Consider the following 110,867-nt stretch of genomic DNA (forward strand, 5'->3'; position numbering starts at 1 on the left):
CGGCGAGTCCTTCGTGGTGGAGGGCCTTGCGCTGGTCGGACGGCGTCCCGAGCCGCGCTCGGGTGAACAGGTCCACCACCTCGTGCCGCTCACCTCGGCCGACATGTCGGTCTCCAAGACCCATGCCCAGTTCGGGCCGGCCCCCGACGGCGTGCTCGTCGTGATGGACCGTGGCTCGACCAACGGGTCGGTGCTCATGCGCCAGGGCGTGTCCCGGCCGTTGACGGCCGGCAAGCCCGCCACCCTCGTCGACGGTGACGTCGTCTCGTTCGGCGACCGCCAGATGTCGGTGCGCCGCGAGGCCTGAGTGCCCTAGCGGGTGATCGCGACCGGGAGGCGCGTCTCGGAGCCGCGGGCGCCGCGCCACACGATCCAGCCGTCGTCGAGCCTGGTCGGTCCGCTCGGACCAGTGACGGTGATGCGCACCGTGGCCGTCTCGCCCGGGGCGAGGCGCAGCGCGACCGGCGTCGTCCGGACGCTGTGCCCGGCGAACCCCTGGACCTGCGCGGAGAAGTACTCGGCGCGCGAGCCGAGGTTGGTGACGCGCCGAACGGCCGTGCCGCCGCGGCGGATGACGAGGGAGGAGACGTTGAGGTCACGCCACGACGTGCCGTCGAGGGCCCGCCGGTAGTCGCCGGAGCGGACGTCGAGGGCGAGCCCGGCCCGGCGCAGTGACCCCACCTGTCCGGCCCCCTGCTTCAGGGTCGGGGCGCCGGCGAGCGGTCGCGCGGTCGTGGTCAGCACGGAGCGGACGACCGGAGCCGACCAGTCGTGCTCGGAGCGCAGCAGGGCGGCGAGGCCGCTGGCGCGCGCGGTCGCGGCGGACGTGCCGGAGAACAGCGCCCACGAGCCGGGTACGGCGCCGAGCACCCCTTCGCCGACGGCGACGATGTCTGGCTTGAGCAGCGTGGACCGCGAGTCACCGGAGGCTGACCAACCGGCGGCCCGGGCGGCGGAGCGCTCGGGGGCGACGCCGGCGAGGCGCACGACGGTGCGGTCGTGCCGGCGGACCCAGCGGGTGAGGCGCTGGCCGTCGCCCTGCGTGAGCTGGACCGTCGGGACACTGTGGAAGTCGTCGATCACGCCGCCGGGGCGGTCGTTGACCAGCACCATCGCGACGCCGTCGGCCAGTGCGACGGCCTCGGACTTGTCGACGCGGCCGATGCCGCCGCGCACGCACAGGACGGCACGGTCGGCGACCTGGCGGGCGTCGAGCGAACCGGGCCGGCACTGCCGTGCGTCGCGGCGACGCGCACCTGCGGCTACCGCGTCGGCGCCGAGCACCAGACGCACCGGGCCGACGGCGCGGCGAGAGCGGCTGGCTCCGGTGAGGCGGGGGCCGCGCACGACCGAGACCTGGCCGCGCAGCGTGCTGCCGCGGGTGGCGCCGACCGTGGTGACCCACGGGGAGGTGTGGCCGGCGAACGCCGAGCGCCCGGCGTTGCCGGCGGCACCGATGACGACGACGTCGGCCTCGGCAGCACCCAGCAGCGCCCGCTCGACGGTGTCGATCGAGGAGGGGCCGGCCACGGCGATGTTGAGGACGTCGACGCCGTCGGCGGTGGCGCGGTCGATCGCGGAGACGACGTCGGCGGTCGCGCACCCGTCGTCAGCAGGGTCGGGCGCTGCCCAGCACGCCTTGTAGGGCGCGATCCGGGCGCGGGGAGCCACGCCGCCGAAGTTGCCCATGGTGCGGCCGTTCAGCCGGACCGAGACGTCGGAGTTGCCGGCCGCGACGGAGGCGACCTGGGTGCCGTGGCCGATGACATCGAGCGCCGACAGGCTCTCCGACGAGCGGATGCGGTCGGCGCCGAAGCCGGCCACCCACCACCCGGCACCGACGACCTTGCGGTTGCACGACGAGGAGGACCATCCCTCGCCGGTCGTGCACTCCCCGGCATAGCTGGGCAGGTCGGCGCCCAGGCCCGGGACGTCGGTGAACAGCGGTGAGTCGGGCGCGAGGCCGGAGTCGACGAAGCCGATCACCACGCCCGAGCCGGCTCGACCGCTGACGCGCTCAGCCTGCGCGGACACGGCACCGGTCGAGGTGATCCGGCCGGCCATGGGCAGCACGGAGTTGGCCTCCACGGTCGCGACCTCGTCGTGGGCCTCGAGGGCCGTGACCTGTTCGGGCGTCAGCCGGGCGGCGAAGCCGTTGAGGGCCGTCGTCCAGCGGTAGGTCGTCTCGGGGGAGTCGATGCTCGCGAGCACGGCGTCCTGGCGGGCCGTCAGGACGGCGGCGTCGGCCGTCGAGGCGGAGGTGCCCGGCCCGGTCAACGTCACGAGCTGCAGGCTCGGGACCTCGCCCTCGCTCGCGAGGGAGGGCACGGACGTCATGGTGGCGGCGACGGTCACGGCCGCGACGAGGCCCGGCAACAGCACACGGGCTGCGCGGGCAACGGCACTCGGTGCGGTCGGTGTCACGTGGGTCCTTGCGTCGTTCGTGCAGGTCAGAGCACGCCATTGTGGCGCGGAACCCTCCATGGTGTCAGCCGGATGGTGGGGAATCAAAGCCTCGTGCACAGGGGATCTACGCTGGCTGCATGTCGTCTCGCGCCCCTTCACTCGTGGTGGGCTTCGACCTGGACATGACCCTGATCGACACCGTGCCCGGGTTCGCAGCCACGCTGGTCGCGCTGGGTCACGAGCTCGACGTCGAGTTCCCCGTCGTCGAGCTCACCCAGAACCTCGGCCCGCCGCTCGACCTCATCCTCACCCCGCACCTCGCGGCGGAGGCGATCGAGCCCGCCATCACCCGCTTCCGCGAGCTCTACGTCGACCACTCGATCCTCCCGGTGCCCGCCCTGGCCGGCGCCCACGAAGCCCTGGCAGCGGTCCGCCGCCACGGCGGCCGGGTCGTGGTCGTGACGGGCAAGTTCGCTCCCAATGCGCAGCGCCACGTCGACCACCTCGGGTTCGACATCGACCACCTCGAGGGGACGGTCTGGGGCGTCGGCAAGGCCGACGTGCTCCGCCAGGAGGGCGCGTCCGTCTACGTCGGTGACCACGTCCACGACGTCGAGGGCGCCCTGGCCGCGGGCGTCATCAGCGTCTCGGTGCTCACCGGCGGCAGCACCCGCGAGGCGCTGCTCGCGGCCGGCACCCACGTCGTCCTCGACAGCCTCGACGAGTTCCCCGCCTGGCTCGACGAGCACGTCCTCGACCTGCGGCTGGCCGCGCTCGAGGAGCGCCTGCGCGAGCTCGGCTCCGTGCTGGTCGCCTTCAGCGGGGGAGCGGACAGTGCCTTGCTGCTCGCCGCCGCCGCCCGGACCCTGGGGCCCGACAACGTCGTGGCCGGCACCGGCTACTCCGACTCGCTGCCTGCCGTCGAGCGCGACCCGGCCCGCGACTTCGCGACCTCACTGGGCGTCGAGCTGCTCACCCCCCGCACCCACGAGATGGACCGCGAGGGCTACCGCGCCAACGACGGCGAGCGATGCTACTTCTGCAAGGCCGAGCTGATCGAGACCCTCGGGCCCCTCGCCGCTGGGCGCGGCATCGCCCACGTCGCCACCGGCACCAACGCCGATGACGCGGTCGCCGGCTTCCGCCCGGGCATCCGCGCCGCGGCCGAGCGCGGGGCCGTGACGCCGCTCCTCGACGCGGGCCTGACCAAGGACGACGTCCGCCGCGCCTCACGCCGCTGGGGCCTCCCGACCTGGGACAAGCCCGCCGCCGCCTGCCTGTCCTCGCGCGTCGCCTATGGCATCGAGGTCACGCCCCACCGCCTCGCCCGGGTCGAGCGCGCCGAGGCGGGCGTCCGGTCCGCGCTGGCCGCGGCCGGCCTCGAGGCCCGCGACCTGCGCGTGCGGGACCTGGGTGAGCGGGCCTCGCTCGAGGTCGACGCGACGCTCGTCGCCGGCCCCCTCACCGACGATGCCGTACGCCGCACGGTGCTCGACGCCGTACACGCCGCCGGCTTCGATGCCGCCGAGCTCGACCCCCGTGGCTTCCGCTCGGGCTCGCTCAACGAGGCCCTGCGCCAATCGGTTGGCGAGTGATCGGCACGTCCGCCTAGGCTTTGCCCGCAATCGCGACCACCGTCGCGGTGATCGTTTGAGTAGAAGAGGTCAGACCGTGCCCAGTGGCAAGGTGAAGTGGTTCGACGCCGACAAGGGATTCGGGTTCCTGTCCCAGGACAGCGGCCCGGACGTCTACCTGCACGCCGACGCGCTGCCCGAGGGCATGACCACGATCAAGAACGGCACCCGTGTCGAGTTCGGCATCGCCCAGGGTCGACGCGGCGACCAGGCCCTCCAGGTCCGGGTCGTCGACGAGCCGGCATCGGTGAGCCGCAACAAGCGCACCTCGCAGCGCAAGGACCCCGAGCTGATGGTCACCATCGTCGAGGACATCATCCGGCTGCTGGACGGTGTCGGTGAGACCTACCGCCACGGCCGCGCGCCCGAGGCCAAGACCGCCAAGCCGACCGCGAAGCTGCTGCGCGCGCTGGCCGACGAGCTCGAGCTCTGACCCGACGGCTCAGGCGCCACCGGGCGACGTGCCCATCCGGCTCGGGCGGCTGACGAACACGAAGATCGCCCACGCCGCCAGCACGGCGCACGCGATGCCGAGCCCGAGTCGCGGCATCAGCGGCATCGCGATGCCGACGAAGCCGCCGACCACCCACGCCAGCTGCAGCGTGGTGTCGGAGCGCGCGAAGGCGCTGGCCTGAATGCGCTCGGGGACGTCGCGCTGGATGGTCGAGTCGAGCGAGAGCTTGGCCAGCGACTGCGCGAGCCCGGCCGTGAGGCCGAGGGCGACCAGCGGGACCAGGCCGTAGAACAGCGCCGCCACCAGCACGACCACCGCGTCGGCGACCAGCGCCAGCACCACGGTCAGCGCCGGGTCGATGCGCTTGAGCAGTGACCCGAGGGTGATGCCGAGCGTGTTGCCCAGGCCGGCCGCGCCGATGACGAGCCCCAGCAGCACCTCGGGCTTCCAGTCGCCGATCGGGTTGTCGCGCAGCAGGAAGGCCATGAACATCGTCAAGAAGCCCGAGAGCCACCGCGGGCCGCAGTTGGCCCGCAGGGCGAAGGCGACGGCCACCGGGATGCGGCTCCGCGGGCGCTTGCCCGGCGTCTCGGGTCGGCGGTCCCGCGCCGCCGGCATGAGGACCAGCGTCCCCTCGCCGACGCTTGAGTCCACCCGCGACGGCAGCCGGATCGCCCACACGGTGGCGATCACGAAGACGACGAAGGCGTAGCGCAGCGACCACTCCGAGCCGGCGGTGGCGGCGAGGACGGCGATCGGGGCCGAGACGGCGGCGCCGACGATCCCCGCCAGCGAGACGCGGGCGTTGGCCTTGACCAGCGTCAGGGTCGGCGGGACGAGGCGGGGTACGGCGGCGGCCCGCGTCACGCCGTACGCCTTGGACGCCACCAGGACACCGAGAGCGGCGGGGAACAACCAGCGTGAGTCCGTCGCGACGGCCGTGGCCAGCACCCAGCACAGGAAGGCGCGGATCGCCATCGTGGAGCCGATGGCCCAGCGGCGGCCGTGGCTGAAGCGGTCCAGGAACGGCCCGATCAGGGGCGCGACGATCGCGAAGGGCAGCATCGTCAGGGCGAGGAAGAGTGCGACCTGGCCGCGCGCCTCGCCGGTCGGGACCTGGAAGAAGAGCGTGCCGGCGAGCGAGATCGCGACGGCCGCGTCGCCTGCCGCGTTGAAGGCGTGCAGCCCGATCAGTCGCGAGAGGCCGGACTCGCCGGCGCCCTCGGCCCGGGCCGCGCGCCGCGCCTGCTGGACGGTGTACCTGCCGGCCCTCCCGGAGACGCGGGTGGCGCCGGCGACGCCGCGACCGACGCCCCGACCGGCTGCGCGGACACCCCGGCCCGCTCCGGCGAGCCGACCCGATGCGGTGGCGTCGGACGGCGGCTCGTGCTCGGAGGTCATGGGCCAATCCTGCCGTGTGGGTGGGCCCGGGACGTGCAGCAGGCGTCCGGATGGCAGGGCGAACTGACAGACCGGCCCGACGTTTGCGATGATGCGCGGGTGATTGACCTCGACGAGACCTCGCCCGACGCCATCTTGGCCGCGGCCGTCGAGGACGCGCGAGCCGTCCTTCTCGACCAAGCGGACCCCTCCGACGTCGGAGACCACCTCGACGTCCACCGCGAGGACGACCTCGTGGTGACCCACACGTTCGTCTGCAAGCGAGCCGGCTACCTCGGCTGGCACTGGTCGGTGACGTTGACCCGCGACGCCGACTCCAGCAAGCCCACGCTCAACGAGGCCGTGCTGCTGCCCGGTGCTGAGGCGATCGTCGCGCCGTCCTGGGTGCCCTACAAGGAGCGCCTCCAGCCGGGCGACCTCTCCCCGGGAGACCTGCTGCCCGTCGAGGACGAGGACGTGCGCCTGGTCCCGACCTACTCCTTCGGCGACGACCCGCTCGATGCCGACGCCAAGGCCCAGGTCCGCCAGGTCGCCAAGGACCTCGGTCTCGGCCGCGTCCGCACCCTGTCCGTCGAGGGCCGCGACCTGGCTGCCGAGCGGTGGTACGCCGGCGACGGCGGTCCCGAGTCGCTGCTGGCCAAGAGCGCGCCCGACACCTGCTGGTCGTGCGGCTTCCTGGTCCGGCTCGCCGGTCCGCTCTCCGACACGTTCGGCGTCTGCGCCAACGGCAACGCCAACGACGACGGCAAGGTCGTGACCTTCAACCACGGCTGCGGTGCCCACTCCGAGGTCAAGCTCGCCCGCAAGCAGCAGCCCGTCCCGGTGCCCGACCACGTCTTCGACACGCTCACCGACGACGAGTTCGTCTCGCTCTAGCCGGCGCTCAGCACCCACACGGCGTAGTCGTCGTTGGGTGCGTGCAGCTCGTAGCTGCCGAACCGCCAGTCGACGCTGAGCCCGGCGGCCGACGCGTCGGCGACGAACTCGTCGGCCGGGTAGGTCCGGCTGCCGCTCTTCACCGCGGTCAGGTGGAAGCCCGCGAGGATCCGACCGCCCGGCGCCAGCAGCGAGCGCAGGTGCGCGAGCACGGCGCGCTCGGTGCCCTCACCGAGGTAGATGAACACGTTGCCCACCACGACGATCAGGTCGAAGGGCTCGAGTGCCGGGATCGCGAGGGCCTCGTGGGGCAGCACCGGCACATCGGCGTACGCCGCCTGCGACTGTGCGCGCAGGGCGGCATCGGGCTCCGTCGCGACCACGTCGTGGCCGCGGGCGGTCAGCGCCGCGGCGATCCGGCCCATCCCTGAGCCGACGTCGAGGATCCGGGCGTGGCGAGCGACGAGTGCGTCGGCCAGGCGCGCCTCACCCGCGACGTCGGCACCCTCGCGCACCAGGGCGTCGAAGTGCAGGCCGTAGAAGCGGTTGTCCTCGCCGGCGAGCTCCCACCGGGTCGGGGGCAGGGTCACGGGTCGACCAGCTCGGCGCGGGTCTTGCGTCGACGGCGGCAGTACTCGAGGCCGAAGAGGCCGAGCCCGAAGCCGGCCAGGCACGTCCACAGCCACCAGGTGCGCCCGCTGTCCTGCAGGGCGCCGTAGAACGGCAGCAGGGCGATGAACGCCACCAGCCACACGCCGACCCCGACCTCGACCGTGCGCACACCGTCGACGTCGAGCGGCTCGACGTCGGCCACGATGTAGGTGCGGTTGCCGATCTCGTGCTGCGTCGTCTGGTCGTCCCTCAGCTCCACACCGCCACGTTACCCCGAGGGTCTGCCAGACTCAGCCGCGTGACGGACAAGACCAGCACCAAGACCCCCACGACCACAGGCGGCCTCGACGGCTTCTTCCGGATCAGCGAGCGGGGCTCGACCGTCCCGCGCGAGATCCGCGGCGGGGTCGTGACGTTCCTGACGATGGCCTACATCATCGTGCTGAACCCGATCATCCTGCTCGCCGGCAAGGACATCAACGGCGACTCGATCGGCACCTTCGCCCAGGTCGCCGCCGCCACGGCGCTGGCCGCAGGCGTGCTGACGATCCTGATGGGGGTCGTGGCCAACTACCCGCTCGCCCTCGCGACCGGGCTCGGGCTCAACGCCTTCGTCACCTTCTCCGTCGCCAGCCAGATGACCTGGTCCGACGCGATGGGCCTGGTCGTGATCGAGGGCCTGATCATCCTGCTGCTGGTGCTCACCGGCTTCCGCGAAGCGGTCTTCCACGCCGTGCCCGCCCAGCTCAAGATCGCCATCTCCGTGGGCATCGGCCTGTTCATCGCCCTGATTGGCCTCGTCGACGCCGGGTTCGTACGCCGCACCGGTGTCGGTCCCGTCCCCGTCGAGCTCGGCGTCGCCGGCCAGCTCGCCGGGTGGCCGGTCCTCGTGTTCGTGATCGGGCTGGTCCTGGTCGTCGCGCTCTACGTCCGTCAGGTCAAGGGCGCCATCCTGATCTCCATCGCGATCACCACCGTGATCGCGATCATCGTCGAGAAGGTGGCGAAGGTCGGCCCGACCTTCACCGACGACGGCGGGGTCAACCCCACCGGCTGGAACCTCAACGTTCCCGCGCTGCCGGACAAGGTCCTCGACGTCCCCGACTTCGCCCTCCTCGGCAACTTCAACCTGCTCGGCTCGTGGGAGAACGCCGGTGTCGTCACCGTTGTGCTGCTCGTCTTCACGCTGCTGCTCGCCGACTTCTTCGACACCATGGGCACGATGACCGCGATCGGCGCCGAGGCCGGGCTCCTCGACGAGGACGGCAACCCGCCGAACACCAAGCGGATCCTGATCGTGGACTCGATCGCCGCGGCGGCGGGTGGTGCTGCGAGCGTCTCCAGCAACACGTCGTACATCGAGAGCGCCACCGGCGTCGGCGAGGGCGCGCGCACCGGTCTCGCCTCGGTCGTCACCGGCGTGCTGTTCCTGCTGGCCACGGCGTTCGCCCCGCTGGTCGAGATCGTGCCCAACGAGGCGGCCGTTCCCGCGCTCGTGCTCGTCGGTTTCCTGATGATGCAGCAGGTCCGCGGCATCGACTGGGACGACCTCGAGATCGCGATCCCGGCCTTCTTGACCATCGTCCTGATGCCGTTCACCTACTCCATCTCCGCGGGCATCGGCGCCGGCTTCCTGGCCTTCGTCCTGATCAAGCTCGTGCGCGGCAAGGCCCGCGAGGTGCACCCGCTGATGTGGATCGTGGCCGCGATGTTCGTCCTCTACTTCGCGATCAGCCCGATCTCGTCCTGGGTGGGCTGAGACCCCCGCACGGCCCGGCGGGGCCGCTGCCAACTGGAATAGTTAGCATGACTAATGAGTTATGCTAACGACATGCCAACTGTAGAAGCCGTCTCCCGCACCGACGCCGGTCTCGCCGCCGAGCTCCGCACGTCGGTCATGCGCCTGCGCCGGCGGCTCACTGTGGAGCGCCACCCGGACAACGAGCTGAGCATCGGCTCGATGGTCGTCCTGGGGCTGCTGCACCGCAGCGACGCGCAGACCGTGGGCGAGCTCGCCCGGGCGGAGAAGGTCCAGCCGCCGTCGATGACCCGGACGGTGAGCGGCCTGGAGGACGGCGGCTACGTCACCCGACGTCCGCACGAGACCGACGGCCGCCAGGTCGTCGTCCAGATCACCGCGCTGGGGCGCGCCACGCTGCTGGCCGACCGCAAGCGCCGCGACGCCTGGCTCGCCGTCCAGCTGAAGCACCTGACCGCCGACGAGCGCGACGTCCTGCGCCGCGCGGCCCCCATCCTCGATCGCCTGTCCCAGGCCGACTGACCCCCAGGAGCACGAACACCGTCTTGAGTCCCACCTTCCGTTCACTGCGCAATCCCAACTACCGCCTGTACGCCGCCGGCGGGGTCGTGTCCAACACGGGCACCTGGATGCAGCGAGTGGCCCAGGACTGGCTCGTGCTCCAGCTGACCGCCAACTCCGGCGCCGCCCTGGGCATCACGACGGGACTGCAGTTCCTGCCGTTCCTGCTGCTGGGCCCGTTCTCCGGCCTGGTCGCCGACCGCATGCCGAAGCGGCTGCTGCTGCAGATCACCAACGTCGCGATGGCCGTGCCGGCGCTGGTCCTCGGGCTGCTCGCCGTCACCGGCACGGCCCAGGTCTGGCACGTCTACGTGCTGGCCTTCGTCCTCGGCCTGGGAGCGGCCTTCGACGCGCCGGCGCGCCAGTCGTTCGTCTCCGAGATCGTCGAGCCGGCCGACCTCACCAACGCGGTGGGTCTCAACTCCGCGAGCTTCAACGCCGCCCGCCTGGTCGGCCCCGGCGTCGCCGGGCTGCTGATCGCGGCGTTCGGCGGGGGAGCGGCCGCCACCGGCTGGGTGATCCTGATCAATGCGGTGTCCTACGTCGCGCCGGTCCTCGCGCTGCGCGGCATGGACCCCAGCCAGCTGGACTCGCCCGCGCTCACCCACCGAGGCCCCGGGGCGATCCGGGAGGGCTTCGCCTACGTCCGCGCCCGGTCCGACCTCCTGCTGATCCTGGCCATCGTGTTCAGCGCGGGCACCTTCGGGCTCAACTTCCAGATGACCAGCGCCCTGATGGCGACCGAGGTCTTCGACAAGGGCCCCATGCAGTACGGCCTGCTCGGCACCTTCCTGGCGGTGGGCTCGCTCAGCGGCGCGCTGCTGGCTGCCCGGCGTGAGCTCGTGCGCCAGCGCCTGGTGATCTGGGCCGGGATCGTCTTTGGCGCCCTGGTCACGCTCTCGGGCCTGATGCCCTCCTACCTCACCTTCGCGCTGCTGACCCCGCTGATCGGCCTCTCGGCGCTCACCCTGATCACCAGTGCCAACGCCTACATGCAGGTGCACACCGACGCGGGCGTGCGCGGGCGCGTGATGGCGCTCTACATGATGATCTTCATGGGCGGCACCCCCGTCGGAGCGCCCGTGATCGGCTGGATCGGGGAGGCGTTCGGCGCCCGCTGGACCCTCATCCTCGGCGGCCTGCTGACGATCGCCGGGATCGGCGTGGCAAGTCTGCTGTTCGCCCGGTCGAAGGGCGCCACCATCGCCGAGCTGCACGCGCGGCCGGTGCCGCAGCCGGCGGCCCCCGGACAGCTCGCGTGAATGCGGTCCGACGGCCTCCCGCGACGTTTTGACCGGGCTCTGGCACCCCGGTAGATTGACTCCTCGTGTTTGGCCTGCCTTCAGGCCTGCCCTGAATAGGCCCAGACACCAGCCGGGCACCTTCCGCCTCACGGCGGCTGTTCCCGACACGACCCGCCTCGGCAGAGTGCTGTTGCGAGAGATCAAAGAAAAGAAAGGGAACCACTCGGTGCCCACCATTCAGCAGTTGGTCCGCAAGGGCCGCCAGGACAAGGTGTCCAAGAGCAAGACACCTGCCCTCAAGGGATCCCCGCAGCGCCGTGGCGTCTGCACCCGCGTCTACACGACCACCCCGAAGAAGCCGAACTCCGCCCTCCGCAAGGTCGCCCGCGTGCGTCTGAGCTCCGGCGTCGAGGTCACGGCCTACATCCCGGGCGTCGGTCACAACCTGCAGGAGCACTCGATCGTGCTCGTGCGCGGCGGCCGTGTGAAGGACCTTCCCGGTGTCCGCTACAAGATCATCCGCGGCACGCTCGACACCCAGGGTGTCAAGAACCGCAAGCAGGCCCGCAGCCGCTACGGCGCGAAGAAGGAGAAGTAATGCCTCGCAAGGGTCCCGCCCCGAAGCGGCCTCTCGTCGTCGACCCGGTCTACGGTTCGCAGGTTGTCACCCAGCTCGTCAGCAAGGTCCTCCAGGACGGCAAGAAGGCTGTTGCCCAGCGCATCGTCTACACCGCCCTCGAGGGTTGCCGCGAGAAGACCGGTTCCGACCCGGTCGTCACGCTCAAGCGCGCGCTCGACAACGTCAAGCCCGCCATCGAGGTCAAGTCCCGCCGCGTCGGTGGCGCCACCTACCAGGTGCCGGTCGAGGTCAAGACCAACCGTCAGACCACGCTCGCCCTGCGCTGGCTCGTGGGCTACGCCGCCGACCGTCGTGAGAAGACGATGGCCGAGCGCCTGATGAACGAGATCCTCGACGCCTCCAACGGCCTCGGTGCCGCTGTGAAGAAGCGCGAGGACACGCACAAGATGGCCGAGTCCAACAAGGCCTTCGCCCACTACCGCTGGTGATTGCCACGGCGTACGGCGAGGCCAACGCCTCGCCGTACGCCGTGACCCACCGCACCCATCTACTTTCGAGGGACTGAGACACAGACGTGGCTGTCGAAATCACCACCGACCTGAACAAGGTCCGCAACATCGGCATCATGGCGCACATCGACGCCGGCAAGACCACCACCACCGAGCGCATCCTCTTCTACACCGGTATCAGCTACAAGATCGGTGAGGTCCACGACGGCGCAGCCACGATGGACTGGATGGAGCAGGAGCAGGAGCGTGGCATCACGATCACCTCTGCTGCGACGACGTGCTGGTGGAAGAACCACCAGATCAACATCATCGACACCCCCGGCCACGTGGACTTCACCGCCGAGGTCGAGCGCTCGCTGCGCGTCCTCGACGGCGCCGTAGCGGTCTTCGACGGTGTCGCCGGTGTCGAGCCGCAGACGATGACGGTGTGGCGTCAGGCCAACAAGTACTCCGTCCCTCGCATGTGCTTCGTCAACAAGCTCGACCGCACCGGTGCCGACTTCTTCCGCTGCGTCGACATGATGGTCGAGCGCCTCAACTCCACCCCGCTCGTGCTGCAGCTGCCGATCGGTGCGGAGTCCGAGTTCCTTGGTGTCGTCGACCTCATCGGCATGCGTGCCCTGACCTGGCGTGGCGAGACCACGATGGGTGAGGACTACGAGGTCGAGGAGATCCCGGCCGAGCTCGCCGAGCAGGCTGCCGAGTACCGCGAGAAGCTCCTCGAGACGCTGGCCGAGGCCGACGACGAGATCATGGAGAAGTTCCTGGACGAGGGCGAGTTCTCCGTCGAGGAGCTGGAGGCCGCGATCCGTCGCGCCACCCTCGCCGACAAGCTCAACCCGGTCCTGTGCGGCACCGCGTTCAAGAACAAGGGCGTCCAGCCCCTGCTCGACGCCGTCGTGAAGTTCCTGCCCTCGCCGCTCGACATCGACGGCATCCAGGGTCACTCGGTCAAGGACGAGAGCGAGGTCATCGTTCGCCAGCCGTCCGACGACGAGCCGTTCTCCGGCCTCGCCTACAAGATCGCGACCGACCCGCACCTCGGCAAGCTGATCTACGTTCGCGTCTACTCCGGCAAGCTCGAGGCCGGCTCGACCGTGATCAACTCGGTCAACGGCCGCAAGGAGCGGATCGGCAAGGTCTACCAGATGCACGCCAACAAGCGTGAGGAGATCGCGTCGGTCGGCGCCGGCCAGATCGTGGCCGTCATGGGCCTCAAGGACACCAAGACCGGCCACACCCTGTGTGACCCCCAGAACCAGGTCGTCCTCGAGTCGATGACGTTCCCGGCCCCGGTGATCGAGGTCGCCATCGAGCCGAAGACCAAGTCCGACCAGGAGAAGCTCGGCACCGCGATCCAGCGGCTGTCCGACGAGGACCCCACCTTCACGGTCAAGGCCGACGAAGAGACCGGTCAGACCATCATCGCCGGCATGGGCGAGCTCCACCTGGAGATCCTTGTCGACCGCATGAAGCGCGAGTTCCGCGTCGAGGCCACCGTCGGCAAGCCGCAGGTCGCCTACCGCGAGACCATCCGCAACAAGGTCGAGAAGCACTCCTACACCCACAAGAAGCAGACCGGTGGTTCGGGTCAGTTCGCCAAGGTCGTCATCGACCTCGAGCCGAACATCGACCCCGAGACCGGCACCGGTGCGGGCTACGAGTTCGTCAACGCCGTCAGCGGTGGTCGCATCCCGAAGGAGTACATCCCCTCGGTCGACCACGGTGGCCAGGACGCCATGGAGTTCGGCGTGCTCGCCGGCTACCCGATGGTGGACGTGAAGTTCACGCTCACCGACGGTGCCTACCACGACGTCGACTCCTCGGAGCTCGCGTTCAAGATCGCCGGCAACCAGGCCTTCAAGGAGGCCGCCCGCCGGGCCAAGCCGGTCCTGCTCGAGCCGATGTTCGCCGTCGAGGTGACCACCCCCGAGAGCTTCCTCGGCACGGTCATCGGTGACATCAACTCGCGCCGCGGCCAGATCCAGGCCCAGGAGGAGCGTCACGGCGACATGGTCGTCAACGCCCTTGTGCCGCTCTCAGAGATGTTCGGGTACGTTGGCGACCTGAGGTCGAAGACCTCCGGCCAGGCGTCGTACTCCATGGAGTTCGACTCGTACGCCGAGGTTCCCACGAACATCGCCGAAGAGATCGTCAAGAAGGTCCGCGGCGAGTAGTCGCCCCGGGCCGTCGACAAGGCAGCCCCAGCAGCACCAGTTCCACCACCCACGAATTCAGTACAAACCCAACCAGGAGGAGCCCCAGTGGCTAAGGCGAAGTTCGAGCGGACCAAGCCGCACGTCAACATCGGCACCATCGGTCACATCGACCATGGCAAGACGACGTTGACCGCAGCAATCACCAAGGTGCTGCACGACGCGTACCCGACGCTCAACGAGGCGTCGGCGTTCGACCAGATCGACAAGGCGCCCGAAGAGCGTCAGCGCGGTATCACCATCTCGATCGCGCACGTCGAGTACCAGACCGAGTCGCGCCACTACGCGCACGTCGACTGCCCTGGTCACGCCGACTACATCAAGAACATGATCACCGGTGCGGCCCAGATGGACGGCGCGATCCTCGTGGTTGCCGCCACCGACGGTCCCATGCCGCAGACGCGTGAGCACGTGCTGCTCGCCCGCCAGGTCGGCGTGCCGGCCCTGGTCGTGGCGCTCAACAAGTGCGACATGGTCGACGACGAGGAGCTCATCGAGCTCGTCGAGATGGAGGTGCGCGAGCTCCTCTCCGAGTACGAGTTCGACGGCGACAACATCCCCGTCGTGCGCGTTGCTGCTCACCCCGCCCTCATGGGTGACGAGAAGTGGGGCCAGTCGGTCCTCGAGCTCATGGCCGCGGTGGACGAGTCCATCCCGACCCCGGCTCGTGAGACGGACAAGCCGTTCCTCATGCCCGTCGAGGACGTCTTCACGATCACCGGTCGTGGCACCGTCATCACCGGTCGCATCGAGCGCGGCATCGTCAAGGTGAACGAGGAGGTCGAGATCATCGGCATCCGCGACACCGCCCAGAAGAGCACCGTCACCGGTGTCGAGATGTTCCGCAAGCTCCTCGACGAGGGCCAGGCTGGCGAGAACGTCGGTCTCCTGCTCCGTGGCACCAAGCGCGAGGACATCGAGCGCGGCATGGTCGTCATCAAGCCGGGCACCACCACGCCTCACACCAACTTCGAGGCGAACGTCTACATCCTCAGCAAGGACGAGGGCGGCCGTCACACGCCGTTCTTCAACAACTACCGTCCCCAGTTCTACTTCCGTACGACTGACGTGACCGGTGTTGTGACCCTGCCCGAGGGCACCGAGATGGTCATGCCGGGTGACAACACCGAGATGTCGGTCGAGCTCATCCAGCCCATCGCGATGGACGAGGGTCTGCGCTTCGCCATCCGCGAGGGTGGCCGCACGGTCGGCGCCGGCCGCGTCACCAAGATCACCAAGTGATCGCTGCTCGTCCCTGACGAGCGACTGATTCAGCTGCGAGGCCCCATTCCTTCGGGAGTGGGGCCTCGTGGCATTTCAGCCCAGCGCCCAGGCCAGGTGCTCCTCGAGCCGCGCGAGCTGCGCCGGGTCGTCGAACATGATCGTGCCACCGGGTGGCGGCAGGAAGCCGACGATGTCCATGACGTCCCAGTAGGGCTCGCGCTCGACCCCGGTCACCTGCGTGTACGCCGCCGCGAACCGTTCCCCGGCCGGTGACCCGTGCCGCAGCGCGAGGTTGCTGGAGCAGTGCGCCACGTCCAGCCAGGCCGGGCCGGTCGACGTCTCGACCCAGTCGACGATCCCGGTGATGGTGTCGTCGGCCCACAGCAGGTTGTGCGGCCCGAAGTCGCGGTGAAGGAAGGTCGGCTCGAAGGCGGGTGGCTCCGTGGCGAGCAGGTCGAACGCGGCGCGCCACAGAGCGGGACGAGACGCCCAGGGCGGGACGACCCACTTCGCCGGCCACGCCCAGGACTGGAAGTCGCGAGGCGCCGGAGCTGTGACGACTCCGTGGATCGACGCCAGCAGCGCGGCAACGGCCGCGAGGGAAGCCTCGTCGAAGCGGGCCTCGTCGGACGTGCCCGGCACGAGGGACATCAGGTGCGCCGGGTGCCCGGTCGCCTCGCCGGTCGGGTCGGTCGCGAGGCTGAGCGGCGCCGGGATGTCGGTGGCTGCCAGGGTGCGTTGGGTGACGGACTCGCGCGTCACCAGGTCGTGACCGTGCGAGCGCCACGGCTCCTGGGTGATCAGCCTGAGGACCGAGGCCCGGCCCGTCCGGTCGTGCAGCGCGAGCATCGCCGAGGTCCGGCCGCCCAGGAGCGGCACCACCTCGGTGACGTCGTGGTCGAGGTGGGACCGGGCCCAGGTGATCGCTGCGGCGTACACGCAGCGAAGTCTCACACGAGGGCTGAGACACTGTGCCCGTGAACGTTGCCCGCCCCCCGCGCCCCCACCACAAGCTGACCGAGGACGGTCGCCGGATGCAGGAGGTGCTGACCTACTCACGCCGTGGCAGCCGCTTCACCCCGCAGCAGGCCGAGGGCTGGGCCGCCCACCAGGCCGACTGGGTGATCCCCGACGAGGCGGTGGACAGGCCCGACTTCGATCTCATGGGCTGGTGGGGTCGGGAGGCGCCGCTGATCGTGGAGATCGGCTCCGGCATCGGCGAGGCCACCGCCGCCCTGGCGGCGTCGAGGCCCGAGGCCAACATCCTCGCGTTCGAGGTCTGGGTGCCGGGCATCGCCGACTCGCTCTGGCGCGTGGCGGAGGCCGGCGCGGACAACGTCCGCTTCCTGGGCGTCGATGCGGTCTGGTCGCTCGAGCACCTCATCGCGCCCGACAGCCTCAGCGAGCTCTGGACGTTCTTCCCCGACCCGTGGCACAAGACCCGGCACCACAAGCGCCGTCTCGTCACGCCGACCAACGCCGCGACGCTGGCGAGCCGGCTGCGCCCGGGCGGGGTGTGGCGCCTGGCCACCGACTGGGCCGACTACGCCGAGCAGATGGTCGAGGTGCTCGACGCCGAGCCGCTGCTCGAGGGTGGCCGGGTCGAGCGCTGGGCCGAGCGCCCGATCACCCGCTTCGAGCGCAAGGGCCTCGACAAGCACCGCGACATCGCCGACCTGGCCTACACGCGGATCGGCTGAGTCCTCACTCGCCCACGAGCCGCGCGCGCACCGCGGCCTCGCGGGTCAGCCGGGCGGTGTCGCGCTCGCGGCGTGCGGCGATGACCGCGGCCAGGAAGTCGTGCGGGTCGGTGCCGGGAGGCGGCTGCGGAGCGACGTACGGCGACAGCTCGGCCGCAAGCCTCGAACCCAGGTCGTGCCTCGTGGCGGGATCGAGGGTGGCGGCGCGGCCGAGGAACTGGCGCACCGCGAGCGCGAGCCCCGTCGGGAGGGACGCCAGGTCCGCCGACCGGGCCCACGCCGCCAAGTGGGGCGGCATCAGGGCCGGCGGCGCCAGGTCGAGGCGCACGCGTTCGCGGACGACGTAGGTGCCGGCGGCGTGGTCGCCGAGCCGCTTGCCCTTCGCCGAGAGCAGGGCGGAGGAGAACGCGGGGGCGCCGGTGAAGGCGTAGATCTCGACGAAGCCGACGAGCGCGCGCACGAAGGCGTGCTGGAAGGAGATCGGGCCGGCGTCGTCGCGCACCGTGCGCAGGCCGCACACGAGCTTGCCGAGCGAGCGGCCGCGGGTGAGCGTCTCGACGGTGGTCGGGACGACGAGGAAGACCGTGACCATGGTGGCGATCATCGCGACGTGGGCGAGCGCGGCATCGGTCTGCAGGACGGCGATCCCGAGCACGACGATCGTCGCGATCAGCAGCAGCACCGTGACGACGACGTCGATCAGCCCGCTCCCGATGCGTGAGCCGAGACTGGCCGGCGGCAGGTCGAGCGCGACGGCCTCGCCGGTGACGTGGTCATCGGCGGTGATGCTGGCGAAGGCAGGACCGGAGGCGGACATCGCCGCCAGCATAGGCTGGCCGCGTGGACCTCGACGCGTACGTGCTGGCGCACCGTGCCCACTGGCTGCGGCTCGAGGAGCTCACCTCGCAGCGCCGCCTCGACGGCGCCCAGAACGACGAGCTCGTCGACCTCTACCAGCGTGTGGCCACCCACCTCTCGGTCGTGCGCACCTCTGCCCCCGACGCTGCGCTGATCGCCTATCTCTCCTCGATCCTGGCCAAGGCCCGGCTGCGCACCGTCGGCACCCGCTCCACCACGTGGCGCAGCGTCGCGGGCTTCTTCACCGACCGGTTCCCGGCAGCGCTCTACCGGCTGCGGTGGTGGTGGCTGGCGACGCTGGCGGGCAACGTCGTGGTGACCGCCGTGATGATGTGGTGGCTGCTCCAGCACCCCGCGGTCGAGCAGAGCCTGCTCTCGCCCGCGGAGATCGACCAGCTGGTCCGGCACGACTTCGAGAACTACTACAGCGAGTACGCCGCCTCGCACTTCGCCGCCCAGGTGTGGGTCAACAACGCGTGGGTCGCGGCGCTGTGCATCGCCCTCGGCGTCCTGGGTGCGCCGGTGATCTACCTGCTGTTCCAGAACGTCGCCAACCTGGCGATCATCGGTTCGATCATGACCCGCCACGATCACGCCGGCCACTTCTGGGGACTGATCAGCCCGCACGGCCTGCTCGAGCTGACGGCCGTCTTCGTGGCCGGGGGAGCCGGGCTGCGCCTGTTCTGGTCGTGGATCGCCCCCGGCGACCGCACGCGCGCCCAGTCGATGGCCCGCGAGGGACGCACCGCGGGGACCATCGCCCTCGGGCTCGTCGTGGTGCTGTTCATCAGCGGGATCATCGAGGCGTTCGTGACGCCGTCGGGCCTGCCCACCGAGGCGCGGGTCGGGATCGGCATCGTGGCCGAGCTCGCGTTCTTCGCCTACGTCTTCGTCGTGGGCCGTGGCGCCGTCGCCCGTGGCCACACCGGCGACATCGACGCCAGCCTGCTCGAGGACCGGGTCGCGACGCAGGCGTGAGTCAGAGCAGTCCGCGGGCCTTCAGCGCGAGGTAGTGGTCGGCCAGCGCCGGGGGCAGTGCCTCGGCCCCGGCGTCCACCACGTCGACGCCGAGCGCGCGCAGGATCTCGCCGGCCCGGTGGCGCTGGTGCAGGACCTGGGCGGCCGCGGCAGCGCCGTACACGTCGGTGAGGGAGTCGTGCCGGTCCCGCAGCGCGGTGAGCGCCGGGTCCTGCACGGACCCGACGACGACGCGGTGGTGCTTGAGGAGTGCGGGCAGCACCGGCAGCAGGCTCTCGATCACCGATGCGGGTTCGAGTGGCGTCAGGAGGACGACGAGCGCGCGCTGGCGCCCGAGGTGGTTGACCGCGCCGGCGAGGGCGGCCCAGTCGGCCTCGGCGATGACCGGCTCGAGGTCGGCCATGGTGTCCTGCAGGGTGGCGGCGATGTCGCGGGCACCGGCGGCCCGCCCCCGGGCCCGCCCCTGCCGGTCGCCGGCCAGGAAGTCGATCCGGTCACCGGCGCGCGCCGCGAGTGCGGCCAGCAGGAGCGCCGCGTCCATGGCCGAGTCGAGACGGGGCACGTCGCCGACCCGCGCGGCCGACACCCGCGAGGTGTCCAGCACGATGACGACGCGGCGGTCGCGCTCGGGCTGCCAGGTGCGCACCACGACGTTGCGGTTGCGGGCGGTTGCTCGCCAGTCGATGGAGCGTACGTCGTCGCCGCGGACGTATTCGCGCAGCGAGTCGAACTCGGTGCCGGCGCCCCGGATGCGCACCGCCGAGCGGCCGTCGAGCTCGCGCAGGCGTGCCAGGCGCGTCGGCAGGTGCTTGCGCGACTCGAACGGAGGCAGGGAGCGGACCGTGCCGGGCACGTCGAGGGTGGCCTGTCGTGCCGCCAGCCCGAGCGGCCCGGGGACCCGCACCGTCACGCCGACGGCCCGCAGGTCGCCACGGCGGCGCGGACGCAGCGCGGTGGTGACCACGGTGGAGTCGCCGGCACCCAGCCGGACCCGGTGCCGGTTGCCGGTGGCGCCCGCGGTGGGCTGCCAGGCGTCGCGGACCAGCGCCTGGACGGTCCGGCGGCCGGGGTTGGCGAGCGTGAGCCGGGACGCGGCGTCGTCGCCGAGGCGGACGGTCCCGATCTCGTCGCGGCGCAGGGAGAGCGTCGCGGGCGGGACGGCCAGCCACCGGTCGACGAGCGTCACCAGGGCGACCAGCAGCAGCCAGCCCCAGACCGTGCCCATGGCAGGGCGCAGCACGACGGGCACCAGCCCGAGGGCGAGCAGCAGGGGGACGCGTCCGGTGATGACCATCGGCTCAGCGGGGGACCGGGACCGAGTTGAGGGCCGAGGTCAGCACGGCGGCCACGTCGACCCCCTCGAGCTCGGCCTCGGGGCGCAGCCCGAGGCGGTGGACCAGCGTGGCGTGCGCGAGCGCCTTGACGTCGTCGGGAGTCACGAAGTCGCGCCCGGTCAGCCACGCCCAGGCACGCGAGGTGCGCATGAGTGCGGTCGCGCCCCGCGGGGAGACCCCGAGCGACAAGGACGGTGACTCCCGGGTGGCCCGGGCGATGTCGACGATGTAGCCGGTCACCTCCGGCGACACCTGCACGGTGCGTACGGCGGCCTGCCCCGCCTCGATGTCCGCCGGCCCGGCGACGGCGCGGACCCCGGCTGCCGCCACGTCGCGCGGGTCGAAGCCGGCAGCGTGCCGGGTGAGGATCTCCAGCTCGGCGTCCCGCTCGGGGATGGGCAGCACGATCTTGAGCAGGAAGCGGTCGAGCTGTGCCTCGGGCAGCGGGTAGGTGCCCTCGTACTCGACCGGGTTCTGGGTCGCCGCGACCAGGAACGGTCGCGGCAGGGGTCGCGAGATCCCGTCGACCGAGACCTGGCCCTCCTCCATCGCCTCCAGCAACGCCGACTGCGTCTTGGGTGGCGTCCGGTTGATCTCGTCGGCGAGGAGCAGGTGCGTGAACAGCGGCCCCTCCCGGAAGGAGAGCTCACCGGCCCGGCCGTCGATCACCATCGAGCCGGTGATGTCGCCGGGCATCAGGTCGGGGGTGAACTGCACCCGGCGCGTCTCCACGTCGAGCGAACCGGCGAGGGTGCGCACGAGCAGCGTCTTGGCCACCCCTGGCACACCCTCCATCAGCACGTGGCCGCCGCAGAGCAGGGCGACGAGCAGGCCGGACACCGCGGCGTCCTGGCCCACGACCGCCTTGGCGACCTCGGTGCGGACTGCGGCAAGTCGTTCGCGGGCGGCCTCGTGGGGACTGGTCATGTGCGGCGTACCTCTCTGTCGAGCTCGGCCAACGCGGTGGCCAGGCGGATGAGTTCGTCGTCGGTCGCGGGCGGGTTCGCCCGGTCGCCGATCAGGGCGTCGATCTCGCCCACTGGCCGGTCGAGGCGCAGGGCGACGTCGCGCACCAGCTCCCCGGTCGCGGTGGTGGGCAGTCGCAGGTGGGTGGACAGGTCGTCACGCGCGGTCCGGCGCAGCACGTCGGCAGCGTGCCCGCGCGCCGACGCCGAGCGGTAGAGCCGGCCGCGGGCGTCGGTGGTCTCGAGCGAGCGCACGGTGACGGGGAGCGGCTCGACCGCCAGGGCACCGAGCCTGCGCCCGCGCCACCAGATGACCGAGAGCACCACCAGGCCGAGCAGCCACACGGCGGGGACCAGCCAGGCCGGCAGCAACGAGCGGATCGAGACGCCGTCGTCGCCCACGAGGTCGTCGAGGCTCGGGACGTACCAGACGACACGCGGGTGCTGGCCGAGGAGTCGCAGCGCGACGGCTGCGTTGTCGGCGCGCAGGACCTGGTCGTTCTCCACGATGCCTGCCGCCCCCAGCAGCACCAGGCCGTCCCCAGCCGACGCGAGCGCCCACCCCGAGTCGCCGGGGAAGCAGCCAGCGGTCGTGGCATAGCTGGCCGTCGAGTCCACCGCGATGCTCAGCTCCGACAGGTCGCCGAGACCGGTGTCCGTGCACGCGCCGGGCTGGGGCCCGTCGAGCGGTCCTGAGGTGGTGGTGGCATCGACGCCGAGTGCCTCCACGGCTCCCGGTGCCGCCCCGACCACGACCGTGGTGCTGGCGCCTGCGACGTCGAGCAGTCGGTCGGCCGTGCTGCGGCCGAGGTTGTCCGGCGAGGAGACGACGACGGTGGTGCCCGGGCCGAGCGGCTGCTCCTCGAGGGCAGCGGCCGAGCGCACGATCTCCACCTCGACGCCCTCGTCGGCGAGCACCTGCGCCAGCGCTCGGGCGCCGCGCGACCCGGGGTTCTCGGGGTCGTGGTCGGCAGCCGTGCGCGGGCCGGTGCTGAGGGCCACGGCGACGACCAGCGCAGCGAGGGTCCCCAGGCCGATCACCAGCAGCGACCGGTTGCGCTCGAACCAGTCCCTCATCGGCTGCCCGCCAGCTCGTCGTCGAGCGCCAGGACGAACGTGGCCTGCTCCTGCGTGGCGTCGCGGTCGCCGTACAGCACGAGGTCGAAGAGCCGTGCGCCCTCGACCATCTCCGCAGCTTGGGAGGGGTACGCCGACCGCAGCACCTGCGTCACCTCGTGGGCCGTGGTCCCGGGGGAGGCGTCCAGGCGGCCGCGCTCGACCTGGCGGGCGACCATCGCGCGGAAGCCGTCGACCAGTGCGTCCGAGGGACGGTCCTCGGCGAGCGCCTGCTCGGCCCGGGCCCGCCACTGTGCCGCGCTCACGGAGGCGTCGGGCAGCAGGTCGGCGGCGACAGGCCGACCCCGGGGCGCGGTGCGGGCGCGTGTCGCCAGCCAGATCAGGGCGAGCACGAGCAGCAGCCCGACCGCCATCGCCGCGAAGGCCGAGAGCGGCGGGACCGCGGAGGCGGCGTCCAGGACGTCCGTCAGTCGACGGCCCAGCCAGTCGAGCAGCCGCTGCATCACGTCGTCCTGGTGGTAGTCGGGGTCGACGAGCTCGCGGCGCAGCAGGTCACGCCCCTGCTCCGGTGTCGGGACGAGGGGTGGCTCGGGAGGCGGCCGCCACGTCACGATCGGGTGATCCCCGAGCGCTGCATCAGCACCACGTCGAACGCCTCGGCGCGCATCCGGAGGTCGACGTACTGCAGCGTCGCCACCGAGGTGGTGAAGGGCGCGACGAAGGCCGCGGTGACCACCGACGCGACGGCCTGGCCGAGGACGAACAAGAACACGCCGGCCTCGCCGGGCAGGCCGCCGAGCAGCACTCCCTGGCTGAGCAGGCTGATCGGCGCGGTCAGCATGGTGCCGGCGAGCTGGGCGACGACGAACGTGAGCAGCGCGATGCCGAAGGTCCGCCAGAAGGCGCCGCGGGTGAGCCGGAAGCCGCGGCCGAGGGCATCGAGGACCCCGATCGGCTCGAGCATCAGCGCGGGGACGGGCAAGTAGTAGACGCGCACCCAGAACCAGAACAGGAACGCGAGGAACACGGGCACGCTGAGCACGCCGTAGACCACCGGGACCTGCCAGCCGCTGGCCGTCATGGCCACCACGACCCAGCTCAGGACGTAGAGGGTGATGATCAGGGTCGTCGCGAGGCCGAGCAGGAGGGTCAGGCCGATCAACCGCCACCGCTTGCCGCGGGTGGCGGCCCAGGCCTGCCCGAGCGAGAGCTTGTGACCGGTCGCGGCCGCGGCGACGACGTGGGCGATCATGCCGCCGACCAGGATCAGCCCGATGCCCTGCAGCACGCCGCCGACGGCCAGCGAGCCCAGGACGCCCATGAAGCCGGCGATGTCCTCGCCGCTCATCGAGGCCGGGTCATCGGAGGTCGTGAAGGTCCCGTCGGCCATCGACAGGTCCAGGGCCGCGCCCAGCGCAGCCGTCGCGAGCAGCGGGATGGTCATCGCGACAGCGGCCACGAGGATCGCCGACCCCACGGTGGCCCGCGGGTTGAACCGGATGATCTTGAACGCCGCGTCATACATGTCGCCGAGCGACAGCGGGCGCAGCGGGATCGCGCCCGGCTTGTGCGCCGCCCGGAGCGGGGGAGCGGGCGACCAGGACGCGGGGGTGGAGGAGTAGGGCTGCGTCGCGGGCCCCACGGGAGGCGGTGACCACCCCGGCGGTGGCGGCTGATGCTCCGACATGAGTTCCCCCTGGTGGTCGACGGCGACGCAATCCTGTCAGGTCGTCCCCGGCGTCGGTCGGCCCGTCGCTGGGCTAGGGAGGCCGATTTCCCGCCGGCCGGAGTGCTCACGGGCAGTGCCTGCCGAACCGATTTGGTGCGTGCCCCGATGTCTGCCAAGATAGTCCGGTTGCTCCGGCGAGTCGCTTACACGTGGCTGGCGGAGTGTGGCAGCACTTGACTTCTGAATCGCGTCTCCGAAGATCGATTGAGTTTGTTGCGTGCCCCGCACCTCACCAGATGGACGAGTAGGAGACCCGATCAGCCCGACGAACCCGTCGGGTGTCCCCCACACAACACATCGAGATCCAGGTCTCGTGTCGCAGAAATACCCGCGACACGCCCGACCGCGGGGGTCGGTGGTGGGGGCGGATGCACGGGCGGTACGGACTCACCCGAGGACGTGTCGTGAACCAGACCAGAACGCGGTACGACCCCAGCGGGGCGTACGAGATCGATAAGGACGAAGGACCTATGGCGGGACAGAAGATCCGCATCAGGCTCAAGGCCTATGACCACGAGGTGATCGACACCTCGGCGCGCAAGATCGTGGACACTGTCACCCGCACGGGTGCCAAGGTCGCCGGCCCCGTGCCGCTGCCGACCGAGAAGAACGTGTTCTGCGTCATCCGCTCGCCCCACAAGTACAAGGACTCCCGCGAGCACTTCGAGATGCGCACCCACAAGCGCCTCATCGACATCATCGACCCCACGCCGAAGACCGTCGACTCGCTCATGCGCCTCGACCTGCCTGCCGGTGTCGACATCGAGATCAAGCTCTGAGGTCTGATATGAGTACTTTGGAACGCAATGTGAAGGGCCTGCTGGGCACCAAGCTCGGCATGACCCAGTTCTGGGACGAGAACAACCAGGTCGTCCCCGTCACCGTGATCGCGGCTTCGACCAACGTCGTGACCCAGATCCGCCAGCCCGAGATCGATGGCTACAACGCCATCCAGGTCGGCTTCGGCGAGATCGAGGCACGCAAGGTCAACCAGCCCGACGCCGGACACTTCGCCAAGGCCGGGGTCACCCCCCGTCGCCACCTGGTCGAGATCCGCACCGCTGACGCCGCCTCCTACTCCATCGGCCAGGAGCTCAGCCCCGAGCTGTTCGCTGCCGGCGACGAGATCGACGTGACCGGCACCAGCAAGGGCAAGGGCTTCGCGGGTGTCATGAAGCGTCACGGCTTCCACGGTGTCGGTGCCTCGCACGGTGCCCACCGCAACCACCGCAAGCCCGGTTCCATCGGTGCCTGCGCCACGCCGGGTCGTGTCTTCAAGGGCACGCGCATGGCTGGTCGCATGGGTAGCGACACGGTCACCACGCAGAACATCACGGTGCACGCTGTCGACGCCGAGAAGGGCCTGATCATGGTCAAGGGCGCCGTTCCCGGCCCCAAGGGTGGTCTCGTGGTCCTCCGCTCGGCCGCCAAGTCCAGCCCCGTTTCCGGCAAGGAGGCCTGAGCATGGCTACCAAGACTGTCAAGGTCGACTTCCCGGCCGAGATCTTCGATGTCGAGGTCAACGTTCCGTTGATCCACCAGGTCGTCGTCGCCCAGCAGGCTGCTGCACGCCAGGGCACGCACTCCACCAAGCGTCGCGGCGAGGTCCGCGGTGGTGGACGCAAGCCCTACAAGCAGAAGGGCACCGGCCGCGCCCGTCAGGGCTCGACCCGCGCTCCGCAGTTCGCCGGCGGTGGCATCGTGCACGGCCCCAAGCCGCGCGACTACAGCGAGCGGACCCCCAAGAAGATGAAGGCCGCCGCCCTGCGCGGTGCCCTCTCCGACCGGGCCCGCAACGACCGCATCCACGTCGTCGACGGACTCATCTCCGCGGACAAGCCCTCCACCAAGGTCGCCCTGGCCGCGCTCACCGCTCTGAGTGACCGCGTCCGCTTCCTGGTGGTCCTCGAGCGCAGCGACGCCGTCACCTGGCTCTCGCTCCGCAACGCCCCCCAGGTGCACATCGTGGCGGTTGACCAGCTCAACACCTACGACGTGCTCGCCAGCGACGACGTCGTGTTCACCACGGGCTCCTACGAGGCCTTCGTGAGCGGCGCGGCCGCCAAGGCCAGCTCGCGCAAGTTCGTCGTCGTCGACGCGCCTGCCGAGACGAAGCCGGCCAAGGCTGCCAAGCCCGCCAAGGCTGCCAAGACCGAGGCGACCGAGACCGCGGCTCCCGCGGTCGCGTCCTTCGCCGCTGTCGAGGACGCCGACGTCAAGGGTGGCGCCAAGCCCGGCCCCGAGGGCGAAGCCCCCGAGGGCTACGAGATCAAGGGCAACAAGGACTCGATGAAGTTCCACGCCCCCGGTGGCCGTTGGTATGACGCCACGGTCGCGGAGGTCTGGTTCAAGACCGCTGCTGACGCTGAGGCTGCTGGCTTCGTCGAGGCCGGTACCAAGGCATCGATCGAGCAGAGCCACGAGGAGGACGACAAGTGAGCACCCTGCACAAGGACCACCGCGACATCCTGATCGCGCCGGTCGTCTCCGAGAAGAGCTACAGCCTCCTCGACGCCAACAAGTACACGTTCATCGTGCGCCCCGACGCCAACAAGACCGAGATCAAGATCGCGGTCGAGAAGGTGTTCAACGTCAAGGTGACGTCGGTCAACACGATCAATCGCCAGGGCAAGACGCGTCGTACGCGCACCGGCCTCGGCAAGCGTGCCAACACCAAGCGCGCCATCGTCAGCCTCGCTGAGGGTCACCGCATCGACATCTTCGGAGGTCCGGTCTCCTGACCGGACTGCTGAATAGGAACTGATATGGCTATCCGCAAGTACAAGCCGACCACCCCGGGCCGTCGTGGCTCCTCGGTGGCCGACTTCGTCGAGATCACTCGGACCACGCCCGAGAAGTCGCTGACGCGTCCGCTGCCCAAGAACGGCGGCCGCAACAACCAGGGCCGCATCACCACCCGGCACAAGGGTGGCGGTCACAAGCGCGCCTACCGCATCATCGACTTCCGTCGCTACGACAAGGACGGCGTGCCCGCCAAGGTCGCTCACATCGAGTACGACCCCAACCGCACGGCGCGCATCGCGCTCTTGCACTACGTCGACGGCGAGAAGCGCTACATCGTGGCGCCCAAGGGCCTCGAGCAGGGCACGCCCGTCGAGTCCGGCCCCAACGCCGACATCAAGCCCGGCAACAACCTGCCGCTGCGCAACATCCCGGTCGGTACCACCATCCACTGTGTGGAGCTTCGTCCGGGCGGCGGCGCCAAGATCGCCCGCTCGGCCGGCAACTCCGCCCAGCTGGTGGCCCGCGAGGGTAGCCGCGCCACGCTGCGCATGCCTTCGGGCGAGATGCGCTTCGTCGACGTGCGCTGCCGCGCGACGGTCGGCGAGGTCGGCAACGCCGAGCAGTCCAACATCAACTGGGGCAAGGCCGGCCGCATGCGCTGGAAGGGCGTTCGCCCGACCGTCCGCGGTGTCGTCATGAACCCGGTCGACCACCCGCACGGTGGTGGTGAGGGCAAGACGTCCGGTGGTCGTCACCCGGTGTCGCCCTGGGGCCAGAAGGAAGGCCGCACTCGCAAGAGCAAGGCCTCCGACTCCCAGATCATCCGTCGTCGCAAGTCCGGCAAGGGTAGGAAGTAACAGCTATGCCTCGCAGCCTGAAGAAGGGCCCCTTCATCGACGACCACCTTCAGAAGAAGGTGGACGCCGAGAACGACAAGGGCACCCACAACGTCATCAAGACCTGGTCGCGTCGGTCGATGATCGTGCCCGACATGATCGGTCACACCATCGCCGTACACGACGGTCGCAAGCACGTCCCCGTGTTTGTCACCGACTCGATGGTCGGCCACAAGCTGGGCGAGTTCGCCCCGACGCGCACCTACAAGGGGCACGTCAAGGAAGACCGGAAGGGAAAGCGTCGATGAGCGTCACCGAGCGCCAGCGCACCAGCGCCCGCCGCGTGACTCTGCTGGGTGACCAGCCGGGTTCCTACGCGTGCGCCCGTTACGTGCGCATCACCCCCATGAAGGCTCGCCGTGTCGTCGACATGGTCCGCGGCCTTCCCGTCGACGAGGCCCTGTCGCTGCTGCAGTTCGCGCCGCAGGCCGCCTCGGAGACCGTCTACAAGGTGCTGGAGAGCGCCATCGCCAACGCGGAGACCACCGAGGGCCTGTCCAAGGCCGACCTCGTCGTCTCCGTCGCGATGGTCGACGAGGGCCCGACGATGAAGCGTTGGCGTCCGCGTGCCCAGGGTCGTGCGACTCGCATCAACAAGCGCACCAGCCACATCACGCTCGTCGTGCAGCCGGCCGACGTCGCTGCCGCGAAGAAGAACGGAAGGGGTGCCTGATGGGCCAGAAGATCAACCCGAATGGGTTCCGCCTGGGCATCTCGACCGACCACAAGAGCCGTTGGTACGCCGACAAGCTCTACAAGTCCTACGTCGGTGAGGACGTCGCGATCCGTCGCCTGCTGTCCAAGGGCATGGAGCGCGCCGGCATCTCGAAGGTGGAGATCGAGCGCACCCGTGACCGCGTGCGGGTGGACATCCACACCGCGCGTCCGGGCATCGTCATCGGTCGCCGTGGCGCCGAGGCCGACCGCATCCGCGGCGAGCTCGAGAAGCTGACCGGCAAGCAGGTCCAGCTGAACATCCTCGAGGTCAAGAACCCCGAGATCGACGCCCAGCTCGTCGCCCAGGGAGTTGCCGAGCAGCTCTCCGGTCGCGTGCAGTTCCGTCGTGCGATGAAGAAGGCCATGCAGACCTCGATGCGCTCGGGTGCCAAGGGCATCCGGATCCAGTGCTCGGGTCGTCTCAACGGCGCCGAGATGTCGCGCACCGAGTTCTACCGCGAGGGTCGCGTTCCGCTGCACACGCTGCGTGCCGACATCGACTACGGCTTCTACGAGGCCAAGACCACCTTCGGCCGCATCGGCGTGAAGGTCTGGATCTACAAGGGTGAGGTTGCCGGCACGCGTGCCGAGCGCCAGGCGCAGGCTGCTGCTCGCGCCGGTGCTCCGGGTCGCGGTGGCGCAGGCGGCGCAGGCGGCCGTCCCACCCGTGGTGGCGAGCGCCCGAGCCGTGGCACCCGCACCGACCGACCGGCTCGCTCCGACGCGCCCGCCGAGGCTGCTGCTCCCGCGGCGACCGAGGCTCCGGCCGTGACGTCGGGCGAGGCCGCAGTCGCTTCCACCGGACAGGAGGGCTGAGCACCATGTTGATGCCCCGTCGCGTCAAGCACCGCAAGCAGCACCACCCCAAGCGGACCGGTGCGGCCAAGGGCGGCACGAAGCTCGCCTTCGGTGACTTCGGCATCCAGGCGATCGATGGTCACTACGTGACCAACCGACAGATCGAGTCGGCCCGTATCGCCATGACCCGCCACATCAAGCGAGGCGGAAAGGTCTGGATCAACATCTACCCGGACCGCCCGCTGACCAAGAAGCCTGCCGAGACCCGCATGGGTTCCGGTAAGGGTTCGCCCGAGTGGTGGGTGGCCAACGTCAAGCCCGGCCGCGTCATGTTCGAACTTTCCGGTGTCGACGAGGAGACCGCTCGCGAGGCCATGCGCCGCGCGATGCACAAGCTCCCCATGAAGTGCCGGTTCATTTCCCGCGAGGCAGGTGAATTCTGATGAGCAACAAGCTGAATGCCTTCGAGCTCGACGAGCTCAACGCTGTCGACCTCGAGTCGAAGCTCCGCGAGGCCAAGGAGGAGCTGTTCAACCTCCGCTTCCAGGCGGCCACCGGCCAGCTGGAGAGCCACGGTCGTCTCCGTACGGTCAAGAAGGACATCGCCCGGATCTACACCGTGGTGCGTGAGCGCGAGCTCGGTATCCGCAGCACCCCGGGAAGCACCAACACTGAAGAGGCCAGCGCATGAGCGACACCACTGAGACCAGCCAGGACGACAAGCGCAACCAGCGCAAGATCCGCGAGGGCCTGGTCGTGAGCGACAAGATGGACAAGACCATCGTCGTCACGGTCGAGGACCGCGTGAAGCACGCGCTCTACGGCAAGGTCATGCGCAGGACCTCGCGTCTGAAGGCGCACGACGAGACCAACGAGTGCGGCATCGGCGACCGGGTCCTCATCATGGAGACCCGTCCGCTGTCGGCCACCAAGCGCTGGCGCCTCGTCGAGGTCCTCGAGAAGGCCAAGTGACCTGAGGCCCTTTCGCCTCTGAGCTTCACCTCACCACACATCCGTTCGGCCAGGCTCGAGATCCCACTGAGATCTCGAGAACCAGCTCGACAACCAGGAGATATCAATGATCCAGCAGGAGTCGCGACTCAAGGTCGCCGACAACACCGGTGCAAAGGAGATCCTCTGCATCCGTGTTCTCGGTGGCTCGGGCCGTCGCTACGCCGGCATCGGTGACGTCATCGTCGCCACCGTCAAGGACGCGATCCCCGGTGGCAACGTCAAGAAGGGCGACGTCGTCAAGGCCGTCATCGTGCGCACCGTCAAGGAGCGTCGCCGTGCCGACGGTTCCTACATCCGCTTCGACGAGAACGCTGCCGTCATCCTCAAGGCCGACGGCGAGCCGCGAGGCACCCGCATCTTCGGCCCCGTGGGTCGCGAGCTGCGCGAGAAGCGCTTCATGAAGATCATCTCGCTCGCCCCCGAGGTGTTGTGAGAGATGGGTAAGGGCATGAACATCAAGAAGGGCGACACCGTCAAGGTGATCGCAGGCAAGGACAAGGGCGCCGAAGGCAAGGTCATCTCGGTCCTCCGCGAGGAGGAGCGCGTGATCGTCGAGGGTGTCAACCGCATCAAGCGGCACACCAAGGCGGTCCAGGGTGGCAACACCGGCGGCATCATCACCGCCGAGGCTCCCATCCACGTCAGCAACGTGATGCTCGTCGAGGGTGACGGCGTCACTCGCGTCGGCTTCCGTCGCGACGAGGTGACCAAGCGTCGCACCGACGGTTCGACGTACCCCGCCCAGCGCAGCGTTCGCGTGTCGCGCAAGACCGGTAAGGAGATCTGAGATGGCTGAGACCACCACCGAGATCCCGCGCCTGAAGGCTCGCTACCGCGCGGAGATCCTGCCGGCGCTGCAGGCCGAGTTCGACATCAAGAACGTCATGCAGGTCCCCGGCCTGACCAAGATCGTCGTCAACATGGGCGTGGGCGAGGCTGCTCGCGACTCCAAGCTGATCGAAGGCGCGATCAAGGACCTGACCGCGATCACCGGCCAGAAGCCGTCGGTGACCAAGGCTCGCAAGTCGATCGCCCAGTTCAAGCTGCGTGAGGGCATGCCCATCGGTGCCCACGTCACGCTGCGTGGCGACCGCATGTGGGAGTTCCTCGACCGCCTCCTGTCGCTGGCGCTGCCGCGCATCCGCGACTTCCGTGGACTCAGCAGCCTGCAGTTCGACGGCCGTGGCAACTACACCTTCGGTCTGACCGAGCAGGTCATGTTCCACGAGATCGACCAGGACAAGATCGACCGCTCGCGCGGTATGGACATCACGGTCGTCACCACCGCCACCAACGACGACGAGGGTCGCGCCCTGCTCAAGCAGCTCGGCTTCCCGTTCAAGGAGAACTGACATGGCGAAGACTTCGCTGAAGGTCAAGGCCGCCCGCAAGCCCAAGTTCGCGGTTCGTGGCTACACCCGTTGCCAGCGCTGCGGCCGCCCCAAGGCGGTCTACCGCAAGTTCGGCCTGTGCCGGATCTGCCTGCGCGAGATGGCACACCGTGGCGAGCTGCCCGGCGTGACCAAGTCCTCCTGGTAAGCCACCAGACTTCACCTCACAACCGCTGAAGGTCCGCCCCGTGCGGAAACCACAGAAGAGAGAGAACATCCAGCTATGACCATGACTGACCCGATCGCAGACATGCTGACGCGTCTGCGCAACGCCAACCAGGCGTACCACGACGAGGTGTCGATGCCCTTCAGCAAGATGAAGGAAGGCCTCGCCGAGATCCTCAAGCAGGAGGGCTACATCACGTCGTTCGACGTGAAGGAGCCGACCGAGGGTGAGGTCGGCAAGACGCTGATCGTCACGCTCAAGTACGGCCGCAACCGCGAGCGCTCCATTGCCGGGGTCCGCCGCATCAGCAAGCCCGGTCTCCGGGTCTACGCCAAGGCCACGGGTCTCCCCAAGGTCCTCGGCGGGCTCGGTGTCGCGATCATCTCGACGAGCCAGGGCCTCCTGACCGACCGCCAGGCCAACCAGAAGGGCGTGGGCGGCGAAGTCCTCGCCTACGTCTGGTAATCCGGACTACTAGACCAGAAGGAGAAACAAGCATGTCGCGTATTGGCAGGCTCCCCATCCCGGTCCCGTCCGGTGTCGATGTTGCCATCGACCAGGCGACGGTCACCGTCAAGGGCCCCAAGGGCACCCTGAGCCACACCGTGGCTTCGCCCATCGTGGTGGAGAAGGGTGAGGACGGCGTCCTCTCGGTCAACCGCCCGAACGACGAGCGCGAAAGCCGCTCGCTGCACGGTCTGACCCGCACCCTGATCAGCAACATGGTCGTCGGTGTCACCGAGGGCTACGAGAAGAAGCTCGAGATCGTGGGCGTGGGTTACCGCGTTCTGCCCAAGGGCCCCACGCAGCTCGAGTTCCAGCTCGGCTACTCACACCCGATCGTGTTCGACGCACCTGAGGGCATCACGTTCACGACCGAGGGCCCGACCAAGCTCGGCGTCGTCGGTATCGACAAGCAGCTTGTCGGCGAGGTCGCGGCCAAGATCCGCAAGCTGCGCAAGCCTGAGCCCTACAAGGGCAAGGGCGTGCGTTACTCCGGCGAGCACATCCGCCGCAAGGTCGGAAAGGCCGGTAAGTGACATGGCTATCTCACTGAGCAACAACAAGCACACCGCTGGTCGCGTCAAGTCGCGTCTGCGCCGTCAGGTCCGAGGCCGCAAGCGCGTCTCCGGCACTGCCGAGCGTCCGCGTCTCGTCGTCACCAAGTCGGCCAAGCACCTTTCTGTCCAGGTCGTCGATGACCTGCAGGGTGCGACGCTGGCCTACGCCTCCACCATGGAGGCCGACGTCCGCGCCGCCGCAGGTGACAAGACCGCCAAGGCCGTGAAGGTTGGTGAGCTCGTAGCCGAGCGCGCCAAGGCCGCAGGCATCGACGCAGTCGTCTTCGACCGCGCCGGCAACAAGTACCACGGCCGCATCGCGGCCCTTGCAGACGCCGCCCGTGAGGGCGGACTGTCGTTCTGATCGCCAACGCGGTAAGAGAGAGATCTTAGATATGGAGCACATCTCATGAGCGGAGCCCAGCGCGGACAGCGCAGCGGCGGCTCGGGCGACCGTCGTCAGCGTGACGACCGTCGCGGTGGCGGCGCTGAAAAGTCTGTCTACATCGAGCGAGTCGTAGCCATCAACCGAGTTGCCAAGGTCGTCAAGGGTGGTCGTCGCTTCAGCTTCACCGCCCTCGTGATCGTGGGCGACGGCGACGGTCTCGTCGGCGTCGGCTACGGCAAGGCCAAGGAAGTTCCCGCGGCGATCGCCAAGGGTGTCGAGGAAGCCAAGAAGTCCTTCTTCAAGGTTCCCCGCATCCAGGGCACCATCCCGCACCCGGTCCAGGGCGAGAAGGCTGCAGGCGTCGTCCTGCTCCGTCCCGCGTCCCCCGGTACCGGTGTCATCGCCGGTGGTCCGGTGCGCGCGGTTCTCGAGTGCGCCGGCATCCACGACGTCCTGAGCAAGTCGCTCGGTTCCTCCAACCAGATCAACATCGTCCACGCAACCGTGGCGGCGCTGAAGATGCTGGAAGAGCCCGAGCAGGTTGCCGCTCGTCGCGGTCTGACCGTCGAGCAGGTCACCCCGGCCGCCATCCTGCGTGCCCGCGAGACGGGTCGCGAAGAGGCAGCGGCTGCTGCCGCTGCGGGGGTGTCGTCCTGATGGCACAGCTCAAGGTCACGCAGAACAAGGGCCTCATCGGTCTCAAGCAGAACCAGCGCGACACTCTGCGCTCGCTGGGCCTGAAGCGGATCAACGATGTGGTCGTCAAGGAGGACCGCCCGGAGATCCGGGGCATGGTCCAGACCGTCCGTCACCTGGTGACGGTCGAGGAGGTCGACTGACATGGGTGCTCTCAAGCTGCATCACCTGCGCCCCGCACCGGGCGCGAAGACTGCCAAGACCCGCGTGGGTCGTGGTGAGGCTTCCAAGGGCAAGACCGCGGGCCGCGGTACCAAGGGCACCAAGGCTCGCTACAACGTCCCGGTCGCCTTCGAGGGTGGCCAGATGCCGATCCACATGCGTCTGCCGAAGCTGAAGGGGTTCAAGAACCCGTTCAAGGTGGAGTTCCAGGTCGTCAACCTCGACAAGCTCGCCGAGCTCTACCCGCAGGGTGGGGCCGTCTCGGTCGAGGACCTGATCGCCAAGGGTGCCGTCCGCAAGGGCTCGCCCGTCAAGGTGCTCGGCCAGGGCGACATCTCCGTCGCCGTCCAGGTCAGCGTCGACGCGTTCTCGGGCTCCGCCAAGGCGAAGATCGAGGCCGCTGGCGGCAGCGCCACGGTGGTTTGAGGACCATCAGCCCAGCTCAGTAGTACGCGGCCCGGCCGAACAGTGGGAACTGTGCGGCCGGGCTTGCGCGTTCACCGGGGCAACCAGGCAGTGACCTCACTGTTAGGCTCTCCCGGGCCCTCGCGGAGGCAGTCCCAGAAGTAGTTCATCGAGGGTTTCACCGGCCGAGGCAGGACACCTCCTGCGTCGGCAACGCATCAGAAAGAGGATCCTGTGCTCAGCGCGTTCGCCAACGCTTTCCGCACGCCGGACCTGCGGCGCAAGCTGCTGTTCGTCCTGCTGATTGTCATGATCTTCCGCCTCGGCTCCCAGGTGCCGACGCCAGGTGTCAACGTGGCGAACGTCGACGCCTGTCTCAACGACGTCGAGTCCAGCGGCCTCTACCAGCTCGTCAACCTGTTCTCCGGTGGTGCGCTGCTCCAGCTGACGGTCTTCGCGCTCGGGATCATGCCCTACATCACGGCCTCGATCATCCTGCAGCTGCTCGTCGTGGTCATCCCGCGACTGGAAGCGCTGAAGAAGGAAGGCCAGGCGGGGCAGACCAAGATCACGCAGTACACGCGCTACCTCACGCTCGGTCTCGCGCTGCTGCAAGCCACCGGCATCGTGGCGCTCGCCCGCTCCGGCAACCTGCTCCAGGGCTGTGAGCGCGAGCTGTTGCACAGCAACAGCACCTCGACCTTCCTGACCATGGTCATCACCATGACCGCCGGCACCGCCGTCATCATGTGGCTCGGCGAGCTCATCACCGACCGCGGCATCGGCAACGGCATGTCGATCCTCATCTTCTGCCAGGTCGTCGCGACTTTCCCGGCCTCGCTGTGGGCGGTCCAGTCCTCGCAGGGCTGGGTGGTCTTCGGCATCGTCATGATCATCGGCCTGCTGCTCGTCGCGGCCGTCATCTTCATCGAGCAGGCCCAGCGCCGCATCCCCGTGCAGTACGCCCGGCGCATGGTCGGACGCAAGATGTTCGGCGGCTCGTCGACGTACATCCCGCTCAAGGTCAACCAGGCCGGCATCATCCCCGTCATCTTCGCCTCGTCGCTGCTCTACCTGCCGGCGATGGCGGTGCAGTTCAACCAGGCCAGCACGTCACCCGTGCTGCAGTGGGTCAACAAGTATCTTGTGGGCGGTGACCACCCCATCTACATGGCGGTCTACTTCCTCTTGATCATCTTCTTCACGTACTTCTACGTCTCGATCACCTTCAACCCTGAAGAGGTCGCGGACAACATGAAGAAGTACGGCGGCTTCATCCCCGGGATCCGGGCGGGCAAGCCGACCGAGGACTACCTGTCCTACGTCCTGTCCCGCATCACGTTCCCTGGAGCTCTCTACCTCGGTCTCATCTCGCTGGTCCCGCTGATCGCCTTCGCGCTGATCAACGCCGACCAGAACTTCCCCTTCGGTGGGACCTCGATCCTGATCATGGTCGGCGTTGCGCTGGACACCGTGAAGCAGATCGAGAGCCAGCTCCAGCAGCGCAACTACGAAGGGTTCCTGCGTTAAATGAGACTCATCATCATGGGCCCGCCCGGTGCCGGCAAGGGCACGCAGGCGAAGTTCATCGCCGAGCACTTCGCGATCCCGGCGATCTCCACGGGCGACATCTTCCGTGCCAACGTCACCAGCGGCACGGAGCTCGGTGTCGAGGCGAAGCGCTACATGGACGCGGGTGAATACGTCCCCGACGAGGTCACCAACCAGATGGTGCGCAACCGCATCGACGAGCCCGACGCCGAGCCCGGCTTCCTGCTCGACGGCTACCCGCGCACCCTGGCCCAGGTCGAAGAGCTCGACGGCATGATCAAGCACACCGGCCACGCGCTCGACGCCGTGGTCGTGCTGACGGTCAACCAGGACGAGGTCGTGGACCGCCTCCTGCAGCGCGCCGAGACCGAGGGCCGCGCCGACGACACCGCTGAGGTCATCCGGCGCCGCCAGGAGATCTACGCCGAGGAGACGGCTCCACTCATCGAGGTCTACCGCGACCGCGGCCTGCTCATCGAGGTCGACGGCCTCGGCGAGATCGACGACGTCACCCAGCGCATCTTCGACGCGCTCGACGTCGTGCCCCAGAGCTGACCGGGTCCGTGGTGTTCGCCAACCGGGGCCTTGAGATCAAGACCCGCGACCAGATCGACAAGATGCGGGTCGCGGGACTCCTGGTCGGCGAGACGCTCGAGCTCCTGCGCTCCGCGGCCCGTCCCGGGATGTCCACCGGCGAGCTCGACGCCCTGGCGGAGGCCAACATCCGCGACCACGGCGGCATCCCGTCGTTCAAGGGCTACAGCCACCCGCCGTTCCCGGCGACGATCTGTGCGTCGGTCAACGACGAGGTGGTGCACGGCATCCCCGGGGCGCGCGTGCTGGGCGAGGGCGACATCATCTCCATCGACTGTGGCGCGATCGTCGACGGCTGGCACGGCGACGCCGCGATCACCGTCGCGATCGGTGAGGTCGCCCCCGAGGTGACCGAGCTGATGCGGGTCACCGAGGGCGCCCTGTGGGCCGGTCTGGCGGCCGCTCGCCTGGGCGGGCGGGTCACCGACATCTCGCACGCCGTCGAGCAGCACGTCCGCGCCCAGGGCCGCTACGGCATCCTGGAGGACTACACCGGCCACGGCATCGGCACCGAGATGCACATGGCGCCCAACGTCCCCAACTTCGGTCGCCCGGGCAAGGGCGCGACGCTGGTGGAGGGCCTGGCGCTGGCCGTCGAGCCCATGGTCACGCTCGGCAGCAAGGAAACCGACCTGCTCGAGGACGACTGGACCGTCGCCACCGTCGACGGGTCCATGGCCGCCCACTTCGAGCACACCTTCACCCTCACGCCCGAGGGCGCGTGGGTGCTGACGGCCATCGACGGCGGCGCTGCCCGCCTGGCCGAGCTCGGGGTCCCGTTCGGCGGTCGCTGAGTTCGCGTCGCCGTACACACGCATGACAGACTGACGGCCCAGGAGGGGAGTATTCCCCCGTGGTGGTGTCGTCAGTACGGCGCAGGCGCGAGCCCGCACCCGGTGCCATCGGTTCGTGTGCCCAGCACCGAGCGGAAGAGACCTCCGGAGCGTACGAATGCGCGCAGCCCACCGCTCGCACAATCCTGGTCCACTCCGGAGGAGAAGCACCACGTGAACTCACTGCTCGGCGACTCGGTCGCCTCACCCACTGTCTGGGCGATCACCCTGGTCGTCACCGTCGGCGTCCTGATGGTCGACCTGCTCGTGATCGCTCGTCGCCCGCACGAGCCGACGATGGGCGAGGTGTCCCGCCACCTCGCGTTCTTCGTCGGCCTGGCGATCGCCTTCGGCGTCGCGCTGCTGGTCTTCGCGCAGCCGCACGAGCTCTCTCCCAACCCGGGTGCTGAGTTCTTCGCCGGCTGGCTGACCGAGTACAGCCTGTCGGTCGACAACCTGTTCATCTTCATCATCATCATGAACAGCTTCGCGGTGCCGCGGAAGTACCAGCAGACGGCGCTGATGATCGGCATCGTGCTCGCGCTGGTGATGCGCGCGATCTTCATCGTGATCGGCGCGGCTGCGATCAACGAGTTCAGCTGGGTCTTCTACCTCTTCGGTCTGTTCCTCGTCTACACCGCCGTCAAGCTGGCCAAGGAGGGCGGCGAGGACGAGGACGAGTACGAGGAGAACCGGCTGGTGAAGTTCGCCGAGAACCACCTGCCGGCCACCAAGGAGTGGAACGGCACCAAGTTGTTCAGCGTCGAGAACGGCAAGCGCGTCATCACGCCGATGTTCCTGGTCATCCTCACCCTGGGCACCACGGACCTGCTGTTCGCGCTCGACTCGATCCCGGCGATCTACGGCCTGACGCAGGACCCCTACCTCGTCTTCACCGCGAACATCTTCGCGCTGATGGGCCTGCGCCAGCTCTACTTCCTCATCGGCGGCCTGCTGCAGCGCCTGATCTACCTCTCCTACGGCCTCGCGTTCCTGCTCGCCTTCATCGGCGTCAAGCTGATCCTGCACGCCCTGCACGAGAACGAGCTGGCGTTCATCAACGGCGGCGAGCACGTCAAGTGGGCCCCGGACATCCCGATCTGGCTCTCGCTGGTGGTCATCATCGGCACGCTGGCCATCACTGCAGTGGCCTCGCTGGTCGTCTCCGCCCGGATGAGTGCCGCCGAGCAGGACGCCGCCACCGGCCCCCGCCGCGACTGGGACAACGACTAGCTAGCAGTCGAGGCGACGGATGGTGGCCTCGTCGGCGCTGGTGATCGGCAGCCCCCAGGCCACCGCCACGCGGAGGTACTTCCGCACGTAGGTGCAGTGGTAGGCCCTCCGGGGCGGCAGCCACTCCGAGGGGCTCGAGGCCACCTTGTCGTCGTTGGCGCTGGCGGACACGGCCAGCAGCTCGCGGCGTACGTCGTTGGCGAACGCCACCCGGCGGCGCTGGCTCCACGCCCACGCGCCGCCGTGCCAGGCCTCGGCGAGTGGGTAGACGTGGTCGATCGCGATGTAGTAGCCGTCGGTGCGCCACGTCAGCCGCCGCCCGGTGTAGGGGTCTCGCAGGCGGGCGTCGTAGATGCGGCACCGCGATCCCCAGCGCATCTCGATGTCGCGCATCTGCCGGAGCAGGACGTCCTCGCGGGTGGTGCAGCCGTTGTGCGCGAACGGCCCGTCGTGATCGTCGGTCCACGGCTCGCCGAAGACGCAGGCGCCCGGGTCGCAGTCGCGGTCATAGCCCGGGTGGTACGGCGCCGTGTCGACGACCTCGACGGCGGCCAGCAGCCGATCGACCCGGGAGTCGTCGGCCGCGTGGACAGGAGTCGCCAGCGGCGTACAGGCCAGGGCGAGTGCCGCGAGGATGAGCCGACCACTTGCCGCACGTGGCTGCGGGGCTCGCGATCCGCTCAGGGCACGCACTCGTTGGCCGTGGGGGACTCGTCGGAGCCTCGCACCTGGCGCACCTCCAGGCACACCTGCTCGGTGCTGCTGACCCGGACCGAACGCTTGCTGGTGCGCTCGAACGCGTCGGTGCCGATCTCCTGCCAGATCCACTCGTCGCCGGCCTCCACGGAGTCCTGGCTGTCCCAGCGGAAGACGACGGAGCTTCCCGAGCGCTGCCCGCTGAGGTTGGGCGGCGAGGTGAGGGTGTCGGGGATGAGCGGCGACGGGGTGTCGGAGGTCGACGGTTGGGTCGGCGTGGGGGAGTCGCCGCGCCCACCTCCGGTGAGGATCAGCCCACCGATCAGGGCGACCGTGGCCAGCACGCCGATGACGGCCCAGACCAACCCGGAGACAGGACGCTCGTCGGTGTCGGGCTCGGTCTGCGCCGTCGCGATCCGGCGCGGACCGGACGCCGAGATGACCGTGACCGCCTTCATGACGGTGCGGTCCTCCTCGGGCTCCGGATCCGGCGTCCGCACCGACGTGTCGGGACGGTCACCCTCGACCGCGACCACGGTGCGGGGCCAGTTCGCGGCCGCCTCGATCTGCTGGAGGCTGCGGGCGAGGTCGAGCGCGCTCTGCGGGCGGTGTGCGGGGTTCTTGGCCAGGCACTGCTGCAGCAGCCGGTCGAGCGCGGGCGGCACGTCCGAGCGCTGGGTGGCGGGCGCGGCGGCGTGCAGGATGCGAGCGCTGAGGGCGCGCGTCGAGTTGTCGCCCGACGGGATGGAGAACGGCGACCGGCCCACCAGCAGGTGCCAGATCGTCGCGCCGAGGGAGTAGACGTCGGAGGCCACCGAGCCGTTGGACCGGCCGTCGAGCAGCTCCGGCGGCGACCACGGGTAGGAGATGCGGACGTCGCTCTCGCCCTCGACGTCGGCGATGTGGCCGGCGATCCCGAAGTCGGTGAGCGCGGGCTCGTGATAGGTCGTGACCAGCACGTTGCTGGGCTTGATGTCGCGGTGCAGGATCCCGGAGCGGTGGGCGGTCTCGATGGCGCTGGCCAGCTTGATGCCGGTGCTGACGGCGTCCACGACCGCCATCGGGTTGGAGCGCACCCGCACGCCGAGGTCAGGCGGCGGGCAGTAGCGCATCACGAGGTAGGGCCGGCCGCCCTCGACGGTGACCCCGGCGGTGATCACCGAGACGATGTAGGGGTGGTCGGCCAGCGTGGCCATCGCGTTGGCCTCGGCGGTGAAGAGCTGCTTCTCACGGTCGTTGAGGGGTACGTCGGGGCGCACGACCTTGACGGCGACCCGCTGCCGCGGCCAGTGCTGCTCGTAGAGGAAGACGTCGGCGAACCCGCCGCTGCCCAGGTGCTCGACGAACGTGAAGCCAGCGATGACAGGTGCACTCATCGGGCACTCACCGCGGCACCACCGGACCGACCTCGAAGCGGACCTCGTAGACCTCGGCGAGATCGAGGCTGCAACCGGGCTCGAGGACATAGGCCTCACGGGCGCGCATTCGTTCGGGTTCGCGTCCGGGCATGGTGAGCATCGTGCCACCCCGAGAGTCGAGGTCGCGCGCCAGCACGTTCCAGCCGTCCAGCTCGATGTGCAGGTGCATGCGGGACACGAACGTGTGGTCCGAGGGCAGGTGGACGAGGTGGGGCCAGTCGGTGCTGCCCTCCAGCGGGGCGGGCTTGCGGCCCAGCACGACGCCTCGATCGAGCGGCACGACCTCGCCCGTGGGGAGGCGCAGCCCGCCCAGGACCGGTCGCGGCACCCGTCGTGGCTCCTGCGGTGCGACCGGCTGGCGGCACACCCGGCACACCTTGCTGTCGGCCGGTGTGAGGTGACCGGTCTGGCAGCTCACCGCGAGCACCGTGTCGCTGGTGCCGTGGCGCAGGTGGGATGCGAGCTCGGGCCGGTGCACCGTCGACCCGTCGTGGTCGTCGTCCGCGTCGTCGACGTGGGGGTCGAGGAGCCCGGAGGCGACGTCGGCGGTCGCCGGCTGGATCGTGGTGTGCGCGCCCTCGGAGATGCGCTCCACGAACCCGGGTCCGGGCTCGGTCGTGTCGCCCAGGGGACCGGTGTCGTGCCCGGCTTCGTCGGTGGGCCGGCGGCGCGGGCGAGGGGGTGGTCCGTCGGGTCCGGTCGCGGCGAGGATCTCGTCGGGGATGCCGTCGATGAGCGGCCCCCCTGCGATCGGCGCCGGGGACGCGTGCACCCGGGGCGGCGAGACACGGTGGGCGAGCGGGCTGAGCGTCGCGCGCGACGCGGCCACGACCCCACCCGCGAGGCGACGCAGTCGCGGGACGGCCGCCGGATCCGCGCCGCCGTCGAGCGAGAGGATGCGGTCGGCACCGGAGACGCGGACGTGCCCGCGTCCGCGCGAGACGGAGGTGGAGCCGCCCTGGGCCAGGTCGACGATGGCCAGACCCGGAGGTTCGCCCGCGAACGCCTTGTCGACGATCGCCAGCACCTGCTCGGTGACGGAGGAGTCACTGGCGCGCGCTCCGGAGACCACGTCCCAGATCTCGTCCAGGACGTCGTCGTCCCCGGGGTCGGTCATGAGCACCCAGTGATCGCCCGCACCGAGGAGAACGCCGTCCCCTGCGGCGTACCTGGTCTCCACGACCACGACTGCCTCCTCACCCCATTGAGTGGCCACTGCTGTCCTACCCTGCCCCATGCCCGGGAGCGTGACCCTCACCATCGTCCCCGATGAGATGCCACTCTGTCTCAACTTGTCCTCGAGCGCACACCTACATACGCTCACGGTGCGACTTTCGGGTGGGTCGCACTGTCGTGTAGGGGGACGCAGGTGGCACGCTCTGGTTTCATTCGTCGGCACAAGGTGGCCGTGGCGTCCAACACTGCCCTCGTTCTCGCGGCCGGCGCGGTCATCGGCGCGAGCACGTCGTCACGCTCGATGCGACGTCCGGGGAGCTCGCCGTGATCGACGGCGCCTCGGCCACAGTGCCTGCCGACAGCGTGCTCCAGCAGCCCGGTCCGGACGCGGACGCGGTGCTCGTGGCCTCGCCCGACGCCCTGCTCAGCATCGACCTCGAGTCCGGCACCAGCACCGTCGTGGACGAGGGGGGCGGCACCCCCATCGCGCCGGTCCGGCTGGGTGCCTGCTCCTACGCCGCCTGGTCCGGCGGCAACGGGGCGGTGACGGTCCAGTGCGGCGACGACGAGGCCACGTCCTCGACCCTGGTCGCCAGGTCCAGCCATCTCTCCTTCCGGGTCAACCGTGGCCAGATCGTCCTCAACGACGACCGGAGCGGCAACGTCTGGGACCTGGACTCGCCGGAACCGAAGGAGATCGACAACTGGACCGCCTTCACCACGAGCAAGGAATCGAAGGACGAGGACCAGAAGAACCAGCAGCAGACCACGGGCGATCGCACCCCGCCCGAGGCCAAGCCGGACCAGTACGGCGCCCGCGCGGGCCGCACCACGGTGCTGCACCCCCTCGACAACGACTCCGCCCCCGAGGGCCGGCTGCTGAGCATCATCGACGTCGAGCAGCCGACCGGAGGTGCCACGGCCGAGATCAGCCCGGACGGCCAGACCATCTTGTTGCAGCTGCCGCAGAAGGCGCGCGCCACCTCGTTCGACTACTTCATCGACGACGGGCGCAACAACTTCAGCGCCCACGCGACCGTGAGCGTGGACGTGCGAGGGAGCGCAGACAACGAGCAGCCCGCCCTGCGCAAGGGCTTCGAGCCCCGCACCTGGCGCACCGCCGCGAACAGCTCGGTGACCATCCCGGTGCTCGCCGACTGGCGAGACGACAGCGACGGTGACTCCCTCGTCCTGGACTCGGCCGTGGTGCTGGGAGCCGGCGACTCGGGCGCGGTGGCCCGGACGACGTCCGACGGCCGGGTCAGGTTCACCGGCTCGCGCGAGGGCGGCGAGACCTACCAGGTCGAGTACCTCGTCAGTGACGGACGTTCCGAGCCCGTCAAGGAGCTGCTGACCTTCGAGGTCCAAGAACGCCTCGACCGCCAGACGTTCCCGGCCGTCGCCCAGCCGGACGTCGTCCGTGGTGAGGAGGACCAGCCGATCAAGATCCGGCCACTGCTCAACGACCTGCCCGGGTCGGACCCAGGCACCCCCAACGCCGAGCTCGCGCTCGGCGGCAAGATCACCGACCAGACCGGCGCCACCATCAAGACCGATGTCGAGAACGGCGTCATCACGTTCATCGCCGACGATCCCGACACCTACTTCATCGAGTACGACGCCGCGTTCGGCAAGGCCCAGCTCGACGCGGCGACGGTGCGCATCGACGTACGCCCCCGGCCCAAGTCGCCCGGGGCCCCGATCACGATGCCGGACAACGTCACCGTCTACGACCAGGACGCCGGCATCGTCGATGTCCTGGCCAACGACCTCGATCCGGCGGGCGGCCTGCTCGTCGTGCAGAACGCGACGGCCGAGAACCCCAACCAGCTCGACGTGGCGATCATCGACGGCCGCTGGCTGCGGATCTCCTCGCGCCAGGGTGACCTCGCGCCCAACCCGCAGCTGGTGAACTACACCATCAGCAACGGCTCCATCTCGGGCATCGAGGGGGAGGTCTCGGTGAGCCAGCGACCGGCGCCGGCCGACAACACCCCGGTGACCACGACCGACCGGGTGCACGTGCGGGCCGGCACGTCGGTCACCGCACCGGTGCTGGACAACGACATCTCGCCCTCCGGCGACCGGCTCTCCCTGGTCGCGGACACCGCGCAGGAGGTGCCGGGCGAGCTCGAGATCGACGTGCCGGTCGACGTGAAGGGCGATGTCGGAACCGCGCTCGTGTCCGGTCGCAACGTCCGCTACATCGCCCCCGACCTCAAGGAGCGCGACTCCTTCGAGGTGCGCTACGTCGCGCAGTCGACGACCGGGGACAAGGCCCTCGGTCGCCTGATCGTGATCGTCACCCCGGCCGACGACCCCAACACCCCGCCCGAGCCGCCCACGCTGGAGGCCCGAGCGGTCTCCGGTGACGTCATCAAGGTGCGGCTGCCCGGCAGCGGGATCGACCCGGAGGGCGACCCGGTCACCATCGCGGGCATCACCTCGGCGCCGACGCGGGGCCGCGTGACGTCGTTCGGCGGCAACTACCTCACCTACCAGGCCTACCCGCGCACTGCCGGCACCGACGAGTTCGAGTACTCCGTTGTCGACAGCCGCGGTGCCGTGGCCACCGGGACCGTGCGCGTGGCCGTGGTGCCCCAGGGGGAGCCCCAGCCCCCGCTGGCCGTGGCCGACCAGGTCACTGTCGAACCCGGCCGCACGGCGGTCCTCGACCCGTTGGCCAACGACTACATCTCGCCCGGCGACGACGTCGCGATCCGGCTGATCGACCCGCCCGAGGGTGTCACCCACGACCCGGAGACCGACCTCGTCTCCGTCCCGGCGTCGAAAACCGCCCGGGGAGCGGCGCGGACGGTCTTCTACGAGATCAGCAACGGCGTCTTCTCCTCGATCGCCACCTTGCGCGTCGACACCGCGGACGCCTACAAGAACCCGCCGGTCGTCCATGACTCCTTCGGCCGCGCCGACGACAGCGGAAGCGTCTCGGTCAACGTCCTCGAGGACGCCTACGATCCCGACGGCACGCTGGGCGACCTGCACGTCACCGAGGTGATCGGCACCGAGGGCCGACCGAGTGTCAACCGTGCCGGCACCACCATCAAGGTCAACCGCGGTCTGAACCCGATCGTCGTCCCCTTCCGGGTCGAGGACGCCGATGGAGCGGCAGCGACCGCCTCGTTGTACGTCCCGCCGACCGGGACCGGGATTCCCTACGTCAAGCCCGATGCGCTGATCGAGCTCAAGGAGGGTGGCTCGGCGAAGGGCAGGCTCAAGGACTACGTCGTCAACCCGTCGGGAGGACAGCTCCGGTTGACCGGTCGCGGCTCCGTCTCGGCCTCGCCGAGTGAGCTCGAGTCCACGCGCGTGGACGACGACTCGTTCGAGGTCACCGCCCGCGACGGCTACCGCGGTCCCGGTGCGCTGCTCGTCGAGGTGACCACGGCGACGAACGCAGCCGGCAACGAGGATCCCCAGGACCCCACCGATGGCTACACCGCCCTGCTGTCGGTGCCCGTCCAGGTCGGCGACGACACCCCGGTCCTGGAGTGTCCGCAGACGACCATTCCCATCTCGGCGGGGGAGAGCTACGACCTGGACGTCGAGTCCTTCTGCACCGTGTGGACCCTCGACCCCGCAGACGCTCCTGAGCTCGACTACGCCGCCGAGTGGAGCAACAGCCTCGAGGGGCTGACCGTGTCGGGCGACGGGAGCCCGGTGCTGGAGATCTCAGCGGACGAGAACGCCGGCCGTGGCGGAGAGGCCACGCTCACGGTCACCGCCGGGGAGAGCCTGCCGGCGGAGATCCGCTTCCGGTTGACGAGCGCCCCACCGCCCAGCATGTTGCCCGTCCGTGCCCAGGAGATCGAGGCCGGCACCTCGCTCGACCTCGAGCTGGCTCGCTACCTCGAGTCCGGCGTCGCGGACCCGACACCCACGCTCGTGGACGTCGACCTGATCAGCGGCTCGGGCGTGAGCGCGAGCCCCGACGGCCGGTCGGGAGTCACCCTGCGTGCGGGCGCCGAGGCCCGCGGGAAGGTCGTCTTCCGCGTCGTCATGAGCGACATCGACGACTCGTCCGCAGGCCCCGCTCGCCGGGCGGAGGGCAGGATCGAGGTCGAGGTCGCCGGGGTGCCAGGTCAGCCGAGCAAGCCGTACTCCTACGAGAACGTGGAGAAGGGCTCCATCCGCCTCGGCTGGTTCGCACCCAAGGACGACGGTGGCTCCCCGATCACCGGCTACCGGATCATCGAGACGAGGTCCGGCGACCAGCGCACCTGTCGCACCAACGAGTGCGACTTCCCGGGACTCAAGGAGCAGAAGGACTACAACTTCCGCGTGCGCGCGGTGAACAAGGTGGGCCTGGGGCCGTGGAGCGAGCTGTCGGAGACGGCCTACGCCGACACCAAGCCGGGGCGTGTCGCCAACATCAAGATGGTCTCGCGCGGTGACCACACCATCACGCTGGGGTGGTCCAAGCCGCAGAGCACGACGCCGATCAAGCAGTACCTCGTGCGCTGGCAGGGACATGCGGTCCCCGTCGCCGGCAACACCCTGTCCGTGACCGACCTCGACAACAACAAGAAGTACACCTTCTCCGTCGAGTCGCAGAACGGTGCCGGCTGGTCGCCGCCGAGGGAGTCTGCCTTGATGCAGTCCCTCGGGACGCCGCTCGCCCCGGCGGGCCTGCGTGTCGTCGACCGCCAGTCCGGCCTGCAGGCCACGGACATCAGCGCGTCGTGGACGCCGACGGCACCGGAGGGTCCCGCGCCGACCTTCTACACCCTCTCCTACTCCGCCGACGGAGGGGCGCTCACGCCCGTGCCCGGCTGCACGCGCATCCAGGCCACGACGTGCACCCACAGCGGCGTGAAGTACGACGGCACGAAGTACAACTACGTCGTACAGGCCCACAACATCGAGAACAGCTCCCCGACCAGCGCACCGGTCGTCTTCGACGCGATCGGCAAGCCCGCCAACTGGGGCCCCTTCACGGCCACCCCCACCGGGGTGGACAACCAGGTGCAGGTCACGGGCACTGCCCCCGAGTCGCGGGGCAACCTCGCCCAGGCCGCCATCATCGTCGGTGGGGGAGTCGTCTGGGAGCGAGCGGTCACCCCGGGCGCCATCATCAACGAGCTCGTGTCCACGCCGGGCAACAACGCGCCGTACTCCGTCCAGATGCGGATGTGCAACGAGCACGCGGCCAGGGTCGGCTGCAGCACCTCCGAGCCGAAGTCGGTCCAGACCTACGGTCCGCTGACCCGGGCCCACCTCAACGACGTCAGCCCCAGTGTCAACGGGCTCACCGTCACCTGGACGATCAGCGGCACCTCCAACGGTGACGCGGCGGCCGTCGGGATCAAGGTCGACGGCGGTGTCGAGCAGGTGCGCCCGCAGAGCGGTCCCGGGCCGTTCTCGTTCACCCACGTCGTCACGGTCGACGACTACAACAAGCGCACCAGCATCGAGGTGCGGCTCTTCGACGACAGCCCGGCCAACCGCGGTCAGGCGGTGGTCTACGGACAGGTCGACTCCGGTGATCCGCCGCCGCCCAGCTTCACGATCACAAGGGCGCCCAGTGCTCCACGGCCGCGGACGCCGCGACGAACTGCCACAGCGTCGACAGCAGCGGCGGCTCGTGCGAGGAACCCAGCTGCGCCTTCGTGAACGTCGCCTACACCAACCAGGGCAAGGCCCTGAGCTGCTCGGTCGACGTCTGGTCCTTCAACCTCCTCGGCAACGGCTACTGGCAGACACGCAAGAACTTCACCGCGGAGGCGAAGACCACCACCTCATCGACGCCGATCACCTGGTGGGGCGAGACGAAGCGGGCGCTCCGGGTCAACTGCGGGCAGTACGCGTCCAACGAAATCGAATGGTAAATGCACACCCACACTGCGACAGGAGCACCATGACGATCAGCCACGAGCAGGCCGACTGGTTCAAGCAGACCTTCGACCAGCTGACCGACAACATGGAGATTGCGGTGCTGGGCAAGCGGCACGTCGTCCGCCTGGCGTTGACCTGCCTGTTGTCGGAGGGGCACATCCTCCTCGAGGACTTCCCCGGGACCGGCAAGACCATGCTGGCGCGCGCCCTGGCCAACACGGTCCAGGGCTCCAACGCCCGCATCCAGTTCACCCCCGACCTGCTGCCCTCCGACGTCATCGGCGTCACGGTCTACGACCAGCACAAGGGCACCTTCGACTTCCACCCCGGCCCGATCTTCCACACGATCGTCCTCGCCGACGAGATCAACCGTGCCTCGCCGAAGACCCAGTCGGCGCTGCTCGAGGTGATGGAGGAGAGCCGGGTCACCGTCGACGGCGTGGCGCACTCCGTCGGCCGGCCCTTCCTGGTGATCGCCACCCAGAACCCGATCGAGCAGGCGGGGACCTACCGCCTGCCCGAGGCACAGCTCGACCGCTTCCTGATGAAGACCTCGATGGGTTATCCCGACCGCGCTGCCACGATCGAGCTGCTCGTCAACGCGGCCGTGCGCGACCGGGCAGCGCTCGTCACGCCGGTCATCACGGCGGCCACGATCTCGCAGATGAGCGGTCTGGCCGACCAGGTCTACGTCGACCCCGCCGTGGTGGGCTATGTCGCCGAGCTCGCGGAGGAGTCGCGCCGCCAGCCGCACGTCAAGCTCGGCCTGTCGGCGCGCGGTTGCCTGGCCTTCATCCGCGTCGCCAAGACCTGGGCGGCCGCCGACGGTCGCGACCACGTCGTCCCCGACGACATCAAGGAGCTCGCCGAGCCCGTGCTGTCGCACCGCCTCCTCCTCGACGCCGAGGCTCAGTTCAGCGGCGTCAGCGTGCAGACGGTCATCGGCCGGCTGCTCGACTCGGTCGCGCCGCCGACCGACCGGGTGGCCTGAGCCGTTGATGGAGCGGGTCAAGCAGCTGCTGAGGATCGTCCGCCCGGTGGGGTGGCTGATCCTCGGCCTCGGCATGGGCGCGGCGTACGTCGCGGTCGTCGCCAACTGGCGCGAGCTGGCCGTCATCGCGGCAGCCTGCCTGCTGCTGCTCGCCCTCGCCGCGCCGTTCCTGATCGGTCGCACCAACGTCGCGGTCGACCTGCGGCTCGAGCCCGAGCGGGTGGCGGCGGGGGAGTCGGTCGCCGCCGGCGTGGTCGTCACGAACATCGCCAACGGCCGCCTCATCCCCACGACCCTCGAGGTTCCGGTCGGGTCGTCGATGCACCGCTACGGCATCGCGTCGCTGCCGGCCGGCGGTCGGCACGAGGAGTCGTTCACCATCCGCACCGAGCACCGCGGCGTGATCGCCGTGGGACCGGCCACGACCCGGCGTGGCGACCCGATCGGCATCTTCTCGCGCGACATGGTCTGGACCCCGGTGCGGGAGGTCCTGGTGCGTCCCCCGATGGTGCCGCTCGACTCGCTGGGCGCCGGACTGCTGCGCGACCTCGAGGGGGTCTCGACCGACGCCCTGTCCCAGAGCGACCTGGCCTTCCATGCGCTGCGCGAGTACGTCCCCGGTGACGACCTGCGCCACATCCACTGGCGCTCGTCCGCCAAGGTGATGGCCTCCGGCGGCGACTCCAACCTGCTCGTGCGCCAGTACCTCGACACCCGCCGCAGCCACGCCGCGATCGTGGTCGACGACGTCGCGTCCTCGTGGGCCGATCCCGACCACTTTGAGTCGGCCATGTCGGTGGCGGCCTCGATCGCCGTACGCGCCGTGCTGGACGAGTTCGACGTCTCCTTCGTCTGCGGCGACACCGCCTCGACCGGCAACGACGGGCACCTGGCCCTCGACGCCGTCTGCCGCGCGGAGCACGGTCGCTCCGGCATCGTGAAGTCGGCGCGCCGCGCCACCCAGGTCGCGCCCGACTGCAGCCTGGTGTTCCTGATCGGCGGCCCCGGCACGGAGTTCACCGACCTGCTGCGCGGCGCTGCCGCGTTCCCCCCTGAAGTACGCCGCTACGCGATCCTCATCGACCCGTCGGGCACCAGCCGGGTGACCGAGACCGGCGGCCTGCCCGTGCTGCACCTCGCCGAGACGAACGACCTCGGCGGACTCCTCCTCTGGAGCGTCAAGTGAGCGCACCCCACTCGGGCGTCGACACCGTCACCCGCTCGCGCCGCAACCAGCTGCTGCCCGACCCGGCGACGTCGCTGGACCTGCTCTTCGTCCTGCTGCTGGGCGGACTCGCCCTGAGCGGCTTCGCGACGTCCTTCACCGGCTGGGGATTCCTGGTCGTGGGGCTCATCGGCGTGGCGCTGGGGATCGTGGTCGCCCACACCACCCGCACCCTCGGCTGGCCGCTCATCGCACCGGTCATGATCGTGGCGGTGCTGTTCTTCCTGCTGGGCGGCCCGTTGTGCCTGCGGTCGGTGGGCGACACCGCCTTCCTGCCCGGTGGCTCGACGCTCGGGACGCTCGTCGACCAGGCGATCTTCGGCTGGAAGGACATGCTCACCACGCTGCCCCCGGTCGACGGCGACGGCCCGCTGCTCGTCCTGCCGTGGTTGCTGGGCCTGACGGCGGGCGTGCTCGGCACCGTGCTGAGCGGCGTGCGGCTGCCGCGTGCCTGGCTGAGCGCGCTGCTGCCCGTGCTCGCGATGACGGGGGTCCTGGTCGCGGTCATCCTGCTCGGCGTGCGCCACCCGCAGTCGGTCCTGGTGCAGGGCTCGGTGTTCGCCGCCGCAGCGCTCGGCTGGCTGGCGATCCGGGCCCGCCGCGCCTCCGCCACGGTCCACGGCGGCAACTCCGGGTGGGGCCGCGTCGCGCTCGGGGGCGCCCTCGTGCTGCTGGCCTCGGCGCTGGCGCTGCCGGCCAGCGCGTTGGTCACCGGCGGCGACGACGAGGGTCGCACCGTGGTGCGCACCTGGGTCGAGCCGCCCTTCGACATCGGGCGCTACCCGTCGCCGCTGGCGGGGTTCCGCAAGTACATCGACCTCGGGAAGAACGAGGACCCGGCCAACGCCTACGACAAGACCCTCTTCACCGTCGAGGGTGCAGCCGGCCTGCGCATCCGCATCGCTGCCATGGACACCTACGACGGCCTGGTCTGGGGAGCCTCCAACGACGCGCTGCCCGGCGCCGGCGACGACTCCTTCCAGCGGGTCTCCTCGACCATCGACAACCCGGTCGAGGGCCGCGAGGTCGAGGTCACGGTGACCATCGGCGAGGGCTATGACGGCGCGTGGCTGCCGACCGTCGGTGCGCTGCAGGGCGTCGAGTTCCGCCAGGGCGACCCCGATGCCAAGGCCGAGTCCTTCCGCTACAACCTGGCCACGTCCACCGCGGTCGTGCCCTCCGGCATCCGCCGGGGGGACAGCTACTCGTTCACCGCGGTGCAGCCGGCCGACGACCTCACTCGGGAGACGCTCGCCTCCACCGCACTCGCAGCCTCGCCTCCCGGCACCGGCTTCCTCAAGGAGCCGGCCGCCGACTGGGCGGAGAAGGCCTCGACGCCGATCGAGCGGGTGCTCGCGATCGCCGAGCACCTGCGGACCGAGGGGAAGTACTCCGACGGCGTGCGCAAGGCCGAGCAGGTCTACCACCCCGGGCACCACGTCCAGCGCCTCTCCGACGAGTTCGTCAACGACGAGCAGATGGTCGGCAACGACGAGCAGTACGCCGCTGTGATGGCCCTGCTCGCCAACGAGGTGGGCGTGCCGGCGCGGGTCGTGCTGGGAGCTGTGGTTCCCGAGGACGGCGTCGTCACCGGCGAGCAGGTGGAGGCCTGGGTCGAGCTGCGCGCGGCCGACGGCTCGTGGCGGACGCTGCCCACCGAGGAGTTCATGTCCAAGGAGCCGCCGGCCGAGGAGCTGCCCGAGAACAACACCCCGATGAGCGGCACGGTCGTCCCTCCGCCCGCGCCGATCCCGCCGCCCTCCGACGCCGGCGAGCAGAGCGATGCCGACCTGAGGGAGCGCAAGGGCACCAAGGACGACCAGGACGAGGAGGCTTCGCTCGTCGCACGCCTGCCCGCTTGGGTGGTGTTCGCCGGCAAGTACGTCGGTGGGCCGCTGCTGTTCCTGGCCGCTGTCCTGGCCGCCATCGTCGGGCTCAAGCTCCTCAGGCGCCGCCGGCGCCGCAGCGCTGCCAGTGTGTCCGCCCGCTTCGTCGGAGCCTGGCGCGAGCTGGTCGACCATGCTCGCGACCTGGGCCAGCCGGTGCCGCTGGGCCCCACCGTGACCCGGCGTGAGCAGTCGGGGTCGATCGGCTCGGAGTCCGCGCCTGCCCTCGCCCGTCGAGCCGACAGCTTCGTCTTCGGCCCGGTCGTGCCCGAGGCCGCGGCGGCCACGACGTACTGGCGATCGGTCGATTCCGAGCGCAGGGCCATGTCACGCTCGGTGGGTCGGCGTCGTCGGTGGTTGGCGGCGATCAACGTCGCATCGCTGCGACGTGGCAAGATGACCCCCGCGTCGCCTCGTTCGACGCCCGACGAGCAGGCCCAGGGCCTGCCCGCCCCACCCCGGCCGACCAGGCGGGTGCGCGGTGGCCGGCGCCGCTCGTCCTGATTGGTCTTTTGGTCCCGCGACTGACTAAACTGGCGTGTCGGCCCAACGTGGGTTGCGCTTCGTGGTGCCTCGCGGCTGCCCGAACACGGAACATTCGCTCGCAGGAGCGGGTCGTTGCGTGCCCGGGAAGAGTCACCAGGAACCACCGCACGAGGTCCACCGTCACGCGACGGAGGTTCCCGGGCCACCCGTTCCACGCCGTGGAGCGGAGCACCAAACGGTAGAAGACCGAACAACAGATTGTGGAGGACATGCCGAAGAAAGAAGGCGTGATCGAGATCGAGGGCACCGTCGTGGAAGCCCTGCCGAATGCCATGTTCCGGGTCGAGCTGACCAACGGACACAAGGTCCTCGCCCACATCAGCGGCAAGATGCGCCAGCACTACATCCGGATCCTCCCCGAGGACCGCGTGGTGGTGGAGTTGTCTCCCTACGACCTGACCCGAGGTCGGATCGTCTACCGATACAAGTAGCAGCCACTCACGAGCTAGAAAGGGCTGACATGAAGGTCAACCCGAGCGTCAAGGCGATGTGCGACAAGTGCAAGGTCATCCGTCGCCACGGCCGCGTCATGGTCATCTGCGAGAACCCGCGTCACAAGCAGAGGCAGGGCTGAGCCCAGGCTCAGCACAGACGTAGCAACAACTGAATCACCCACAACGTGATCGCTAGGTCAGGGAGCTCCGACTCCTTGGCCGAAACCACCTCCGGAGCATTGGCCGGAGCCCACCCGAGGCGGGATGGGACGCGACACGACCAGAAACCACTGCGAGAACAGACAAGGAAACGCCACATGGCACGCCTCGTTGGTGTGGACCTCCCGCGCGACAAGCGCATCGAGATCGCACTCACCTACATCTACGGCATCGGCCGTACCCGCTCCCAGCAGCTGCTCGCCGCGACCGGGGTTGACCCGAACGCCCGCGTGCACACCCTCGGTGACGAGGAGCTGGTCAAGCTTCGCGATGAGATCGAAGCCAACTTCAAGATCGAGGGTGACCTCCGACGCGAGGTCCAGGCGGACATCCGCCGCAAGATCGAGATCGGCAGCTACCAGGGTCGCCGCCACCGCATGGGCCTGCCGGTCCGCGGCCAGCGCACCAAGACCAACGCGCGCACCCGCAAGGGTCCCAAGCGCACTGTCGCCGGCAAGAAGAAGGCCAAGTGATCGCAACGCTCACGCGTTGATCACCGCCGATTCACGAAGCTTCCAGACCAGAAACTCATAGGAGAAATCTATGCCTCCCAAGAGCCGCGCCACCAAGGTGCGTCGCAAGGAGAAGAAGAACATTGCTCAGGGCGAAGCCCACATCAAGAGCACGTTCAACAACACCATCGTCACCATCACCGACCCCACCGGCGCCGTGATCTCGTGGGCCTCTGCCGGCACCGTCGGCTTCAAGGGCTCGCGCAAGTCCACGCCGTTCGCCGCGCAGATGGCTGCTGAGGCCGCTGGTCGTCGGGCCATGGACCACGGGATGAAGAAGATCGACGTCTTCGTCAAGGGTCCGGGTTCGGGTCGCGAGACCGCGATCCGCTCGCTGGGTGCCATCGGCCTCGAGGTCGGCACCATCCAGGACGTCACCCCCACCCCCCACAACGGTTGCCGCCCGCCCAAGCGCCGGCGCGTCTGACCCGAGACTGAGAAAGAGAGACTGACATGGCCCGTTACACCGGACCCATGAGCCGTAAGTCGCGCCGTCTCGGTGTCGACCTCGTCGGCGGCGACTCGGCATTCGAGAAGCGCCCCTACCCCCCCGGCCAGCACGGCCGCGGACGCATCAAGGAGAGCGAGTACCTCCTCCAGCTGCGTGAGAAGCAGAAGGCCCGTTTCACCTACGGCGTCATGGAGAAGCAGTTCCTTCGCTACTACAAGGAAGCGAACCGTCGCCAGGGCAAGACCGGCGAGAACCTGCTCCAGCTCCTCGAGTGCCGTCTCGACAACGTCGTCTACCGTGCCGGCTTCGCCCGCACCCGTCGCGCTGCTCGCCAGCTCGTCGTGCACGGTCACTTCCTGGTCAACGGCCACAAGGTCGACATCCCCAGCTTCCAGGTCTCCGCTCACGACATCATCGACGTGCGCGAGAAGTCGCTGGAGATGACGCCGTTCATCGTGGCTCGTGAGACCCACGCCGAGCGTCACGTCCCGGCGTGGCTGCAGGCGCTCCCCGGCCGGATGCGCATCCTCGTGCACCAGGTCCCGGTCCGTGCGCAGATCGACACGCAGGTCACCGAACAGCTGATCGTCGAGTACTACTCCAAGAAGTAATCCCTGGTCGGTGGCCGCTCGTCCGCGGGCGGCCCCCGACGCCTCCTTTTCACGTGAGATCGGGTCCATCAAATGGTGGTTGGATCCGGGAAGGAAAGAATCAGTGCTTATCGCTCAGCGCCCGACCCTGTCCGAAGAGACCGTGGACGAGTACCGCTCGCGCTTCGTCATCGAGCCCCTCGAGCCCGGCTTCGGCTACACCCTCGGCAACTCGCTGCGACGTACCCTCCTGTCCTCCATCCCGGGGGCCTCGGTCACGAGCATCAAGGTGGACACCGTCCTCCACGAGTTCTCGACCATTGAGGGTGTCACCGAGGACGTCACCGAGATCATCCTCAACCTGAAGGGCCTGGTCGTCTCCTCCGAGCACGACGAGCCCGTCACGATGTACCTCCGCAAGTCGGGCGCCGGTGCTGTCACCGCCGCCGACATCGCGCCGCCCGCCGGTGTCGAGGTGCACAACCCCGAGCTCCTGATCGCCACGCTGTCCGACAAGGGCAAGCTGGAGATGGAGCTCGTCGTCGAGCGTGGCCGCGGCTACGTCTCGGCCGTCCAGAACAAGGGTGCCGACAACGAGATCGGCCGCATGCCGGTCGACTCGATCTACAGCCCCGTGCTGAAGGTGACCTACAAGGTCGAAGCCACCCGTGTCGAGCAGCGCACCGACTTCGACAAGCTCGTCATCGACGTCGAGACCAAGCAGTCGATGCGTCCGCGTGACGCCATCGCCTCGGCCGGCAAGACGCTGGTCGAGCTGTTCGGTCTGGCTCGTGAGCTCAACGTCGAGGCCGAGGGCATCGACATCGGCCCGTCGCCCGTCGACGAGCAGCTCGCCGCCGACCTCGCCCTTCCGGTCGAGGACCTGCAGCTGACCGTCCGTTCCTACAACTGCCTCAAGCGCGAGGGCATCCACACCGTGGGTGAGCTCATCAGCCGCTCGGAGCAGGACCTGCTCGACATCCGCAACTTCGGTGCGAAGTCGATCGACGAGGTCAAGGCCAAGCTGGTCGAGATGGGTCTGTCCCTCAAGGACAGCGCGCCCGGCTTCGACCCGCACGCTGCGCTCGCGGCGTACGGCGATGACGACGATGACGCCTTCGTCGAGGACGAGCAGTACTAACCCAAACCGCCGCTCGCACAGAGCGGCGTCTACCCCGGTACCTCGTACGGCCGGAGAGAATCGAGAAGAATCATGCCCAAGCCCAAGAAGGGCAAGCGCCTCGGCGGTAGCCCCGCCCACCAGCGCTTGATCCTTGCCAACCTGGTGACCGCGCTCTTCGAGCACGGTCGGATCACCACCACCGAGGCCAAGGCGCGCATGCTGCGCCCGTTCGCGGAGAAGCTGATCACCAAGGCCAAGCGTGGCGACCTGCACAACCGTCGTGAGGTCCTCAAGACCATCCGCGACAAGGGTGTCGTGCACGTTCTCTTCACCGAGATCGCGCCGACCTTCGCCGAGCGTCCCGGTGGCTACACCCGGATCACCAAGATCGGTCCGCGCAAGGGCGACAACGCCCCCATGGCGGTCATCGAGCTGGTGACCGAGGCCTACAGCCCGAAGGCTGCCTCGTCGAAGAAGACCGCTGCCACGGCCGCTCCGGTGGCCGAGGAGACCGAGGTCGCCGACACCGAGGTCAAGGGCTTCGCCGACGTGGACGGCTCGGACGAGCTGCCCGCCGGTGCGCACGCCCCGCTCGAGGACGCCGACCAGGCGCCCGAGGGCTTCCCGATCAAGGGCAACAAGGACTCGATGAAGTTCCACGAGCCGGACGGTCAGTGGTTCGCCGCGACCGTGGCCGAGCTGTGGTTCGACACCGCCGAGTCCGCTGAGGCCGCTGGCTTCACCCGCGCAGGCGAGTGAGTTAGCACCAGCCGCGACGCCGGGCCTGTCATCCCTCCGGGGATGGCGGGCCCGTCGTCATTTCGGCGCGCCTAGCCCTGCCACGCCGCCTCGACCAGGCGCACCGACTCCGGCAGGGTCAGCCCCTGGCGACGGCAGGCGGCGGCGTACGACGCGGCGGCATCGGAGACGGCAGCGCCGGCGTTCGTCGAGGTGACGAACGTGCCGCGCCGGCCCTCGGTGACGACGAGCCCGTCGGCCTCGAGCTCCTTGTAGACCCGGGCGACGGTGTTCACCGCCAGGCCCACCTCGGCGGCGAGGGCGCGCACCGTCGGGAGCCGAGCGCCGCTCGGCAGCACCCCGGCGGCGATCTGGCCCGCGATCTGGCTGCGCGCCTGCTCGAACGGCGGCACGTCGGCGTCGTGGTGGATCGGGTCCAGCTGCATGGCTCGAGCCTACGGCGGCCCGTCGCCGGCCGCGGAGTGGTAGACCAGCGTCATGGAACAGGTGGCCCTGGTCGTGGGTGAGGCGCTGGTCGATGTCGTGCACGGTCTCGACGGCACCGTGCGCGAGCACCCGGGTGGCAGTGCCGCCAACGCGGCCGTCGCGCTGGCACGGCTGGGGCGTCCGGTGCGTTTCGTGACGGCGTACGGCGACGACGACCGCGGCCGGCTCCTGGCCGACCACTTGGGCGACAACGGGGTGCGACTGGGCAGTGACCCGCTGGTGCTCGACCGGACGGCGACGGCCGAGGCGACGCTGGCCGCGTCGGGGGCCGCGTCCTACGAGTTCGACATCGAGTGGCGTCTCGGGGCCGTGCAGCTGCCCGCCGACGTCGACCCGGTCGCCGTGCTCTACGGCTCGATCGGAGCGGCCATCGACCCGGGAGCACGGGACGTCGCTGTCCTGGCGCAGCAGCACCGGCCGACCGCGCTGACCGTGTTCGACCTCAACGCCCGACCCGCCATCACCGGGAGGGGGCCTGGGGTCGCCGCCCGGGCCCGGGCGATGGCGGCGAACGCCGACGTGGTCAAGGCCAGCGACGAGGACCTCGAGCTGCTCTGGCCCGGTCGGGAGCACGCCGAGCTGGCCGCGGAGCTCCTCGCCGGTGGCACCGGCGCCGTCGTCGTCACCAGGGGCGAGGGGGGACTGCGCTGGTTCGCGCCCGCGGGGGAGGGGGAGGTGCCGGCACCGACGGCCACCGTGGCCGACACCATCGGTGCCGGCGACACGGTGACCGCGGCGGTGGTCGACGCCCTCTGGCAGCTCGGTGTCGTCGGGCCGGCCGCACGCGAAGGGTTGTCGGTGCTGCGTGCAGCCGACTGGACCGCAGTGCTGGAGCACGCCGCCCGCGCCGCCGCGATCACGGTCAGTCGGCCGGGTGGCGACCCGCCGTGGCGCCACGAGCTGGAGTGACTCAGCCGGGCGGGGCCCACGCGGGATCGCGACCGATGAAACCCATCAGCCGGTCGGCCACGGGCGCGTCCGGTGCGACGGGCACGGCATCGCCGTACTGACCAGAGCTGCGCAGCAGCTCCTCGATCGGCCGCATGCCCTCGAGCAGGGCGGTGGCGAAGTCCTCGTCCAGGCCGGGCTGCTGGCCGGTGGCGCGTGCCAGGTCCCAGGTGTGCATGAAGACGTCGGCGGTGTAGAACCGGTCGACCGCATCGGCGAGCCGGTGGGTCCCGGCTCGGGGGTGCGTGAAGGGCTCCTCGCCGCGAGCCTCGAGCAGTTCTTGTACGGCGCCTGCCTGGTGCTGCCACGCGGCGACCGGGTCGTCCGCGACGGCCGGTCCGGGCGGCAGGCCGAAGCCACCCGCGGCCAGGAAGCCCGGGAACCAGCCGACGAGGTGGTCGACCACGTCGCGGGCCGTCCACCCCGCCACCGGTGCGGGGGCCTCCCAGTCCCGGGTCGCTGCGACCCGGTCGCCGAAGGCGCCCGCGACCGCGCGGTGGCGCTCGGCCGGCGACTCAGGCAACGCCATCGGCCAGGAGCCTGTCCAGCTTGGCGTAGCCCTCGTGGACTCCGACCTCCATGCCGCTCGAGAGCATGCCGTCGCGGCCCTCGAAGGAGTCGCACAGCGAGAAGCCGTGCAGGCGGGTGCGCCCGTCGCCGAGGTCCTCGAAGGTCATCGTCTCGAGCGCGATCGCGTCGGGCATGCCCTCCCAGGTGAAGGTCTGCACGAGCTTGTCGTCGCCGACGTGGGGGAAGGTGCCGCGGAAGGCGTACTCCTCGCCGTCGCGCTCGGCGACATAGCGGTAGGAGCCGAGGGTGCGGCAGTCCCACTGGTCGATCCTGGTCGTGAGCGAGTCGGGGCCGACCCACTGCTTGAACAGCTCGGGGTCGGTGTGCGCCCGCATGAGCTGCTCAGGGGTGGCGGCGAAGTCGCGCCAGATGTGCACCGCGGGGACGCGGGGGTCTGCCTCGATCGCGGCCTCGGTGTAGCGGGTGTCGGGGTTCTGCGTGGTGGTCATGATGCTGTTCCTTCCTGCTGCTGGGTTGCGTTGTCCGTGTCCATGGCGGCCAGCACCGAGTCGAGGCGGCTGAACCGCTCCTCGGCCTGCCGGCGGTATCGCTCGATCCACTTCGTCATCAGGTCGAACACCTCTGCTTCCAGGTGCACCGGTCGGCGCTGGGCCTCCCGGGTCCGGCTGACCAGCCCTGCTTCCTCGAGCACCTTGAGGTGCTTGGAGACGGCCTGCAGGCTGACGTCGTACGGCGCCGCCAGGTCGTTCACCGTCGCGTCGGCCCGCGTCAGTCGCGCGACCATGTCGCGCCGGGTCGGGTCGGCCAGGGCGGCGAAGACCTTGGAGAGCTGGTCGGTCATGCGAGGCACCTTCCTCAACTGATTGATTGAATAGACGGTAGGACGTTCAGGGCGCGTTGTCAACCGATAGGTTGAATGATCAGCGCCTAAGATCTGCGGGTGCGCATCCGGCTCGACCTGTCCTACGACGGCACCGATTTCAGGGGATGGGCGACCCAGCCCGACTTCCGGACGGTCCAGGGGGCGCTCGAGGACGCGATCGCCATGGCGCTGCGGATCCCGTTGGTGCGCGTCGTGTGCGCCGGGCGGACCGACACGGGCGTGCACGCCCGCGGGCAAGTGGTGCACTTCGATGTGGATCCGGCAGATGTCGCACGCTCTGCCGGGCGCTCGAAGGGGCCTGCCCTGGACGCGTTGGTGCGCCGGCTCAACGGCATCCTGGACGGCGACGTGCGCGTACGCCGCGCGGTCGAGGCCGAACCGGGGTTCGACGCGCGCTTCTCGGCGCTCTGGCGTCGCTACGCCTATCGCATCGCGGATCGCCCCGAGCTGATCGATCCCCTCACCCGTCGACACGTGCTCGCCTGGGAGCGGCCGTTGGACGTCGACCTGATGAATGCGGGTGCCCAGCACCTGATCGGGTTGCAGGACTTCGCGACCTTCTGCAAGCGGCGGGAAGGCGCGACGACCGTGCGCACGCTGCTCGAGTTCGAGTGGACCCGGACCCCAGCCGACCTGATCGAGGGCCGGGTCGTGGCGGACGCCTTCTGCCACACCATGGTGCGGTCGCTGGTGGGCTGCCTGCTCATCGTGGGGGAGGGCCGACAGCCACCGGGGTGGGCTGCCGAGATGCTCGCCGGGCGCAGCCGCGACCCCAGCATGACCGTCGTGCACCCGCGCGGCCTGACCCTCGAAGAGGTTGGTTATCCCGACGCCGAGGAGCTGGCTGCACAGGCCGTTCGGACGAGGGCGCGCCGTACCGCCGAGTAGGCGGTAGTACCCAAAGGGGTGAAGCTGCCCTAGTTTGTGTGGCGATTCAACGTCTCATCCGTCGACTACTCGGGAAGTCTGCCCATGAACGAACGACAGGATCGCGTGCCCACGGGCACGACCCACGACCGCCGCACCGATACCCGGTGGGGCCACAGAAACCTGGGTGGGCCCTGGTGGCTCGCCCTGCTGCTGGTGCCGCTGCTGCTGGCGGCGCTGCTGACCGCCGTACGCGGCGGCGACATCGGCGACGACCTCCGTGGTCGCGCCCTGACCGCCCTCAAGGGAGCCGGCTTCGACGGCGTCGACGTCGACGCGAGCGGTCGTGACCTGACGCTCAGCGCCGCCGACGGCTCCGCGCTGAGCGCCGCCGACGCCGACAAGGCCCGCGACCTCGTCGCCGACGTGGACGGCGTCCGCGTCGCCAGCCTCGGCGACGGCCTCGACGGTGCCGGTGATGGTGCCGGTGCCGCCGACGGCAACGGTGACGAGGGCGACCAGGGCGCCGGCGACTCGGAGTCCGCGGAGCCCACCACCGAGCCCACCGACACGCAGGAGGCGAGCCCGTCCGCGACGGAGTCGTCCAGCGCGGCTGCCGGTGGCGTCAAGTGCAACGGCCTCCAGGCCAGCATCGACAAGGCGCTCGGCGCGGACTTCGTGCAGTTCGACGAGCTCCACCGCATCCCCAACGAGGCCTCCAAGGCCGAGCTGGCGGCCGTGGCCGAGCTGATCGCGCCGTGCACCGACCTGAAGATCACGGTCACCGGCTACACCGACAAGTTCGGGAGCAAGCGACTCTCGATCGCGCGTGCCCTGAACGTGTCGCAGATCCTCGTCGACGGTGGAGTCACCGCCGACATCCGCAAGGTCGGTGGGCACTTCTCGCGAGAGCTCGGCGACAACGAAACCCAGGCGGGGCGCGACCAGAATCGCTTCGCCACCATCACGGTGAAGTGAGGCTGACGACATGGCTTGGTTGTTCGCACAGCTCTGGTTCCTGATCCTGCTCGCCTTCGTGCTCGGCTCCCTGATCGCCTGGCTTCTCGCCAAGGTCGCGCTGCCGCACGTCGATGAGCTCGAGGCCGAGTCCGGCCTCTCCACGAAAGGTGTCCTCTGATGGGATGGCTGCTCGGTGAAAATTGGCTTTGGTTGTTGCTCAGCTTCCTGCTGGGCCTGGGGATCACGCTCTTCCTGATCCTGCGCAAGGTCGAGGTCTCGACGGTGTCGTCGAAGACGACGTACGCCGCGGCGGGAACGGGCGCCGCGGCTGCCGGTGTGGGCGCGGCCTCCCTCGCCGGGTCGAAGACGAAGGCCCCCTCGACCCCGAAGGCCACCTCGACCCCGAAGGCCCAGTCGACGTCGTTCGGCTCGTCCCGGGTCGAGGAGCCGTCGACGCCGGCCGCCACGCCGGTCGGTGCCCACGTGGCCGACCCGGTGGTCGAGTCGGCGCCGGTCTACGACGAGGTCGAGGCCACCCAGGCCCGCGACACCTCGTGGACGGACACGTCCTCCAACGGCTCGCGCTCCAGTGACTCGCTGTCCGGTGGCACGGTCGCCGGTGGCGCCGGCGCCGTCGCGGGTGGCGCCGTCGCGGGTGGCGCAGTCGCCGGTGGCTCCGCAGCGCTGGCCGACGAGGACGGTGCCACCCAGGCACGCGGCTTCGCCGGGACCGGTGGCACGACGAGCAGCTTCGGTGCGGGTTCGCTCGTGCCGGCAGCGGACGGCTCGTCGCCCGACCCGGCGTACACGATCAAGGGCAACGAGGACTCGATGCTCTTCCACCCGCCGGCCTCGCCCTACTACGGTCGCACCCGGGCCGAGGTGTGGTTCGACTCCGAGGACCGTGCGCGGTCGGCCGGGTTCACGCGGTGGGACGAGAAGGACAACACGTCCAAGGTCGCCGGGTTCGCGTCGCTGCCTGCGGCGGGCGCCTTCGGTGAGGGCTCCGCCGACCCGCTCGCGGACGGTGCGTCGCCGCACGAGTCGTTCACGATCAAGGGCAACGCCGACTCGATGCTCTTCCACACCGCTGAGTCGCCCTACTACGGTCGCACCAGGGCCGAGGTCTGGTTCGACTCCGAGGACCGGGCCCGCGCGGCCGGCTTCACGCGCTGGGACCAGCGCTGATCCATCAGCACGGCGAGGCCGCACCCGTTCTGCAGGGTGCGGCCTCGCTGCATTTCGTCGCACGAGAGGATGGCCCCGTGACCGAGGACCACTATTTCTCCGCCGACCCCGCCGCGCCGTTCGAGCGCGAGTCGTTCACGGTGGAGGCGTGGGGCAACGCCTTCGAGCTGGACAGCGGTGCGGGGGTGTTCAGCCGCGGCCACCTGGACCACGCGACCGCGGTGCTCTTCCGGGAGCTCGAGCCTCCGGTGCAGGGGCAGTTCCTCGACCTGGGCTGTGGCTACGGCCCGATCGGGCTCGCGATCGCCCGCGCCGTACCCCTCGCGACCGTCACCGGTGTCGACGTCAACGAACGGGCGCTGCTGCTCGCCAACGACAACGCCCGCGCGCTGGGCCTCGGCTCGCGCTTCGTCGCGGCGACGCCGGAGCAGATCCCCAGCGACATGACCTTCGACGAGATCTGGTCCAACCCGCCGATCCGGATCGGCAAGCCGGCGCTGCACGAGCTGCTGCTCACCTGGCTGCCTCGGTTGCGACCCGACGGACGCGCGGTCATGGTCGTGGGCAAGAACCTCGGTGCCGACTCGCTCCAGCGGTGGCTGGGCGAGCAGGGCTGGCCCACGGCGCGCCTTGCCAGCGTCAAGGGGTTCCGGGTGCTGGAGACGCGCCGGGGCTAGAGCCCCGCCTCAGTCCTCGTCGCTCTCGATCTGCTCGATGAGGTCGTCGGCACCCGCGTCGACCGCGAAGATCGGCAGGATGCTGACGACCCAGCTCGGGCGCTTGTCCTCGATCTCGTGGGCGAGGTCCCAGGCCTGCTGCGCGCCGACCGGGCCGAGCCGGACGTAGTCGCCCTCGTCCTCGTGCTCGTGGTCGGTGTCGATCTCGATCACCCAGGTCTGCGACCAGTCGTCGGCGAAGTCCTCGAAGGTGGTGTCTGCGTCGTCCGGGGTGTCTTCCGCGACGGGGTAGATCAGGGGCATGGTGAACTCCGTTCGGTGGTGGAGGGGTCGTGCTCGAGCGTGGCGGTGCCCATCGTTGCAGGCGCGGAAAGGCATTCGCCTGGATCGGCCGCAGCGGGGATGATGACTCGTTGTGGGTCACGTGGATGTCGCCGGAGTGCGCTATGAACTGCCAGACGGTCGGGTGCTGCTCGACGACGTCGGCTTCCGGGTCGGCGACGGCGCCAAGGTCGCGCTCGTCGGCGCCAACGGGGCGGGCAAGACGACGCTGCTGCGGATCATCACCGGCGACCTCGCCCCGCACGCCGGCGCGGTGACGCGCAGCGGCGGGCTGGGCGTGATGCGCCAGTTCGTCGGGCACGGCGGCGGTGACGAGACCGTCGCCGACCTGCTGCTCAGCGTGGCGCCGGAGGCGGTGCGCGCGGCGGCCGCCAGGGTCGACGCCTGCGAGCTGGTCCTGATGGAGACTGACGACGAGAAGGCGCAGATGGCCTATGCCGTCGCGCTCTCCGACTATGCCGACGCCGGTGGTTACGACGTCGAGGTCACCTGGGACGTCTGCACCACCGCCGCGATGGCGATGCCGTTCGACCGCGCGAAGCACCGGCTGCTGACCACCCTGTCCGGCGGCGAGCAGAAGCGGCTGGTGCTCGAATACCTCCTGCGCGGGCCCGACCAGGTGCTGCTGCTCGACGAGCCCGACAACTACCTCGACGTTCCCGGGAAGATCTGGCTCGAGGAGCGCATCCGCGAGTCGGCCAAGACGATCCTGTTCATCAGCCACGACCGCGAGCTGCTCAACAACACCGCGACGCGCATCGTCACCGTCGAGCTCGGCAGCGCGGGCAACCGCGTCTGGACCCACCCCGGCAACTTCGCCAGCTACCACGAGGCCCGCACCGACAGGTTCGCGCGCTTCGAGGAACTGCGCCGCCGCTGGGACGAGGAGCACGCCAAGCTCAAGGCGCTGGTGCTGCGGCTCAAGATCAAGGCGGAGTACAACGACGGCATGTCCTCGCAATATCGCGCGTCCCAGACCCGGCTGCGCAAGTTCGAGGAGGCCGGCCCGCCGACCGAGCAGCCACGCGAGCAGCAGGTCACGATGCGACTGCGCGGCGGTCGCACCGGCAAGCGCGCGGTCGTCTGCGAGGGCCTCGAGCTCACCGGACTGATGAAGCCCTTCGACCTCGAGGTCTGGTACGGCGAACGCGTGGCCGTCCTCGGCAGCAACGGGTCCGGCAAGTCCCACTTCCTGCGGCTGCTGGCCGCCGGCGGCACCGACCCCGACGTGGAGCACCGGCCTGTCGGCGACCCGCCCAGCGCCGTACCCCACACGGGGAAGGCGAAGCTCGGCGCGCGCGTGCGCCCGGGCTGGTTCGTCCAGACCCACGAGCACCCCGAGCTGGTGGGACGCACCCTGCTGGAGATCCTGCACCGCGGCGACGGCTCGCCCGGTGGCCGCGCGGGCATGGGGCGCGAAGCGGCTGCCCGCGTGCTCGACCGCTACGAGCTCGCGCACGCAGGTGAGCAGGGCTTCGAGTCCCTCAGCGGCGGCCAGCAGGCGCGCTTCCAGATCCTGCTGCTCGAGCTGTCCGGGGCCACGCTGCTGCTGCTGGACGAGCCGACCGACAACCTCGACGTGCAGAGCGCCGAGGCGCTCGAGGCCGGGCTCGAGGCGTTCGACGGCACGGTGCTCGCGGTGACCCACGACCGCTGGTTCGCCCGCGGCTTCGACCGGTTCCTGGTCTACGGCCAGGACGGCGAGGTCTACGAGTCCGACGGTCCGGTCTGGGACGAGGGGCGAGTGGTGCGGTCGCGCTAGGACTCAGCTCGCTTCTCTTTCTCGGCCAGCTTCCAAGGCCTTCAGCAGACCGAGCGCGACTGACTCATTGACGTCGCACCCCTCGAGGTCAGACGTCACCAACCGCGCGGCATCCATGTCGGGCGAGACGAGGAAGACGTTCGGGGAGATCGGATAGGGCTCCTCGCTCCAAGTCTTGTGAGCCAACCATGCCATCGTGAGTGCGGTGTGGATGGCCTCCTCATCCACCGGCACGTGCACCCAGAGCTCGAACTTGGTCGGAACCGCTACCAGGACTCCGTGGATCGGGAAGCCGGTGCCCAGGACGCGTCGCAGTAGCTCCGGCAGCACTGTCACCCGCGCTGCGCCGTAAGCGTCGGGACTGTCGAGGAACTCGACCCATGAGCCCCCCACGCGTGGATCGACTCGGCGTCGGGTGTGACGTGGCAGGGGTAGTCCCGCAAGGTTGCTGAGGGCTGCGTCGTAAGCCTTGTCCCGGTCGCCGATGAGGGCGAGCTCGCCGAACTCATGGCTTGCCCCTTTGCCCTGCGCTGCCAGCACGGCGAAGAGCCCGGGCAGTGGCTCGAGTGCGTCGTAGGTGAGGAGTCGATCTGCTCGCTCCTTGGGCCACAGCTTCACCCGGAGGTCGGCGGGCGCCGGAGGCTGGTCCGGCCGTATGGCGATGAGGGTTGACAACTGGTCCCGAACGGCGCGTGGCCATCGCTTGCGCGGCATCAGGCTCAGCGTGCGCGCGAGGTTGTCGAGCCCCAGTTCGCGACCGTCCGTGAGCGTGAGCGCGACGCTGTCCAGCACGCTCGAGCTGTGGCCGAGGTCGGTGAGCACGCGTTGGGCCTCGCCGATCAGCCAGCGGGTGTCAGCGGCGCTGAGGCCGGGGAACTTCGGTTCGTGTGGCTGTGTCATGAACCGATCGAAGCAAAATCGAGGACGCGGCGTCGTCCGTCATCCACAGGCTGCTGATCATGGGCCACTTTCCGTCCACACCCCTTCCGAGGTTTGAGTTCTCCCCAGAAAATGGCGGCGTCGTCGGGAGTGTCCGTGCGCGCTCCTAGCGTTGCGGCATGACTTCGACGATGGTGGCGTTGATCCGCCCGAAGGTACAAGTTATCTTGGAAAGGCGATGAGCCTGCTGTTCATTGCTCAGTCGGCGCTCAAGCACGGAATGAGCGAAGAGGAGATTCTTCATGCGTACCACCACCCGATCCGGGCTTGGGATCTCGGCGATGGGTTCACCATGGTCCTCGGACCGAACCACGCCGGGATTCTCTTTGAAGTCGGTTATGTCGATGGCGGGGAGGCCTTCGTCATCGTTCACGCCATGAGGGCCCGCGAGAAGTTCCTGAGGTGACGAAGATGCCGCGCACAGTTGACGAGATTCTGAAACACGCCGAAGAGCTCACGCTTCGGTTCGAGTCCTATGAGCCAGATCCCGAACACGAACTCGATGCCAGCGCTGTGGTCGTGCTGCGAGATGCCGTCGTCGAACGTTCCGAGGCGGAGCGCCATCTAGTTGAGGCGGTGCGCATCGCACGCGAGGCCGGGATGACCTGGTCTGTGATCGGGTCGCTGGTCGGCACCAGCGGTGAGGCTGCGCGGCAGCGATACGGCAACAAGGTCGCGTGACAGGCGTGATCGCGGCATTGCTGGTCCAGTGCACTCATACGAACGCGCTGATGCCCGTCTCGGCGCGCCCGATCAGCAGCTTCTGGATCTGGCTGGTGCCTTCGTAGAGCGTCATCACCCGGGCGTCGCGGAGGTACTTCGCGGCGGGGTACTCGTCGACGTAGCCCGAACCGCCGTGGATCTGGATGGCGAGGTTGGCCGCCCGGACCGCGGCCTCGGAGGCGAAGAGCTTGGCCTTGGACGCGGCCGTGCCGAAGGGCTCGCCGCGATCGACGAGGTCGGCGCAGCGCCACACGAGCAAGCGCGCGGCGTCGGCGTCGAGGGAGATGTCGGCGATCATGTCCTGCACCAGCTGGAAGGCCGCGATCGGCTTGCCGAACTGGGTGCGGGTGGTGGCGTAGTCCACCGACGTCTCCAGGCAGCCCTGGACGATGCCGACGCACCCCGCGGCGACGGCGAGCCGGCCCTTGTCGAGGGTGCTCATCGCGATCTTGAAACCACGGCCCACCTCGCCCACCACGGCCGAGGCCGGGACCCGCACGTCGGTGAGGAAGAGCTCGGCGGTCGCCTGGCCGCGCAGGCCGAGCTTGCCCTTGATCTCGCGGGCCTCGAACCCGGGAGTGTCGGTGGGCACGAGGAAGGCGGTAACCCCGCGGGGACCGTCGTCGCTGGTGCGGGCGAAGATCAGCGCCACGTCGGCCCAGGTGCCGTTGGTGATGAAGAGCTTCTGCCCGTTGAGCACCCAGTCGTCGCCGTCGCGCGTCGCGCGCGACGTCAGGTTGCCGGCGTCGGAGCCGGTGTCGGGCTCGGTCAGGCCGAAGCAGCCGAGCTTGCTGGCGGTCGCGAGCTGGGGGAGCCACTCCTGCTTCTGCTCCTCGGAGCCGAAGAAGAGGATCGACTTGCCGACCAGCCCGCTGCTCACCGACACGATCCCGCGCAGCGCCGAGTCGGCCCGGCCGAGCTCCTCCATGGCGAGCGCGTAGGTGACGTAGTCGCCCCCGAGACCGCCGTACTCCTCGGGGATGGTCAGGCCGAAGAACCCGATCTCGGCCATCTTGGGCACGATGGCCAGGTCGACGGCCTCGTCGCGGTCCCACTGGGTGCGGTGGGGGACCGCCTCGCGGTCGAGGAAGCTGCGGGCGAGGTCGCGGAAGGCTTGTTGCTCCGGGGACAGGGAGAGGTCCATCAGGCCAGCGCCTCGACCTCGCCGTGGTCGGAGACCCTGTCGGCGAGCCGCGTGAGGTGGTGATGGGCGCCGCCCAGCCACATCTCGAGCACGGCGAGGTGTGCGGTCCCGACGCCGACGGAGTATTCGGCCGTCATCGCGATCCCGCCGTGGAGCTGGATGGCCTCCTGGCCGATGTGGCGGCTGGCGCGTGCGACCTGGAGGCCGACGCGATCGGCCGCGTCGGCGATGTCCTCCTGGCTCCCGGCCGCGACCACCATCGTCGCCCAGTCGACGAGGCTGTGGGCGAGCTCGAGCTCGACGTACATGTCGGCCGCCCGGAAGGTCAGCGCCTGGAAGGTGTTGAGGGTGACGCCGAACTGCTTGCGGCTCTTGAGGTAGGCGTTGGTCGCCGCGACCTGGGCCTGCATCACGCCGAGCGCCTGGTTGGCGCCCATGATCCGGGTGATGTCGCTGATGGTCGCGATGGTCGCCGTGAGGTCGCGCCCCGGCTCGCCCAGGGGAATCGCCGGAGTCTCGGACAGCTCGACGCGGGCCGCGCGGCTGCCGTCGAAGACGGCGTGGTCGGCCCGCGTGGCCGCCGACCCCTCGACCACGAACAGGCCCGTGCCGCCGTCGGGAAGGGACGCGTTCACCACGAGGTGGTCGGCCCGTGCGCCGTTGGGCACCGGGTCGCGCACCCCGGTCAGGGTCCAGGTGTCGCCGTCCCGGGCGGCCGTGACTCCTTCCGCTTCGGAGCTCCAGCGCCCACCGGGGGAGGTGTCGGCGGCAGCGAGCACGATCTCGCCCGCCGCGAGCCGGCCCAGCAGGTCGGCGCGCTGCTCGGGCGAACCGGCCGCCGCGACCAGGCCGCCGGCGTGCACGACCGAGGCCAGGAACGGCTCGGGTGCGAGCACCCGGCCGAGCTCCTGGCAGACGATCCCGATCTCCACCGGGCCCGCGCCGACACCGCCGTCGTCCTCGCTGAAGGGCAGCCCGAGCACGCCCATCTCCGCGAGCCGGGCCCACTGCCCCTCGTCGAAACCCGGAGCCTCGGCCACCGCCCGGCGCCGGTTCTCGAACTCGCCGTACGCCTTGGTCGTGAGCCCGCGGACGGCCTCGCGCAGCGCCTTCTGCTCGTCGTCATACGTGAAGTCCATGTCAGAGTCCCAAGATCGTGCGGGCGATGATCTGGCGCTGGATCTCGTTGGACCCGCCGTAGATCGAGGCCTTGCGGAGGTTGAGGTAGGTCGGGGCGGAGCGTCTCGCCCAGCCGGGCACGGGCGAGTCGTCATCGGCGCCGGACGCCAGCGCCCCCGGGCCGGCGAGGTCGAGCGCGAGCTCGCTGACCGCCTGCTGCAGCACGGTGCCCTTGAGCTTGAGCACGGACGAGGCGGGGTGGGGAGCTCCGTCGGTGGAGTGGGCCACGACGCGCAGCGCCGTCAGCTCGAGGGCCAGCAGCTCGTTCTCGAGCTGAGCCACCCGGGCCCGGGTGAGCGGGTCGTCGAGCAGGTCGCCGGCGTTCTCCTTGAGCGTCGCCAGTGCACGCTTGGTCGCACCGACCGGGGCGACGCCGACGCGCTCGTTGCCGAGCAGGAACTTCGCGATCGTCCAGCCGCCGTTGAGGTCTCCGACCAGCAGGTCGCCGGGGACGCGCACGTCGCTGAACCAGACCTCGTTGACCTCGTGGCCGCCGTCGATCATCTCGATCGGACGGACCTCGACCCCGTCCAGCGTCATGTCGATCAGCAGCATCGAGATGCCCGCCTGCTTCTTCACGTCGGGATCGGTCCGGACGAGGGTGAAGATCCAGTCGCCGTACTGCCCCAACGTGGTCCAGGTCTTCTGCCCGTTGACGATCCAGTCGTCGCCGTCGCGCACCGCGGTGGTGCGCAGGCTGGCGAGGTCGGAGCCGGCGTCGGGCTCCGAGAAGCCCTGCGACCACCAGATGTCGAGGTTGGCCGTCTTGGGCAGGAAGCGCTCCTTCTGCTCCTGGCTGCCGAACTGCGCGAGCACCGGGCCGATCATCGAGGCGTTGAACGCCAGCGGAGTCGGGACCCCGGCGCGTTGCATCTCCTCGTGCCACAGGTGTCGCTGCAGGGTGGTCCAGTCCTTGCCGCCCCACTCCACCGGCCAGTGCGGGACGGCGAGGCCGGCGGCGTTGAGCGCCTGCTGGCTGGCCACGATCTGCTCGCGGGTCAGGTGGCGTCCCGCGAGGACGGTGTCGCGGATGTCCTGGGGGAACTCGGTGGTGAAGAACGTCCGCATCTCGTCACGGAATGCTGCGTCCTCGGCGGACAGTTCCAGCTGCATGCTGCTCCTCGGCGTCGGGTCCCGGCGGGGGACCGCCCCATCATGTCCCGGCGCGCAAGGCTGCGACAGTCACTCGCCGTCGGAGTCCAGCACCAGTTCTGCGCTCTGCTCCTCCTCGCCGCGCAGCCAGCTGACCTCGACGGTGTCACCGGGGCGGTAGGACCGGATGGTTGCGACGAGTGAGTTGGCGTCGGTGATGCGGGTGTCGTCGATCCCGGTGATGACGTCGCCGCTCTCGAGGCCGGCCTCGTCGGCCGTCGACTCCGCGGTCACCTCGCGCACGATCGCGCCCTCGGCGCTGTCGGCGGTCGGGTTGCCGACCTGGATCCCGAGGCGGGCATGGGTCGGCGTCTCGCCGGCGCTCATCTGGTCGACGATCGGCATCACCTCGTCGATGGGGATGGCGAAGCCGAGGCCGATCGAGCCGGAGGCCGACTGCTCCCCGAAGCCCGACTGGGACGCCGCCGTACGGATGGAGGAGTTGATGCCCACCACGGCTCCCGTCATGTCGACCAGCGGACCACCGCTGTTGCCCGGGTTGATCGCCGCGTCCGTCTGGATCGCGGGGTACGTCGTGGAGTTGCCGCCCCCGTCGGAGCCGGCGTTGACCGGGCGGTCCAGCGCGCTGACGATCCCGCTGGTGACCGTGGCGTCGAGGCCGAACGGCGAGCCCACGGCCACGACCTCCTGGCCGACGGCGAGGTTGGCCGACTTGCCGATGGTCGCAGCGGTCAGGTCGTCGACCCCCTCAGCCTTGATCACCGCGGTGTCGGTCAGCGGGTCGGCGCCGAGGACGGTCGCATCGGCCGTGCTGCCGTCGGCGAAGTCGACGGTGATCCGACCGCTCTCGCCGGCGACGGCGATCACGTGGTTGTTCGTGAGGATGGTGCCGTCGGAGGTGAGGATGATGCCCGACCCGGAGCCCGACCCCTCCTGCCCGACGACGTCGATCTTGACGACGCTGGGCAGCACGTCGGCGGCGACCTGCTCGACGGAGCCGTCGGCTGCCGGCGCCTCGGCCTGCGCGACCGGGGACGCGCTCTCGGAGGGCTGGGACGCCGTCTGGCTCCGGGTGTCGTCGTGCGTCGCGTCCCACGCGGCCGCGCCCCCGAGCCCGGCGCCGCCGCCGACGACCAGCGAGGTCGCGACCACCGCCGCCGCGAGTCCGGCTCGGCGCTTCTTGGGCTGGACGGGTGCAGGACCGTAGGAGTAGGTGTCATCGCTCATGGCACCGACAGTGCCCGGCGAGGCTGTGAGCCGCCTGAGCGGACCTGAAGGGAAGATGAAGAAGTGTGAGGCGCCGTACGAACGACAACGGCCCGCATCCCTGCTCGAGGGGTGCGGGCCGCCGTTCGTCAGTGTGTCAGGCCCAGCGCTCGGACGCAGGCACGAAGGTGAGCTGGCGCTCGCCGGTGTAGATCTGCTTGGGGCGCGCGATCTTCTGGTCCTTGTCCTGGATCAGCTCGGACCACTGCGCGAGCCAGCCGGGCGTGCGGCCGATCGCGAAGAGGACCGTGAACATCTCCGGCGGGAACTGGAACGCCTCGTAGATGAGGCCGGAGTAGAAGTCGACGTTGGGGTAGAGCTTGCGCGAGATGAAGTACTCGTCCTCGAGGGCGATCTTCTCCAGCTCCTTGGCGATCTCGAGGAGCGGGTTGACCCCGGTGACCTCGAAGACGTCGTCGCAGGCCTTCTTGATGATCGTCGCGCGCGGGTCGAAGTTCTTGTAGACCCGGTGCCCGAAGCCCATCAGCTTCTCGTTGCCGTTCTTCACGCCCTCGATGAAGGAGGGGATGTTCTCCTTGGTGCCGATGCGCTTGAGCATGCGCAGCACCGCCTCGTTGGCACCGCCGTGCAGCGGGCCGAAGAGGGCACCGACGCCGGCCGAGACCGCGGAGTAGGGGTCGACCTGGCTGGAGCCGACCGAGCGGACCGCGTTGGTCGAGCAGTTCTGCTCGTGGTCGGCGTGCAGGATGAACAGCACGTCGAGGGCCTTGACCAGGCGCGGGTCGGCCTCGAACTTCTGCTCGCTCATCTTGAACAGCATCGACAAGAAGTTGGCGGTGTAGCCGAGGTCGTTGTCGGGGTAGATGAACGGCTTGCCCTGCGCGTGCCGGAAGGACCAGGCGCCCAGGGTCGGCATCTTCGCGATCATCCGCACCATCTGGATGTGCCGGTTGTCGGCGTCGCTGATGTTGCGGGCATCGGGGTAGAACGTCGACAGCGCACCCACGGAGGCCATCAGCATGCCCATCGGGTGGGCGTCGTAGCGGAAGCCCTCCATGAAGGACTTCACGTTCTCGTGCACGAACGTGTGGTAGGTGATCTCGTGCACCCAGGCGTCGAACTCGGCCTTGGTGGGCAGCTCACCGTGGATGAGGAGATAGGCCACCTCGAGGAACGAGGACGACTCGGCGAGCTGCTCGATCGGGTAGCCCCGGTATTCGAGGATGCCCTTGTCGCCGTCGATGAAGGTGACGGCGCTGCGGCACGAGGCGGTGTTGACGAACCCGGGGTCGTACGTCGCCAGGCCGGGCTCGCCCTCGGCGGTGCGGATCTGGCCGAGGTCCTTGGCGTTGATCGTCCCATCGGTGATGGGGATGTCGTACTCCTGGCCGGTGCGGTTGTCGCGAACGGTCAGGGAGTCCGTGGAGTTGGCCGCTACGTCGGTCACGTCGGCTCCTTGAGGCGGGATGTGAGATGTCCGTCCAACCTAGCGGCGACCCTCGCCGGGGCGCGAACTCGCCCCCATTTTGACCCCTCCTGCCCGCCCGCGTAATCTGGCTGGTCGCGACTCCTGCCGCGCCCAACTCCCTCTCCGGAGCGGTGCAGACCTGGATGCAATGAAGCCAGGCAGTGTTCGTCAGAAGTCGCGGTCACACCCCGGTTGGAACACCTTCCCGCCGGACCTACGAACGAGAACGGGATACAGCCGTGCGCACGTACAGCCCCAAGCCCGCTGACATCCAGCGAGAGTGGCTCATCATTGACGCCACCGATGTGGTCCTGGGACGCCTCGCCGTCCAGACCGCCAACCTTCTCCGCGGCAAGCACAAGCCGACCTTTGCTCCGCACATGGACATGGGCGACTTCGTGATCATCATCAACGCCGACAAGGTCGCCCTCTCGGGCAACAAGAAGGTCACCAAGCTTGCCTACCGCCACTCGGGTTACCCCGGTGGTCTCTCCTCGACGCCGTTCGGTGAGCTCCTCGAGAAGGACGCACGCAAGGCCATCGAGAAGGCTGTCTGGGGCATGCTCCCCAAGAACAAGCTCGGTCGCCAGGTCTTGAAGAAGCTCAAGGTCTACGGCGGTGAGCACCCGCACGCCGCGCAGCAGGCCATCCCGTTCGAGATCTCCCAGGTCTCCCAGTAAGCGCATAGGACTGAACCGTGACTGAGAACATCGAGAACACCGCAGAGGTCGAGGAGACCTTCGAGACCGACGCCGACGGCGTCGCCTACAGCTCCGAGAGCGCCCCGTCCGCTGACGCCCCGCTGCGTCCCGCGACGATCGCCCCGGGTGCCGCCACCGGCCGCCGCAAGGAAGCCGTTGCACGCGTCCGGATCGTCCCGGGCACCGGCGAGTGGACGGTCAACGGCCGCACGCTCGACAGCTACTTCCCCAACAAGCTGCACCAGCAGATCGTCAACGAGCCCTTCGTTGCGCTGCAGCTTGAGGGCCGCTTCGACGTCCTGGCCCGCATCCACGGCGGCGGCATCGCCGGTCAGGCCGGCGCCCTGCGTCTCGGCGTGGCCCGCTCGCTCAACGCCATCGACGTCGACGCCAACCGCGCCGAGCTCAAGAAGCTCGGGCTGCTCACGCGTGACGCCCGCGCCGTCGAGCGCAAGAAGGCCGGTCTCAAGAAGGCCCGCAAGGCCTCGCAGTTCAGCAAGCGCTGACCTGCCTGCATGACACGCCTTTTCGGCACGGACGGGGTCCGGGGTCTGGCAAACGCCGCACTGACGGCGGAGCTGGCCCTGGACCTTTCCGTTGCCGCGGCACATGTCCTGGCCGACCGCGGTGACTTCGCGGGGCATCGCCCCGTGGCCGTGGTGGGCCGGGACACCCGCATTTCCGGGCAGTTCCTCGAGGCCGCCGTCGTGGCGGGGCTCGCGTCGGCCGGTGTCGACGTGCTCCTCCTCGGCGTCCTGCCGACCCCCGGCGTCGCCCACCTGACCGGGGCGCTCGGCGCCGACCTGGGCGTCATGTTGTCGGCCTCGCACAACCCGATGCCGGACAACGGCATCAAGTTCCTCGCACGCGGTGGCCACAAGCTCGACGACTCCGTCGAGGTCGCCATCGAGCGGCGCATGCGTGAGGAGTGGAACCGGCCGACCGGCGGTGCCGTCGGTCGCGTGTCGCCGTACGCCGATGCGGTGCGCGACTATGCCGCCCACCTCGTCGCCTCGACGACCCTGCCCCTGGCCGGCCTCAAGGTCGTGCTGGACTGCGCCGAGGGAGCCGCCTTCGAGGCCGGTCCCCAGGCACTGCGTGACGCGGGCGCCGACGTGATCGCCATCCACGCCGAGCCCGACGGGCTCAACATCAACGACAACTGCGGCTCGACCCACCTGGAGTCGTTGCAGCGCGCCGTCCTCGAGCACGGCGCGGACGCCGGCTTCGGCCTCGACGGCGACTCCGACCGCTGCCTGGCGGTCGACCACGAGGGCAACATCGTCGACGGCGACCAGATCCTCGCCGTGCTCGCGCTCGCGCTGCGCGACCAGGGCAAGCTCGTCAAGGACACCGTCGTGGCCACCGTGATGAGCAACCTCGGCTTCGTCCGCGCGATGAAGGCGGCCGGGGTCGGCGTACGCCAGACCAAGGTCGGCGACCGCTACGTCCTCGAGGCGATGAAGGTTTCCGGCTACTCCCTCGGCGGCGAGCAGTCCGGGCACGTGATCCTCTCCGACTACGCCACGACCGGCGACGGCATCCTCACCGCCCTCAAGGTGCTCGAGCGGATGGCCGCGACCGGCCAGTCGCTCCAGGAGCTCGCCGGGGTCATGACCCGTCTGCCGCAGGTGCTCGTCAACGTCCCCGACGTCGACAAGGCCCGCGCCGACGAGGACGCCGTGCTGGCCGCGGCTGTCGCCGAGGAGGAGGCAGCGCTCGGTGAGACCGGGCGCATCCTGCTGCGCCCGTCGGGCACCGAGGCGCTCGTGCGCGTGATGGTCGAGGCGCCCACCGCCGAGATCGCCCACGACGTCGCCCACCGCCTCGCCGACGTCGTCAAGGCCCAGCTCACCCTCTGACTCCGCTCAGAGCTTGCGCAGCCGCACGTAGCGCACGGAGTGGTCGGCGTCCTTGCGCAGCACGAGAGTCGCCCGGCCGCGGGTGGGAGCGACGTTCTCGGTGAGGTTGGGGCCGTTGATGGTGTCCCAGATGTGCGTGGCCATCTCGACGGCCTGGTCGTGGGTGAGGCCGGCGTACTTCGAGAAGTAGGAGGCCGGGTCCATGAAGGCGGTCTCGCGCAGGCGCAGGAAGCGTTCGATGTACCACTTGCGGATGTCGGCGAGCGCGGCGTCGACGTAGACGGAGAAGTCGAAGAAGTCGCTGACCGCGAGGCCGGCGCGACCGTCGTCGCGCACGCGTGCGGGCTGCAGCACGTTGAGGCCCTCGATGATCACGATGTCGGGACGCTTGATGACGACCTTCTCGTCGTGCACGACGTCGTAGACGAGGTGGGAGTAGGTCGGCGCCTCCACCTCGTCGCGCCCGGACTTGATGTCGATGACGAACCGCAGCAGCGCCTTGCGGTCGTAGGACTCGGGGAAGCCCTTGCGGTGCAGGATGCCGCGTCGTTCGAGCTCGGCGTTGGGGTAGAGGAAGCCGTCGGTCGTCACCAGCGCGACGTTGGGGTGCTCGGGCCAGTGCGCCAGCATCTGCTGGAGGACGCGGGCGGTGGTCGACTTGCCGACCGCCACCGATCCGGCCAGGCCGATGACGAACGGCGTGCGCGGCGGCTGCTGGCGGTGCAGGAACTCCTCCTGCTCGCGGTGGAGCCGGCTCGCGGCCTCGACGTACTTCGAGAGCAGACGCGAGAGCGGGAGGTAGACCTGCTCGACCTCGCGGAGGTCGAGCTCGTCACCGAGGCCGCGCAGGTGTCGCACCTCGTCGGGCGTGAGGGGGCTCTTGGTCTCCCGGGCCAGCGCGGCCCATGCCCCCCGATCGAGCTCCACATAAGGGGAGGACTCGCTCGAGATGGCCAACCCTGTGGCGTCCGACATGTCGAGGATTGTTGCACCGGCAGCGTGTCCGGGCACCGGGGGCCGCCCGCGTAGACTCCGGCTCATGTGCGGAATCGTGGGTTACGTCGGGGAGAAGCAGGCGCAGGACGTCGTGATCGAGGGGCTGAGGCGACTCGAGTACCGCGGCTACGACTCCGCCGGGATCGCCCTGATCGACACCAGCTCGGGCGCCGGCACGATCGTCTCCGACAAGCGTGCGGGCAAGCTCGCCAACCTGGAGAAGGCGATCGGCGAGGCACCGCTTCCCGCCGCCACCACCGGCATCGGCCACACCCGCTGGGCGACCCACGGCGCCCCCAACGACGTCAACGCCCACCCGCACCTCGGCCAGGTGCGCCGGGTCGCCGTCGTGCACAACGGCATCCTCGAGAACTTCGCCCAGCTGCGGGCCGAGCTGGAGACGGCGGGCCACGAGCTGGTCTCCGAGACCGACACCGAGGTCGCCGCCCATCTGCTCGAGCTCGAGGTGCAGTCGGGCGCCGACCTGACCACCGCCATGCAGCGCGTGTGCCAGCGACTCGAGGGTGCCTTCACCCTGGTCGCGATCGACGGCGAGGACCCGTCGCGCGTCGTCGCCGCACGCCGCAACTCCCCGCTCGTCGTCGGCCTGGGTGAGGGCGAGAACTTCATCGGCTCCGACGTCGCCGCCTTCATCGAGCACACCCGCGAGGCGCTCGAGCTCGGCCAGGACGAGGTCGTGACCATCACCCGCGAGGGCGTCGAGGTCACCGGCTTCGACGGCAGCCCGGCCGAGGGCAAGCGCTACCACGTCGACTGGGACCTCTCGGCTGCCGAGAAGGACGGCTACGACTGGTTCATGCGCAAGGAGATCTTCGAGCAGCCGCGCGCGGTCGCCGACGCGCTGCTCGGTCGTCACGACGGCAACGGCAAGCTCCAGCTCGACGAGGTGCGGGTGTCCGAGGACGAGCTGCGCTCGATCGACAAGATCATCATCGTCGCCTGCGGCACCTCCAACTACGCCGGTCTGGTCGCGAAGTACGCCATCGAGCACTGGACCCGGATCCCCTGCGAGGTCGAGCTCTCCCACGAGTTCCGCTACCGCGACCCGATCCTGACCCGGGACACGCTGGTCGTCGCCATGAGCCAGTCGGGCGAGACCGCCGACACCTTGATGGCGATCCGCCACGCCCGCGAGCAGGGTTCGCGGGTGCTCGCGATCTGCAACACCAACGGCTCCACCATCCCGCGCGAGTCCGACGCGGTGATCTACACCCACGCCGGTCCCGAGATCGGCGTCGCCTCGACCAAGGGCTTCCTGACCCAGCTGATCGCCTGCTACCTCCTCGGCCTCTACCTCGCCCAGGTGCGCGGCACGAAGTTCGGCGACGAGATCTCCCAGGTCCTCGACGAGCTGGCCAAGATGCCCGAGCACGTCCAGACGGTGCTCGACCGGTCGCAGGCCATCTACGACCTCGCCGCCAAGCACGCCGAGACCAAGTCGGTGCTGTTCCTCGGTCGCCACGCAGGCTTCCCGATCGCGCTCGAGGGCGCGCTCAAGCTCAAGGAGCTCGCCTACATCCACGCCGAGGGCTTCGCGGCCGGCGAGCTCAAGCACGGCCCGATCGCGCTGATCGAGGACGGGCTGCCGGTCTTCTGCATCGTGCCGCCCGAGGGTCGTGACGAGCTGCATCAGAAGATGGTCAGCGCGATCCAGGAGATCCGCGCCCGTGGCGCCCACACCATCGTGCTGGTCGAGGAGGGCGACGAGTCCATCACGCCGTACGCCGATGAGCTGATCCGGCTGCCGCGGGTGCCCACCCTCCTGCAGCCCGTCGTGGCCGTCGTGCCGCTCCAGCTCTTCGCCTGCGAGCTCGCGACCCGCATGGGCCACGACGTCGACCAGCCGCGCAACCTCGCCAAGTCCGTCACGGTCGAATAGCCACCACCCCGGAAAGGAGCACCCGTGCCCGTCGTCGGCGTCGGCATCGACGTGGTAGACGTCGCGAGGTTCGCCGAGTCGCTCGAGCGGACCCCCGCGCTGCGCGAGCGACTCTTCACTCCCGCCGAGGCGAGTCGCCCGCTAGCGTCGCTGGCGGCACGCTTCGCGGCGAAGGAGGCCATCGCCAAGGCGCTGGGCGCTCCGGCCGGGCTGGCCTGGCACGACGCCGAGATCGTCTCGGAGGAAACCGGTCGCCCCCGCTTCGAGCTGCGCGGGACCGTCGCGGCCCGCGCCGAGGCCCTGGGAGCCAGCCACGTGCACGTGTCGCTGTCCCACGACGCGGGTATCGCGTCGGCGGTGGTCGTGCTCGAAGGCTGACTGGGCTAGCGTTGGCTCGCCGTCGACGACGGCCCCGAAATGCGAGTCACTCGGGTGACGATCACAAGTGAGGTAGTGACATGGGGTTCCTGGACAACGTCAAGGATGCGCTCAAGGACGCCGTCTCGACGCAGGCGTCGAAGGACGAAGAGGCCAAGGACGAGGCCGCCAAGAAGGACGACGTCGTCGTCGACAAGGCGGACACCACGACCGCTGACGACAAGGCGACGCCCGCGCCGCCGACCATCCCGGTCGACGCCGACAAGGCTGACACCACGACGGCCGAGCCGACCACCGAGCCGACCACCGGCCCGGTCCAGCCGGCCGACTCCGTCGTGCCTGCTCCGACCGAGACGGCCGAGGAGAAGGCCGCTCGCAAGGAGGCCAAGGAAGAGCGCCAGGAGGCCCGCGAGGACCGCCAGGAGCGCAAGGAGGACCGTCAGGAGGCCCGCGAGGACGCGCGCGAGAAGCGTGAGGACGCACGCGAGGCCCAGTTCGAGACCTACACGGTCAAGTCCGGCGACACGCTCTCCGAGATCGGCGCCCGCTTCGGCGTCTCCTACCAGGAGATCGCCCGGCTGAACAACATCGAGAACCCGGACCTCATCTTCCCGGGCCAGGTGTTCCGGATCCCGAAGAACTGATCCGACGCACCATCTCGACGACGCCCCGGCCATCGGCCGGGGCGTCGTCTGCGTCCACGGGCGGCGCGGAGTGAGTAGCGTGCCGGGCATGCGCCGAGCCCACACCGTCGCCCAGGTGCGTGCCGCCGAGGCCGCCCTGATGCGTGAGCTGCCCGACGGGGCCCTGATGCAGCGGGCCTCCTCGGGACTCGCATACGCCGTGCTGGACCTCCTCGGAGGCGGCTACGGGCGCAGAGTGCTGCTCCTCGTGGGCTCGGGTGACAACGGCGGTGACGCGGCGTACGCCGGAGCGCTGCTGTGCCGCCGCGGCGTGGCCGTCGACGCGCTGCTGCTGGGGTCGAGCCACCACGAGGCCGCGATCGCCGCGTTGCGCGCGGCAGGCGGGCAGGTCGTGGACAGCCTCGAGGGGCTGGCGCCGGACGTCGTGGTCGACGGCATCGTCGGCATCGGCGGACGTCCCGGGCTGCGACCGGAAGCCGCTGCCGCGGTGGCCGAGCTCGACGGCATCCCGGTGGTGGCCGTGGACGTCCCCTCCGGGGTCGACGTCGACACGGGCGAGGTCGAGGGGCCGCACGTCCGCGCCGACCTCACCGTCACCTTCGGCACCCACAAGGTGGCCCACCTCGTCGACCCGGCCGCCGACGCGAGCGGCGCGATCCACCTGGTCGACATCGGCCTGTCGCTGCCACCTGCGGAGGTCGAGGCGCTGCAGCAGCACGACGTGGCGGCTCTCCTGCCGCGGCCTGCCCGCAACGCCCAGAAGTACACCCGAGGAGTCGTCGGGGTCCGGGCGGGCAGCGACACCTATCCGGGCGCCGCGCTGCTGTGCGTCGCGGGTGCGTCGTGCGGGCTTGCCGGGATGGTGCGCTACGTCGGTCCCGACGCCGTCGCCGACCGTGTCCGGGTCGTGCACCCCGAGGTGGTGGGGCCGGGTCGGGTCCAGGCCTGGGTCGTCGGACCCGGCGGTGGCGAGAGCGCGGGGGAGGCCCTGCGCGCTGCCCTGGCCGACGGCGTCCCGCTCGTGGTGGACGCCGATGCGCTGGCCGAGGTCGACGGGCCGTTCGCCGTACCGACCGTGCTGACGCCGCATGCAGGCGAGCTGGCCGCGATGCTCGGGGTGCCCCGCGAGACCGTCGAGGCCAGGCCGCTCGAGCACGCGCGGCACGCGGCCGACCGCTACGACGCCGTCGTCCTGCTGAAGGGCCGACACACCCTGGTCGCGCGGCCGGGCGGACAGGTCCGGGTGACCACGACGGGGCTGCCGTGGCTGGCGACCGCTGGGGCGGGCGACGTGCTCGCCGGGCTGGTCGGAGCGTTGCTCGCGGCCGGGCTCGACGCCTGGGATGCGGCCTCCGTCGGCTCGTGGGTGCACGGCGCCGCAGCGACCGAGGCGTCGGGCGGCGGGCCGATCGTCGCGGGAGACGTCGCGCACGCTCTGGGCGGCGTGCTGCGGACCCTGGGTTGAGGGATGGAAGAATCCCCCGCATGACGTCGACCGCGCGGGCCGAGATCGTGGTCGACCTGGCCTCGATCCGGCACAACGTGCGCCGACTGCGCGAGCTGGTCGGCCCCGACGTCGCGATGATGACGGTGGTCAAGGCCGACGCCTACGGTCACGGCATGGTCGAGGTCGCGCGGGCCGCACGACAGGTCGGGGCGGACTGGCTCGGCGTGGCCACCCTGGACGAGGCGCTGGCCCTGCGGGCGGGCGGCGACACCGGTCGGGTGCTGTGCTGGCTCGCGGTGCCGGGGGAGGACTATGCCGCTGGGGTCGCCGCCGACATCGACCTGACGGCCTACTCACGAGCCGAGCTCGACGAGATCGCGCAGGCCGGCCCGCGACCGCGGGTGCAGCTGAAGGTCGACACCGGCCTGGCGCGCGGCGGCGCCGCCCGCGCCGACTGGCGCGACCTGTTCGCGCGCGCCGCCGAGCTCCAGCAGGCGGGACGCGTCGACATCACCGGCATCTGGTCCCACCTCGCGGCCAGCGACCAGCCCGACCACCCCGCGAACGACGCGCAGGAGACCGCCTTCCGCGAGGCGGTCGAGCTCGCGGAGGTCCTCGGCGTGCGGCCCGGCCTGCGCCACCTCGCCAACTCGGCCGCCGCGGTGCTCCGGCCGTCCGCACGCTTCGACCTCGTGCGGTGCGGCATCGCGTCCTACGGCCTCGACCCGGCCCCGGGGGTGACCCAGGACCTCGACCTGGTGCCCGCGATGACGGTGCGTGCCGCGCTGGTGCTGAGCAAGCCCGTGGCCACCGGCGAGGGTGTGTCCTACGGCCACACCTGGGTCGCCGACCGCGACACCACCGTCGGCCTGGTGCCTGCGGGGTACGGCGAGGGCGTGCCCCGCGCCGCCGGCAACGTCGCCTCGGTCTGGGTCGGCGACCGGCTCCGCGCGATCCGCGGACGCGTCTGCATGGACCAGTTCATGATCGACCTCGACGGTGACCTGCCGCCGCCGGGCACCGAGGTGGTGCTCTTCGGACCGGGCACCGGCGGGGAACCCACCGCGCAGGACTGGGCCGAGGCCCTCGAGACCATCAACTACGAGATCGTGACCCGGATCGGTGGTCGTTTCCGCCGGCGGCACGTGCACCAGGACCCAGCATGAGAAGCGTCGCATGAGCATCACCCGCAGGCTGATCGGTGCTGCGGCCGGAATCGCCGCTGCCGGCATGGCCGTCGGCGTGGCCCAGCGCAGCCGGGTCATCGCGCGGCGCGGAGCCGGCGACGAGACCCCCTTCGGCTCGTTGCGCAGCGAGCCGCTGCACATCATCACCGACGACGCCACGGACCTGTATGCCGAGATCGACGAGGCCCCGTCGGAGCTGACCGTGATCTTCGCGCACGGCTACTCCCTCAACCTCGACTGCTGGCACTTCCAGCGGGCGGGCTACCGCGGCCAGATCCGCACGGTGTTCTACGACCAGCGCTCGCACGGGCGCTCGGCTCGTTCGAGCGAGGCGGGCTCCACCATCGAGCAGCTCGGCAGCGACCTCAGGCGTGTCATCGAGCAGACCTCGCCCGGTCCGTGCGTGCTGATCGGACACTCGATGGGCGGGATGAGCATCGTCTCCCTCGCCGAGCAGCACCCAGAGCTCTTCGGTGACAAGGTCGTCGGGGTCGGCCTGATCTCCACCACGGCCGGTGGCCTGGACCCGGGTCGGATCCTGTTCCCGATGGTGCCGCTCGGGATCGGCGGCAAGGTGATGAGCCGGACCGTGCGCACGCTGCACCTCGGGCACCGCGCTGTCGACCTCGTGCGCAAGTGGGGCCACGCGTTCGCCGACGTGATCACGGAGCGCTACGCCTTCGGCGACGACGTGCCCGGGCACTACGTCGACTTCGTCTACGACATGCTCGACGCGACTCCGTTCTCCGTGGTCGCCGACTTCTATCCGGCCTTCGCCACCCTCGACAAGTTCGACCACGTCGAGGTGCTGGGCCGGGTGCCCACCGCCGTCATCTGCGGGACCGAGGACAAGATCACCACCATCGGCCACGCCCGCAAGCTGCACGCGCAGATCCCGGGCTCGAGCCTGCTGGAGTGCGAGGGTGCCGGTCACATGGTGATCCTGGAGCGGCACGTCGACGTCAACGCCGAGCTCGACGACCTCATCGCGCTGGCCCAGCACGGGCCCGAGGCCTCGTGAGCCTCGACGTACGCCGTGTGGGACCCGCCGCCGCCGCGGACGTACTGCACGTCATCGCGACCGCCTTCGCCGCCCGGCCGGTGCTGGACCCGCCCGCCGACGCGCTGTCGGAGACCGAGGCCAGCGTGGCGGCCGAGCTGCGGGCCCACGGCGGGCTGCTCGCCACCTTCGACGGGGAACCGGTCGGCGCGCTGCTGTTCCGGCCCGACGGTGACGACATGGTGCTGCGCAGGTTCGGGGTCGTGCCGACTGCCCAGGGCAGGGGAGTGGCCCGGGCCCTGGTCCAGGCCGCGATCGAGCACACCCTCGGCCACTCCGCGCTCGCCGTCCTCGCGCGCGAGGAGCTGCCGGCCACCGTGGCGTTCTGGGAGGGACACGGCTTCCAGGAGACCGAGCGGCGAACGCCGTACGTCGTCCTGCGTCGACCCCTGCCCACCTCGTGGGAGGCCGTGGACGCCGAGGAGATGCGCGCGCTGGGTGAGCGGCTCGGGCGCTCGCTGCACGCCGGCGACGTCGTCGTGCTCACCGGGGAGCTCGGGGCCGGCAAGACGACCCTGACGCAGGGCCTGGGCATCGGCCTGGGCGTGCGCGGGACAGTCACCTCGCCGACCTTCGTGATCGCGCGCGTGCACCCGTCGCTGGTCGGCGGACCTGATCTGGTGCACGTCGATGCCTACCGTCTTGGCGGCATTGCCGAGCTCGACGACCTGGACCTCGACACCTCGCTCGACGACGCCGTCACGGTGGTGGAGTGGGGCGCGGGCCTCGCCGACGGGCTGGCGGAATCGCGGCTGGAGGTCACGATCAGCAGGGCGCTGGCCGATGAGTCAGCCGACGCCGAGCTGGATCCACGGGTGGTCCACGCGCGCCGTGTGCGTGCCTGAGTAACCTCGCCATCGTGCTCCTCTCGTTCGACACCGCGACCTCACTGGTGACTGCTGCGCTCCACGACGGCCAGGACGTCGTGGACGAGCGGCTCTCCGAGCGCCCCATGAAGCACGGCGAGCACCTCGCTCCGTTGATCGAAGCACTGCTCACCGACAACGGGCTGGTCCGCCAGGACCTCACCGCGATCGCCGTGGGCGTCGGCCCCGGACCGTTCACCGGGCTGCGCGTCGGCCTCGTCACGGCCCGCACGCTGGCCCACGTCCTGGAGATCCCGGTCTACGGCGTCTGCACGCTCGACGTGGTCGCTATCGAGGCCATCGACACCGGTGCGGTGACGGGCGACTTCCTCGTGGCCACGGACGCACGCCGCAAGGAGGTCTACCTCGCGGCGTACGACGACCGCGGCCGTCGCACGGAGGGTCCTGTGGTGGCCAGGCCGGCCGACGTGGCCAGCGACCTCCCCGTCGCGGGGGAGGGTGCCCTGCTCTACCCCGAGCACTTCGCCCGCGGCGTGGCACCGACGCGTCCCAGCGCCGGCTGGCTGGCCCGGGTGGTGGCCGAGGAACGTGCCGAGCTGCTGGACCCCGAGCCGCTCTACCTGCGCCGGCCAGACGCCGTCGTCAGCGGCCCCCGCAAGCCCGTGCTCCCGCCCGCATGATCCGGCCGGCCACCGAGGAGGACCTCCCGCAGGTTGCCGTCCTGGAGACGGAGCTCTTCGGCCCCGACGCCTGGGACGAGGTGGCCCTGCGTGCGGAGGTCCACGGCCCGGGCCGCCGGTTCGTGGTCGCTGTCGAGGAGGAACTGACCGGCTACGCCGTGTCCAGGTCGATCGGGGACGTCGTCGACCTGCAGCGCATCGCGGTGTCCCCGTCCCGCCAGCGCGAGGGGATCGCCGCGACCCTGCTCGCCGACCTGCTGGCCCACCCCGGCGACGCCGACCGGATGATGTTGGAGGTCAGCTCCCGCAACGACGCCGCGATCGCGTTCTACCTGCGCCACGGGTTCACCCGGTTGTCCGTCCGACCCCGCTACTACCGCGACGGCTCGGACGCGCTGGTGCTGGGCCGGGCCCTGCTCGTTGCCGACCAGGGATCGGGGAGGATGGGGACATGAGCGACGAACCCCTCGTGCTCGGCATCGAGACGTCCTGCGACGAGACCGGCGTCGGCATCGTGCGCGGACACACGCTGCTGGCCGACGCGGTGGCCAGCAGCGTCGAGGAGCACGCCCGCTTCGGCGGCGTCGTGCCCGAGGTCGCCAGCCGGGCCCACCTCGAGGCGATGGTGCCGACCATCGAGCGAGCCTGTGAGACCGCCGGCGTCAGCCTGCGTGACATCGATGCCATCGCGGTGACCTCCGGTCCGGGACTCGCCGGTGCCCTCCTGGTGGGGGTCGCCAGCGCCAAGGCGCTGTCGATCGGGCTCGGCAAGCCGTTGTACGGCGTCAACCACCTCGCCGCCCACGTCGCCGTCGACCAGCTCGAGCACGGGCCGCTCCCCGAGCCGTGCCTGGCGATGCTCGTCTCGGGCGGCCACTCCAGCCTGCTCAAGGTCGAGGACGTGACGGTCGGCGTGGACCCCCTCGGGTCCACCATCGACGACGCCGCGGGCGAGGCCTTCGACAAGGTCGCCCGGCTGCTCGGCCTGCCGTTCCCCGGTGGTCCGCACATCGACCGCGCCGCGGCCAGCGGCAACAGCGTCGCGATCGACTTCCCGCGAGGACTCACGGCGCGCAAGGACCTCGAGCGCCACCGCTTCGACTTCTCGTTCTCCGGGCTCAAGACCGCCGTCGCCCGGTGGGTGGAGGCGCAGCAGCGCGACGGGATCACCATCGACGTCGCCGACGTGGCTGCGTCCTTCCAGGAGGCGGTCTGCGACGTGCTCACCCGCAAGGCCCTCGACGCTGCCCAGTTCCACGGGATCGAGGACATCCTGATCGGCGGTGGGGTGGCCGCCAACAGTCGGCTGCGGGCGATGGCCACCGAGCGTGCCGAGGCCCGGGGCATCCGGGTCCGGGTCCCGCGGCCGGGCCTGTGCACCGACAACGGCGCGATGGTCGCGGCCCTGGGAGCAGAGCTCGTGAAGAGAGGTCGAGCGCCGTCGGCGCTCGACCTCCCAGCCGATTCCTCCCAGCCCATCACCACTGTCGTGGCCTGAGCCTGCTGCGTCAGTCCAGGACGCCCGGCGCGGTGGTGTCGTCGCCGAGCCAGTCCTGCTCGTAGACGAGGGCGTCACGCTGGGTGGAGCGCTCGTCGTTCTTCTTGTTCGAGCGACCGCCCGCGGTGGAGCCGTTGGCGCCCCGGCGGAACAGGCCCTTCATCTTGCCCTTGCCCGAGCCCTTGCCCGAGCTCTTGGAGCCGGTGGCACCGGCTGCGCCCGTGCGGTTGGCGCTGCCCTTGGTGCCAGCGCCTGATGCTCCGGCTGCCCCCGCACGACCGCCGGCACCGGCGCGCGAACCGGCGCCGGCTGAACGCGAGGAGCCGGCGGCTCCGGCTGCTCCGGCGCGGGTGCCTCCGGCTGCTCCGGCGCGGGTGGCGCCAGTGGCGGCACCGCGTGCTCCGGCGGCGGAACTGCGCGAGGTGGAAGCCGCGGTGGCGCCGCGGGTCAAAGAGCTGGCGCTGCCCGAACGGCCACCGGTGCCGATGCCACGCACGGACCCGCCCGTGGGCGCCTTGGCCGAACCGCTGAGCGGCGCGCCGCCCTTCATCATGCCCGCACCCAGGCCGGCTGCGCCGGCCGCGGCTGCACCGCCGATGCCCGCGCTGGCACCGCCTGCGCCTCCGCCCGTGGACGGGGTGCCGGGGTTGACGCCCTGATAGGTGGTGCCGCCATCGGTGGTGCCCTGGACGTTGCCCGTCGGCACGTCGACCGGGTTGAGACCGGTGGGCACCGGCGCTCCCGTCGGCCCGGGGTTCGGCGTGGGGTTGGGCGTCGGGTTGGGCGTCGGGTTGGGCGTCGGGTTGGGCGTCGGGTTCGGAGTGGGCGTGGGGGTCGGCGTCGGCGTGGGGGTCGGCGTCGGAGTAGGCGTCGGAGTAGGCGTCGGCGTCAGGGGGACGCCGGGACCACCCGGACCACCGGGACCACCCGGACCACCGGGACCACCGGGACCACCGGGACCGGACGGCTCCGGGTCGGGCTCGCCGTGGATCTCCTGCATCACCACGGCTGCCTCGGCGTAGTCCTGGTCGAGCTTCGTCAGCGCGATCCGCGCCTTCTCCTCGGCCGCTGCTTCGTTCGCCTCGTACTGGGTGACATTGGCGTTGTAGCTCGCCAAGGCTCGTGTCTGCGCCGGTGTGGGCTGTGCGCCGGGCAGTGGGCCCTCGGGCTTGGTGGGCAGCTGGTTCATCGGGCCGGACAGCTGGATCCCGTTGCGAACCTTGATGGCCTCGAGCGCGGCGTCGTGCGCGACGGCCAGGGCTGCCGAGCCCTTCTCCATGTCTTTCGCGTCGGACTCGAGCTTGTCGCTGATCTGCCTGAACTTGGTGACCATCGCCCTGCCGGTTTCGCCCTCGATCTCGCTGTCGAGCGTCTTCGATCCCGTGCGGATGCTCTCGGCCACCCGGCTCAAGAGCAGGGCATTGGTGCGCCACTCGGTCGACGAGGAGCTGATGGACTCGTCGTTGGCGCTGCTCAGCGCCGCCTGGAGCTTGTCGCGGTAGTAGTGGCTCGCCATCAGTGATCACTCCCGGGTTCGTCGACCGGCGCAACGGGTGGGGTGTAGCGGTTGTCGTCCAGGCCGTCGACCGCGGCCTGGGTGCGGCTGAGCAGGGCGCGGGCGGCTGCCTCGGAGTCGGCGTCGGCGGACGAGATCTCCTTGTCGAACTGCTTCATCGCGGTGCCGGTCGCCTGCAGGCTGGCCACGGCCTCGAGCACCGAGTTGGACAGGTGCTGGTGTGCCTTCGCGGTGTGCGACCCGAGGTTGCGGGCGCCGTACGTGCCACCGAAGACCTCGCCGTCCGGCTTCTTGAAGTGACCGTGCCCACCCTTGAGATTCAAGGAGTTTGACTCGAGGAGCGAGACGATGTTGTTGATGACGTCCGGCGGGACCGCAACGGCGTTGAGCGTGTTTCTGACACCGCTCAGGCCGCCGACGTCTGACAGCGTGATCATGGTGTGCCTCCCCTGTGGCTCCATGGTGCGGACAAGTATGAGTGGCGGCTGGCGCCGCGCTGGCGCTCATTCCCCGTCAGCGCGGGTCCCAAACCTGGCACCCGGATGTTCCCGACATAGTCTGCTCAACAGATTCTCATCGTCACCTCGGAAGGCGAAATCTCGTGACTTCACGCGTCAACTGCATGGTTCTCGGGTTGGCTCTCGCGCTTGCCCTTGCTGGCTGTGCGTCGGACCGGGGCGAAACCGCGCCCGATCCGCAGACGGCACCCACCACCAGCGGGTCCGCCGCTGAGACGCAGACAGCGACGGAGTCGCCGACCGAGGTCTCCACGACCGCGGCGGTCGACCCGGCCACGGGACCCAGGCTCGCCGTTCGCGGGCTCAGCGTGAACGCCCCCGCGGGCTGGCGTGCCACCCGCCCCTATGCGGTCATGGCGTCGGCGGTTCCGCCCGGGGCGACCGAGACGATCGCCTCCGTCTACCGCTTCCCCAACAGTGGCCTGTTCACCGTGGACGAGCTGGGCGACAGCTACCGCAGCCAGGGCCGTGCGAAGTTCAAGCTGAAGCGACTGGAGGACGTCGAGCTCGACGGGCAGACCTCCTTCCACGTCGCCGGGAAGGCCAACCCGGGCGAATACTTCGAGACGTTCGGCTCCATCGTCAACGACGACCACCTGTTGATCTTCTTCGAGTTCCACGACGGCGAGGACAAGGCGACGCGTGACGAGATCATTGCCAGTGTTCTCGCGACGGTCGACTATCGAGAGGTGAAGCAGTGACCAGTGCCCGGCTCGCCCTCGCCTCCCTCATGTGTGTTGCCGGTCTCGCGGCCTGTGGTGGCGACGACGATGCCGGGGCGGATCCAGCCGACCCGAGCACGACCTCCACCGAGTCGACCGAGGCGTCGACCCAGTCGGCTTCCGAGTCCCCGAGCCCGTCGGTGGCTCCCGCAACCGGGCCGAGGATCGCTGTGCGCGGGGTTCGGGCGAACGCCCCTGAGGGATGGGTGGCGACTCCCGCTTATGCGGTCATGTCCGGGGCTGCGCCACGAGATGCGATCGGGACGACGGTCTATGTGTTCCGCTTCCCCAACAGCGGCCAGCTGACGTTGGACGGGCTCGGGGAGGAATCGCGCAGGAGCGGAGGCTGGAAGTTTCCGCTGAAGCGTCTCGACGATCTCGAGCTGGACGGCCAGCCGGCCTTCCACGTGGCCGGTAAGTCGAATCCCGGGGAACACGTCGAGCGGTTCGGTGCGATCTTGAACGACGACCGACTCACGGTGACGTTCGAGTTCCTCAACGGCGAGGACAAGGCGACGCGTGACGAGATCATTGCCAGTGTTCTCGCGACGGTCGACTATCGAGAGGTGAAGCAGTGACCAGTGCCCGGCTCGCCCTCGCCTCCCTCATGTGTGTTGCCAGCCTTGCGGCCTGCGGCGGCGACGATGCGGGGGCTGATCCAGCCAGCCCGAGCACGACCTCCACCGAGTCGACCGCGGCGTCGGCCGAGACCCCGAGCCCGTCGGAGACGACACCGACCGTGGAGCCCGCCGACGGTCGCAAGCTCAAGCACGACCTCGCCGAGATCACCATGCCGAAGGGCTGGACGGAGCAGGACAACTTCGGTGTGCCGTTCATCCGGCAGGGCGCCGACACCTTCGGCGCGCTGACCTTCTCCGAGCTCGGCGGGGAGGACGACCAGGCCACCTCGCTGGACCGGATCGCCAAGCGCCAGCTCCGCATCGGGGCCGAGCCGGGAGTGAAGAGGATGGACGACGTCGTGCTCGGCGACGGCACCAGGGCCTACAGGTTGGCGGGTCGGGTCAACTCGGTCACCTACGACGAGACCTACGGCTCCCTGATCGGCAACATCGAGTACGTCCTGGAGTTCTCGTTCACGACGGAGTACGGCACCATCGCCGAGGCCAAGGAGATCATCGCCTCGATGCTCGCCACGTGGGACTTCAACCCCTGATCCGAAGGAGCACGACATGCAGCAGGTGAAGGGCGTCGTCGCCCGCGCCAAGGGCCAGCCGGTCACGGTCGAGACGATCAACATCCCCGACCCGGGTCCGGGTGAGGCGGTCGTCAAGGTCCAGGCCTGCGGGGTCTGCCACACCGACCTGCACTACCGCGAGGGCGGGATCAACGACGAGTTCCCGTTCCTGCTCGGCCATGAAGCGGCCGGCATCGTCGAGTCCGTCGGAGACGGTGTCACCGGGCTCGAGGCTGGGGACTTCGTCGTACTCAACTGGCGTGCCGTCTGTGGCAGCTGTCGTGCGTGCCACCGGGGCGAGCCGTGGTACTGCTTCGCGACGCACAACGCGACCCAGAAGATGACGCTCGAGGACGGCACCGAGCTGTCCCCGGCCCTGGGCATCGGATCCTTCGCCGAGAAGACGCTGGTCGCCGCTGGCCAGTGCACGAAGGTCGACCCGTCCGCCCGCGCGGCTGCCGTCGGCCTCCTCGGCTGCGGCGTGATGGCCGGCCTCGGTGCGGCCATCAACACCGGCAACGTGAGCCGCGGCAAGTCCGTCGCGGTGATCGGCTGCGGTGGTGTCGGGATGGCGGCCATCGCGGGCTCGGCGCTCGCGGGCGCCTCGAAGATCATCGCCGTCGACATCGACGACACGAAGCTCGAGTGGGCCCGCAGCATGGGTGCCACCGACACGATCAACTCGAAGGGCATCGACCCGGTGGCGGCGATCCAGGCCCTCACCGACGGCAACGGCGCCGACGTCGTGATCGACGCGGTCGGCCGCCCCGAGACCTGGAAGCAGGCCTTCTACGCCCGCGACCTGGCCGGCACCGTCGTGCTCGTCGGTGTGCCGACACCGGACATGAAGATCCCCGACATCCCTCTCATCGACGTCTTCGGCCGCGGAGGGGCGCTCAAGTCGAGCTGGTACGGCGACTGCCTCCCGTCCAGGGACTTCCCGATGCTCGTCGACCTCTACCAACAGGGACGCCTCGACCTCGACGCGTTCGTCACCGAGGAGATCGGCCTCGGCGACGTCGAGGCTGCGTTCGAGAAGATGCACGACGGCAGCGTGCTCCGCTCGGTGGTGGTGTTCTGATGACCGTCCGTGTCGACCACGGCGTCACCTCCGGCACGTTCTCGCTCGACGGCGAGATCCACGAGGTCGAGAACAACATCTGGGTGATCGGTGACGACACCGACTGCATCGTCATCGACGCGCCGCACTCGGTCGAGGACATCCTCGCGGTGGTGGACGGCCGCACCGTCAAGGCGATCCTGTGCACCCACGCCCACGACGACCACGTCCGCGTCGCCCCCGCCCTGCGCGTGGCCACCGGGGCGCCGATCCTGCTGCACCCCGACGACCGTCCGCTGTGGGAGCTCACCCATGCCGACGAGCTGTGGGACGTCGACATCACCGACGGCCAGTCGATCAAGGTCGGCGGCGCCGCGCTGACGGTCCTGCACACGCCGGGACACGCGCCGGGTGCGGTGTGCATCTACGTCCACGACCTCGGCTGCGTCTTCACCGGCGACACCCTGTTCCAGGGCGGGCCGGGCGCGACCGGCCGCTCGTTCAGCGACGCCCGCGTGATCGAGCAGTCCATCCGTCGTCGGCTCTTCGACCTGCCCGACGAGACCGTCGTCCACACCGGCCACGGCTCCGACACCACCATCGGCGCCGAGCGGGCCAACCTCGGCTGAGCCCGGCTGAGAGGATGGGCCGGTGCGCCGGTTCCTCCCCCTGATCGTTGCGCTGAGCCTGCTGGGCTCGGCGTGCTCGGGCGACCCCGAGGCAGGGGAGCCGACTCCGTCCGGATCGTCGGCGCCGACCGCCGAGGCGACGCAACCTCCGACACCTGCCGAGCGCCTCGGTCTCGTCGAGGGCTGGGGCCCGACGACCGCGGAGCTCGAGCGCGCAGCCCGCATCGTCGGCCGGATGCGGCTGCCCGACCTCGCCGGGCAGGTCATCGTCGCGGAGTGGCAAGGCACCGCGCCACCGGTCGCGATGGTGCGTGACCTGCACCTCGGCGGGGTCATCGCCTTCGCCGACAACGTCTCGTCCACCCAGCAGATCCGTGACGTCAATGCCACGCTCGAGCGCGCCGTACGCCGCACGTGGCCGCTGTTCCTCTCCGTCGACCAGGAGGGCGGCATCGTCGAGCGGATCAAGAGCGACGCGACGCGGTTCCCGACGTTCATGAGCGTCGGCGCGGCCGGCGAGGTGCGGCTCACGAAGAACGCGGCCCGCGCGAGCGGGGCCGAGCTGCGCGGGCTCGGCTTCGACGTGGTCTTCGCTCCCGACGCCGACGTCACCTCGGGTCCGGGTGATCCCACGATCGGCTCGCGCTCGGTCGGCTCCGACGTCACCACCGTGATCGAGCACGTCGGTGCGGCGGTCGACGGCTACACCGCCGCCGCGCTGGTGCCGGTGCTCAAGCACTTCCCGGGACACGGCTCGGTCCCGCAGGACAGCCACCTCACGCTGCCCGTGCAGACCCGGACGCGCAAGCAGCTCGGCGCGGTCGACCTGGCGCCCTTCGCCGCGGCCGTCGAGCAGGGCGTGCCGGCGATCATGGCCGGCCACATCGACGTGCGTGCCCTGGATCCGAAGGTGCCGGCCTCGATGTCCAAGGTCCTGGTCACCGACGTGCTGCGCGGCGAGCTCGGCTTCGACGGGCTGGTCGTCACCGACTCGCTCTCCATGGCGGGGGTGCGGGCGACGTACGACGCGGCGCGCTCGGCCGTGCAGGGGCTGCGCGCCGGCAACGACGTCCTGCTGATGCCGCCCTCGCCGGCGGCGGCTCGTGCCGGCATCGTGGCCGCGGTGAAGGCCGGGCGGCTGAAGCGGGCCCGTCTCGAGCAGGCCGCGGCCCGCCAGATCGCGCTGCTGCTGCACTACGAGGGGGACCGCCGAGACCAACGAGGTCGCCCGCCGGGCGCCGGTCGCGCGGCCTCCCGTGCGCTGAGCGCGGCGGCGCTGACGGTGGTGGCGGGCAGCTGTCGAGGCCGGTTGGTCGGGTCGTCGGTCACCCCGGTCGGCGACCCGGTCGCGGTGGCCAACTTCTCGAGCGCCGCGCGCGCAGCGGGCCTGACCGTGCTCGTGCGACAGGCCCCACCCGCGTCGCTGACCGACATCGAACCGGCGCCCGCGCGCAAGAAGAAGGAGAGCCGCAAGGCCTTCGCGCGGCGCAAGCAGGCCTGGCAGGCACGCGAGCGGCAACGCGCCTCGGCGCTCAGCCGGTTCGTCGCCGCCGAGGACACCCGGCTCGCCAGCGGCACCAACATCGGGTTCAGCGGCTACCAGGACGCGGCCCACGACGGCGAGATCGCGGTCGCGACCAACACGCCCTACGTGCTCGGTCAGCTGCAGGCGCCGGTGCGGATCGCGGCGTACGGCGACACACCGGGCGCCATGTCGGCGCTCGTTGACGTGCTGCTCGGGAAGGCGCGCGCGAAGGGTTCGCTGCCGGTGCCCGTGCCGGGCGTCGAGCGCAAGGGCTGCTAGAAGGGCTCGACGAGCAGGGCAGTGCCGGAGCCCGCGACGCGGGTCATCACCAGCGTCGCCGTGTTGTCGCCGCGCAGGTCGAGGCGCTTGCGCAGCTGCTCGGGCACGACCTCGACGCCACGCTTCTTGATCGTCAGGGAGCCGATGCTGCGCTCGCGCAAAGCTGCCTTGAGCGGCTTCTCGCGATAGGGGACCTCCTCCAGGACCCGGTAGGACCGGGCGAAGGGGGTGCGGAAGGACGAGTCGCTGGTGACGTAGGCGATGTGCTCGTCGAGCAGCCCGCCGTCGACGCCGGCCGCGACCGCGGTGACGAGACCCGCGCGGATCACGGCGCCGTCGGGCTCGTAGAGGAAACCGCCCAGCTCTCGGACCGGGCGCGCGAGCCCGGTGAAGGGATCGTCCTCGTCGGTGAGGGTGGCGAGCCCGCCGTCGCCGATCACCGTCGCGCGGCGGTCGGTGGTGGCGAAGACCGGCGCCCACAGCACCGCCTCCTTGACGTCGCCGCCGTCGCTGACCCACTCGGCCTCCACGCCGTCCGGGATCACGTCGTGGGGGATGCCGGGGGCGACCTTCACGACGCCGCGTCCCGCGAGCAGGTCGAGCACGAAGGGCCACGGCGGCGTCCAGCCGTCCACGTCGAAGACGCGGCCCCGGGCACCTCGTCGGGCGGGGTCGGCGAAGGCGGCCCCGAAACCGCTGGGGTCGATGGCGGCCACGTCCGCGACCTCGACCGCGCCGGGCAACCCGAGCGCGGCCAGGTTGGCGCGAGCCGCGGCCACGCGCACGGGGTCCAGGTCGACACCGGCCGCCGTGAGGCCCGCACGGGCGAACGCGATCAGGTCGCCGCCGATGCCGCACCCCAGGTCGATGACGCTGGTCGGCTGGGCCGCCGCCAGTCGGGCAGCGCGGTGGTCGGCCACCCGGAGTCGCGTCGCCTGCTCGAGCGCGTCCGGTGTGAAGAACATGTGGGGTGCCAGGTCGCCGAACTTCGCCACCGCGCGCGTCCGCAGCTCGGCCTGGGTCAGTGCCGCCGCGGCCCGCTCGGGGTCCGGCTCCGCCTTGCGCACAGCGGTCGCGGCGCGGACGGGATCGCCCGCCGCGTCGACGTACGCCCCCATCGCCACCTCGAGGAGGTCACGGCCCGCATCGGTGAGCAGCCATTCGAGCGTGGAGACGTCCATCCGCGCATCTTGTCAGGTGGTTCGTGGCGTCCCGACAGGGCGGAGATGGGAGGGTCTTCCTCGTGCGCAAGTCCCTCTGGCCCGTGGCCCTGGTCATCCTCATCGCCTCGCTCGCCGGAGGCGCCGTGTGGCTCTCCCAGCAGCAGCGGGACGGGCTGGAGGCGGGCACGCTGATCGCCGAGGACGCGGTCGACGCACTCGTGGGTCGCACCGCGGAGGTCAGGGTGCCTTGGGGGAGCCTGCAGGTGACCGTGTCCGAGCCGCTCGCGGAGACCGCCGAGGGCACGCAGGCCGGACATGACGCGAGCCTCGTCGGGGTCCAGGTCGCCCTGGACGGCCCCGAGGACCTGCTGGTGGCGGACCGGCTGCCCGACGGGGCGCTGGAGGACCCGACCTTCACGCTGGTCGCGGACGGGGAGGAGTTCCTCCTCGAGGGGCTCAACGGCTGGGTGAAGGACAATCAGGTCGCACAGGTCGCGCGGCGCCAGTACGTCGCGCTGAAGGGTGAGCCCGCCGAGATCGCCCTGCGGGTGGGCTACGACGGCGTCGACCAGGTCGTCGACGGACTCACCGGGACGCTCGACCGGTCCGCCGCCGAGCCGCTCTACCAGCTCGGCTTCGCCGCCGGTGCCCAGCCGTGCGGCGACCCCCTGTGGAGCCCCGAGGCCTCCGACGCTGGCAAGGCCGTCACCACTTGCCTGGTCTCCTCGTCGGCCCAGCGTCCCTACGTCGCCGGCCTGGGCTGGGCCCCGGAGGGCCGCAGCTGGCTGGTCGTCACGCTGCTGGGCGGCGCACCCACCGAGTTCGCAGGTCCGAACGGCACCTACGACGTGGCCGAGTCGGAGTCGACGTACCTCCTCGACGGGCAGGCGCCCGACGAGGCCTTCGCGCTCAACGACGCTCTGCCCGCCGGTGCGGTCGAGGACGCCAACGACCCGCAGGTCCTTGTCTTCGAGGTCGCCCCGGACCGCCCGACCGGCCAGTTCGAGGTCCGCACCAGCCTGACCGGTGAGACCGAGGTGGCGACCGGCAAGCAGGGCAAGGGCAAGGGGCGGACCAGGACGTTCGAGGCGCTGGTCGCGCTGGGGGCCTTCGTCTGAGTCTGCGCTAGCACTCGGAAGGGGGGAGTGCTAACGTCTGGGCTGGCACTCTCGCCATGAGGGTGCCAGCGCTTGCAATGACGTGCGATCCCCGCGACGGCGCGCATCACGGCAAGCCCAAGCGTGCGAGGAACATCCGTTTCTCGAGTCCCAGTTCAGCCCAACGTGGAAAGTGGAGGTCGACAAGTGTCGGTCAACATCAAGCCCCTCGAGGACCGCATCGTCGTCAAGCCGCTCGACGCCGAGCAGACCACGGCCTCTGGCCTGGTCATCCCGGACACCGCCAAGGAGAAGCCCCAGGAGGGCGAGGTCATGGCTGTCGGTCCGGGTCGCGTCGACGACAACGGCAACCGCGTGCCCGTCGATGTCGCTGTCGGTGACAAGGTCATCTACAGCAAGTACGGCGGCACCGAGGTCAAGTACGCCGGTGGCGAGTACCTCATCCTGAGCGCCCGCGACGTCCTCGCAGTCGTTTCCTGATCCATCCGCCCGGAGCGTCATGGGAAGCGGTCGTCTCGACGACCAGGCCCCATGACGTCCCGGGCGGTTTCTCTTTCACTAGGAGCATCTGAATGCCCAAGATTCTGGAATTCGACGAGAACGCCCGTCGCGCCCTCGAGCGCGGCGTCGACGCCCTCGCCAACGCCGTCAAGGTGACCCTCGGCCCGAAGGGTCGCTACGTCGTCCTCGACAAGAAGTGGGGCGCCCCCACGATCACCAACGACGGTGTGACCGTCGCGCGTGAGATCGAGCTGGACGACCCGTTCGAGAACCTCGGCGCACAGCTGTGCAAGGAGGTCGCCACCAAGACCAACGACGTCGCCGGTGACGGTACGACGACCGCGACCGTGCTCGCGCAGGCGATGGTCCACGAGGGCCTCCGCGCTGTCGCGGCCGGCGCCAACCCGATGGGCCTCAAGCGCGGCATGGACGCTGCGGCAGAGGCCGTCGGCGACGCTCTGCGCGAGGCCGCCCGCGAGGTGGAGTCCAAGGAAGACATGGCGTCCGTCGCCACGATCTCCTCGCGCGACTCCCACATCGGCGAGCTGCTCGCCGAGGCCTTCGACAAGGTCGGCAAGGACGGCGTGATCACGGTCGAGGAGTCCAACACCATGGGCACCGAGCTCGAGTTCACCGAGGGCATGCAGTTCGACAAGGGCTACATCTCGGCCTACTTCGTCACCGACCCCGAGCGCATGGAGGCCGTCCTCGACGACGCCTACATCCTCCTGCACCAGGGGAAGATCGGCTCGATCCAGGAGCTGCTGCCCCTGCTCGAGAAGGTCATCGCCGCCGGCAAGCCGCTCTTCATCCTCGCCGAGGACGTCGAGGGCGAGGCGCTCTCGACCCTGGTCGTCAACAAGATCCGCGGCACGTTCAACGCCGTCGCGGTCAAGGCGCCCGCGTTCGGTGACCGTCGCAAGGCGATGATGCAGGACATCGCCGTCCTCACCGGCGGCCAGGTCGTCGCTCCCGAGGTCGGCCTCAAGCTCGACCAGGTCGGTCTCGAGGTACTGGGCCAGGCCCGTCGCGTCGTGATCACCAAGGACAACACCACGATCATCGAGGGTGCCGGCGACGCCAGCGCCGTCGAGGGCCGCGTCAACCAGATCAAGGCCGAGATCGAGTCCTCGGACTCCGACTGGGACCGCGAGAAGCTCCAGGAGCGCCTCGCCAAGCTCGCCGGCGGTGTCTGCGTGATCAAGGTCGGCGCCGCCACCGAGGTGGAGCTGAAGGAGAAGAAGCACCGCATCGAGGACGCCGTCTCCGCGACGCGCGCCGCGATCGAGGAGGGCATCGTCCCCGGCGGTGGCTCCGCGCTCATCCACGCGGTCTCCGTGCTCGAGGACAACCTCGGCCTGACCGGTGACGAGGCCGTCGGCGTGCGCATCGTGCGCAAGTCCGCCGACGAGCCGCTGCGCTGGATCGCCGAGAACGGTGGCGTCAACGGCTACGTCGTGACCACCAAGGTCCGCGAGCTCGGCCTCGGCAACGGCTACAACGCCGCGACCGACACGTACGGCGACCTGGTGGCCCAGGGCGTCCTCGACCCGGTCAAGGTCACCCGCTCCGCACTGGTCAACGCCACCTCGATCGCGGGCATGCTGCTCACGACCGAGACGCTGATCGTGGAGAAGCCCGAAGAAGAAGAGCCGGCTGCCGCCGGTGGTCACGGCCACGGCCACGGTCACTGATCGACCCAGCTCCACGACGACGCCCCGCCCGGTTCACCGGGCGGGGCGTCGCGCGTCTGCGTCTGCTCAGTCCTGCGATCGCTGATCCGCAGGCCGTACGATCCCGAACATGAGATCGATGGTCGTCGCGACCTGCCTGGCTGCCCTCGTCGGTTGCTCCGGTTCGCCCGCGACCGACGCAGCACCGTCGCCCGAGGTCTTGGCCCCGACCGCGTCCACATCGTTGACGAAGGCGGTGGACCGACCGATCGACGAGCCGCTCGCGACGTCGCGGCCGCCGCGCACCGCCGTCGTGGCGGATCACACGCTGACCTACCCGGACGGCAGGACCGTGAAGCTGCCACGCGGCTGGGGGGTCACCGGGATCGCACGCTACGGCGACGGTTTCCTGTTGGCCGACAACCGCTACTTCGAGGGCACCCTCGGCATGCAGCGCCTCGACGCCGAGGGAAAGGTCGTCGACACCTGGACCAGCACTGGGCCGGCACTGGTGGCACCGGACGGTCAGGTCGCCTGGGTCAGCGTGGTCGCGCCCGAGTCGGGAGAGACCGGGCCCACGCTGATCCACGTGGGCGAACGGACGCAGGAGCTGTCGGGCCTCTTCTCGCCGTACCTCCAAGGCTTCGACGGGGAGACGGTCACCTTCACCGCCCGCGAGCTGGTCCGGGGCCGGTGGCGCTCGGTGACCTACGAGACCGACCTGGCCGACCCTCCACGGCTGATCGGCACCGCTCCGCGGTTGACGCGGTACTACAGCCCGAACGGGCAGAACTGGTACGGCTACCGACGCCACTCGCTGCGAATCGCGACGCCCGACGGTGCCACGGAGATCCGCGCCGACCGGTTCGTGCGCACCATGGCTGGGCTGTTCTGGGAGGACGACCGCCATCTGCTCGGCACCTACGTCCAGGACGGCCGGATGGCGGTGGCGCGCATCGACCTCAAGGGCACCCTCACGATCGCCTCGCCGTGGCGGCGACAGAACCGCCACGGCTTCGCGTTCCTGGGCTGAACTGCCCTCAGTCCTGCCACTCCGCGAGGACCTGGGTCGCGCCGTTGCCGCGGTTGACGGAGGTGTCCCACATGACGTGGCCGGCCGGAGCCACGCCGCCGAGCTCCCAGTTCGACACCGACTCGCTGACGCGGACGAAGCTGTCGTCGGAGAGGTCGTAGACGTAGTAGCCCTCCGAGCCGCGCTGGAAGGCGCGCACCCGGACCAGGCCGGGCTCGCCCCCGCTGCCCAGGGAGCCGTCGATGTCACTGTCCTGGATGGTGACGATCTGCTCACCCGTGGCCGAGAGCACCTGGACCCGGTCGTCGCGGACTCCGTCCTCGTAGGTGCCGCAGTACTGCCCCAGCACGATCCGGTCGTCGGTGGCGCCGAAGGCCAACAGGTTGCACTTCTCGCCCGACTGCGGGTCGAACTCGGTCTCCTCGCCCGTGGCCAGGTCTCGCACGTGCATCATCCCGCTGTCGCCGTTGGTGCGATCGGTCCACACCACCGACTCGTCGGTGAAGGCGAGGTCACCGAAGCGCACGCCCTCCTCGCGGACGTCATCGGGATCGGAGAGCGACACCGACCACAGGTCGTGGCTGTCGCCCTCAGCATCGGCGTCCTCCGCGTCGCCGCCGGGCTGGATGGGCCACCCGCCGGGCGGGGGCTTCCCCTGCGTCGCCGGCACCCCGACGTACAACCGACCGTCAGGACCGAGCTGGGCCGTGGGGAACTCGAGCCGGGGCAGCCCGGGCCAGGACATGGTGGACCACTCGCGGCTCTGGCGGTCGAAGGTGAGCAGCCGCAGGTCGCCGCGGAGCTCGCCGCCGTCGCCCTCGTAGTGCATCGTGCTCCACAGCAGGCGGTCCGTGCCGAGGTCGACCGGACGGATCTGCTCGAGGCTCTCGGGTGGGGCTGGCAGCCAGTCCTTCTCGCCGGTGGCCGGGTCCATGAGCGCCAGCCGGTTGGTCCGGTCCTGGGCGTCCGGGGCGTCGCGGAAGAGCACCAGACCGTCGTCGGTCAGCCCGTCGAGGTACTGCCCGTTGTCCGAGTCGAGGTCCTCGTTGGTGTAGGTCGTGAGCACGCGGTAGTCGTCGCCCTCGACGGCCGGAGTCGCGTCGGCCAGGCGCAGCACGGTTCCCGCAGGAGTGGGGACGCCTGCGGAGGCGAGGTCCGGGGGAGAGCGGAAGCCGTCGAGCGCGAGGGTCGAGCCGACCACCACGGTCGCGGCCAGTCCTGTCGCGCCGATCACGGCCGCGCGGCGGCGCCGGACCCGTGAGCGCCCGGAGCGCAGCACGGCGGCGGCGTCGAAGGCGGCGTACGGCGGGTTGTCACTGGTCTCGTTGAGCAGGCTGCGGAGTTCGTTCACCATGACGAGGTCCCCTCGTTGAGAATCACGAGCTCGCCGGTCGGCGACTCGTCGAACATGGACCGCAACGAGTCCAGGGCACGCGAGGTCTGGCTCTTGACGGTTCCCTGGCTGCACCCGAGTGCGGCGGCCGTGGCGGCGACATCGAGGTCCTCGAAGTAGCGCAGCACGACGCAGGCTCGTTGTCGGGGTGGCAGCTTCTCGAGCGCGACGACCAGTGCCCTGCGGGCGGTCACCGCCTCCGCCACGTCCTCGCCGGTGGCCACCGAGGCATCGGCCTCGGTCGCATACTCCGTGCTCGAGCGCTTGCGGGCGGAGTCGAGGAAGGCGCTGACGACGGCCTTGCGGGCATAGGCGTGCTCACCACCCGAGCGCCGCATCTTCGGCCACGCGACGTAGACGCGGATGAGTCCCTCCTGCACGTGGTCCGCCGCCCGGTCCCAGTCCCCGCACAGGAGGTAGGCCGCGCGGCGCAGGCGTGGCTGGGTGGACTGCGCGAACTCGACGAAGGCCATCTCGTCAGCGGGCTTCATGCGAGGCCCTCCCGAGGGTGCTGGTGCGATCCATGCTGGGTGAACGAGGTGGACCGGGCAAACGGTTGCACCTACGGCAGCACCACTTCGTCGAAGGTCGCGTCGCAGTCGATGCTGAGCGTCGGGCGGTCCAGCTCCCGCCGGAGGTAGACGCGGTAGGCGCTGCAGGCGATGGCCACCAGCTGGTAGCCCTCGAGCAGGTCGAGGCGGACCTTGTCGGTGCCCGCCTCCGACCACTCGTCGAGCCGCTTGGACTGCACGAACCAGGCCGGCGCGCGCGGCCCGTCCAGCACGCTCGCGAGGTCGCTGAGGTCCGGGTCGAGCGTGCGCATGGGCAGTGACCACAGGTGCTCGTACGGCGACGGCAGCCCGCTCGCCCACTGGATGTCCGCGCGCCCGCCGTACACGACGAGGGTGTCGCCGGGCTCGGCCGCGACCGCGATGGCACGACCGGTGCGATATTCGGTCGGGGGATAGCTGCCGACGGTGCGCTTCCACTCGGCCAGCGACAGCACTGAGACGATCACGGTGAACACGATCACCGCCCGCGTGACGATCGCGGTCCAGTGCCGCCACTGCCGGGTCATCAGCGTCTCGTCGGCGAGCAGCAGGGCGAGGCAGAGCGCGGCGGGGGCGATCGGCACGAGGAGGTAGGTGCGCCAGTAGCTGCCGCTCAGGAACACCCCGGCGGTGTCCACGACCAGCATCGCCACGACCGCCGCCGCCGGGACGCTCGCACGGCGGAGCAGGCGGGGCAGGCGGAGCAGGAACCACACGCCCAGGGCCCCCAGGCCGGTGTCGAGGACGATCTGGAGCAGGGTGTCGATCCGGGCGTCGATCGTGCTCGACGGCTGGGTGGCCAGCACCGTGTTGGCATCGAGCCGGAAGCCGAGGGTCACGTAGGCCAGCGTGGACAGGTGGACGCCCGCGGCCAGGCACCAGACCACGGTGGCGAGGACAGGCAGCAGTGCTCCGGCAAGCGCGGCGCCCGCGAGCCGGAGGAAGTCGCGGCGCTCGAGGCGGGACGTGACCAGTGCGGCGACGAGCAGGACGCCACCGAAGACCAGCCCCCCGAACAGGTTCTGCTTCACCCCGATCGCGAGGGTGGCCAGCGCCCCCGCCGCGGCCGCGTGGAGCCAGGAACGGCGCAGGAGCGCGTCGGTCGCGAACCAGCACGACGCCATGACCACCGGCAGGCCGAGGATCTCGCCCTTGGCGGCGACCGAGTCGATGGCGGCATGGGACGTCAGCGCCGCCGTCGCGACGGCCACCCATGCGCCGATCCGCGCGGCGTCGCGCGCCCCGGCGTAGTCCGCGAGGCGGCGGGCCGTGCCGGCCGCGGCGAGGACGAACAGGGCCGCGGCCAGGGCGGCGACGACCCGGATGAAGTAGGGCCCGCCGATCCAGTCGCTGAGCTTGAAGAGCGCGATGATCGGCGGTGGCCGGTCGACCCAGTAGGTGCCGAACATGCTGTCCGGCTGCGGGCGCCAGGCGCGGGCCACGAGCAGGAAGCCGGCCTCGTCGGGGCGTAGCGGCCACTGCAGCGACGGCACCCGCCCGACCACGGCCGCGACCATCGCCAGCGCGACCACCACGCGGGGTGACGGTCGTGGCAGGGGCGGCATCGGCCCATTGTGCTGGGTGCACCAGTGGGCCGTTAGACTCTGGGGGGTGGAGATCCCCGAGAAGTTTGCCGCGCTGGGCCTCACCTACGACGACGTCCTGCTGTTGCCGGGTGAGTCCGACCTGGCCCCGGCCGACATCGACACGACGTCACGGCTGACGCGCGATATCTCGCTCAAGGTGCCGCTCGTCAGCGCCGCCATGGACACCGTCACCGAGTCGCGGATGGCCATCGCGATGGCTCGCGAGGGCGGCATCGGCGTGCTCCACCGCAACCTCTCCATCGAGGACCAGGCCTACCAGGTCGACCTCGTCAAGCGCACCCAGACCGGCATCATCTCCAACCCGGTCACCATCGGCCCCGACGCGACGTTGGAGGACCTCGACCGCATCTGCGGCGAATACCGCGTCTCCGGGCTGCCTGTCGTCGACGTGGACAACCGGTTACTCGGCATCATCACCAACCGCGACCTGCGCTTCACGCCCGTCGCCGAGTGGGCCACCACGAAGGTCAACGAGGTGATGACCTCCGAGGGCCTGATCACCGGTCCGGTCGGGGTCTCCCGCGAGGAGGCGACCTCCCTGCTGCGCGCGCACAAGCGCGAGCGGCTCCCGCTCATCGAGCCGGACGGTCGCCTCGGCGGACTGATCACGGTCAAGGACTTCGTGAAGTCCGAGCAGTTCCCCCACGCCTCCAAGGACGACGACGGACGGTTGCTCGTCGGTGCCGCGATCGGCTACTTCGGCGACGCGTGGGAGCGCGCCACGACGCTGGTCGAGGCGGGCGTCGACGTACTCGTCGCAGACACCGCCCACGGGCACGTGCACCTCCTGCTCGACATGGTCCGCCGGCTCAAGACCGACCCCGCCACCAAGCACGTGCAGGTCATCGGCGGCAACGTCGCGACCCGCGCCGGTGCGCAGGCGTTCGTCGACGCCGGCGCCGACGCGGTCAAGGTCGGCGTCGGTCCGGGCTCGATCTGCACCACCCGCGTCGTCACCGGTGTCGGCGTCCCCCAGGTCACGGCGATCTACGAAGCCTCGCTGGCCTGCAAGCCCGCGGGCGTCCCGGTCATCGCCGACGGCGGCATGAAGCACTCCGGCGAGATCGCCAAGGCGCTCGTCGCCGGCGCCGACGCGGTCATGCTCGGCTCGCTGCTCGCCGGCTGCGAGGAGTCGCCCGGCGAGCTCGTCTTCGTCAACGGCAAGCAGTTCAAGTCCTACCGCGGCATGGGGTCGCTCGGCGCGATGTCCAGCCGCGGCAAGAAGTCCTACTCCAAGGACCGCTACTTCCAGGCCGAGGTCGCCAGCGACGACAAGATCGTGCCCGAGGGCATCGAGGGCCAGGTCGCCTACCGCGGCCCGCTCGGCGCTGTCGCCCACCAGCTCATCGGCGGGCTCAACCAGTCGATGTTCTACACCGGCGCGCGCACCGTGCCCGAGCTCCAGGACAAGGGCCGCTTCGTCCGGATCACGTCGGCCTCGCTCAAGGAGAGCCACCCCCACGGTGTGCAGATGACGGTCGAGGCGCCGAACTACTCGGGAGCCTGAGCCTTCAGCAGCTTGCGCTGGACGCGCGCGCCCTGCTTGACCACGAGGGGCACCGCGGCCAGCCCGAAGGACGGTACGGCGTCGCCGACCCTGGCGACGATCCCGCGCCAGCCCGGCACGGCGGTCACGAGGCGCGGCTTGTCGAGCACCTTGCGCACCGCGTCGATGACCTCCTCGGGCTGCAGCAGCTTGCCCGAGAACGACAGGGCCGAGCCCGGGTCGTCGAGCTTGTCGAACAGCATCGGCGTCCAGATGCCGTCGGGGCAGATGCACGAGATGTCGATGTTCTTGATCCCGGCCGCACGCAGGTCGGCCATCGTGCTCAGGCTGAAGCCCATGGCAGCGTGCTTGGACGCGGCGTAGACCGCCTCACCCGCGACTGCCGTCAGGCCGGCCAGCGACACGATGTTGACGACGTGGCCTCCGCCCCCGTCCCGCATGGCCCCGATCGCAGCGACCGTGCCGTTGATCGTGCCGAGGGCATTGACCTCGAGCATCAGCCGGCGGGCGGCCTCGTCCTGCTCCCACGCCGGGCCGGTGATCAGGATGCCGGCGTTGTTGACCCAGACCTCGAGCCGGCCGGCGCGCTCGACGACCTCGTCGCGCGCGGCCTCGACCTGGGCGTGGTCACGCACGTCGACGACGCGGGCGAAGGCCCGCTCGCCGAGCTCGGCCGCGGTGGCGGTGGCGGCTCCCTCGTCGACGTCGGTGACCAGGACGGTGTGGCCGCGCTCGACGAGCAGGCGGGCGATCTCCTTGCCCAGGCCTCGCCCGGCTCCGGTGACGACCGCGCCGGAGCTGCTCATCGCAGGCCGGCCTGGATCTCGCCGTACGAGATGCCGCCGTGGCAGAAGGTCGGCACGACCGGCCAGAACCGCTTCCACGGGACCAGCTCGGTCGACGGGAGGATCTGCAGCCAGCGCGGGTCGGCCTTGCACGGGTCGGCCATCGTCTTCTCCTTGATCATGGAGTCGTACTGGTCGAGCGAGTCCTCGAGCGTGTTGGCGTTGGGACAGATCTCGCGACCGAAGTGCTCGTGGTACTTCCGCACGCCGGGGATCTTCGAGAGCTCCGGCTGCCAGTTGTCCAGCGAGATGCCGTTCTCCGACGACACCCAGACTCCGTCGGGGGTGTTGAGCACCAGCGAGTGGTTGCCGTCGGTGTGACCGGGCGTCCACAGCAGCGCGATGCCGGGACCGAGCTCGATGTCGCCGTCGAAGGTCGCGAACTTCGACGGGTCGACGCCGCCGAGCCCGCCGTCGACGTACCACGCCCACTGCATCGGGTGCAGCGACTGCAAGGTGGCGAGCTCGCGGCTGTGCACCAGCATCTTCGCGTCGCCGAACAGCGGCTGGCGCGGCTCGCTCTCACCGTCGATGACCTCGGTCGAGCCGAGGATCATCCGCGGGTCCTGCACGTGCAGGTGGTCGAAGGTGCAGAAGTCGATGTCCTCGGGGCGCAGGCCGAGCTGGTCGAGCACGTCGCCGGGCTCGTTGTAGTACTTCAGCATCAGCGTCTCGGCGAACTTGGTTGCGCCGGGGACCTTCGCCATCAGCGCCTGGAGGTTGGCGTAGAACGGCGCCTCGGCCGAGCCCTCGGGCATCGTCGGCTCGAAGACCAGCGTGCGGGGGCGGCCGTCGAAGTCGTCGTACTGCACCACGATCATCCGGTTGATCATCGAGATCAGCGGCAGCGTCGGCACCGAGACGGCGTCGTGGAAGGCGTAGTGGACCGGATAGGGCGCCGCGGCGATGTCGACCGACTTCACCGCGCGGATCTGGCCCTGGGCCTTGAAGCGCACCTTGTACGCCGCTGCGGCCTCGCGCACGGCTCGGAGCCGGTCCCCGCGCGGCCACACGTCGTGGACGCCGTCGAACTCGGGGATCGCTCGGGCGCCGATGTCGGAGAGGGAATTGGTCAGCGTCATGGCGACAAGGGTGCGACGCACACCCCGGAAAGACTTGTCTCAGCGCGACAATCTCAGCTGGCGGGGCGTGACGCCGTGCCAGCGTCGCACCGCGTGCGCGAGGGTGGACTGCTCGGTGAAGCCGAGGAGGGCCGCGACCTGGCTGAGCGGGAGGTCGGTGGTCGTGATGAGGCGGTGGGCGGCGTCGCGGCGGACGTCGTCAAGGGTCGCCTCGAAGGAGGTGCCCTCGGCGGCCAGGCGTCGCTGGAGGGTGCGCGGGTGCAGGGAGAACAGCCGCGCGACGTGGGCCAGGCTCGGGGTGCGCAGGCCCAGGCTCTCCGCGAGCGCGCGGCGGACCTGCACGGCGACGCGCGAGGTCGGCTCGGGGTAGTGGCGCGCGAGGTAGTCGAGCGCCACCTCGCGGATGGTGTCGTCGGCGCCGGCGAATCGCGCGTCGAGCACCCGCCGCTCGATCCGCAGCGCGGCGGTGGGCGCGCCGAACCTGACGTCGACCCCGAAGAATTCGGTGTAGCGACGGATGGGGGAGAGCGGCTGGTGCGGGAACTCCACCGATCTGAGCCCGGTGATCCCGTCCATCATCTGGTCGGCCACGTGGTGGAACAGCCCGAGGCCCAGCTCCATCGCCTGCGGCGAGTAGGGCGACTCCAGGAGGTCCTTGCGGTAGGTCAGCGCGACCACACCGCGCGCCCCGCGCGGGTCCGGCTCGAGGGCCACGGTCAGCGCGGGGCTGTGCACGAACATGAACCGCGAGGCGCACTGCAGCGCGTCGGCGACCGTCGGTGACGACTCGATGGCGAGGGCCAGCGGACCGAGGATGGTGAGGTCCTGGGACGTGGCCAGCCGCAGGCCGAGATCACGGCAGTCCAGGTCGTCGGCGGCGGCATCGAGCATCCGGTCGTGCTCGGTGATGCCGATCAGGCCGTCGTCGGAGTCGAGGGCGTCCGCAGGGAGGTGGAACCGGGCGAGGAACGCTGCGGGGTCGCCTCCCAGCTCGCGGATGAGCGGTGCGAAGCCGCGCAGGCTCGCGGTCCGGATCATCGGCCCCATGCCGCACACGATAGGTGGCTCTTCTGCCGATAGGCTGCGGTAGTGACTGAGATCGAGATCGGCCGAGCCAAGCGCGCCCGTCGCGCCTACTCCTTCGACGACATCGCGATCGTGCCCTCGCGGCGCACCCGCGATCCCGAAGAGGTCAGCACCGCCTGGCAGATCGACGCCTACCGCTTCGAGCTGCCCGTGCTGGCAGCGCCGATGGACTCGGTGATGTCGCCCGCGACCGCGATCGCCTTCGGCAAGCTCGGCGGCCTGGGCGTCCTCAACCTCGAGGGCCTCTGGACGCGGTACGACGACCCGTCCGACCTGCTCGAGGAGGTGGCCGGGCTCCGGGGCAGCGACGCGACGCGACGCATGCAGGAGATCTACACCGAGCCGATCCGGGCCGAGCTCATCACCGCCCGACTCAAGGAGATGCGCGAGGCAGGCGTCACCGTCGCCGGCTCGCTGTCGCCCCAGCGGACCAAGGAGTTCGCCAAGGCCGTCGTCGACGCCGGCGTCGACATGTTCGTCATCCGGGGCACCACGGTCAGTGCCGAGCACGTCTCCTCGCAGTTCGAGCCGCTGAACCTCAAGGAGTTCATCTACGAGCTCGACGTGCCCGTCATCGTCGGTGGCTGCGCGACCTACCAGGCCGCGCTGCACCTCATGCGCACCGGCGCTGCCGGGGTGCTCGTCGGTTTCGGCGGGGGAGCGGCTCACACGACGAGGACGGTGCTGGGCGTCGCCGTACCCATGGCATCGGCGGTCGCCGACGTCGCCGCGGCCCGTCGCGACTACCTCGACGAGTCGGGCGGTCGCTACGTCCACGTGATCGCCGACGGCTCCATCGGCCGCTCGGGCGACGTCGCCAAGGCGATCGCCTGCGGCGCCGACGCCGTGATGGTCGGCTCGCCGCTGGCGCGTGCGACCGACGCCCCCGGCCACGGCTTCCACTGGGGCGGCGAGGCGCACCACCCCGAGCTGCCGCGCGGCGAGCGCGTCGAGTTCGAGCGGGTCGGCACGATCGAGGAGATCCTCTTCGGGCCCTCGCGGGTCGCCGACGGCACCATGAACCTGATCGGCGCGCTGCGCCGCTCGATGGCCACGACGGGCTACACGGAGCTCAAGGAGTTCCAGCGCGTCGAGGTCGTCATCGGCTGATGACCAGGTGGAGACCCGACTGCTGAACCGGCCGTTCGTCCTGCTGGGAGTGGCCAACCTGGCGTACTTCACGGCAGTCGGCGTCGCCGTGCACACCCTGCCGCTCTACACGACCGGTCCGGTGGGCTCGGACGAGGCGGGCGCCGGGCTGGCGTTCGGCGCCTTCGGCGTGACGGCGCTGCTGTGCCGGCCCCATGTCGGGCGACTGTCCGACAGTCGCGGCCGGATCCCACTGATGATCTTCGGCGCGGTGCTGGCCGGCATCGGCATGCTGCTGATCCCGTTCGTCGCGTCGCTGGAGGCGCTGGTCGCGATCCGGTTGCTCCAGGGAGTCGCCGAGGCGGCGTTCTTCGTGGCGTCCTTCGCGCTGCTCGCCGACATCGCCCCACCGGAGCGCATGGGCGAGGCGGTCTCCTACAACTCGCTCGGGCTCTACCTCGGCCTCGCACTGGGGCCGCCGCTGGGCGAGGCGCTCCTCTCGCGATGGGGGTACGACGTCGCGTGGACCGGCGCCGCCGTGTTCTGTGCGGTGTCGGTCGGCCTGACGTTGCTGATCGGCGAGCCCGCGCGCGATCGTTCCCTCGTCGGCCACGGGAAGCTGATCCACCGCCCGGGCATCCCGGCGTCGCTCGGCTTCTTCGCCTCGTTGGCCGCGGTCGGCGGCTTCCTCGCCTTCGCGTCCCTGCACAGCGCGCAGGTCGGGATGAGCAACACGTCGCTGGCACTGCTGGTCTACGGCCTCGTCGTGGTGGTCTGCCGCATCGTGTTCGCGCGGGTGCCGGACCGTCTGCCGGCGCTGCCCCTCGGCATGGCCTCGCTGCTCGCGATGGCGGTGGGGCTCGGTGTCATGTCGCTGTGGCTGACGCCCGTCGGGCTGATGGTCGGCGTGGTGATCACCGCGGTCGGGGTGACGTTCTCGACGCCGGCGTTCTTCTCCGCGATCTTCGCCACCGCCGCCCCCTCCGAGCGCGGCGCGGCCGCCGGGACGGCTTCGGCCTTCATCGACCTCGGGCTGGGCTTTGGCCCGATCTGCCTGGGCCTCGTCGCCCGGTCCGACGGGATCCCCGCCGCGCTGATGACCGGAGCCGGGTTCGCCGTCGTCGGGGCCATCTGGGTGGGGTGGTTGAGCACGCGCCGTACGCCTGTGGCGGCATGACGTCGGGCCCCAGCACCGCAGATGCTGTGTCGGCATCAGTCGCCTGTGCGCGAGCGCTGGGACTGCCTGCCGACGACCCGGAGGTGATCGCCGAGGGCTACAGCGTCCGGGTGCGGCTGCGGCCTGCCGCGGTGGTCACCCGCGTCGTCACCATCGGGCGTGAGCTGCGTCCTGATCCGTGGACGTGGCTGGAGCGCGAGGTGTCCGTGGCGAACTACCTCGCGGCGACCGGGCTACCGGTCGTCGCCCCGTGGGCGGACGCGGGGCCGTACATGGCCGAAGGGCTGGAGGTGTCGTTGTGGCACTGGGCCGAGCACGACTCGACCGTGGTGTCGGCAGCTCAGTTCGGCGCGATGCTGGGACGACTGCACTCGGCGCTGGACGCCGACCCCGGCGACCTGCCGCCGCTGGTCGGCCCGCTCACCGACATCGCCACGGCGTTGACGGTGTCCTCGGATCCAATGCTGCACCGGGCCGCGGGCGAACTGGTTCCACTCGCGCTGACCTGGCCGCGACGCCCGTTGCACGGAGACGCCCACACCGGAAACGTCCTCATGACCCCGGGCGGGCCGTTGTGGACGGACTTCGAAGACGTGTGCGTCGGGCCATTGGAGTGGGACTTGGCCTCGATGACGATCACGGACGACGCCGTGGCCGCCTATCCCGGTCCCGTCGACCGACTCCGGTTGGCCGATTGCCGTGACCTCCGTCGTCTCCAGATCCTGGCGAGCCTGCTGGTCGGCGGCTATGAGGAACCTGCGCTCCATCAGGAGCTCGTGTCCCACCTGGGGCGACGCGACTGTTGATCGCGCCCCCGGGGTGGCCCGGATTCGAAGGGGGCCTCTCGCCCGCCTCTGAGGCCGCAAGCGCGCCTCAGCCCACGGCCCTCCTGGCAGGCCACCAGCGGCCCTCGTGAGGCCCCACGCACCGCGAAAAGGACGACCTAGACCTCTTGACTCGAACAGATGTTCGAGGGAGAATGGGTCATGGCCACCGACACCGTCACTCCCACCGCGATGATCGCGGAGCTGAGGGAGACGACCGCACTGTTGCGGTCGGCGCAGACGCGGGTGTTCGTGCTGGCAGCCGAGTGGGCCGATGCCCACCCTGACGAGAAGGCGACCACGAGTGGTGCGTGCATCCACGGGTGTCCGACGACGGGTCTGCCGGGGGAGGACTTCGGCGGCGGCTGTGCGAACGGTTGTGTCGGTGACCCGGACGGGTTGGACGACCCGTTCATCCCTTCGGTGCGGTGGGACGCACCGGCGGCGTTCGGTGGTGCGATCGGGCGGTCCACCAACGCCGCGTCGTGCCTGATCCGCGATGCGCTGATCG

At 70.1% G+C, this 110,867-nt stretch carries 122 protein-coding genes (1 of these 122 running past the window's edge); 87 read left to right on the forward strand and 35 right to left on the reverse strand.

The features are described from left to right. The coding region (locus CF8_RS21340) for an FHA domain-containing protein (protein WP_198016938.1) at nt 1–307 on the forward strand (307 nt) is incomplete at its 5' end. A gap of 5 nt (nt 308–312) precedes the next feature. Here the strand turns inward: CF8_RS21340 and CF8_RS03100 are convergent. Beyond that, a complete protein-coding gene (locus CF8_RS03100; RefSeq protein WP_198016939.1) occupies nt 313–2,424 on the reverse strand; it encodes a S8 family serine peptidase in 2,112 nt (703 codons plus the stop codon). 119 nt (nt 2,425–2,543) lie between these two features. Here CF8_RS03100 and CF8_RS03105 point away from each other — a divergent pair, with 119 nt between their 5' ends. Together CF8_RS03105 and CF8_RS03110 are read left to right on the forward strand one after the other, a co-directional pair. Further along, nucleotides 2,544–4,001 carry an HAD hydrolase-like protein gene (locus tag CF8_RS03105; RefSeq protein WP_036490053.1) on the forward strand — a complete coding sequence of 486 codons (1,458 nt, stop codon included), beginning with the start codon at nt 2,544–2,546 and terminating at the stop codon, nt 3,999–4,001. Between the two features lie 76 nt (nt 4,002–4,077). Continuing rightward, complete coding sequence (locus CF8_RS03110) at nt 4,078–4,473, forward strand: cold-shock protein (protein WP_036490054.1); 396 nt, start codon at nt 4,078–4,080, stop codon at nt 4,471–4,473. 9 nt (nt 4,474–4,482) lie between these two features. Here CF8_RS03110 and CF8_RS03115 read toward each other — a convergent pair whose 3' ends face one another. Continuing rightward, on the reverse strand, nt 4,483–5,895 hold the full coding sequence (locus CF8_RS03115) for an MFS transporter (protein WP_010831688.1): 1,413 nt from the start codon (nt 5,893–5,895) through the stop codon (nt 4,483–4,485). A gap of 99 nt (nt 5,896–5,994) precedes the next feature. On the opposite strand from CF8_RS03115, the gene CF8_RS03120 reads away from it, so the two are divergent. Next, a complete protein-coding gene (locus CF8_RS03120) occupies nt 5,995–6,771 on the forward strand; it encodes a DUF3027 domain-containing protein (protein WP_036490055.1) in 777 nt (258 codons plus the stop codon). Here the strand turns inward: CF8_RS03120 and CF8_RS03125 are convergent. Together CF8_RS03125 and CF8_RS03130 are read right to left on the reverse strand one after the other, a co-directional pair. Beyond that, a complete protein-coding gene (locus tag CF8_RS03125) occupies nt 6,768–7,361 on the reverse strand; it encodes a class I SAM-dependent methyltransferase (protein WP_010831690.1) in 594 nt (197 codons plus the stop codon). The genes CF8_RS03120 and CF8_RS03125 overlap by 4 nt on opposite strands. Further along, nucleotides 7,358–7,642: a DUF2530 domain-containing protein gene (locus tag CF8_RS03130; RefSeq protein ID WP_010831691.1), complete on the reverse strand. Its 285-nt coding sequence runs from the start codon at nt 7,640–7,642 to the stop codon at nt 7,358–7,360. Before CF8_RS03130 ends, CF8_RS03125 begins: the two co-directional genes overlap by 4 nt. A gap of 39 nt (nt 7,643–7,681) precedes the next feature. Between CF8_RS03130 and CF8_RS03135 the strand changes: the two genes are divergently transcribed. From CF8_RS03135 to tuf, 7 genes are all read left to right on the forward strand, one after another. Continuing rightward, nucleotides 7,682–9,142 carry an NCS2 family permease gene (locus CF8_RS03135; protein WP_010831692.1) on the forward strand — a complete coding sequence of 487 codons (1,461 nt, stop codon included), beginning with the start codon at nt 7,682–7,684 and terminating at the stop codon, nt 9,140–9,142. Between the two features lie 72 nt (nt 9,143–9,214). Further along, nucleotides 9,215–9,664: a MarR family winged helix-turn-helix transcriptional regulator gene (locus CF8_RS03140; protein ID WP_010831693.1), complete on the forward strand. Its 450-nt coding sequence runs from the start codon at nt 9,215–9,217 to the stop codon at nt 9,662–9,664. Between the two features lie 23 nt (nt 9,665–9,687). Further along, the gene (locus tag CF8_RS03145; protein WP_010831694.1) at nt 9,688–10,965 is read left to right on the forward strand and encodes an MFS transporter; all 1,278 of its coding nucleotides are present in this window, start codon (nt 9,688–9,690) and stop codon (nt 10,963–10,965) included. A gap of 208 nt (nt 10,966–11,173) precedes the next feature. Continuing rightward, the gene (rpsL, locus tag CF8_RS03150; RefSeq protein WP_010831695.1) at nt 11,174–11,545 is read left to right on the forward strand and encodes a 30S ribosomal protein S12; all 372 of its coding nucleotides are present in this window, start codon (nt 11,174–11,176) and stop codon (nt 11,543–11,545) included. Further along, complete coding sequence (rpsG, locus tag CF8_RS03155) at nt 11,545–12,015, forward strand: 30S ribosomal protein S7 (RefSeq protein ID WP_010831696.1); 471 nt, start codon at nt 11,545–11,547, stop codon at nt 12,013–12,015. Before rpsL ends, rpsG begins: the two co-directional genes overlap by 1 nt. Before the next feature lie 137 nt (nt 12,016–12,152). Then, nucleotides 12,153–14,213, forward strand: a complete 2,061-nt coding sequence (gene fusA, locus CF8_RS03160) for an elongation factor G (RefSeq protein ID WP_010831697.1) — start codon at nt 12,153–12,155, stop codon at nt 14,211–14,213. Nucleotides 14,214–14,300: 87 nt separating this feature from the next. Continuing rightward, nucleotides 14,301–15,494 (forward strand): elongation factor Tu, encoded by a 1,194-nt coding sequence (gene tuf / locus CF8_RS03165; RefSeq protein ID WP_010831698.1) that lies wholly within the window; start codon nt 14,301–14,303, stop codon nt 15,492–15,494. Between the two features lie 75 nt (nt 15,495–15,569). On the opposite strand, the gene CF8_RS03170 is transcribed toward tuf, so the two are convergent. Continuing rightward, nucleotides 15,570–16,415 (reverse strand): phosphotransferase family protein, encoded by an 846-nt coding sequence (locus tag CF8_RS03170; protein WP_010831699.1) that lies wholly within the window; start codon nt 16,413–16,415, stop codon nt 15,570–15,572. A gap of 38 nt (nt 16,416–16,453) precedes the next feature. Between CF8_RS03170 and trmB the strand changes: the two genes are divergently transcribed. After that, nucleotides 16,454–17,176 (forward strand): tRNA (guanosine(46)-N7)-methyltransferase TrmB, encoded by a 723-nt coding sequence (trmB, locus tag CF8_RS03175; RefSeq protein ID WP_036490057.1) that lies wholly within the window; start codon nt 16,454–16,456, stop codon nt 17,174–17,176. Between the two features lie 4 nt (nt 17,177–17,180). Here trmB and CF8_RS03180 read toward each other — a convergent pair whose 3' ends face one another. Further along, the gene (locus CF8_RS03180; RefSeq protein ID WP_051204359.1) at nt 17,181–17,993 is read right to left on the reverse strand and encodes an RDD family protein; all 813 of its coding nucleotides are present in this window, start codon (nt 17,991–17,993) and stop codon (nt 17,181–17,183) included. A gap of 23 nt (nt 17,994–18,016) precedes the next feature. Here CF8_RS03180 and CF8_RS03185 point away from each other — a divergent pair, with 23 nt between their 5' ends. Continuing rightward, nucleotides 18,017–19,012, forward strand: coding sequence for a stage II sporulation protein M (locus tag CF8_RS03185; protein ID WP_010831702.1), 996 nt, complete (start codon nt 18,017–18,019; stop codon nt 19,010–19,012). Between the two features lies 1 nt (nt 19,013). On the opposite strand, the gene CF8_RS03190 is transcribed toward CF8_RS03185, so the two are convergent. Genes CF8_RS03190 through CF8_RS03210 form a run of 5 tightly spaced genes read right to left on the reverse strand, consistent with a single transcriptional unit; the run spans nt 19,014 to nt 24,075 of the window. Beyond that, nucleotides 19,014–20,306, reverse strand: a complete 1,293-nt coding sequence (locus CF8_RS03190) for a DUF58 domain-containing protein (protein WP_010831703.1) — start codon at nt 20,304–20,306, stop codon at nt 19,014–19,016. A gap of 4 nt (nt 20,307–20,310) precedes the next feature. Further along, nucleotides 20,311–21,273: an AAA family ATPase gene (locus CF8_RS03195; protein ID WP_010831704.1), complete on the reverse strand. Its 963-nt coding sequence runs from the start codon at nt 21,271–21,273 to the stop codon at nt 20,311–20,313. Further along, nucleotides 21,270–22,388: a DUF4350 domain-containing protein gene (locus CF8_RS03200; RefSeq protein ID WP_010831705.1), complete on the reverse strand. Its 1,119-nt coding sequence runs from the start codon at nt 22,386–22,388 to the stop codon at nt 21,270–21,272. The genes CF8_RS03195 and CF8_RS03200 overlap by 4 nt, the downstream gene beginning before the upstream one ends. After that, a complete protein-coding gene (locus CF8_RS03205) occupies nt 22,385–22,999 on the reverse strand; it encodes a DUF4129 domain-containing protein (RefSeq protein ID WP_010831706.1) in 615 nt (204 codons plus the stop codon). The genes CF8_RS03200 and CF8_RS03205 overlap by 4 nt, the downstream gene beginning before the upstream one ends. Next, nucleotides 22,996–24,075, reverse strand: a complete 1,080-nt coding sequence (locus tag CF8_RS03210) for a hypothetical protein (protein WP_156887132.1) — start codon at nt 24,073–24,075, stop codon at nt 22,996–22,998. The genes CF8_RS03205 and CF8_RS03210 overlap by 4 nt, the downstream gene beginning before the upstream one ends. Nucleotides 24,076–24,587: 512 nt before the next feature. On the opposite strand from CF8_RS03210, the gene rpsJ reads away from it, so the two are divergent. The 25 genes from rpsJ (at nt 24,588) to CF8_RS03335 (ending at nt 38,767) form a co-directional block, all read left to right on the forward strand. Then, nucleotides 24,588–24,896, forward strand: a complete 309-nt coding sequence (rpsJ, locus tag CF8_RS03215; RefSeq protein ID WP_007078637.1) for a 30S ribosomal protein S10 — start codon at nt 24,588–24,590, stop codon at nt 24,894–24,896. Between the two features lie 8 nt (nt 24,897–24,904). After that, on the forward strand, nt 24,905–25,579 hold the full coding sequence (gene rplC / locus CF8_RS03220) for a 50S ribosomal protein L3 (protein ID WP_036490061.1): 675 nt from the start codon (nt 24,905–24,907) through the stop codon (nt 25,577–25,579). A 2-nt stretch (nt 25,580–25,581) separates the two neighbouring features. Next, nucleotides 25,582–26,556 carry a 50S ribosomal protein L4, sunset domain variant gene (rplD, locus tag CF8_RS03225; protein WP_010831709.1) on the forward strand — a complete coding sequence of 325 codons (975 nt, stop codon included), beginning with the start codon at nt 25,582–25,584 and terminating at the stop codon, nt 26,554–26,556. Next, nucleotides 26,553–26,858, forward strand: coding sequence for a 50S ribosomal protein L23 (gene rplW / locus CF8_RS03230; protein WP_010831710.1), 306 nt, complete (start codon nt 26,553–26,555; stop codon nt 26,856–26,858). The genes rplD and rplW overlap by 4 nt, the downstream gene beginning before the upstream one ends. Before the next feature lie 24 nt (nt 26,859–26,882). Next, nucleotides 26,883–27,719, forward strand: coding sequence for a 50S ribosomal protein L2 (gene rplB / locus CF8_RS03235; RefSeq protein WP_010831711.1), 837 nt, complete (start codon nt 26,883–26,885; stop codon nt 27,717–27,719). A 5-nt stretch (nt 27,720–27,724) separates the two neighbouring features. Then, nucleotides 27,725–28,006, forward strand: coding sequence for a 30S ribosomal protein S19 (rpsS, locus tag CF8_RS03240; RefSeq protein WP_010831712.1), 282 nt, complete (start codon nt 27,725–27,727; stop codon nt 28,004–28,006). Further along, nucleotides 28,003–28,431: a 50S ribosomal protein L22 gene (rplV, locus tag CF8_RS03245; protein ID WP_010831713.1), complete on the forward strand. Its 429-nt coding sequence runs from the start codon at nt 28,003–28,005 to the stop codon at nt 28,429–28,431. Before rpsS ends, rplV begins: the two co-directional genes overlap by 4 nt. Further along, nucleotides 28,431–29,291, forward strand: a complete 861-nt coding sequence (gene rpsC / locus CF8_RS03250; protein WP_010831714.1) for a 30S ribosomal protein S3 — start codon at nt 28,431–28,433, stop codon at nt 29,289–29,291. Before rplV ends, rpsC begins: the two co-directional genes overlap by 1 nt. Before the next feature lie 5 nt (nt 29,292–29,296). Continuing rightward, nucleotides 29,297–29,716: a 50S ribosomal protein L16 gene (gene rplP / locus CF8_RS03255; RefSeq protein ID WP_036490063.1), complete on the forward strand. Its 420-nt coding sequence runs from the start codon at nt 29,297–29,299 to the stop codon at nt 29,714–29,716. Further along, complete coding sequence (gene rpmC / locus CF8_RS03260) at nt 29,716–29,964, forward strand: 50S ribosomal protein L29 (protein ID WP_010831716.1); 249 nt, start codon at nt 29,716–29,718, stop codon at nt 29,962–29,964. Before rplP ends, rpmC begins: the two co-directional genes overlap by 1 nt. Beyond that, nucleotides 29,961–30,245, forward strand: coding sequence for a 30S ribosomal protein S17 (gene rpsQ, locus CF8_RS03265; protein WP_010831717.1), 285 nt, complete (start codon nt 29,961–29,963; stop codon nt 30,243–30,245). The genes rpmC and rpsQ overlap by 4 nt, the downstream gene beginning before the upstream one ends. 106 nt (nt 30,246–30,351) lie before the next feature. Beyond that, on the forward strand, nt 30,352–30,720 hold the full coding sequence (gene rplN, locus CF8_RS03270) for a 50S ribosomal protein L14 (RefSeq protein WP_010831718.1): 369 nt from the start codon (nt 30,352–30,354) through the stop codon (nt 30,718–30,720). Between the two features lie 3 nt (nt 30,721–30,723). After that, the gene (gene rplX / locus CF8_RS03275; RefSeq protein WP_232211567.1) at nt 30,724–31,074 is read left to right on the forward strand and encodes a 50S ribosomal protein L24; all 351 of its coding nucleotides are present in this window, start codon (nt 30,724–30,726) and stop codon (nt 31,072–31,074) included. A gap of 1 nt (nt 31,075) precedes the next feature. Continuing rightward, the gene (gene rplE, locus CF8_RS03280; protein ID WP_010831720.1) at nt 31,076–31,639 is read left to right on the forward strand and encodes a 50S ribosomal protein L5; all 564 of its coding nucleotides are present in this window, start codon (nt 31,076–31,078) and stop codon (nt 31,637–31,639) included. Between the two features lies 1 nt (nt 31,640). After that, a complete protein-coding gene (locus CF8_RS03285) occupies nt 31,641–31,826 on the forward strand; it encodes a type Z 30S ribosomal protein S14 (protein WP_010831721.1) in 186 nt (61 codons plus the stop codon). Between the two features lie 75 nt (nt 31,827–31,901). After that, nucleotides 31,902–32,309: a 30S ribosomal protein S8 gene (gene rpsH / locus CF8_RS03290; protein WP_010831722.1), complete on the forward strand. Its 408-nt coding sequence runs from the start codon at nt 31,902–31,904 to the stop codon at nt 32,307–32,309. A 32-nt stretch (nt 32,310–32,341) separates the two neighbouring features. Further along, on the forward strand, nt 32,342–32,884 hold the full coding sequence (rplF, locus tag CF8_RS03295) for a 50S ribosomal protein L6 (protein WP_010831723.1): 543 nt from the start codon (nt 32,342–32,344) through the stop codon (nt 32,882–32,884). A gap of 1 nt (nt 32,885) precedes the next feature. After that, entirely contained in the window at nt 32,886–33,269 is a 384-nt protein-coding gene (rplR, locus tag CF8_RS03300) for a 50S ribosomal protein L18 (RefSeq protein WP_010831724.1), read from the forward strand. Between the two features lie 45 nt (nt 33,270–33,314). Beyond that, entirely contained in the window at nt 33,315–33,950 is a 636-nt protein-coding gene (gene rpsE, locus CF8_RS03305; RefSeq protein WP_010831725.1) for a 30S ribosomal protein S5, read from the forward strand. After that, nucleotides 33,950–34,132, forward strand: a complete 183-nt coding sequence (gene rpmD / locus CF8_RS03310) for a 50S ribosomal protein L30 (protein WP_010831726.1) — start codon at nt 33,950–33,952, stop codon at nt 34,130–34,132. The genes rpsE and rpmD overlap by 1 nt, the downstream gene beginning before the upstream one ends. 1 nt (nt 34,133) lies before the next feature. Next, nucleotides 34,134–34,577 carry a 50S ribosomal protein L15 gene (gene rplO / locus CF8_RS03315; protein WP_010831727.1) on the forward strand — a complete coding sequence of 148 codons (444 nt, stop codon included), beginning with the start codon at nt 34,134–34,136 and terminating at the stop codon, nt 34,575–34,577. 213 nt (nt 34,578–34,790) lie between these two features. Further along, nucleotides 34,791–36,086, forward strand: a complete 1,296-nt coding sequence (secY, locus tag CF8_RS03320) for a preprotein translocase subunit SecY (RefSeq protein WP_010831728.1) — start codon at nt 34,791–34,793, stop codon at nt 36,084–36,086. Then, nucleotides 36,087–36,662, forward strand: coding sequence for an adenylate kinase (locus CF8_RS03325; protein ID WP_010831729.1), 576 nt, complete (start codon nt 36,087–36,089; stop codon nt 36,660–36,662). It abuts the gene before it with no gap. A gap of 11 nt (nt 36,663–36,673) precedes the next feature. Continuing rightward, complete coding sequence (gene map / locus CF8_RS03330; RefSeq protein WP_408635557.1) at nt 36,674–37,495, forward strand: type I methionyl aminopeptidase; 822 nt, start codon at nt 36,674–36,676, stop codon at nt 37,493–37,495. 213 nt (nt 37,496–37,708) lie between these two features. After that, nucleotides 37,709–38,767 carry a TerC family protein gene (locus CF8_RS03335; protein ID WP_010831731.1) on the forward strand — a complete coding sequence of 353 codons (1,059 nt, stop codon included), beginning with the start codon at nt 37,709–37,711 and terminating at the stop codon, nt 38,765–38,767. On the opposite strand, the gene CF8_RS03340 is transcribed toward CF8_RS03335, so the two are convergent. From CF8_RS03340 to CF8_RS03350, 3 genes are read right to left on the reverse strand one after another with little or no spacing between them, the layout of a single operon-like run. Then, nucleotides 38,768–39,460, reverse strand: coding sequence for an HNH endonuclease family protein (locus CF8_RS03340; protein WP_010831732.1), 693 nt, complete (start codon nt 39,458–39,460; stop codon nt 38,768–38,770). Next, complete coding sequence (locus CF8_RS03345) at nt 39,448–40,839, reverse strand: serine/threonine-protein kinase (RefSeq protein ID WP_010831733.1); 1,392 nt, start codon at nt 40,837–40,839, stop codon at nt 39,448–39,450. Before CF8_RS03345 ends, CF8_RS03340 begins: the two co-directional genes overlap by 13 nt. A gap of 7 nt (nt 40,840–40,846) precedes the next feature. Beyond that, complete coding sequence (locus tag CF8_RS03350; protein WP_010831734.1) at nt 40,847–42,097, reverse strand: FHA domain-containing protein; 1,251 nt, start codon at nt 42,095–42,097, stop codon at nt 40,847–40,849. 284 nt (nt 42,098–42,381) lie between these two features. On the opposite strand from CF8_RS03350, the gene CF8_RS03355 reads away from it, so the two are divergent. From CF8_RS03355 to rplQ, 12 genes are all read left to right on the forward strand, one after another. Beyond that, nucleotides 42,382–47,688 (forward strand): Ig-like domain-containing protein, encoded by a 5,307-nt coding sequence (locus CF8_RS03355; protein WP_010831735.1) that lies wholly within the window; start codon nt 42,382–42,384, stop codon nt 47,686–47,688. Continuing rightward, entirely contained in the window at nt 47,685–47,903 is a 219-nt protein-coding gene (locus CF8_RS03360) for a hypothetical protein (protein ID WP_036490069.1), read from the forward strand. Before CF8_RS03355 ends, CF8_RS03360 begins: the two co-directional genes overlap by 4 nt. A 29-nt stretch (nt 47,904–47,932) precedes the next feature. Next, nucleotides 47,933–48,901 carry an AAA family ATPase gene (locus CF8_RS03365; RefSeq protein WP_010831736.1) on the forward strand — a complete coding sequence of 323 codons (969 nt, stop codon included), beginning with the start codon at nt 47,933–47,935 and terminating at the stop codon, nt 48,899–48,901. A 4-nt stretch (nt 48,902–48,905) separates the two neighbouring features. Continuing rightward, nucleotides 48,906–50,087, forward strand: coding sequence for a DUF58 domain-containing protein (locus CF8_RS03370; protein ID WP_442937094.1), 1,182 nt, complete (start codon nt 48,906–48,908; stop codon nt 50,085–50,087). Then, the gene (locus CF8_RS03375; protein ID WP_010831738.1) at nt 50,084–52,516 is read left to right on the forward strand and encodes a transglutaminase-like domain-containing protein; all 2,433 of its coding nucleotides are present in this window, start codon (nt 50,084–50,086) and stop codon (nt 52,514–52,516) included. Before CF8_RS03370 ends, CF8_RS03375 begins: the two co-directional genes overlap by 4 nt. A gap of 251 nt (nt 52,517–52,767) precedes the next feature. Continuing rightward, nucleotides 52,768–52,989: a translation initiation factor IF-1 gene (gene infA, locus CF8_RS03380; RefSeq protein WP_036490070.1), complete on the forward strand. Its 222-nt coding sequence runs from the start codon at nt 52,768–52,770 to the stop codon at nt 52,987–52,989. A 29-nt stretch (nt 52,990–53,018) separates the two neighbouring features. After that, the gene (gene rpmJ, locus CF8_RS03385) at nt 53,019–53,132 is read left to right on the forward strand and encodes a 50S ribosomal protein L36 (RefSeq protein WP_010831740.1); all 114 of its coding nucleotides are present in this window, start codon (nt 53,019–53,021) and stop codon (nt 53,130–53,132) included. Between the two features lie 177 nt (nt 53,133–53,309). Then, on the forward strand, nt 53,310–53,684 hold the full coding sequence (gene rpsM, locus CF8_RS03390; protein WP_036490072.1) for a 30S ribosomal protein S13: 375 nt from the start codon (nt 53,310–53,312) through the stop codon (nt 53,682–53,684). 70 nt (nt 53,685–53,754) lie between these two features. Continuing rightward, complete coding sequence (gene rpsK, locus CF8_RS03395; protein ID WP_010831742.1) at nt 53,755–54,150, forward strand: 30S ribosomal protein S11; 396 nt, start codon at nt 53,755–53,757, stop codon at nt 54,148–54,150. A gap of 26 nt (nt 54,151–54,176) precedes the next feature. Continuing rightward, the gene (gene rpsD, locus CF8_RS03400) at nt 54,177–54,785 is read left to right on the forward strand and encodes a 30S ribosomal protein S4 (protein WP_036490073.1); all 609 of its coding nucleotides are present in this window, start codon (nt 54,177–54,179) and stop codon (nt 54,783–54,785) included. Between the two features lie 103 nt (nt 54,786–54,888). After that, nucleotides 54,889–55,905 carry a DNA-directed RNA polymerase subunit alpha gene (locus CF8_RS03405; RefSeq protein ID WP_036490077.1) on the forward strand — a complete coding sequence of 339 codons (1,017 nt, stop codon included), beginning with the start codon at nt 54,889–54,891 and terminating at the stop codon, nt 55,903–55,905. 72 nt (nt 55,906–55,977) lie between these two features. Continuing rightward, the gene (gene rplQ / locus CF8_RS03410) at nt 55,978–56,646 is read left to right on the forward strand and encodes a 50S ribosomal protein L17, sunset domain variant (protein WP_010831745.1); all 669 of its coding nucleotides are present in this window, start codon (nt 55,978–55,980) and stop codon (nt 56,644–56,646) included. Nucleotides 56,647–56,717: 71 nt separating this feature from the next. Here the strand turns inward: rplQ and CF8_RS03415 are convergent, their stop codons facing one another. Next, nucleotides 56,718–57,071: a GntR family transcriptional regulator gene (locus tag CF8_RS03415; RefSeq protein ID WP_010831746.1), complete on the reverse strand. Its 354-nt coding sequence runs from the start codon at nt 57,069–57,071 to the stop codon at nt 56,718–56,720. A gap of 52 nt (nt 57,072–57,123) precedes the next feature. On the opposite strand from CF8_RS03415, the gene CF8_RS03420 reads away from it, so the two are divergent. Then, nucleotides 57,124–58,041, forward strand: coding sequence for a PfkB family carbohydrate kinase (locus CF8_RS03420; protein WP_010831747.1), 918 nt, complete (start codon nt 57,124–57,126; stop codon nt 58,039–58,041). A 1-nt stretch (nt 58,042) separates the two neighbouring features. On the opposite strand, the gene CF8_RS03425 is transcribed toward CF8_RS03420, so the two are convergent. The 3 genes from CF8_RS03425 to CF8_RS03435 are packed head-to-tail and all read right to left on the reverse strand — an operon-like array spanning nt 58,043 to nt 59,452. Beyond that, the gene (locus CF8_RS03425) at nt 58,043–58,609 is read right to left on the reverse strand and encodes a TIGR03086 family metal-binding protein (protein ID WP_010831748.1); all 567 of its coding nucleotides are present in this window, start codon (nt 58,607–58,609) and stop codon (nt 58,043–58,045) included. Further along, nucleotides 58,596–59,099: an SRPBCC domain-containing protein gene (locus CF8_RS03430; protein ID WP_010831749.1), complete on the reverse strand. Its 504-nt coding sequence runs from the start codon at nt 59,097–59,099 to the stop codon at nt 58,596–58,598. Before CF8_RS03430 ends, CF8_RS03425 begins: the two co-directional genes overlap by 14 nt. Then, nucleotides 59,096–59,452 (reverse strand): ArsR/SmtB family transcription factor, encoded by a 357-nt coding sequence (locus CF8_RS03435; RefSeq protein ID WP_010831750.1) that lies wholly within the window; start codon nt 59,450–59,452, stop codon nt 59,096–59,098. Before CF8_RS03435 ends, CF8_RS03430 begins: the two co-directional genes overlap by 4 nt. Before the next feature lie 99 nt (nt 59,453–59,551). On the opposite strand from CF8_RS03435, the gene truA reads away from it, so the two are divergent. From truA to CF8_RS03460, 5 genes are all read left to right on the forward strand, one after another. Continuing rightward, nucleotides 59,552–60,382 carry a tRNA pseudouridine(38-40) synthase TruA gene (gene truA / locus CF8_RS03440; protein WP_010831751.1) on the forward strand — a complete coding sequence of 277 codons (831 nt, stop codon included), beginning with the start codon at nt 59,552–59,554 and terminating at the stop codon, nt 60,380–60,382. A gap of 84 nt (nt 60,383–60,466) precedes the next feature. After that, nucleotides 60,467–61,339 (forward strand): OmpA family protein, encoded by an 873-nt coding sequence (locus tag CF8_RS20630; RefSeq protein WP_010831752.1) that lies wholly within the window; start codon nt 60,467–60,469, stop codon nt 61,337–61,339. A gap of 10 nt (nt 61,340–61,349) precedes the next feature. Next, a complete protein-coding gene (locus CF8_RS22280; RefSeq protein WP_198016940.1) occupies nt 61,350–61,499 on the forward strand; it encodes a hypothetical protein in 150 nt (49 codons plus the stop codon). Further along, the gene (locus CF8_RS23595) at nt 61,499–62,509 is read left to right on the forward strand and encodes a sunset domain-containing protein (protein WP_051204102.1); all 1,011 of its coding nucleotides are present in this window, start codon (nt 61,499–61,501) and stop codon (nt 62,507–62,509) included. Before CF8_RS22280 ends, CF8_RS23595 begins: the two co-directional genes overlap by 1 nt. A 77-nt stretch (nt 62,510–62,586) precedes the next feature. Continuing rightward, on the forward strand, nt 62,587–63,186 hold the full coding sequence (locus CF8_RS03460) for a class I SAM-dependent methyltransferase (protein WP_010831754.1): 600 nt from the start codon (nt 62,587–62,589) through the stop codon (nt 63,184–63,186). Nucleotides 63,187–63,195: 9 nt separating this feature from the next. On the opposite strand, the gene CF8_RS03465 is transcribed toward CF8_RS03460, so the two are convergent. Beyond that, nucleotides 63,196–63,489, reverse strand: a complete 294-nt coding sequence (locus tag CF8_RS03465) for a hypothetical protein (RefSeq protein WP_010831755.1) — start codon at nt 63,487–63,489, stop codon at nt 63,196–63,198. 112 nt (nt 63,490–63,601) lie between these two features. On the opposite strand from CF8_RS03465, the gene CF8_RS03470 reads away from it, so the two are divergent. Continuing rightward, nucleotides 63,602–65,290: an ABC-F family ATP-binding cassette domain-containing protein gene (locus CF8_RS03470; protein ID WP_036490079.1), complete on the forward strand. Its 1,689-nt coding sequence runs from the start codon at nt 63,602–63,604 to the stop codon at nt 65,288–65,290. A gap of 3 nt (nt 65,291–65,293) precedes the next feature. Here CF8_RS03470 and CF8_RS03475 read toward each other — a convergent pair whose 3' ends face one another. Further along, nucleotides 65,294–66,112: a hypothetical protein gene (locus CF8_RS03475; protein ID WP_156887134.1), complete on the reverse strand. Its 819-nt coding sequence runs from the start codon at nt 66,110–66,112 to the stop codon at nt 65,294–65,296. Between the two features lie 295 nt (nt 66,113–66,407). Between CF8_RS03475 and CF8_RS03480 the strand changes: the two genes are divergently transcribed. Together CF8_RS03480 and CF8_RS03485 are read left to right on the forward strand one after the other, a co-directional pair. Continuing rightward, nucleotides 66,408–66,635, forward strand: a complete 228-nt coding sequence (locus tag CF8_RS03480; protein WP_010831758.1) for a hypothetical protein — start codon at nt 66,408–66,410, stop codon at nt 66,633–66,635. Continuing rightward, entirely contained in the window at nt 66,632–66,910 is a 279-nt protein-coding gene (locus tag CF8_RS03485; protein WP_107705720.1) for a hypothetical protein, read from the forward strand. The genes CF8_RS03480 and CF8_RS03485 overlap by 4 nt, the downstream gene beginning before the upstream one ends. 34 nt (nt 66,911–66,944) lie before the next feature. Here the strand turns inward: CF8_RS03485 and CF8_RS03490 are convergent, their stop codons facing one another. The 5 genes from CF8_RS03490 to CF8_RS03510 form a co-directional block, all read right to left on the reverse strand. Further along, on the reverse strand, nt 66,945–68,096 hold the full coding sequence (locus CF8_RS03490) for an acyl-CoA dehydrogenase family protein (RefSeq protein WP_010831759.1): 1,152 nt from the start codon (nt 68,094–68,096) through the stop codon (nt 66,945–66,947). After that, nucleotides 68,096–69,235, reverse strand: coding sequence for an acyl-CoA dehydrogenase family protein (locus tag CF8_RS03495; protein WP_010831760.1), 1,140 nt, complete (start codon nt 69,233–69,235; stop codon nt 68,096–68,098). The genes CF8_RS03490 and CF8_RS03495 overlap by 1 nt, the downstream gene beginning before the upstream one ends. Nucleotide 69,236: 1 nt before the next feature. Further along, nucleotides 69,237–70,388 (reverse strand): acyl-CoA dehydrogenase family protein, encoded by a 1,152-nt coding sequence (locus CF8_RS03500; protein ID WP_010831761.1) that lies wholly within the window; start codon nt 70,386–70,388, stop codon nt 69,237–69,239. A gap of 69 nt (nt 70,389–70,457) precedes the next feature. Next, the gene (locus CF8_RS03505; RefSeq protein WP_010831762.1) at nt 70,458–71,615 is read right to left on the reverse strand and encodes a S1C family serine protease; all 1,158 of its coding nucleotides are present in this window, start codon (nt 71,613–71,615) and stop codon (nt 70,458–70,460) included. A 136-nt stretch (nt 71,616–71,751) separates the two neighbouring features. Next, complete coding sequence (locus tag CF8_RS03510; protein ID WP_010831763.1) at nt 71,752–73,062, reverse strand: citrate synthase; 1,311 nt, start codon at nt 73,060–73,062, stop codon at nt 71,752–71,754. Between the two features lie 260 nt (nt 73,063–73,322). Here CF8_RS03510 and rplM point away from each other — a divergent pair, with 260 nt between their 5' ends. From rplM to glmM, 3 genes are read left to right on the forward strand one after another with little or no spacing between them, the layout of a single operon-like run. After that, a complete protein-coding gene (gene rplM, locus CF8_RS03515) occupies nt 73,323–73,763 on the forward strand; it encodes a 50S ribosomal protein L13 (RefSeq protein WP_010831764.1) in 441 nt (146 codons plus the stop codon). Nucleotides 73,764–73,780: 17 nt separating this feature from the next. Next, the gene (rpsI, locus tag CF8_RS03520) at nt 73,781–74,290 is read left to right on the forward strand and encodes a 30S ribosomal protein S9 (RefSeq protein WP_010831765.1); all 510 of its coding nucleotides are present in this window, start codon (nt 73,781–73,783) and stop codon (nt 74,288–74,290) included. Between the two features lie 9 nt (nt 74,291–74,299). After that, nucleotides 74,300–75,646: a phosphoglucosamine mutase gene (glmM, locus tag CF8_RS03525; protein ID WP_010831766.1), complete on the forward strand. Its 1,347-nt coding sequence runs from the start codon at nt 74,300–74,302 to the stop codon at nt 75,644–75,646. A 6-nt stretch (nt 75,647–75,652) separates the two neighbouring features. Here glmM and coaA read toward each other — a convergent pair whose 3' ends face one another. Beyond that, complete coding sequence (gene coaA / locus CF8_RS03530) at nt 75,653–76,621, reverse strand: type I pantothenate kinase (protein WP_036490081.1); 969 nt, start codon at nt 76,619–76,621, stop codon at nt 75,653–75,655. A 64-nt stretch (nt 76,622–76,685) separates the two neighbouring features. Between coaA and glmS the strand changes: the two genes are divergently transcribed. The 10 genes from glmS (at nt 76,686) to tsaD (ending at nt 86,263) form a co-directional block, all read left to right on the forward strand. Beyond that, complete coding sequence (gene glmS / locus CF8_RS03535) at nt 76,686–78,542, forward strand: glutamine--fructose-6-phosphate transaminase (isomerizing) (protein WP_010831768.1); 1,857 nt, start codon at nt 76,686–76,688, stop codon at nt 78,540–78,542. A 24-nt stretch (nt 78,543–78,566) separates the two neighbouring features. Beyond that, entirely contained in the window at nt 78,567–78,920 is a 354-nt protein-coding gene (locus tag CF8_RS03540) for a holo-ACP synthase (RefSeq protein WP_010831769.1), read from the forward strand. An 80-nt stretch (nt 78,921–79,000) separates the two neighbouring features. Continuing rightward, a complete protein-coding gene (locus CF8_RS22285) occupies nt 79,001–79,564 on the forward strand; it encodes a LysM peptidoglycan-binding domain-containing protein (protein ID WP_010831770.1) in 564 nt (187 codons plus the stop codon). Nucleotides 79,565–79,652: 88 nt separating this feature from the next. Next, nucleotides 79,653–81,029 carry an NAD(P)H-hydrate epimerase gene (locus CF8_RS03550; RefSeq protein WP_010831771.1) on the forward strand — a complete coding sequence of 459 codons (1,377 nt, stop codon included), beginning with the start codon at nt 79,653–79,655 and terminating at the stop codon, nt 81,027–81,029. A 20-nt stretch (nt 81,030–81,049) separates the two neighbouring features. Beyond that, nucleotides 81,050–82,177 (forward strand): alanine racemase, encoded by a 1,128-nt coding sequence (gene alr, locus CF8_RS03555; RefSeq protein ID WP_010831772.1) that lies wholly within the window; start codon nt 81,050–81,052, stop codon nt 82,175–82,177. Nucleotides 82,178–82,187: 10 nt separating this feature from the next. After that, nucleotides 82,188–83,219 (forward strand): alpha/beta fold hydrolase, encoded by a 1,032-nt coding sequence (locus CF8_RS03560; RefSeq protein WP_010831773.1) that lies wholly within the window; start codon nt 82,188–82,190, stop codon nt 83,217–83,219. Next, nucleotides 83,216–84,103 carry a tRNA (adenosine(37)-N6)-threonylcarbamoyltransferase complex ATPase subunit type 1 TsaE gene (gene tsaE, locus CF8_RS21345; RefSeq protein WP_010831774.1) on the forward strand — a complete coding sequence of 296 codons (888 nt, stop codon included), beginning with the start codon at nt 83,216–83,218 and terminating at the stop codon, nt 84,101–84,103. The genes CF8_RS03560 and tsaE overlap by 4 nt, the downstream gene beginning before the upstream one ends. A 14-nt stretch (nt 84,104–84,117) precedes the next feature. Continuing rightward, nucleotides 84,118–84,765 carry a tRNA (adenosine(37)-N6)-threonylcarbamoyltransferase complex dimerization subunit type 1 TsaB gene (gene tsaB, locus CF8_RS03570; RefSeq protein ID WP_010831775.1) on the forward strand — a complete coding sequence of 216 codons (648 nt, stop codon included), beginning with the start codon at nt 84,118–84,120 and terminating at the stop codon, nt 84,763–84,765. Next, nucleotides 84,762–85,220, forward strand: coding sequence for a GNAT family N-acetyltransferase (locus CF8_RS03575; protein ID WP_010831776.1), 459 nt, complete (start codon nt 84,762–84,764; stop codon nt 85,218–85,220). The genes tsaB and CF8_RS03575 overlap by 4 nt, the downstream gene beginning before the upstream one ends. Next, nucleotides 85,217–86,263 (forward strand): tRNA (adenosine(37)-N6)-threonylcarbamoyltransferase complex transferase subunit TsaD, encoded by a 1,047-nt coding sequence (gene tsaD, locus CF8_RS03580; RefSeq protein ID WP_010831777.1) that lies wholly within the window; start codon nt 85,217–85,219, stop codon nt 86,261–86,263. Before CF8_RS03575 ends, tsaD begins: the two co-directional genes overlap by 4 nt. A 10-nt stretch (nt 86,264–86,273) precedes the next feature. On the opposite strand, the gene CF8_RS22290 is transcribed toward tsaD, so the two are convergent. Together CF8_RS22290 and CF8_RS03600 are read right to left on the reverse strand one after the other, a co-directional pair. Further along, entirely contained in the window at nt 86,274–87,779 is a 1,506-nt protein-coding gene (locus tag CF8_RS22290) for a hypothetical protein (protein ID WP_010831778.1), read from the reverse strand. Further along, on the reverse strand, nt 87,779–88,216 hold the full coding sequence (locus tag CF8_RS03600) for a hypothetical protein (RefSeq protein ID WP_010831779.1): 438 nt from the start codon (nt 88,214–88,216) through the stop codon (nt 87,779–87,781). The genes CF8_RS22290 and CF8_RS03600 overlap by 1 nt, the downstream gene beginning before the upstream one ends. Before the next feature lie 164 nt (nt 88,217–88,380). Between CF8_RS03600 and CF8_RS03605 the strand changes: the two genes are divergently transcribed. From CF8_RS03605 to CF8_RS03630, 6 genes are read left to right on the forward strand one after another with little or no spacing between them, the layout of a single operon-like run. Continuing rightward, nucleotides 88,381–88,998 (forward strand): hypothetical protein, encoded by a 618-nt coding sequence (locus CF8_RS03605; protein WP_156887135.1) that lies wholly within the window; start codon nt 88,381–88,383, stop codon nt 88,996–88,998. Beyond that, nucleotides 88,995–89,597 carry a hypothetical protein gene (locus tag CF8_RS22295; protein ID WP_198016941.1) on the forward strand — a complete coding sequence of 201 codons (603 nt, stop codon included), beginning with the start codon at nt 88,995–88,997 and terminating at the stop codon, nt 89,595–89,597. The genes CF8_RS03605 and CF8_RS22295 overlap by 4 nt, the downstream gene beginning before the upstream one ends. After that, entirely contained in the window at nt 89,594–90,193 is a 600-nt protein-coding gene (locus CF8_RS03615) for a hypothetical protein (RefSeq protein ID WP_036490098.1), read from the forward strand. The genes CF8_RS22295 and CF8_RS03615 overlap by 4 nt, the downstream gene beginning before the upstream one ends. Before the next feature lie 16 nt (nt 90,194–90,209). Beyond that, the gene (locus tag CF8_RS03620; RefSeq protein WP_010831783.1) at nt 90,210–91,295 is read left to right on the forward strand and encodes an S-(hydroxymethyl)mycothiol dehydrogenase; all 1,086 of its coding nucleotides are present in this window, start codon (nt 90,210–90,212) and stop codon (nt 91,293–91,295) included. After that, a complete protein-coding gene (locus CF8_RS03625) occupies nt 91,295–91,903 on the forward strand; it encodes an MBL fold metallo-hydrolase (RefSeq protein WP_010831784.1) in 609 nt (202 codons plus the stop codon). The genes CF8_RS03620 and CF8_RS03625 overlap by 1 nt, the downstream gene beginning before the upstream one ends. A gap of 22 nt (nt 91,904–91,925) precedes the next feature. Then, nucleotides 91,926–93,707, forward strand: coding sequence for a glycoside hydrolase family 3 N-terminal domain-containing protein (locus tag CF8_RS03630; protein WP_010831785.1), 1,782 nt, complete (start codon nt 91,926–91,928; stop codon nt 93,705–93,707). Here CF8_RS03630 and CF8_RS03635 read toward each other — a convergent pair. Then, nucleotides 93,704–94,888 (reverse strand): class I SAM-dependent methyltransferase, encoded by a 1,185-nt coding sequence (locus CF8_RS03635; RefSeq protein WP_010831786.1) that lies wholly within the window; start codon nt 94,886–94,888, stop codon nt 93,704–93,706. The genes CF8_RS03630 and CF8_RS03635 overlap by 4 nt on opposite strands. 62 nt (nt 94,889–94,950) lie before the next feature. Here CF8_RS03635 and CF8_RS03640 point away from each other — a divergent pair, with 62 nt between their 5' ends. The 4 genes from CF8_RS03640 to CF8_RS03660 all read left to right on the forward strand — a co-directional run bounded on the left by CF8_RS03640 (nt 94,951) and on the right by CF8_RS03660 (nt 99,195). Continuing rightward, nucleotides 94,951–95,988, forward strand: coding sequence for a hypothetical protein (locus CF8_RS03640; protein WP_036490101.1), 1,038 nt, complete (start codon nt 94,951–94,953; stop codon nt 95,986–95,988). Between the two features lie 186 nt (nt 95,989–96,174). After that, complete coding sequence (gene groES / locus CF8_RS03645; protein ID WP_010831788.1) at nt 96,175–96,468, forward strand: co-chaperone GroES; 294 nt, start codon at nt 96,175–96,177, stop codon at nt 96,466–96,468. Between the two features lie 92 nt (nt 96,469–96,560). Further along, nucleotides 96,561–98,183: a chaperonin GroEL gene (groL, locus tag CF8_RS03650; RefSeq protein ID WP_010831789.1), complete on the forward strand. Its 1,623-nt coding sequence runs from the start codon at nt 96,561–96,563 to the stop codon at nt 98,181–98,183. A gap of 109 nt (nt 98,184–98,292) precedes the next feature. After that, nucleotides 98,293–99,195 (forward strand): hypothetical protein, encoded by a 903-nt coding sequence (locus CF8_RS03660; protein ID WP_156887137.1) that lies wholly within the window; start codon nt 98,293–98,295, stop codon nt 99,193–99,195. Nucleotides 99,196–99,202: 7 nt separating this feature from the next. On the opposite strand, the gene CF8_RS03665 is transcribed toward CF8_RS03660, so the two are convergent. From CF8_RS03665 to CF8_RS03675, 3 genes are all read right to left on the reverse strand, one after another. Beyond that, entirely contained in the window at nt 99,203–100,549 is a 1,347-nt protein-coding gene (locus CF8_RS03665) for a hypothetical protein (RefSeq protein WP_010831791.1), read from the reverse strand. Further along, on the reverse strand, nt 100,543–101,079 hold the full coding sequence (locus tag CF8_RS03670) for a SigE family RNA polymerase sigma factor (RefSeq protein WP_010831792.1): 537 nt from the start codon (nt 101,077–101,079) through the stop codon (nt 100,543–100,545). Before CF8_RS03670 ends, CF8_RS03665 begins: the two co-directional genes overlap by 7 nt. A 71-nt stretch (nt 101,080–101,150) precedes the next feature. Next, complete coding sequence (locus tag CF8_RS03675; RefSeq protein WP_156887138.1) at nt 101,151–102,704, reverse strand: hypothetical protein; 1,554 nt, start codon at nt 102,702–102,704, stop codon at nt 101,151–101,153. Nucleotides 102,705–102,750: 46 nt separating this feature from the next. On the opposite strand from CF8_RS03675, the gene guaB reads away from it, so the two are divergent. Beyond that, the gene (gene guaB / locus CF8_RS03680) at nt 102,751–104,253 is read left to right on the forward strand and encodes an IMP dehydrogenase (RefSeq protein ID WP_010831794.1); all 1,503 of its coding nucleotides are present in this window, start codon (nt 102,751–102,753) and stop codon (nt 104,251–104,253) included. Here the strand turns inward: guaB and CF8_RS03685 are convergent. The 3 genes from CF8_RS03685 to CF8_RS03695 are packed head-to-tail and all read right to left on the reverse strand — an operon-like array spanning nt 104,238 to nt 107,227. Beyond that, a complete protein-coding gene (locus CF8_RS03685) occupies nt 104,238–105,059 on the reverse strand; it encodes an SDR family oxidoreductase (RefSeq protein ID WP_010831795.1) in 822 nt (273 codons plus the stop codon). The genes guaB and CF8_RS03685 overlap by 16 nt on opposite strands. After that, nucleotides 105,056–106,180 carry a hypothetical protein gene (locus tag CF8_RS03690; RefSeq protein ID WP_036490110.1) on the reverse strand — a complete coding sequence of 375 codons (1,125 nt, stop codon included), beginning with the start codon at nt 106,178–106,180 and terminating at the stop codon, nt 105,056–105,058. Before CF8_RS03690 ends, CF8_RS03685 begins: the two co-directional genes overlap by 4 nt. 39 nt (nt 106,181–106,219) lie before the next feature. Beyond that, complete coding sequence (locus tag CF8_RS03695; protein WP_010831797.1) at nt 106,220–107,227, reverse strand: AraC family transcriptional regulator; 1,008 nt, start codon at nt 107,225–107,227, stop codon at nt 106,220–106,222. Nucleotides 107,228–107,269: 42 nt separating this feature from the next. Between CF8_RS03695 and CF8_RS03700 the strand changes: the two genes are divergently transcribed. From CF8_RS03700 to CF8_RS03715, 4 genes are all read left to right on the forward strand, one after another. Further along, nucleotides 107,270–108,376, forward strand: coding sequence for a GuaB3 family IMP dehydrogenase-related protein (locus tag CF8_RS03700; protein ID WP_010831798.1), 1,107 nt, complete (start codon nt 107,270–107,272; stop codon nt 108,374–108,376). 7 nt (nt 108,377–108,383) lie between these two features. Next, nucleotides 108,384–109,532: an MFS transporter gene (locus CF8_RS03705; RefSeq protein ID WP_010831799.1), complete on the forward strand. Its 1,149-nt coding sequence runs from the start codon at nt 108,384–108,386 to the stop codon at nt 109,530–109,532. 26 nt (nt 109,533–109,558) lie between these two features. Beyond that, nucleotides 109,559–110,338 (forward strand): phosphotransferase enzyme family protein, encoded by a 780-nt coding sequence (locus CF8_RS03710; protein WP_156887139.1) that lies wholly within the window; start codon nt 109,559–109,561, stop codon nt 110,336–110,338. Between the two features lie 159 nt (nt 110,339–110,497). Next, the coding region annotated (locus CF8_RS03715; protein WP_036490113.1) for a hypothetical protein crosses the window boundary (this coding region is incomplete at its 3' end): on the forward strand, nt 110,498–110,867 show 370 of its 766 nt. The annotated region continues 396 nt past the right edge of the window.

It is taken from the genome of Nocardioides sp. CF8 (assembly GCF_000389985.1).
GTDB lineage: Bacteria > Actinomycetota > Actinomycetes > Propionibacteriales > Nocardioidaceae > Nocardioides > Nocardioides allogilvus.

Bases quoted from the DNA above. Each gene is read 5' to 3' on its own strand.
- CF8_RS03420 (WP_010831747.1), top strand. From the start codon at position 57,124: ATGGAACAGGTGGCCCTGGTCGTGGGTGAGGCGCTGGTCGATGTCGTG.
- CF8_RS22290 (WP_010831778.1), bottom strand. From the start codon at position 87,779: ATGGCGAGCCACTACTACCGCGACAAGCTCCAGGCGGCGCTGAGCAGC.
- CF8_RS03490 (WP_010831759.1), bottom strand. From the start codon at position 68,096: ATGGACCTCTCCCTGTCCCCGGAGCAACAAGCCTTCCGCGACCTCGCC.
- CF8_RS03575 (WP_010831776.1), top strand. From the start codon at position 84,762: ATGATCCGGCCGGCCACCGAGGAGGACCTCCCGCAGGTTGCCGTCCTG.
- CF8_RS03325 (WP_010831729.1), top strand. From the start codon at position 36,087: ATGAGACTCATCATCATGGGCCCGCCCGGTGCCGGCAAGGGCACGCAG.
- rplV (WP_010831713.1), top strand. From the start codon at position 28,003: ATGAGCGTCACCGAGCGCCAGCGCACCAGCGCCCGCCGCGTGACTCTG.
- CF8_RS03685 (WP_010831795.1), bottom strand. From the start codon at position 105,059: ATGAGCAGCTCCGGCGCGGTCGTCACCGGAGCCGGGCGAGGCCTGGGC.
- CF8_RS03600 (WP_010831779.1), bottom strand. From the start codon at position 88,216: ATGATCACGCTGTCAGACGTCGGCGGCCTGAGCGGTGTCAGAAACACG.
- rpsM (WP_036490072.1), top strand. From the start codon at position 53,310: ATGGCACGCCTCGTTGGTGTGGACCTCCCGCGCGACAAGCGCATCGAG.
- rplF (WP_010831723.1), top strand. From the start codon at position 32,342: ATGTCGCGTATTGGCAGGCTCCCCATCCCGGTCCCGTCCGGTGTCGAT.
- infA (WP_036490070.1), top strand. From the start codon at position 52,768: ATGCCGAAGAAAGAAGGCGTGATCGAGATCGAGGGCACCGTCGTGGAA.
- CF8_RS03180 (WP_051204359.1), bottom strand. From the start codon at position 17,993: ATGTCCGCCTCCGGTCCTGCCTTCGCCAGCATCACCGCCGATGACCAC.
- CF8_RS03430 (WP_010831749.1), bottom strand. From the start codon at position 59,099: ATGACCACCACGCAGAACCCCGACACCCGCTACACCGAGGCCGCGATC.
- CF8_RS03190 (WP_010831703.1), bottom strand. From the start codon at position 20,306: ATGGTCATCACCGGACGCGTCCCCCTGCTGCTCGCCCTCGGGCTGGTG.
- CF8_RS03435 (WP_010831750.1), bottom strand. From the start codon at position 59,452: ATGACCGACCAGCTCTCCAAGGTCTTCGCCGCCCTGGCCGACCCGACC.
- rpsE (WP_010831725.1), top strand. From the start codon at position 33,315: ATGAGCGGAGCCCAGCGCGGACAGCGCAGCGGCGGCTCGGGCGACCGT.
- CF8_RS03500 (WP_010831761.1), bottom strand. From the start codon at position 70,388: ATGCAGCTGGAACTGTCCGCCGAGGACGCAGCATTCCGTGACGAGATG.
- rplC (WP_036490061.1), top strand. From the start codon at position 24,905: ATGAGTACTTTGGAACGCAATGTGAAGGGCCTGCTGGGCACCAAGCTC.
- CF8_RS03200 (WP_010831705.1), bottom strand. From the start codon at position 22,388: ATGAGGGACTGGTTCGAGCGCAACCGGTCGCTGCTGGTGATCGGCCTG.
- CF8_RS03670 (WP_010831792.1), bottom strand. From the start codon at position 101,079: ATGAAGCCCGCTGACGAGATGGCCTTCGTCGAGTTCGCGCAGTCCACC.
- CF8_RS22280 (WP_198016940.1), top strand. From the start codon at position 61,350: ATGGCTTGGTTGTTCGCACAGCTCTGGTTCCTGATCCTGCTCGCCTTC.
- CF8_RS23595 (WP_051204102.1), top strand. From the start codon at position 61,499: ATGGGATGGCTGCTCGGTGAAAATTGGCTTTGGTTGTTGCTCAGCTTC.
- rpsD (WP_036490073.1), top strand. From the start codon at position 54,177: ATGGCCCGTTACACCGGACCCATGAGCCGTAAGTCGCGCCGTCTCGGT.
- CF8_RS03695 (WP_010831797.1), bottom strand. From the start codon at position 107,227: ATGGGGCCGATGATCCGGACCGCGAGCCTGCGCGGCTTCGCACCGCTC.
- alr (WP_010831772.1), top strand. From the start codon at position 81,050: ATGACGTCGACCGCGCGGGCCGAGATCGTGGTCGACCTGGCCTCGATC.
- rpsG (WP_010831696.1), top strand. From the start codon at position 11,545: ATGCCTCGCAAGGGTCCCGCCCCGAAGCGGCCTCTCGTCGTCGACCCG.
- rpmC (WP_010831716.1), top strand. From the start codon at position 29,716: ATGAGCAACAAGCTGAATGCCTTCGAGCTCGACGAGCTCAACGCTGTC.
- CF8_RS03140 (WP_010831693.1), top strand. From the start codon at position 9,215: ATGCCAACTGTAGAAGCCGTCTCCCGCACCGACGCCGGTCTCGCCGCC.
- CF8_RS03505 (WP_010831762.1), bottom strand. From the start codon at position 71,615: ATGAGCGATGACACCTACTCCTACGGTCCTGCACCCGTCCAGCCCAAG.
- rpmD (WP_010831726.1), top strand. From the start codon at position 33,950: ATGGCACAGCTCAAGGTCACGCAGAACAAGGGCCTCATCGGTCTCAAG.
- rplR (WP_010831724.1), top strand. From the start codon at position 32,886: ATGGCTATCTCACTGAGCAACAACAAGCACACCGCTGGTCGCGTCAAG.
- rplB (WP_010831711.1), top strand. From the start codon at position 26,883: ATGGCTATCCGCAAGTACAAGCCGACCACCCCGGGCCGTCGTGGCTCC.
- CF8_RS03210 (WP_156887132.1), bottom strand. From the start codon at position 24,075: ATGTCGGAGCATCAGCCGCCACCGCCGGGGTGGTCACCGCCTCCCGTG.
- rplO (WP_010831727.1), top strand. From the start codon at position 34,134: ATGGGTGCTCTCAAGCTGCATCACCTGCGCCCCGCACCGGGCGCGAAG.
- rplX (WP_232211567.1), top strand. From the start codon at position 30,724: ATGGGTAAGGGCATGAACATCAAGAAGGGCGACACCGTCAAGGTGATC.
- CF8_RS03415 (WP_010831746.1), bottom strand. From the start codon at position 57,071: ATGCAGCTGGACCCGATCCACCACGACGCCGACGTGCCGCCGTTCGAG.
- CF8_RS03195 (WP_010831704.1), bottom strand. From the start codon at position 21,273: ATGACCAGTCCCCACGAGGCCGCCCGCGAACGACTTGCCGCAGTCCGC.
- coaA (WP_036490081.1), bottom strand. From the start codon at position 76,621: ATGTCGGACGCCACAGGGTTGGCCATCTCGAGCGAGTCCTCCCCTTAT.
- CF8_RS03465 (WP_010831755.1), bottom strand. From the start codon at position 63,489: ATGCCCCTGATCTACCCCGTCGCGGAAGACACCCCGGACGACGCAGAC.
- rplN (WP_010831718.1), top strand. From the start codon at position 30,352: ATGATCCAGCAGGAGTCGCGACTCAAGGTCGCCGACAACACCGGTGCA.
- rplP (WP_036490063.1), top strand. From the start codon at position 29,297: ATGTTGATGCCCCGTCGCGTCAAGCACCGCAAGCAGCACCACCCCAAG.
- rplQ (WP_010831745.1), top strand. From the start codon at position 55,978: ATGCCCAAGCCCAAGAAGGGCAAGCGCCTCGGCGGTAGCCCCGCCCAC.
- CF8_RS03480 (WP_010831758.1), top strand. From the start codon at position 66,408: ATGAGCCTGCTGTTCATTGCTCAGTCGGCGCTCAAGCACGGAATGAGC.
- CF8_RS03345 (WP_010831733.1), bottom strand. From the start codon at position 40,839: ATGAGTGCACCTGTCATCGCTGGCTTCACGTTCGTCGAGCACCTGGGC.
- groL (WP_010831789.1), top strand. From the start codon at position 96,561: ATGCCCAAGATTCTGGAATTCGACGAGAACGCCCGTCGCGCCCTCGAG.
- rpsH (WP_010831722.1), top strand. From the start codon at position 31,902: ATGACCATGACTGACCCGATCGCAGACATGCTGACGCGTCTGCGCAAC.
- rplE (WP_010831720.1), top strand. From the start codon at position 31,076: ATGGCTGAGACCACCACCGAGATCCCGCGCCTGAAGGCTCGCTACCGC.
- CF8_RS03690 (WP_036490110.1), bottom strand. From the start codon at position 106,180: ATGACGCTGACCAATTCCCTCTCCGACATCGGCGCCCGAGCGATCCCC.
- rpsQ (WP_010831717.1), top strand. From the start codon at position 29,961: ATGAGCGACACCACTGAGACCAGCCAGGACGACAAGCGCAACCAGCGC.
- CF8_RS03560 (WP_010831773.1), top strand. From the start codon at position 82,188: ATGAGCATCACCCGCAGGCTGATCGGTGCTGCGGCCGGAATCGCCGCT.
- CF8_RS03635 (WP_010831786.1), bottom strand. From the start codon at position 94,888: ATGGACGTCTCCACGCTCGAATGGCTGCTCACCGATGCGGGCCGTGAC.
- CF8_RS22285 (WP_010831770.1), top strand. From the start codon at position 79,001: ATGGGGTTCCTGGACAACGTCAAGGATGCGCTCAAGGACGCCGTCTCG.
- CF8_RS03365 (WP_010831736.1), top strand. From the start codon at position 47,933: ATGACGATCAGCCACGAGCAGGCCGACTGGTTCAAGCAGACCTTCGAC.
- glmM (WP_010831766.1), top strand. From the start codon at position 74,300: ATGACACGCCTTTTCGGCACGGACGGGGTCCGGGGTCTGGCAAACGCC.
- rpsK (WP_010831742.1), top strand. From the start codon at position 53,755: ATGCCTCCCAAGAGCCGCGCCACCAAGGTGCGTCGCAAGGAGAAGAAG.
- CF8_RS03675 (WP_156887138.1), bottom strand. From the start codon at position 102,704: ATGCCGCCCCTGCCACGACCGTCACCCCGCGTGGTGGTCGCGCTGGCG.
- rpsS (WP_010831712.1), top strand. From the start codon at position 27,725: ATGCCTCGCAGCCTGAAGAAGGGCCCCTTCATCGACGACCACCTTCAG.
- CF8_RS03105 (WP_036490053.1), top strand. From the start codon at position 2,544: ATGTCGTCTCGCGCCCCTTCACTCGTGGTGGGCTTCGACCTGGACATG.
- fusA (WP_010831697.1), top strand. From the start codon at position 12,153: ATGGCGCACATCGACGCCGGCAAGACCACCACCACCGAGCGCATCCTC.
- CF8_RS03495 (WP_010831760.1), bottom strand. From the start codon at position 69,235: ATGGACTTCACGTATGACGACGAGCAGAAGGCGCTGCGCGAGGCCGTC.
- rpsJ (WP_007078637.1), top strand. From the start codon at position 24,588: ATGGCGGGACAGAAGATCCGCATCAGGCTCAAGGCCTATGACCACGAG.
- CF8_RS03285 (WP_010831721.1), top strand. From the start codon at position 31,641: ATGGCGAAGACTTCGCTGAAGGTCAAGGCCGCCCGCAAGCCCAAGTTC.
- glmS (WP_010831768.1), top strand. From the start codon at position 76,686: ATGTGCGGAATCGTGGGTTACGTCGGGGAGAAGCAGGCGCAGGACGTC.
- rpmJ (WP_010831740.1), top strand. From the start codon at position 53,019: ATGAAGGTCAACCCGAGCGTCAAGGCGATGTGCGACAAGTGCAAGGTC.
- rplD (WP_010831709.1), top strand. From the start codon at position 25,582: ATGGCTACCAAGACTGTCAAGGTCGACTTCCCGGCCGAGATCTTCGAT.
- rpsC (WP_010831714.1), top strand. From the start codon at position 28,431: ATGGGCCAGAAGATCAACCCGAATGGGTTCCGCCTGGGCATCTCGACC.
- CF8_RS03115 (WP_010831688.1), bottom strand. From the start codon at position 5,895: ATGACCTCCGAGCACGAGCCGCCGTCCGACGCCACCGCATCGGGTCGG.
- CF8_RS03620 (WP_010831783.1), top strand. From the start codon at position 90,210: ATGCAGCAGGTGAAGGGCGTCGTCGCCCGCGCCAAGGGCCAGCCGGTC.
- CF8_RS03550 (WP_010831771.1), top strand. From the start codon at position 79,653: ATGCGCCGAGCCCACACCGTCGCCCAGGTGCGTGCCGCCGAGGCCGCC.
- CF8_RS03425 (WP_010831748.1), bottom strand. From the start codon at position 58,609: ATGGCGTTGCCTGAGTCGCCGGCCGAGCGCCACCGCGCGGTCGCGGGC.
- CF8_RS03665 (WP_010831791.1), bottom strand. From the start codon at position 100,549: ATGGTGAACGAACTCCGCAGCCTGCTCAACGAGACCAGTGACAACCCG.
- CF8_RS03660 (WP_156887137.1), top strand. From the start codon at position 98,293: ATGAGATCGATGGTCGTCGCGACCTGCCTGGCTGCCCTCGTCGGTTGC.
- CF8_RS03625 (WP_010831784.1), top strand. From the start codon at position 91,295: ATGACCGTCCGTGTCGACCACGGCGTCACCTCCGGCACGTTCTCGCTC.
- tsaD (WP_010831777.1), top strand. From the start codon at position 85,217: ATGAGCGACGAACCCCTCGTGCTCGGCATCGAGACGTCCTGCGACGAG.
- CF8_RS20630 (WP_010831752.1), top strand. From the start codon at position 60,467: ATGAACGAACGACAGGATCGCGTGCCCACGGGCACGACCCACGACCGC.